Raw genomic sequence first — 115,343 nt, 5'->3', positions numbered from 1 at the left:
TGACCGAGAATCTTCCAGTGGTTCAGCAGTTCGGCCCGATCGTCTTTGATGTCTTCCCAGTTCATGTCGGATCGGGTCCCCTGATGAAAATCATCGCCATAGGGCCCCAGCGGGCGTCCGGACTCGTCGCCATAATAGATCTGGACGCCACCGGGTAATAACAGAAACGGCGCGGCGACTCGTTTTTGCAGTTCCAGGCTTTGGTATTTGGCATAAAACAGCGTGGTGTCGTGGCTGCTGATGTAAGTCAGGGCATTAAAGTCCGGGTCGGCGTTCACCGTATTGGCGTACCGTTGAAACGTCTCGTCAAGTCGGTTCATGCACAGTGCCAGCTCATGGGCGGCTTCCTGAAACTCAAAGTTGATCAGGCTATCGAACCCTGCATCGTAGTAATAATCTTTATACAGAGGGTGGTCGAAGACTTCGCCGACCATCCAGAAGGGGCTGTCATCTAATGCTTGGTCGCCGTTGTCTGATTTCCAGTCGCGCAATGCCTCAGTGGCGGCTTGTTTGAGTTGCGACCAGCGTTCCAGTTCCACGTGCTTAGCGGTGTCGACACGAAACGCATCGATGCCATACTCACGAACCCAATAGGCTTGCCAGTCAATCAGGTGCTCAGCCACGGTCTGTTGCGTTGTCATGGCGCGGCTGTCAGCCTTATCAAGAAGGATCGGCGGTAACCCGACAGGCTCGGACGACTCGGTGCGGAAATCCGGTAAGCCGGCCAGCGCCATCGTCAAATCGTCTCCGCCCGGAGCTTCATAACCCGGGAAGCTTCCCCGAACCCAATCTGAGTTCCACCAATCGGCATTCCAAGCGGTACTGTTGTAGTCGATGGCGTCGTGAAAGCTGTGCCAGGTCTGGCCGGCGCTGGGCTGCCATTGGTTATCAACCCGCTCACCGGCTTTGAAGGCGTCCACGTCAAAATCGACCAGATCCTGCCCGGTGGCGTATCCCGCATGGTTAATCACCGCGTCCCATATCAGCCGGATATCACGTCGATGGGCTTCCTGAACCAACTCGCGCAGGTCAGCATCGGTACCGAAGTTCGGATCCAGGCGCGTGTAATCCAGTGCCCAATAGCCATGATAGGCATAGAACGGGAAGTCGCCGTTTTCGCCACCACCGACAAACCCGTGTACCTGTTCAACCAGTGGCGTCATCCAGATCGCATTGGCGCCCAGCGCCTCGATGTAATCGAGTTTGTCGATCAAACCGCGGATATCACCGCCGTGAAAAGTCCCGATTTCCTCTTTCCCGTCAGATTGTCGGCCGAAACTGTGGTCGTTGCTCGGGTCGCCATTGTGGAACCGATCCGTCATGACAAAGTAAACCGTCAGGTTGTCCCAGCTGAACGCAGACGGCTGATGTTCGGCCCGTTCGAGTAACAACAGGCCATTGCTGCCCTTGGCGGGCGTCAACGTGACCTGGCCATTCACCACTTCCGCGAGATGGCCGCTGTAATAATCGCGCAGAACCTCGCCGTCATTGAAAACGGACTGAACATCGACCGTTACCGGTCCGCCGGTCCAGACGTTACATTGAGTTTCCGGCAGGGGTCGCCGAAATGGGGTGGATGCCGTTTTTTGTGGTGTGAAAGTCAGGGTCAGGGACGGCGCTTGCGCATCCAATGTGAAGGTAAAGCTGCCGGGTACGCGTACCTTAAGTTCTAACGGCGCTTCTGCGCAGGCCGTCAACGGAATAGGGCGATTAAAGCGTACGCGTGTGTCGGGTGACCCACCCAAGTCGAAGGCACACTCACCCGAACGCTGTACGTGCAGCCGGTAGGAGCCTTTCTCCAGAGCCTGTTCGGCCAGGCCATCGGTGAACTCTGCCTGGATAACCGTGCGGTTCTCGGGTTCGACGGGTTCAATAGTTAAGGTGGCGGCCAAGAGCGCCGGGCTCATCAGCACCGACAGCAGACCAAAGGGCAGGGCAGGAAAACGCATAACACACCGTCGCAAAACAGGAACAAGCGGCTAGCGTACCGGTTTTATCCGGTACGAAGCAGGTTGTTTTCACGCAGGTTGGATTCTGAACGCCTTTACTTGGCGGCGACGAGCGGTGCTCTTGGCTCTAATGATCGGATACGTCGGTTGTCATCGATGGCCACGTAGACGAACTCAGCCTCGGTCACCTTCTGGCGTTCTTCATCTTCAGGCATGCGGCTCCAGACCTCGACCATAATCCGCACCGATGAGCGCCCCATGCTGATCACGTGGGTATAGCAACAGACCACCGAGCCGACTTTAATAGGTCGCACAAAGCTCATGTCACCAATGGCCATGGTCGCAGTACGGCCGTTGGACAGGCGATTGGCGACAATGCTGGCCGCCGTATCCATTTGGGTGACCAGCCAGCCACCGGAAATATCACCGTTCGGATTGGCATCGGCGGGTCGTGCCATGACGCGTAGTTGCAGCTCACCACGCGGTTCGGGGTTAGATTCGTCCAGTTTTTTCATCAGGTTGTCGTCTTATCAGCGTATTGTTGTATTTGGATGGCTATTAGGGCCTGTTAACACTATTTATATCCAGTTTGCCGAGTTTAAACCGTTCACGACGGGCAAAACGCGCGAGTCGTGGTGATTTCACCTGAGCAGGTGATAAAGATGACGTGAATGGGTGCAAATAGCGTTAACAGGCCCTAGTATAACGAGCCATCCCCGCGCTGCCTATCGGATGATCAACTTACCGGGTTGACGTTTATCCGATCATCGTCTGCACTAACCTGCGTTTTCCTTCAAATATGTCAGTTGTCATATTTGTGTCACATTGAGTTCATATGATTGTCATATTACAGGTCTACGATGCTTCTCGAGTTGAAGGCTCAGACCTAAAAAAAATTGGAGGAAGTTCCGTGAAAAAGACAATATTTGCTGCAATGCTGGCGACAACGGCTGCAATCGCTGCAGTTCCAGCCCAAGCCCGTGATCAGATCAACATCGTTGGTTCTTCAACAGTGTATCCCTTCGCGACTGTTGTGGCAGAGCGTTTTGGTCGTGCGACTGGTAACCCAACCCCGACCATTGAGTCGACCGGTTCTGGTGGTGGTCTGAAGCTGTTCTGTGACGGCATCGGTGAGAACACGCCGGACATCACAAACTCTTCTAGCTACATCAAACAGTCTCAGTTCGATGCTTGTGCTGAAAAAGGCATTGATATCATCGAAGTGAAAATCGGTTATGACGGCATTGCGTTCGCTAACAGCCGCCAGTCAGACAAAATCGATGTCAGCCGTAAGGACCTGTTCCTGGCCTTGGCCGCTCATGTCCCAGGTGACAAAGAAGGCGAGCTGATCGAAAACCCGTACCAGACCTGGAAAGACGTAAACAGCAGCCTGCCTGCGACTAAGATCCGCGTTCTGGGCCCACCGCCAACGTCCGGTACTCGTGCTGCCTTCGTTGAGCTGGTCATGGAAAAAGGTTGTTCAGAAATTTCCTGGATCAAAGACCTGAAGAGCTCAGACAAGAGCAAGTGGGAAGAAGTATGTGGTTCTATGCGTGAAGACGGCGCGTTCGTTGAAGCGGGTGAGAACGACAACCTGATCGTTCAGAAGCTGGACGCTGACCCAAGCTCTTTCGGTATCTTCGGTTACTCGTTCCTGGATCAGAACAGCGACAAGCTGCAGGGTGCTTCTTTCGACGGTGTTGATATCTCTTTCGACAACATCGCTGACGGTTCTTACCCAGTTTCTCGCCCACTGCACTTCTTCGTTAAGAAGCAGCACATCGGCGTGATTCCAGGCATCATGGAATATGTAAACACTTTCCTGAGCAACGCGGCACAGTCTGAAGACGGTTACCTGGCTGAGAAGGGTCTGATCCCTCTGAGCGGTGTCGAACTGCAGAAAATGCGCGCCGACGTGAATGCACAGAAAGTATTGAATATGTAATCTGGGCCTCCCGGATTACGCAAAGAGTCAGGCTCATCGGCCTGGCTCTTTTTTACGTTTGAAACAGGCCGGTTTGACACCGGCAATTTAGTGTTAAGAGGAACCAGCATGACGTCATCGTCTTTGTTATTACTGCTGATTCTGATCGCCGCCATCAGTTACTTTTTTGGTCGTAAGCGTTCAGAAGTGGTCGCGCAGTCTGTCGGTGGAGTGCGCTACCTGCATTCATTACCGAACTATTATGGCCTGATGGCTGCCGTGTGGGCGGGCATACCGGGCTTTGTCGTGCTGAGCCTCTGGGTGATGTTTGAATCGACTGTGATTCAGGGCATCGTCGCCAGTTCCTTTCCGGACTCGCTGAAAGCATTGAGCGAATCCCAAACCAATCTGCTCTGGTCCGAAATTAATAATCTGCGCTCCGGGGTCATCACCAACGCATCCGACCCGGCGTTGTTGACGGCGGCCGAGCAGCTCACGGCGCTGGAAGATCGTTCCAGTATCCTGAAAACCATTTTAACGTTGGGCCTGGCGGGCTTAACCGGAGCCATCGGCTGGAAGCTGATTCGCCCGGCACAAAAAGCGCGCAACCAGTTCGAAGCGTTCTTCCGTATTCTGCTGATGCTCAGCTCGCTGATCGCGATTTTCACCACCGTCGGTATTGTGTTCTCGGTGCTGTTTGAATCGGTTCGGTTCTTCCGCGAAGTGCCTTTCTTCGACTTTATCTTCGGCACCAAGTGGAGCCCGCAGATTGCCGTGACTGCCGATGTTCCCGGCTCCTCCGGCGCCTTTGGTGCGGTACCACTGTTTGTCGGTACCCTGTTAATTGCCTTTATTGCTCTGTTGATTGCGGTGCCGATTGGTCTGATGTCGGCCGTCTACTTGGTGGAGTACGCCAGTTCGAAAGTGCGTAACGTCGTTAAACCGCTGCTGGAAGTGCTCGCGGGTATCCCGACCGTGGTTTACGGTTTCTTCGCCGCCCTGACCATGGCGCCGCAGCTAAAAAACTTTTTCGAAGGCATCGGTGTGAATGGTGTCTCGTCCGAGTCGGCCCTGGCGGCGGGTTTGGTTATGGGCATCATGATTATCCCGTTTGTTTCCTCGCTGGCCGATGACGTTATCAGCGCCGTGCCAAACTCCCTGCGCGATGGCTCCTACGGTCTGGGTGCCACCCGCAGCGAAACCATTAAGCAGGTGGTTTTCCCGGCCGCGCTGCCCGGTATTGTCGGCGGTATTCTGCTGGCCGCTTCGCGCGCCATTGGCGAAACCATGATTGTGGTGATGGCGGCGGGTCTGGCCGCTAACCTGACGGCCAACCCGTTGGAAGCTGTGACTACCGTAACCGTACAGATTGCGACACTGCTGGTCGGTGACCAGGAGTTCGACAGCGCTAAAACCCTATCCGCTTTTGCCCTGGGTCTGATGCTGTTTTTCACCACCCTGATGCTGAACGTAGTGGCCCTGGCCGTTGTGAAGAGGTTCCGAGAGCAATATGACTGATCAGAATATGAATGCCATCGAACGATTGGCAACCGTCAAAGAAGAACGCATGAAGGCCAAGCTGGGCAAGCGTTACGCCAAAGAAAAGCGCTTCCGTGCGTACGGTGTGGCGTCGATCGTCATTGGCCTGTGCTTCCTGGCGATGTTGCTGGGCACCATCTTTACCGCAGGATGGAGCACCTTTTACGCGACTGAAATCCGCCTGACCGTGACTTACGATGCCGACGCCATTGGTGTCAGCGACCTTAACGATGAAAGCCAGCTGATGTTCGCCGACTGGGGCGCGCTGGTAAAAAACGCCATGAAAGAACGCTTCCCGTATGTGTCCGGTCGTTCGGATCGTCGCGCCATGTATTCACTGGTCTCCAGTGTGGCCGAATACGATCTGAAAGATCGGCTCGAAGCCAATCCGGAACTGCTCGGCACCACCGAAGAAGTGTGGCTGATGGCCGACGATGAAATCGATGCACTGATGAAAGGTCAGGTCGATATGTCGGTACCGGAAAACGAGCGTCGGATTTCCGATTTGCAAAACAGCCTGGTGGAATCGCTGATCGAGTCCGGTGAGTTGAAGAAGTCATTCAATACCACGTTCTTCACCAACGGCGACTCTCGTGAACCTGAGCAAGCCGGTATTCGCGGAGCCATGCTCGGCTCGTTCTTTACCCTGCTGGTTACACTGGCGCTGTCGTTCCCGATTGGCGTTGCCGCGGCCATCTATCTGGAAGAGTTTGCACCGAAGAATCGCCTGACCGAAATTATTGAAGTGAACATCAACAATCTGGCGGCAGTCCCCTCCATCGTGTTTGGTCTGCTCGGTCTGGCGGTGTTTATCAACGTGTTCCATCTGCCGCGTTCAGCGCCGGTGGTGGGCGGTTTGGTTTTGACCCTGATGACGTTACCGACCATTATTATTTCGTCGCGTTCGGCCATTAAAGCCGTACCGCCGAGCATTCGTGAAGCGGCACTGGGCCTGGGTGCCTCCAAAGTTCAGATGGTGATGCATCACGTACTACCGCTGGCCATGCCCGGCATGCTGACCGGTACCATCATCGGCATGGCCCAGGCACTGGGTGAAACCGCCCCGCTGCTGATGATTGGTATGGTGGCGTTTATTGCAGACATCCCGAGTGGGCCTTTGGATTCGGCAACGGTATTACCGGTGCAGATCTTCCTGTGGTCTGACTTGCCGGAACGCGCGTTCGTCGCCAAAACCTCCGGTGCCATCATGGTTCTGCTCGGCTTCCTGGCCGCCATGAACCTGCTGGCGGTGTATCTGCGTAAGAAATTTGAAACCCGCTGGTAAGCCCCGGCGCGACTAAAGAGATTTAAGAGGTAAAAGCTGTGACTACATTAGCAAAAGACTCAATGGAAGCGGTATTCGAGGGCTGGACCAGCACCGTCGGTAAACCCACCATGGACAGCGACGTGCGTATGTCGACCCGCAACGTTGACGTTCACTACGGCGACAAACAAGCCATTTACGGTGTCGATCTGGATATCGGCAAAAACGAAGTACTCGCCATGATCGGCCCGTCCGGCTGTGGTAAGTCGACGTTTCTGCGAACGCTGAACCGCATGAACGACACCATCGACATCTGTCGTATCACCGGCGACATCATTCTCGATGGCGACAACATCTACGACAAACACATGGACGTCGTTAACCTGCGCGCGCGCGTCGGTATGGTGTTCCAGAAGCCGAACCCGTTCCCGAAATCCATTTACGACAACGTCGCTTATGGACCAAAAATTCACGGTTTGGTGACGCGTCGTGCCGAGCTGGACGAAGTGGTCGAAACCGCCCTGCGTAAAGCCAGTATCTGGGACGAAGTAAAAGACCGATTGGACCAGCCAGCCACCGGTTTGTCTGGTGGTCAGCAGCAGCGTCTGTGTATTGCCCGTACCATTGCCGTATCACCGGAAGTGATTCTGATGGACGAGCCGTGTTCGGCACTGGACCCGATCGCTACCGCGCGCATCGAAGAGCTGATTGCGGAGCTGTCCGAAAACTACACCATCGCGATCGTCACCCACAGCATGCAGCAGGCGGCGCGGGTATCGCACCGGACTGCGTATTTCCATCTGGGTCGATTGATTGAAGTGGGCAAAACCGACAAGATATTCACCGCCCCCGAGCACAAACTGACGGAAGACTACATCACCGGCCGATTCGGTTAACAGGAGTTCACCATGGATAAAATGACCTTTGATAAACATACCTCCGCCCAGTTCAATGCTGAACTGGAAGATGCCCGCAAGCATCTGATGGAGATGGGCGGTCTGGTGGAACAGCAGATCGAAACGGCGTTTAAATCGTTGATGGAAGTCGACACCGACCTGGCGACCCGCGCCATCGAAAAAGACAAAGACGTCAACAAGATGGAAATCACCATCGACAAACAGACCACCCAGATTCTGGCCAAGCGTAACCCGGCCGCCTCGGACCTGCGTTTCATCATCTCGGTTACCAAGACCGTGAATGAACTGGAACGCATCGGGGACGAAGCCGCCAAGATCGCCAAGCAGGCCATTGAACTGGCCGACACCGGCTCAGGCCCGCAAGGTTATGTTGAGCTGCGCCACATTGGTGAGAAAGTCCGTCAGATGGTGCAATCGGCACTGGACTCCTTTGCCCGTCTGGATGCCGAAGCCGCGCTGTCGGTGATGCAGCAGGACAAAGCCGTTGACCTGGAATACGGCACCGCGATCCGCTCGCTGGTAACCACCATGATGGAAGACCCGCGCAGCATTTCCCGCGCACTGAACGTCATGTGGGCATTGCGCTCGCTGGAACGCATTGGCGACCACGCGCGTAACATTGCCGAGCAGGTGATTTATCTGGTGAAAGGCAAAGATGTGCGCCACAAGAAGCTGGAAAAAGTGGCCGAACAGGTTAAGAAGTAAGTCATTACTCACGCGGAGCTGCTCAAAACCGGGCAGCCTCCGCGCTCGCTTACTCGGTATAACGCTTAATGATGGATGGCCCCAGCGTTTCCCGAACCTCTTTTAAGATCGTCCAGAAAGTTTCCACCAACTCCGGGTCTTGCGCATAACGTTGCTTGGAAAACGCCAGGTACCAAGGCTGTTCCAGGAACGGGATCGGCAAGGTGGTGATGTTGTCCTCTAGCCCCATTTGCCGAGCGAGTTCACGCCCCAACTGTTCTTCCAGCACATAGCCTTCCAGCCGCCCCGTCGCCACCAGTGGCAGCGCCTCACGTGGGAGCAAGGCGGTAATAGGGCGCATGCCCATCGCTAACAGCTTTTTCTCACTGACGTACCCGGGAACGGACTGCACCAGCGGTTTCGCCGGGCTAAAGGCTTCGCCATTCCAGCTCAGCTCAGAACCCATGGGCACAAAAACGGGGTAGGTGGCGAAGTGCAGATAACGGTCATCCGGCACACCATCGGTCTTAGGGAACGCCGCCCAGGCGTCACGCTCTTCGGTATAGATGGTGGCGAACATGGCATCGACATCGCCATGCTGTAATTCAACCTGACAGCGCTTCCACGGCTTGCGCTCAAACACCACGGGGTGCTCAAGTAGGGCCGCACTCTGTTCGATATAGTCGTAGATGATGCCGCCGTGCCCGGCAACCTGCCCGGAAGTGCCCAGAATATAAGGGGGGAAGTGCTGGTCTTCGTAACAGATAACCAACGGTTCGGAAGTCGAGGCGCTGGCAATAGCGGCCAGCCATAGCCCGGCGGAAGCGATAAGAAAACGGCACATTGACTTGAAACTCCGGGTAGAACAAGGCCATTGTAAACCAAAAAAACCGGCTCAGCCGTGAAAAGCAGGAGAAAGTGAATGGAAAACCCGGCAAAGCAAAAAATTCCGTTAATTATCAACTAGTTGTTGACCTTTTTAAAAACCATCACTATAGTACGCCTCCGTTAGCCGGCATAGCTCAGTTGGTAGAGCAACTGACTTGTAATCAGTAGGTCCCGAGTTCGACTCTTGGTGTCGGCACCAAATTTCAAAAGCCCCGTAACCGCAAGGTTTCGGGGCTTTTGTCGTTTTGGGGGTTTGGTTTTTTGCAAGTGCCAACTTCATTCATTACTTAGTTCTTCTTAAAGCCCTTAGTTTTACTCGACTGTTTAGCTGTGGCAGCGTCTGTGGTTCGGTGCATTGTAATCTTCGAGACTGTAGCGTCGAACTTCAATTGATGTTGAATCCTTGGTTCAAAAAAAACTTTATTTTTTTGCCTATCCCTATGTTCACGTTGATGCAATCGAGGTTTTGGCACGTGAAGATTAAGCAGTTTGCATTCACCGTGTTTTACATAAGCTTCTGGATGACGTTTGAATACTGACAAACTTTTGTTTAACTGGGAGCGCTAGTATGGTAGTTGTACTGCAAACTGGTCAAAATGGAGATTTGTAGTGGTTGTTCTAAACAAGGATGGTCAGCCCGCCGATAGAGGGCTCAATTACTCAAGAAATAGGTTGAAGACAGTTCTGACTCTGAGAGGAATTCTACAAGGTATTGTTTCCGACAATGAGCTTCAGGATTCAGAGATTTTCTACCTTAAGCTTTGGATCGATAATGAAGCAAAGGAAATAGGAGACGGCGATATATTAGATTTGCGGGATGCTATTGGGGATATTTTGCGAGACAAGGTGATAACTACTGAGGAGTACGAGGATCTAACAGAGCTTATTAACTGCATCATTGAATATTCAACGCCGCCAGCGGGCGTGGATCAGTTTACGCATGATTTGATGGGGTTTATTAGCGGGATTACAGCAGATAATCTTCTAACAGATGATGAGATATTTAAACTTCGGAACCTTCTAAATGCAAATCCGGAACTGGTAGAGCGTTGGCCAGGAAGTGCAATCCACTCTAGAGTCGAGAAAATTCTCGAAGATGGTGTTATTTCTTCTGATGAGAGTAATGAGTTGCTGACAACGCTCAACGATATATCCGCTCAGAAGTTTTGGGAATACGGTGCAGTAGGAGGGCTTACAACAGCTTTTCTTAAGAATGATGAGTTACCATATTCGTTCAAAGGCCGATCAGTGTGTTTCACTGGGAGCTTTGTGTCAGGTACACGTAGGCGTCATGCTACAATCGCAGAATCCATTGGTGCGCTGATCTCTAAATCCGTTACTAAAAATCTGGATTATTTAGTTATTGGAAATGTCGCAAGTCGCGATTGGATTCAGAAATCTTACGGAAGAAAAATAGAAACGGTAATCAAGAATAGAAATGAAGGTGCTAAAACAAGAATCCTCACGGAGAAAGATTGGTGTCTAGCCGTGGGTCTTTAGCAACCGAAATACCTAACTGGGTTGAGTGGTTATCCATAAGTTTAGTACTGTTTTCATCAGTAAGCATTGTAATTACGACAGTTCCAAACTTGCCTATCCTAGTTCTAAGGTTTTTCGAGTTTAGTGAGTACGTTGTACTGACAGTTTTCATTGTCGAATATTTTTATAGACTTTATCTTAGCTCGGAAAAGCGTCAATATCTTTTCAGTTTTTATTCGATTGTTGATCTCATCGCAATCCTTCCAAGTCTACTAATTCCAACGATGGACTTAAGATCTGTCCGATTGATACGTCTTCTCCGTCTAACCCGTTTGCTCAAACTTTTGAAGTATCAGAACGCCCTCCGTAGATTTAGACTCGCTATGCGAGAGTCTCGAGAAGAGCTTATCCTTTGGTTACTTATCTCTTTTGTGCTTTTGTTTATGGCTGCAGTTGGTGTTTATCACGCCGAAAACTCTGCACAACCGGACGTATATAAAACAATTGGTGACAGCCTATGGTGGGCGGTGGCTACATTAACTACGGTTGGATATGGTGATATCTATCCGGTAACTATTGTTGGGAAGATTTTAACCACAGTAATACTAATCTTAGGTCTAGGAATGATAGCTATGCCTACAGCGATAATTACCTCATCTTTAGCTTCAGTAAAGAAGAGCTCTATGAAAGATGATAGCTGAGTTTAAAAGGATAATAGGCTTATTGAATATGATGGGCTGTTTTTTTGACAGCACTGTTCAAGTACACGACCTTGTTTAAAAGATGGCTGTGGATGTACAAAAGTTAACATCCTAGTATAACACTCAGCTTTATAATCCTTATGATGAAACTGGAGCGTACTGACTGACCTTCTAACTATAAATTCGGGTGAAAATTTAGGGTTTCCACCAGTCCTTAAAACACTTGTTGTTATGGGTGTGCCTATTGTTTACCTTCAGTTGTCGATTAATTGGACATTAACAATGGTGTTGTATATCACGGGCAACGGGTTACTTGGCGCATATACTTCAGAACTACAAAAACGATTCATAATAAATTAAAATCGGCCTGATCTACGCATAGTTAGTTAATGCTGTGAATAGCCATTTTAAAAATGAGATAGATAAATGAGTGAGCATGTTGCAATAGTTTTTCTTCGCCGATTAGACATGCTCTTTTTAGATTGTGATTTCTATGAAAGGCTGTTTACTGAGCAATCTAAAGTAAACACTTACAATAGGGAATTTCCATTTTCTGTAAGCCGAATACAAGTTTGTTTGGAATATCACATCTTAATGACGCTAACTCGTCTAATTGAAGGTGAGGGTAAGTTAACACTATTATCAGTTAGAAAGGTGCTTTGCCCTCAAGGGCTTAGCAAGCAGCAAGACCAAATGAGGCAGTCTATTCAAGAAAAAATTCACAACTCGAGCCTGGTGGAATGGAGAAATAGGAAGGGAGCTCACTTTGAACTAGACAGTTCATTGAGTTCAATAGAAATTAATCCTAATATTTCTACCGACTTAATAAAAGACCTTGTTGATGAAGTTAAATTTTTTGTTTCTGACATGATGAGATCTTCGGGGAAGTTTGAGAATTATTTTGAACCTGATCGACGTACTGGGTCTGATAGAGATTTTGAGCGTTTTATCAAAAGACTTGTTAACGATTTTTAGTTAATTCAAAAAAGTCGGCTCGTAGTATTCAAGGAGACAGTGACCAAAGGGGCAGAGTCCGTTGATACTGCAAAACTGCTATATAGCGAAGTCTTTCAAGCCTTCTTCACAAACTTGGCCGTCACCATCATCTCGCCCGCGCCATCGACCTTGCAATCCAGCTGATGATCTTTGCTGTCTTTAATCTGTCGAATCAGAGCCTTGGTGCCAATCTTCAGCACTTGCGAACTGCCTTTAATCTTTAAATCTTTTACCAGCGTAACTTTGTCGCCTGCACTGAGTGGCGTGCCGTTGGCATCGGTGACTACAACGGCATCTTCATCGGGTTCGTTCGGGTTCCATTCATACGCGCATTCGGGGCAGATGAGCAGGCTTTGGTCCTGGTATACCCATTTGGAGTCGCACTTCGGGCAGTTGGGCAAACTCATGCGTCATGGTTCCCGGACGTTTGGTCGTTCAACGCCAGAAACTGAGCAATCTGTTCCTCGGTGAATAAGGCTTTGGAAAGGTACTGCTGTGCGCCGTTGGCTTGCACCAGGATGAGCCCTTTTTCGGTTTCAAGGACGCGGTCGATGTCTGCCCAGGCCAGTCGTGTGTCCGAGGCGGTGCTTTGGGTGCGAATGCCGTCGTTATCAATGGTTAAGGTGACTTGTAGGTTGGCGTTTTTGCCCATGGTTTGGCGGAACAGCCACCAGGCACGGCGGTAGCGCATGTGTGCCAGTTCCAGTACAGCCAACGCCAGCAAAGCGATACCGCCGACGGTGGGTTGGCTGGTGAAGATGAGCAGATACAAACCGCCCGCACCGGCCAATAACGGTAACCAAACATTGGGCTTGCGTGCGTAGGGCAGCGACTCGTCATAGCACTCGGCAAGGTAGTCGCGTGTCAGGGTGAACTCGGTGGTGAATGGTTTCATTTTATTGCATTCCGTTGATGTACGGGCATGGTACCGCATCGGGCGTTTGGACGTCGAATGGGTCCCTGTCCATGAATCCTGTTTGTGTGTCTCTGGGTGAGCATAGGTTAGCAGTTGGGAGCCATGCCGTAGTCAGGATTGATTAACGTGTGTTTGGTTGACCATCTGCTCTGTTAGCTTTCATCCAAAGCTCTGGTTTTCAGATCTTCTTTTTACCCTCTTATTTTGTCGGGTAGCACGACCCGCTGAAAAAAGTTTTTGAGTGCAAATATTTCCGTTTGATTAGAAAAGTTTTTGAGTGCAAATATTTCCGTTGGGTTAACGCTTTTACCGACCAATTTTCTCGTAGTTTTTCTGGATCGTTCAGTCAGGTTCGGTGGATGTGGCTAAAAATTCTGTAGACGCATGTCTAAAAAAACGAATGAAGGAATCTTCAGCGATGCGTTTTTATTTTTCTGGCGTTGATTTGTCATAAACGATTCGTAGACTGGCCGCGCTTAAAAACTGATCTGCATCAATGCATTTTCTGGAACGCTTGAACCTTCAACTTTGTCTTTGTGTCGAGGGCTGTCATTGATTTCGTGGTCTTGATCAGATTTTTAAGCTAACCGAAAGGTGAGTGCTTTCTACAACTCTGGAAGAAGGGATTTCTATGAACGACGTGTTTATTTTGCTGGAACCGTTTAATCACATGCTCAACGTGATTGAGGCGGCCCATCGACGAGGGTATGACATCGTGACGTTTCATACCTTGCCAATCCCGGATGAGTTTCCTGAGGGCCATCCTATGCGGCTGGTCTCCAAGAAATGTCATCTGAGCTCGTGGGTCGATGTCGATTCGAATCTTGCCGCGGTGATCGACGCTTGTCAGGGACGTCAGGTTGTCGGTATTTACTCAGCGGCCGAGGCGACGCTGCAACTGGATGCCGCCATCAAAGAACACTTTGGCTTGGTTGGTAATCACCCTGAACAGGTCCGCTGTTTTCTCAACAAGCAATGGGTGCGTTCAGAGTTGCAGAAAGCCGGTCTGTCCAAGCTGCAGTATCTTGATGAAAAAGCGCTCCGTTCGCTTCAGTCCTGGGATGAGTCGTCAGCGTATTTTCTTAAACCGGTTAACGGCGCCGGCAGTGCCTCCGTTAAGCGCTGCACCTCGTTAGATGACATCCGAGCCGCCATTAAAAACTGGGATGAGATGAACGACGTTCACCTGCCAATCCTTCGCGAGTACATGAAGAGCGGTGCCGGCATATTTCTGGAACAGGCGGCGGAAGGCGAGTTGTTGTCTGCCGAGGGCGTGGTCTACGACGGCGAATACTATCCCATTGGGCTGACGTCCCGTACGGTTTTAGAGCGTGACCCTGCCGTTGAAATGGGCTGCAGCTTTCCTTACGAGCACCCACTGAAAGATAAAATATTCGAAACCATCGGCGCTATTCATAACGCAATCGGGTTTCTGCATGGTGTCACGCATGCGGAGTTAGTCGTCACCTCTGAGGGCGAAATTGAGCTGGTTGAGTTGAATATTCGGTTTATCGGGTTAGACGCGCTGACCATGGTGAATAAGGCTTGCGACGTTAACTTTGAAGATCAGCTGGTAGCACTCGCCGTTGGTGAACAGCCGAGTATGGCGGCACTGGCAGAGCCAAAGCAATTTATCAGCATGCAGTACGTATTGGCGCCACCCAACACGAAAACTCTGGCCTCTTTTGAGGTTCCGGGTGCCAATCTGGTCTATCAACGACAGATGAAACCCGATGGCAGTGAACTGAAAACGACCGACAACCAAATGGATCACATTGGTTGTTTTATGGTGCGCGGCGACTCCTATGAGGATGCCCTGGCAAATGCGGAAAGAACGCGCCAGCAGGTGAAGTGCAATGGTCAGAGCTTGAACTCAAACCCGAACAATCGTGTGATTTTAAGGTGATTGAACATGTTTTCTAGTCTGGAATTTAAGGAAAATCTGGATCGTTTCCTGTCCTCACCGCTGTTGGGCAACCGTCGGGACTTTCTTTCCAATGGCTGTCCCTACACGCGTCCATGTCGGCCACAGGATCTCCAAGCGGAACTTTTTACAAAGGCATTAACCGAGCAAGAGCTTGATCGAAACTCTTACTTGGCGGCGCAACGCATGCTCAATGTGATTTATGAGAAAGACTTGGTTTTGCTGCCGACCGGGAAGCAGAAAAAGCTCGATATTAACGCGTACCAATCGTTTTATTCATCCGATCACTATCGGTCGGGCGAGGTGATTCGGGAAGATTTGGAACGCCATTGTTTTGATTTTTTGAATCATGAAATTCAGATCAGTGGAAAGTGGGACATTGAATCGTTTACCGCCTATTGTCAGCAGGAGTTGGACGATATCGCACAGTCCGAATCGTCGTTGTTGAAAAATCTCACAGCGAGTGCCGACCCGGAGTCGGCGACCCGATTTTTCCTGATTCAATGCGCAGGGGATTTCTTGTCCGAAGCCTCGGCCATGGGCCGAAATGTCCTTGGTAACTTCGGTTCGCATACGTCGGAACTGTTTAAAGTCTTTATCGACGAATACGGTTATGGCGTGCATGAGAAGAAACATTCGACAATTTTTGAACATATGATGACGGATGCCGAGCTGGACAATCGGCTGCATACCTACTGGCAGTTTTATACCGCGTCGTCACTGTCGTTGATTAACTATTTCCACTACATCTCAAAAAACCATCAGTATTTCTTCCGGTATCTGGGTGCGTTGTATTTCACCGAAGCCTCGTTGGCCTTTACCACAAAGAGCCAATCTAAGTTGGTTAAGCAAGTGTTTGGCGGTCGGGTAAAAACCAAATATTTTGATGAGCACACGCACATCGATGTACACCACGGCCGGATGGCGTTGGAAAAAATCATCATGCCGGTGGTCAAGGAATACGGTGAAGGCATTTTGCCTGAAATCCTTCGAGGCTTTCAGGAGTTTGCGCACCTGCAGGAACTGGCCGATGAAGATTTGTACCGGCACATCCGAACGCACGATACCTTGGCCGAGTTGCAAGAGATGGCGTCTCGTTATCAAGCCCAGGAAGGCGCCGAGGTTGCCGAGTTTGTTGAATCAGAGGGCGAACTTTCTGTGACCCATTGTCATGATGTGAACGAGCATTTTTCGGTCGTCTCCGGCGAAATCGATTTGGTGTTTTCACCGCACAAACGAGTAAAGCTGAAGGCCGGGCAAGCCATCGTGATTCCTAAGGGGATTTTGCATGGGTCTTGTGTGGTGAGTAAGCAATGTACCTACCGAGTCACAGAGTACCGAGGTGAACTATGCGCGTCGTAACGTTTCCCGTCGATCGAGCGAACCGGCTGATGATTGAAGACAAAGGCTATTTTGTCTTTAAACGCCAAAACGAGACGCTTTGTGTGCCGACCGAATGCCCGCATCGAGGTGGGCCTATGCATTTGGCGAAGGTGTCAGACTGTGGTGAACATCTGGTCTGCCCTTGGCATGACAACTCGTTTTCTTGTCAATCCATCCGGCGGAAAGCATTACCGCTGGTGCAACGTAAGGGGACCATCAAAGTGGTCGCTAAGGCGCAAAATACCATTGCTTTCTGGAACGAAGACGGAATTGTGAGCAGCTTATGAGTACCCAAGAAACGATGGTATCCACCATCAAAACCACACCGACCGCCGCGTTGTTTTATGCCTTGGCCGGCCTGATGGTAACCGCCGACCTGGCCCTGATGAGTGGGGCGGTCTGGGTCGCCCTGCGCGAAACCGGTTCTGCCATGTTGGTGGGTGTTATTCTGTTTGTTGCGACACTGGTGCCGCTTTGCATCAAACAGGCCAGTGCCGCGCTATCCAAAACGGGCGTTAGCCTGTCTGTTGGGTCTCTGAGTGCCTACCGTTACGTGGCGGCGGTGTCGTTTCTGGTGCTCGCACTCGTGGGCAATACTAACGCGACGATACTGTATCTGGCGATCGCATTTGGGATTGGCATCGTTAATTTTGTGACCCAAAGCGGTATAGAAATGCTGAACGCCCGTTTAGGTGAGGGTGAGTTTGTAGATCGGGCTAAGTCGGTTAAGTTCGTTCAGCTCAGTGTTCAGTTGGGCGCCTTTGCGGGTGCGGCCTCCGGTGGATTTTTAGTGGAGATGCTGCCGTTTACCTCGTTTCTGGGTGTTCTGGTCGGCGTTTCGCTGGTCGTTACCATTGCGTTGCAGTTGACCTTGAGTGGTCAGCTGTCCGCTCAGCCGAATGCTTCGGGCGCCGTTACGTCGCCTTCTGTGGCAACCGCGAATGTGCCGGAGGTATTGCCGGAAGGCCGGTTCTTACTGATTGGCATAATGGCCATGGTGGGTGCCCATATCGGCGCATTTAACGGGTTTCTGCCGTTTTTATACCAAACCATTCATGGATGGTCCGGTTATGAATTCGGGTTGGCCAGTGCCATGGCCGCCTTGGGCGCACTCTGCGCAATTGCACTGCCGGTTAAAAGGTCTGTCTTGTTAGGTCTGGCCGGGCTGTTGTTGTTGTCGGATGCGTTGCTGTCTTTCGTCGCCATTCGCTGGCTGTCCATTGGCTCGGTTTTTGTCATCGGAGTCTCTGTGAGCTATGTCCGCTTGATGATGCGCCATGAGGTGATCACGGCCGACTGGACGCCCGGTGTTAAGGAATCGCTGATCGGGAAAATGGTCATGACGTTTATGGTGGCCATGGGTTGCCTGCCCTTATTGATGGGCATTGTTATCAGTAATACGCCCCCCGAACTCAATGCGGCGGCGTTATTGTTTGTTGGTCTGGCGGCGACATTGCTGGGGCTGACGGTTTCAAAGCTGATCGCGGGCGAAAAGCGCGCGCAATCCGAAGCGGAGGTGAATTATGAATCCTGAATGGGTGGTCATCGTCGACCCGTTTTCGACAGGCGCGCTGCTGGCGCCGGAAATTAAAGCTTTGGGTTATGCTTGTGTCGCGGTCATCAGCAATGATCAGGTCTCCCCCGCGTTGCGCAAATCGTTTAATGCGGATGACTTCGAGCACACCTTTCATTCCAGCGAGGACTGTCAGCGTTGGGTGCATGACTCAGGCGCTACCATTGCGGCGGTGATGGCTGGCAGTGAAGTTGGCGTTGCGCTGGCCGATCGACTGGCCAGTGAGTTCGGTACCCGGGGAAATTCGGTCGAAACGACTGACCATCGGCGCAATAAACAAGCCATGCAGGCCGCGTTGGCAAAGCACGGACTTGCGCACATTAAAACCTGGTCCGTTCAGTCGGATGCCGAAGCGCGTGCGTTGGTGCAGACGCTCGATGAAGGCGCTTATGTCTTAAAGCCGGCCAATTCAGCCGCCACAGAAGGCGTCATGTTTGCAGACACTTGCGCCGAGCTGCTCGAACGACTCGACGACATCAAATGGGGCGCCACCAATTGTCTCGGCGAGGTGGTTTCCACCTATCTGGTACAAGAGTTCTTAAGTGGCCCCGAATACGTCATTGATATGGTTTCTGTGGACGGCGATTGCATCATCTCCTCATTGGCGGTTTACGATAAGGTGCACTGCAACGGTTCCCGGTTTGTTTACAATGGTTTGCACCTGCTGAACCCGGATGCCCTGCAGTATTCGGCGCTGACATCGTATGCACGCGACTGTGCGCAAGCGCTGGGCATTCAAGTGGGCCCTATCCATATGGAGGTCATTGATACCCCGCGTGGACCGGTCATGATCGAAGCGGGCGCCCGACTGCACGGTGGGATCGCGCCGCGGTTGATTCGCGACTGCTATTCGCCCGACCTGCTGTCGTTAACGGTCGACTGCTATCTGGACAGAACCCAGATCACGCATCCCGTTCAGAAAGCGGAAGGTCGTATCGTGTTTGTGATTGCGCATCAGCACGGGGAATACCCGGGCATTTCGGCCGGTGATGACGCCGCGATCCGGGCATTGCCGAGTTATCGCGGGCACGATATCTGGCAGACTGTCGGTTCTTCGTATGAACCAACAACTGACTTACTCAGTTGTCCGGCTCTATGCTGGTTCGCCAGTGACGATGCCGAACAGCTGAGTCGGGATGAGCAGGCATTCCGCTCAATCATGGCCAGGTATTTTGGTGACAAACCGTGAAGGTCAGCATCGCACCTGACGCGTTATTGCTTGGTTTACAGGGATGCGTAGCGGCACACATAACAGGCGTTCAAGTTGCAGAAGACCGTGAGTCTGTCTATCGAACCGCCATGGAGGCGCGGCTTGACCAGCTTCGACATCAGTATGATGCGTGTGTACAACAACCGGAAGTCTCCGGGTATCAAACCCAGCTGGCGCAAATGGGGTACCCGAATACAGAGCCGGCCAATCTGCGCTTGATCCGCAGTTGCCTGGAGCGCGGCGTTAACCCCATTTTAAATGTCGTTGATGCCTATAACAGCGTTGCACTGAACTACGGAGCGAGCTTTGGTGTGCACGATGCCGCAAAGCTCAAGGGGACTATTGAGGTGTGCCGGGCACAAGAGGGGCGGAAGATTCGCCCGCTGTTTTCTAAGCGCGATAAAAAACTGGCGCATGGCGATTTGATCTATCAGCATGAGAACCAAGTGCTTGCGGCCATTGGGTCACGGGATTGTGATGCCGATGCGTTTAAAATTACACCTGACACCACAGAGCTATTTGCCATGATACTGGGGCATGAGCATACATCGGTGACGCATAACCGAAACATCGTTAACGACTTCGTGTCGGCACTGCGGTTAACCTGCCCTGAGGTCACCTTGTCGTGGGTCGAGGTGATTACGGCTGATATTTCAGCGCAGGCGAGTTGAGCCTAACTGTGTAGTCCATAGACGGGGTTTTCTTTCGGGCATTTATGTCGTAGAACCCCAACTTTATGATCGTATCAGCAGAAAAAATGTCGATTTATGTCATCATTCCGTCTTTAAAACAAATGATCAAAAAGGACGAATGATGTTTGGTTGGTTGAACAGAAACAAAGCAAAGGATGCGGACATCAATGCGGTGGTCCTGGATATCGAGGTACCGGGTGTCAATAACGATAAGAACCAGCTGACGCAGTGCTTACTCGCCGTTGGTGACCTACAGGCCGCCTATTTGGTTTGCGTTGCTCACCATGATTCCAATCGGAATGAAACAGACATTAAGGGCATTCGATTAGTCATAGATGGCAGCCCGGCGCAGGTTGCTGAAGTGACCGAAAAACTCAAGGACTGTCATTTAAACATCGAGTTTTCTGGAGTAACCGCGCTAACTGAATACGGGACTTCAGTTAGAACGACGATTGTCGAGCAGGGGCATAATCTGTTGGGCGGCGCGGGTGAACTCTTTGAGCTGACGGTGCTGGTGAAGAATCATCAGGACAACGCCTATCAGGCGATACTGGTTCATGTTGGTTCAAAGTTGGAGCTCGGAGACGATACTGTACAGGATGTTTTTCATAAGGTATCTCAGGAGTGCCGCTTTTACGGTATGGAAGTTTTGGATGTTTTGTCCAACATTCAGGCTATTGCCCTGAACGAGTACCAAGCGACCATGGAGGCTAATGGTCTTCCCGGTGATTATCCATTTGCACGAGCGATGGTGACCAACCAGAACGCGATCATCAAAGGGCAAATACCGCTGGCCGACGATGAGCTTGAGGCCCTGCTTGCAAACTTACCTTCGAATTGATTTCCAAATTGATTTTTTTGTTTTGGCCGTGACTCCGATCCGGTAATTGAGGTCACGGCCATTCATGTTTGGATGCACGTATCTGTTAGTTGGCGGCACTTTAGCTGCGCAAATCAATCGTGCGACTCTCACTCGTATTATCGGCTTTGACGCGGTAGTTTACCTGAGCATCGTCTAAGGTAATCACCTGTTCCTGTTTCGGGTAAAACCATTCTTCGTGAGATTCATCGCTGCCATAACCGTCAATAGTGATTGGCTTGCGCCCCGACATTGCGAAGCGCGGATTCAAACGTAGCAAGACGCGGGCTACTGTGAAGTGAATCTAAAAAAGTACGACTCATGTGGGTCGTTAAAGTGCGGGCGAACCGGCTTGGCTCACCGCAGTTTGGAAAAACGTATCGGATTACAGCGGTTACAGAGATCCTAAATCATCAATCGCATACCCCATCGGATAGGTTTTGCGTTTTCGCTTCAGGATCGATTTTTCTTTTTTGTTTTTGGGTAACCATCGCAGTAATCGCGCGCGCAACGTCAGCGAAGTATTTAAGAATGTTTCCAGCGCTTTTGGTGCCTTGGGGTACTGAAACGCCTCTCGCAATCCATCATCGAGCATGGCGTAAATGGCGGGCCGCCCGGCGGGGATCGCCCAGCGTGGCAGATAAAAACTCAACAGCAGATCCCTCGTGACGGAGGCAATGCGGGTATTGGCAATATGGTACTCAAAGCGTTCCTGCTCAAAGCGCCGATTAAAGGCTTCGAACGCTTCCAGCGTTTCAGGAATCTCCTGAATCTTCATCTTTTCACCCAACGCGCGGTAGTACAGAAACCAGGCCTGCTGTTCGTTGTCGTTCATCGGGCGCCAGCCAAAGCGTTCCAGCCAGCGGATGGGTTCGAAGACAAAAGTCGAGAGCACGTACAGGTACAGATCGTTGTTGATCCGGTAACGGTGATGCATGGCGTTAATGCGCTCTATGGCTTGTTGGCCGGTGTCGCTGTTTAACCCATGCTCGACTGGGTAGGCGAGCAGCAGTTCGGTGTCGTCGTAGCGTTTTTGCGTGGCTTTCAAAAACTGTCCGCTGTGCAGCAACACCTTCGAAATCGCGGGAACGGCGTAGGTCCGGTAAAGCGCAAACTCCAGCGACTTTTCAATGTCCCAGGGGAAAGTCACCATACTCAGTTGCCGGACGATGGCTTCGTAGCGCTGGCTCGGGTCGGCCGTTTGAGTATCCAGGGTCATTGGTCGCGTTCCTTCCATGTTAATCAGTTCAGTCCTTCGAGGTGCTTCAGCGCACCCATCAATACATCGGCCTGGCGTAAACCGCATTCCTGGCCATCGGGTGCAATGTCGCCATCGTTGTTGAGGTCCCGGCCGGTGTAAATCCACGCCGTTGCCGCGGTCAGTTCGGCGCGGTCTGCGTCGGTGAGCGTTGTTTTGCTCTGTAAGGCCTCAACCCGGTCGTCGGCTTCGGCGGCGTAGCGCAAGGCGTTGTTAGTACATTGGGCAATGGCGTCGGCGTAGTCAACCACGTTGGCGGTGGCGTCAATGGCCATCGCCGACAAGGCCGTATGTTTGACCATGCCGGAAAGTGCGGAGCTTAGGTCGGCGCCGTCCGTGGTGGCATTACCGGTCAATAACCCGGACAGTCGGTTCAGCCGGCGTTTTACGTAAGCGTCGGCGGTATTTGACTGTTGCAGAATGAGCGTTTCTGCATGGGCTTGCTGATATTGCTCCAGGGCCAGCGGCAGAAAGCCAATGCCGTCCGGGTTGCTGTGCCAGGCGTCGTAAACGTGTTTCAGGTGAGAATGGGCCATATTGGCGCTGTAACAGACGGGCGCCAGCAGCAGGGTTAACAGTAAAACGGGCAGTTTCATAAGGTCACCGGGGTTGAGTCATGGATGAATGTCTATAGAAACGCTGCGCGTCACGGTTTGGATGCAGGTTGTCAGCGACTTTTTTAACCGATGGAACAGCGGTGTGATGTGTTTAATTAGCCTAGGCTCTGGGACCCTACAGATGTCGGGGTCCATGTTCGAAGAATTTTTTTTAAACTGCTGCATCCAAGCTGGAAACTGGTGTCGTTTCAATGGAGGAACTCAACAACATAAAGGAACGACCCATGAAACTTCATACTATTCTTCTGACTTCTGTTTTAGCCGCCACTGCGATGACCGGTTGCGCCAGCAAAGGGTACGCCTCAGATTCTTACGACAGCTACAGCAATGACTCGATGACGGTCGCCAAGGCCGATACCGTGGTCAAAAAAGTGAATGCCGCGATGGGCGAAGTGTTTGCGACCGCCGGTGGCATGACGCTGTACACCTTTACTAAGGATGCACCGGGCAAGTCGAACTGCGATGACGGCTGTGCTGCGAACTGGCCGCCGTTTGCAGCGAAGATGAACGCCGAAACCTGGGGCGATTTTACGATCATTCAGCGTAACGACGGTACCTACCAATGGGCCTACAAAAATCAACCACTCTACACCTGGGTGGGCGATCAGAAAGAAGGCGACACCAATGGCCATGGTATCGGCAACGTGTGGTACGCTGCTCAAACCAACTAACCGAAAGAGTGTCTCGATTTGAACCAAGACGCCTGGAAGCGAGAAGTTGAACAGACGCTGGCGCAGGTAAAGCTGAAGCATCAGCCTGCGCTGTCTCATCTCTACGACTTAACCAACGCCAAGTTGTATGGCCTGATCCTGAAGATGATTCCGGATGAAGGGCTGGCGGCCGATGTGCTGCAGGATGCGTATACTAAAATCTGGCTGAATGCCGACCAATACCGGGCCGATCTGGGCTCGGCCTGGTCCTGGCTGTGTCAGTTAACGCGGAATCAGGCCATCGACCGGATACGGCAGCGTCAGCGATTAAAAGAGACCGACCAGGACGCGGCACCGGATGACTTCAGTGCCGACACGTCCACGCTGTGGCCGGAGCATGTCGATTTAGGGCGCTGTTTGCAGGCCATCCGTCAGGAGCAACAGAACGTTATCGTCTCTTCGTACGTATATGGTTGGTCACACGCCGAGTTGGTGGAAAAGTTCGATACCCCGTTGGGCACGTTAAAGTCGTGGATTCGACGCGGGCTGCAGGAGTTGCGTGAATGCTTAGAAGCATGAGGTATCAGAATCCGAAAATCCGCGAGCATCTGGCCAGTCAGTACGCCATGGGCTTACTGCTGCCGTTGGTGAAGCGCCGGGTGGAACGGCTGATCGAGCAGGATGCTTCTTTTGAACGGGAAGTGCGGGCCTGGCAAGAACGCCTAGCGCCGATGAACGAACTGCCGGAAGAACGCCCAGCCCCTGCCTATGTTAAACAGGCCGTCATGAACCGGATTCAAGGATTGACCGGATCGTCGGATACGCCACCGTCCCCGTTGCAAAGTTGGTGGCGTTCGTTACGGCTCTGGCAGGGGCTGACCATGGCGTCGTTGGCGCTGGTGGTGGTGATTGCGCTGGCGCCATTAGGAACTGAAACAGACTTACCGGCGAAGCTGTCGTACATCGCTGTGATGCAGGCGGACGGCCAGGTAGGTGAGTCGCCGTTGGTGATCAGCGCCTACGGCAAAACAGAGTCGACTCCGTCGCGTATCGAGCTGCGCTGGAACGACCGGACGGACAAACAAAGCGTTGAAGCAACCACGTTGTGGGCGATTGAACGCGAAACCGGCGCGGTCACTCAACTCACTCAGTTAGCGGCGGATACCCGCAGTGTCAGCCTGACGGCGGAGCAGTGGCAGGCGGTTAAAAACAGCCTGGAGCTGGTGGTGGTGCGGGGTAACGACTTTAACGGTGATGTCGTTCTGCGTGGCCTGTGCATTCAATTGGCGGACTGGAACCGCGTCTGATGCCGGTTGGTGGTGTTTGTGCCGCCCACCGGTTGTCTGTATCAGCTGACTCACAGCCTACTTACTGAGGTGCTGCGAGGTTTTCCTCCCGGAGCACTGCTGACATTTCATTGCATTTTCCAACAGTGGTCTACACTGATTTTATGGGATATCTGCCTGGGTGACAGACCACAAAAAATAGGCGACAAGATCGGTGAGTCCGGTCGAAAAACGCTCATCGATGGCAGAGAACCCGGTCTTGTTCCCGGCGATTGCAAACGTGCTGGACAGTTGGATCTGAATGGGCGATGTTAGGCGTACCAATTGCCTGTCTGCCGAGAATGAGGCGACTGCGATGGAACCGGTGTTGGAGTTGCCGGTCCCATTGATGACATCGTATTCCGGAGGTGATCAATGAAGTTCGTGTCTACTGGCTTTAGAGCCTATGCCATTCGAGTCCTGCTGTTAACGGTCGGTATTATTCTGGCCCAAGCGGCTGCCAACGACGATCAACGCTATCCGGCTGTGCTGGACGTTGAGGCGGTAGAGCAGGACGGCCGCTGGTCGGTGACGACCACGATTTCCTCTCCTTATGATTCTCCCGAGCGTTACGCCGATGGCTTCCGGGTGCTGACCGATACCGGTGTCGAGCTGGAAGTCCGAACCCTGTGGCATCATCATGCGGATGAACAACCCTTTACCCGCTCTCTGGTTGGCCTGCCAATACCGGATGGGGTCACCTCGATTTACGTTCAGGGCCGGGACAAAGCCAATGGCTGGGGTGGCCAGGTGGTTCGGGTTCGGTTGTCCGATGGCGCCACTGAGGTTCTGGAAAGCCTGCCATAAAACGGATGCAGATCGCACTGCTGAGCGGAACCGGGCGTCGTTGCCATGCAACAGGGTTGTTTTTCTGGCCTGTCCGGCTACATTAGCGCCTTCAATCTGACTAAGAACAGGCCCTATGCTGACAGACTTACTGGCTGATTTTTCTGGATGGTTCCGCCCTCATCTGACCTTTATCGCTTCGGCGCTCATTGCCACTATACTGGTCATCTACGGTGACCGTATTAACAAGGCGGTCTGGGCGTTGGTGAAAGGCGCTCATTTTATTGTTCGAACTCTGGTGTTTATTGCGTTATGTGCATTCGGTTACGGCGCGTTAGCCGTTTATCTGGTTCCGTTATTGAAAAAACTGCTGCTGTTGCCCGGTTCGCTTTGGCTCGGTCCTGTGGTGGTCTTGGTCTTCGTTCTGGTGGGCATGTTGGCCGAAAAACAAAGCCGTCGCGGCTGAGTCTGCTGCTGGCACTGACGCTCTGCTCGGGTGTGGCCCTGGCCTTTGAAGAAAGCGGACACACCATGGTGGCGCAGTTGATGGTTCCGTTTCTGAAAGACGGTGCCCGCTCGGAGTTGGAGCGCCTCTACGGTGAAGACTGGTCCCGGGAAATCGTCTCCCGGGCGGCTATGGTCCAGGCCGATCTTAATCGGCCGCAGAACAAATCGATGATTCCCCTGCAACTGACGTTGTTTGAGCAGGGCGATGAAACGTTTCAACCGGATAAACATTGTCCGAATAACCGATGTTCGGTCGGCGCGGTGCTGGAGTCGCGAGAAGTTCTGTTGCGCTCATCGTTCAGTGATGCCGATAAACGCCAGGCCACCATCTACCTGATGCATTATGCGTTGCAGATGCACATTCCGGTGAACAGCGGGCTGAAGCGTGACGACGGCGGTCGGAAGATTTATCTGAAAGACGACGATCTGCAACCGGTAAACCTGGCCTGGATATGGAATCACGATCTTTATCGGCAAATGGATAAGCGCTGGTTTACCTATGCCCAAGAGCTGTATCGGGATATCGAAAAGGTTGATCCGCAAGCCTGGGTCGAGTCGATGAATCCGGCGGACTGGGCGCTGGAAGCGCATGAAATCGCCGAGGCAGAGGTGTATCCGCTGGCGGCCGAAGGGCGCTACAGTGCCCAGTTAAAGCGGGCAGGCACGGCGGTGCTGGAAGAACAGTTGAAAAAGGCGGCGTATCGCACGGCGTCGTTGTTTAATGAGATGTTTCCACCCGAGGATGCACCCGACATGGCAGAATCCGAAGCCGAGGGTTAATGCTGCTTAGGGTGCTTGGCAAGTGGCTTTCGAGCAGGCATTAAAAAGGGGAAGGCGACGTATCGCTTTCCCCCTGGAGTCGTAAGCAGCGTAATCCATTAACGGTTCATCCTGAGTACAAAAGCCAATCCGGGCTTATTGTCTGACACTTCCTGTGCGTGTCCTGAGTTCATCCATGCGGCGTCCATACCGGCACTGCCTGTGCCACTCCCACAACACTTGCCTGTGTTGCTTTACCATCCGTTGGCAACCATCCTGGTAACCTGATTTCCTGAGTAACTCTTCCTGAGCTACTGAACGTAGTATAGCGCTGCCGACTCATCTGTTTTTGAGTGAAAAACGTACAGTCTGGTGTTCGTTTAAACAGAGTCGGGCTGTAACGCCCATGATCTGGGTCAAGGTGTCGACTACGTCACAGTTTAAAGCGGGTTTTCGTACAAAACTTGTAGGATATGTCTTACAAAGCATTGAGGCGAAATGGACATGTGGATCGGTGCGGTCAGCGCGATTTCCAAGATTTCAGCTTTTCAAAAAGAAAAGAGAAAGGGGAAAGCACGCTTTCCCCCTGGAGTCGTAAGCAGCTCATCCGTGATCCTGTTCATCCTGAAAGATGACGTCCTGTCACCTGTGTGCTCATCCTGAGCCTGTCCTGATTCATCCGTGCGGTATCCGTACCGGCCAGACTCCGCTGGCCCTTCCCGGGAACGCTCCTGTTCCCTTACCATCCGCTGGTTGCCATCCTGGCAAAAAATCCGTCTTGTTCGTCCTGAACGCAGGCTATTATAGGGAAGACGCCATCGTTTCTGAGGTCAGGTTTTTGGCATAAGAAACTGTCAAAAAATTGTAAGCCCATGAATAAGGGGCTGCAGAGGTGGCTGCCAACTTCATCACAATTCACTGTTGCCATGTCGCACGAGAGTTGTAGGAAATATCGTACAAATGAGATCGCAGAACCAGAAGCAGAGTCCTTACTTACATCTATACGGTGATGACACCTTATTGCGAGCCGTTAAAAATGGCCGGATTCCACTCCAGACGGATTGGTCATTTTTGCAGCCGTACCTGTCGTTTGTTCAATGGCACGACCGAAAACAACAGCCTGTCAGCGAGCAGGAAATCCTTTCGGCGCTGAAAGCCCACTACGAAAAGCTGCCGGATACCATTCGATCTCTGCTGAGTTTCGAGGACTTTCTGCAACAACGCGACAAGTTGGAGCCGGACATTCGCCAGACGATCCGCCGGAAGCGTCGCTCGGGTGTGCAGGGCTATGCGGTTGAGCGGCTCGATAAAGCGGCCTTTCTGCGGTTGTACTCATCGGCGTTAATCGACAGCGCCTGGCAGCGGCACGGAGCCGGTTTCCAGGGCGTATGCTTTTGCTTGCGCAGCGATGCGGCGTTGTTGACGCCAAAGCCGGGCTATCCGGCGCTGCTGAAGCCGGTGGGCTATGGTCAGGCGCATCAGGTGGCTCCGTCGTCAGAGAATCCGGTTCCCGGCGCCTTTACCGGGCCGGAGACCGACGCCGCGGAGGCTGAATGGCGTCTGGTGCTGCCGCGTGGTGAGGCCGAGGTACCGAGTGCCCGTTTAACCAAAGGCGATGTTGTGCGCATCTACCTTGGCCCTTTGGCAGATACCGAGCTGGTAAAATCTGTTCGGCATCTGGTTCGCTTTGATCAGCGGTTCCGCCATTGCGATCTGTTTCAGGTGGTGCCGGATGTTGCTCATTGGAAACTGACCGCACAGCCGCTGGACCCGAATACGGATGACGAAAACGACGCGCCGTGATGCGCTGGCGATCTAAAATTTTGTTCTGCGTCGTGCACATCTGCTGCTAAGCTGATTGATAAATATTTACTGGACGGAACATGCAAAAGCTCCATTTTCTGGTCGTCGATGACGCCAGCTTTATTCGGGATCTGGTGAAACGAACCCTGAAGAGTCAATTTGCTCAATGTGAGATCGATGAAGCCATACACGGTCGTAAGGCTCAGTCGTTATTGAATAAGCGCCGTTACGATCTGGTGTTGTGCGATTGGGAAATGCCGGAACTGTCGGGACTGGAAGTGCTGCAATGGTTGCGCGAACAAGAGCGTGAGCAGGGTAAAGACAAGACGCCGTTTATCATGGTGACCAGTCGTGGTGATAAGTCCCACGTGGTTCAAGCGGTCGAGTCAGGCGTATCCGATTACATCGGTAAACCGTTCAGCAGTGATCAGTTACTGAAGAAAATATTTAAAGCCTTATCGGTGAACCATCGCGACTTGATTCGGGCCATTCTGAAAGGGTCCGCCGCGATGCGTCCGAGCTCTGGTACCGGTAACGATTCAGCTCAGGTGCTCACCGCAAAAAGCGTGGCGCCACCAAAATCAGTGACCCAAACCGGTGACGGTTCGGCCGGCTTACTGACCGCGGGTTCGGTCAGCTCGAAGCTGGTGTCCGAGGCCCGCGGCGGTGCGTCCGCGGCCGGTACACAGAAGAAAAGTTTTGGCGCTGTTCAACTGCGCTCGCCGAAAGGGCAATGGAAAGGACAGTTGAAAGACATCACGTTGACTGGCGCGCAGGTACAGATCGAGTTTGGTGACAGTCCACCGCCGTCTGTACTGGAGCAGGTGGTGATCGACATTGTCGCGAAGTCGATGCCGGACCAGGTGGCGCGCATCAACACCTTCGTGACGTCGATTGTGCTGATGGAAAAGACGTTGGAATGTCAGCGGGCGGTCATTGGCATCCAGATTGTGGATGACGATGAAGACAAGCTCAGTCTGTTAAGCCGCTTCATCGCCGAACACCGCTGATCAGCCTTCCAGCTCGTCCGCTTCTTCCGTTCGCGTTGGATCAATCACACGGGCTTTCGGAAAAATACAGCTGAAGGTCGAGCCTTTACCCTTCTCGCTGCTGACGTCCAGCCGGGCGTTGTGCAGCTGCAGGGCGTGCTTAACGATGGCCAGCCCTAAACCCGTCCCTCCCCGGTCGCTCGAACGGCCGGCATCAACCCGGTAAAAGCGTTCGGTGAGGCGTGGAATATGATGCTGATCGATGCCTAACCCCTGATCCTGCACACTGAGAACGGCGCCGTTATCGATCGCGCGCCAGCTGATGGTAATATCCGATCCCGGTTCGCTGTAGTTCACGGCGTTAAACACCAGATTATTAATGGCCGAGCGAATCTCCCCAGGACTGCCACGCAGGTGCAGATCTGTCTGACAGTCGATGACAATGTTGTGCTCTTCTTCACCGGAGAGTTCCAGCGCGTCAGAAGCCACCTGTTGCAGAAAGTTTGGGATATCAATGTCCTGGCCGCTGTCGCTGCTTTGTGCTGAATCCAGTCGCGTCAGTAACAGCAGGTCGTTCACCAGGTTGTGCATGCGTCTGGTTTGGTGATCCATGCTGTGCAGGGCTTTTTCAACCGGAGGGGACAGGTTGTCTGAAAACGCCAGAATGTTTTCCAGATGCCCCTTAAGCACGGTCAGCGGTGTTTTCAGTTCATGCGAGGCATTGGCCACAAAGTCTTGGCGCATGCTTTCGAGTTGTTGCAGGCGGGTGACGTCACGCAGCAGCAGTAAGCGTTCACCCCGTCCGAATACGGTCATGGCGACCTGAAGGAAATAACCCGAACGCGCTGGGTTTTCCAACGTAATCGGATCCTGGTGCGAGGTTTTGTTGTAAAACCGGATAAACCGGGGTTCACGCATCAGGTTGGTTAACAACTGACCCATGTCTTCCCGGCGCAGTCGCAGCAGTTCTTTGGCGGCGCTGTTCCACCACTGAATATTGCCATTCACATCCAACAGGATGATGCCGTCGTTCAGGGCTTCGGTGGAGGTCCGCATACGCTGCACGATGCCCCGGTAGTTCTGAATCTTTTTCCGGTGTTCGCGTTGTACACGGTAGAGGTGATCAAAGACGACCCCCCACAAACCGATGGCTTCCGGCGGGGTGTCTTTCGCGCCGCTGATCAGCCAGGCAATCAGCCGATGTTGCTGATAAAGAATCCAGACGAGGTAGCCAATCGCCGTTGCCGCCACAAACACCCAGGGCATGTCGACAATCCAGCCGGCGATGAAGGCAATGACCAGGCCGATGGTCAGATGCTGGTAATGACTGCGGCGAAGATCGCGAATCATGAATTGTCCGTTTCAGTAACCTTTGTGGAGAAACGATAACCTGTTCCGCGGACAGTTTGAATCAGACTTTTAAACTCATCGCCCAAGCCTTTGCGTAATCGACGAATGTGGACATCCACGGTGCGTTCGTCGACATATACATTACCACCCCAAACCTGATCAAGCAGTTGGCCGCGGGTATAGGCTCGTTCGGCATGACTCATAAAGAATTGCAGCAGGCGGAACTCGGTCGGCCCCATGCTCAGTTCATCGCCATGGGCGGTAATGCGGTGTGAATTCGGGTCGAGTTTGAGCCCATTGATTTCAATCGGTTCATCGATGCCGGCCGGTGTTGAACGGCGCAGGACGGCCTTCAACCGGGCAACCAGCTCTCTCGGTGAAAACGGCTTGGTGATGTAATCGTCGGCGCCGGCTTCCAGACCGGTAATCTTATGGTCTTCCTCGCCTTTGGCCGTGAGCATGATGATGGGGATTTCGGCGGTTAACGGATCACGTTTCAGGCGACGTGCGAACTCCACACCACTGACCTGAGGCATCATCCAATCGAGCAGGATGAGGTCAGGTTTCTGATCGACCACGATGCTGTGCGCATCTTGCGCGTTGGAGGCTTCGAGGGTGCGATAGCCCGCCATTTCCAGCGCCGCGGCGATCACTTCCCGGATCGGGGCTTCATCGTCAACGATGAGGATGCTTCGACTTGACATAGTTTCTTCAACCATCGGTTCGTTAAATCCAGAGTGCCTGTCATCAGACCGTTGTTATTTAACGAAGCTTTAGTGACAGAAATGTTACAGATGTCACTAAATTGTCAAAAAGTAAAAGCGTAGTTGAGGATCAGTGCGATGAACAGCACCAATCCGACCCAGTGGTTGTTTAAAAAGGCCCGGAAGCAGGCATCACGATCGCGACCACGAATCAACCACTGCTGGTACCCGAATAGACCTGTCGCCACCAGAACCGCCAACCACCAGATCCAGCCCAGTTCGGCTTGCAGGCCCACAAATATCCACGCCAGCACCGTCATGGCTTGCAGCAAACCCACCATGAGCCGGTCGTACTCACCGAACAGAATGGCCGTGGAACGAACCCCGATTTTCAGGTCGTCGTCACGGTCGACCATGGCGTACAGCGTGTCATAGACGACGGTCCAGAGCACACAGGCACTGAACCAAAGCCAGGTGGTTTCCTGCAGTGGGACTTCCTGCGCGGTGTAGGCCATTGGGATAGCCCAGGCGAAGGCGGCCCCCAACACGACTTGCGGTAGATAGGTGTAGCGCTTCATGAAAGGGTATGCCGCGGCCAATGCCAGTGCGATAAACGACATCTTGATGGTTTCCGCATTGGTCAGCATGACGAGCACAAAAGCGGTCAAGACCAGGACCGCAAACAAAATCAGCGCTTCGCGGGCGCTGACCAGCCCGGTCGCCAGCGGTCGGGCTACCGTGCGTTTAACGTGACCGTCAATGTGTCGATCTGCAAAGTCATTAATCACGCAGCCGGCCGAGCGCATCACCAGAACGCCCAGCGTAAAAATGACCACGAGCCCGAGCGGCGGCATGCCTTGAGCCGCGAGCCATAACGCGGCCAGAGTGGGCCAGAGCAGCAAATAGGTGCCAATCGGCCGGTCGAGCCGAGTCAGCTTAATATAATGTGAGAGCGCGGTTTTGTTCATAGTCGACCAATGCGGGTAGAAAAAACTCGCTGACCAGCAACGGTTGCTGATGCAGCAGGTAGCGGGCTCGGCGTCCCCAGCTGTCGTCAGTCTGGCAGACCTGTTCATGGTCTTTGCGGACATCGGAGGAGGAAAACAGCAGTTCACCTAAGGGTTTGTCTTCGAGCCGGGTTAACTGGCGCAGGCCATGACGCAGACTGCTTTCCGGAACCAGCGTGTGTGCAGCCACCCAGGGCGTGTTGCCGTGCATCAGCAAGACTTTTCTGGAAAAGCAGGCGCAGGGGCCGCTGTGCTCAGTAAAACCTTCAATGGGGAGGCTGACATAGATATGCGACTGATCCAGTACCTGTACCCGAAACTGATCGGACCTTGCTTTTAATGCCTTGGTCAAACTGCCCGGCATGGTCACCCAATGGCGATACGCCGGTGGAATCGATGTTCGCGCCGGATTAAGAGGCTGCCAACGATGATGTCGGGTGTCTGGGTCGCTGATCAGTCGGGTCACGGAGGTTTTCAGTTGCATAGATGCGGCGAGTTTAACGCGGAGATCCCTGCTTTCGCCAGTCCGTGACAGAATCCGATGATTAAATCGAAAATATCCGCAGAAATTGATCGAAAGTCGACCAATTTCGGTGTTTAGGGGCTTGGCAAACCCCCGAGCGGGTGGTTACTCTAGAGGCATCATAAGCCTCATATCGCGGCACCGCCCGCTTTAGTGGCAGTAGATCAATAAAAATAACGATTGTGAAGGAAGTTGCCATGCGAAAGCCCGAACTCGCTGCCGCCATTGCTGAGCGTGCAGATCTCTCTAAAGATAAAGCCGGTGAAGTACTGAATGTGCTTTTGGACCAGATTACGCAGTCTGTTGCGAAGAAAGAATCTGTGACGCTGGTTGGTTTTGGTACGTTTGAAGCCCGCTCACGCGCTAAGCGTAAGGGTAAAAATCCGCAGACCGGTGCGGAAATTGAAATCCCAGCCAGCAATACGGTCGCGTTCAAAGCCGGTAAGGCGCTGAAAGACGCGGTTAACTGATCGATTCTCTTTGAATAGATGCATAAAAGGCCCATTCGGGCCTTTTTTTGTGCCTGTGAGTTTTGGCTTTGGATCGGTGGTACGACATTTCAGTGATGTATGGTCGGTATTGCTGTACATCTGTGCGGTAATGATGATAATTCAAACACTTGTTTGAATCTGAGAGTCTGAAATGAAACTACGAGTGTTGCTGTGGCTGATGGCGGTAATGTACAAGCGGTCTTCGCGTCGCAATGAGTCCATGCGTGAGTATCTGCAGAATGTAGAGCGAACCATTCAGTTTGCAACGGAAAAACGTAATGTGGCCCGGTATCTGCGCTTTCGGGATCAGCGGGTCTCCAGTCAGGCGAAAGAAACCGACGAGGCGGAACTGACCATTCGTTTTTCTGATGCCGCAGTCGGGTTCCGGATTCTCTGGGCCATGGCCTCTGGCAAAGACAAAAATGCCTTTATGCGCGGCATACAGGAACAGCAGATCAAAGTTGAAGGCGATCCGATGCTGTTGATGTGGTTTCAGAAGTCGATTAAGTACATTCGCTGAGAATCCCGTCAGCAAGCCGCTGTTTTGGCTTGCGTTCTGACAAAAAGCTGAGCAAGATTCCCCCCCGGTCAGCAGGGCCTTGGGCTCTGCCTGTTTATTGCGTATTGTGAGGGGATTCCTATGGACGTTCAGAGTCGGCTGAAATCGTTGGTACAGGTGGAGAAGGTCAAAGTTCGGGAGGCTGGCGTGATCATCCTGACCGGGCCTTCCAGCTGTGGTAAAGGCGAAGTCGCCAGTGCCCTCTGCCGTATGTTGCAGATCCGACCGGAAGCGCATCTGTCCATGGGTGAAATCCTCCGCAACACCTTTCGTCAGGCAAAAGAAGACGAATCCTTTGCTGAGCTGCTGGCGACTAAATACGACCTCAGTGCTCAGACCAACATTTACGACTGTGTTGATACCACCGAAGCGCTCAGTGCGAAAGTGCGTTCATACCAAGCCTCGTTAGAAAAGTATTTTGCTAAAACCGGAATGGACCTGTTCACCTCTCAGTTGGAGTGGCTGGAGTTCTGTACCATGAATGGTCTGTTGGTCCCCAATCGCTGGACGGAAAACTTTGTCGCAGCGCACATTGAACAGGCACGATCCACCCGGGAAGAAACCTTCATTCTCGACGGTTATCCGAGAACGCAGCGAGCGGCCGAGCATCTGCTCGAGTTTCTGGAGTCTATGAACATTCCGGTACTGAAGGTATTGCATTTGAGTATCAGCCGGAAAGAAATGATGGCCCGTGCCCAATCTCGAGGGCGCGCCGATGACGATGAAGAGTCACTGAAGAAGCGTTTCAACTTCTACATCGAAAACGTGCAGCCAAGTGTGGATTACATGAAAACCCGATTGGGATCTGACCGCATTGCACTGATCGATGCCCATCAGCCGGTGTTTGATGACACCAAAGCCGGACCCAAGTTTAACCTGGATGCCTCCATCAATGCTGTGGTCACCAGCGTGCTTCGCGCCATGGGTGTACCGCGTGTGGTACTGAACGACATCATGGCAAACGACGACTAAGCAACACTGTCCGCCGGGTTCAGCCCGGCGATCTCTCCAGCATCATTTCTGAAAACTCAGCGACCGTGTCGAAGCCGGCTTTCGCGTAAGTGCGTTGAGCCGCAAGGTTCTGAGCATGGACGTTGAGTCCGATGTGCGGTGCCACGCGTCGCAGTGCATCGCATAAATCAAGGGTCGTTGCCAGGGCATAGCCTTGCCCTCGCTGCGCCGGTGCTGTGGTAATACTGCCCAAGGCCGTGCTGCCGAATGACTGGCTCAGGCAATGAATGCCTGCTGCGCTGACCAACTGACCATCCTGTTCCAGGCCTGCAAACGGATGCACCTCTAACATGGTCGGGTCGAACCAGTTCTCGGGATAAGCTTGCTGATAAAACGCACTCAGTCGTTCGGCGTCCTCAGGACCCAGCCAAACCGTAGTCGCTGAGGTATTCGGTCGTTCAGGATGCCGCCTTTGAATCATACGTTTTTGTGTTTCATGGTAGGTGCAGCGGAACTGTGACAGGAAAGGCGCTTCCAACCCCTGACTGATGTGTGCATAGACACGCGGGCCGAGCGTGGGCAGCACAGCTTCGATCAGGGGGAGCATGTGTTTATGGTTCGATTCACCGAGTGCCATCAGCACCGGCAGATCCCCCATCTGATACAGCAAGACCAGAGCGGAAATGTTACCTGCCGTTCGCTGCACCCAGTAAGTGCAGCGAGACCAGAAGGGGTCATCCAGATCGCCTAGGGCGTAGAGGTGAAGATCTCGGTCTTGGGCCAGATACCGGGACAGTTCGGCTTTGTCAGTACAGACGTCCATGGTCGATTCTATCGGTTTCTCAGTCAGCGAATGTGGGCGGATCGTCGATACCCCCACCAACGCTTTTCAATGACAATCACAAACGCCCGGCCACAGTGTGTGCACAGGCGGGTGTGCCCGCCTGGCGTTTTTCTGGGGTAGTCGCCGTCAAACGGTGAACCACAGAACGGGCAGCGCATCAGTCGTTCGCTTTCTGACGTGGCTCGAGGTAGGTCACTTTTTTCAAGCTGTTACGGTAAATTTCCATCAGCTTCTGACGTTCTGACAACGGCATGCTGCTTTCTTCCAGTTGCATCGCGTAGGCGTCGGTAATCATCTGTTCGTTAAAGTCGACGTAGCCCAGAACGTCTTTAATGGTGTCGCCCTTGCGTGGATTGCGCAGTACCAGTTTGTTGTTCTCATCAAACAGAGCGTCCAGGCTGTCGGTATCACCAAACAGGTTGTGCAGGTCGCCGAGAATTTCCTGATACGCACCGACCATAAAAAAGCCCAGCCAAGGTCGTTCGTTGGGCTGCCATTTCGGTAACGGCAGGGTGGATTCGACCCCTTCGCCATCGACATAAAACTCAACTTTGCCGTCTGAGTCGCAGGTGATGTCCTGCACGACGCCCCGACAGACCGGTTCCCGATCCAAACCGGTCAGCGGCAGAATCGGGAAGATCTGATCGATGGCCCAAACGTCCGGCAGCGATTGGAACAGCGAGAAATTCACAAACAGTTTGGTGGCCAGCTTTTCATTCAGGTCGTCCAGCATATCGCGGTGAGCGCGTTTGGCCGGGTTCAGCTGTCCGGCAATCATGCCGTTAATGGCTCGGACCATGTCTTCGGCGTGCGCCCGCTGCTGCAGGGTTAAGTAGCCCTGGTTGTAGGCATCGTGCACGTCATTCAGGAAGTAACTGGCATCGTGGTAAAGCTCGGCATGCGGCCGGTCTTGTTTCAGCGTGCTCTGATAACAATACCAGAGTTCCCGCAACAGGCTCGGGGCTTCATCGTCCGGCTGGTCGGGTGCGCGGGTATCAGGGGTTTCTTCTTCGGACACATCGGTAATCAAAACAGCGTGGTGCGCCGTTACCGCCCGTCCGGATTCACTGACAATCATCGGGTGGGGCAGCTCTTCCTGCGTGCAGGCATCACGGAATGCGAACACCACGTTGTTGGCGTACTCCTGTAACGAGTAGTTCATCGAGCAGGATTCGCGCGATTGTGTACCCTCGTAATCGACACCCAAACCGCCGCCAACATCGACGATGTCAATCGGTACGTTCAGGTGGCGCAGCTCAACGTAAAAGCGGGCGCATTCGCGCAAACCTAACTGGATATCACGGATGTTGGCGATTTGTGAGCCCAGATGGAAATGCAGCAACTGAAAGCTGTCCAGCCGATCGTGCTCGCGCAGATGCTCTGTGATGGTAATGATTTCGGAAGCGGTCAAACCGAACTTGGACTTCTCCCCACCGGAGTTTTCCCACTTGCCTTTGCCGACACTCGACAGACGTGCCCGTACACCGATACGCGGCAGTACGTTCATCTCTTCAGCGATGTTCAGGATCCATTCCACTTCACTGATTTTCTCGACCACCAGATAGACATGGTGCCCGAGCTTTTCGGCGGACAGTGCAAGGCGGATATACTCTTCGTCTTTGTAGCCATTGCACACAATAGTGGTGGCGCCACGCGCGGCTTCGGCCATTACCGCCATCAGTTCCGGTTTACTACCGGCTTCAAGTCCAATGCGGGGCGTGCCGGCCAGGCGCTGGCCTTTGATGATTTCTTCGACAATCCGACGCTGCTGATTCACTTTAATCGGATACAGCGGCTGATAGACGTTCTGGTAGTTTTCGATCTTGATCGCCGCTTTAAACGCTTCGTTTATGCGCGCCACCCGATCGTGGAGAATGTGTGGAAAGCGCACCAGCAGGGGTAACTGCAGGCCTTTGGCTTTTGCCGCTACGGCGATGTCATTCAACGGGGTTTGACCGGCATTATTAACAACCGTTTCACCACGATCATTGACCGTGAAATAGCCTTCGGACCATCGGTTGATGTTATACAGCTCAATTGCGTCGGTTACTGTCCAGGTCATCATTCGTCTCCACCACAGAACGCACAGTTAGTCACACTACCAGTGATTGTCGGGATGCTGAAGCGGTGGTATCCGTTCTTCATCCCGGGTAATCTTCCGGTCAGAGCCGGGTCAGCGCAGCCAGAAGCAGCGAGTTGCATCGGGGCTGGTGTCGCGGGCGCGCTATTTAATCAGGTTAGTCGCTTTATTTACAGGAGATTTCGCCATGAGTAAGACAATAATTTCAACGGACAAAGCCCCTGCGGCTATCGGTACCTATTCACAGGCCGTAAAGGTGGGCAATACGGTCTATTTATCCGGACAGATTCCCCTGGATCCGGCAACCATGACGCTGAACGACAGTGACATGAGTACTCAGATTCATCAGGTCTTTAAAAATCTGACCGCGGTGTGTGAAGCGGCCGGTGGCAACCTGAATGACATTGCAAAACTGAACATCTTTCTGACCGACCTGAGCCACTTTGCACTGGTTAATGAGATCATGGCGGAATACTTTGCCGAACCCTATCCGGCTCGGGCGGCTATTGGCGTTGCTCAGCTACCGAAAGGTGCCGCGGTCGAAATGGACGGCATTCTGGTCGTTAGCTGAGCTTCGGATTAACCTCTGCGCTTGCGGGCCTTTTGCGCCGCGCGGGCATCTTTCCAGCCCTGATATCGGATCATCAGATGCTGCAGGCGGGCAATCAACAGGTGCGCGCCTTTGCGTTGAGTCAGGAAACTCGGAAGTGGTTTGGCCATGATTTGTCTGTTCCGGTCATGAGTAGGAAGCGGAATCCTTTTCCGGCATACTGCCTCAAAAATTTAAACGTCGCCCATCCCTCGGGGCGTAGCTACTGTAAAGAGTTCAAGGTTGATGGGTCAAGGTAGAACCAAACGGCGCTTTGTGAAAGACCAGAAAGATTCACAAGTGACCGATAAATATCGCTATTGGCACTTTCTGGCGCCGAAATTCTGGTTAACCTGGCTGGGCATCGCCGGACTTCATCTTTTAGCCTGGCTGCCCTGGCGAGCGAAAGTTGCCACGGGCAAAGGGCTGGCTCATATCATTAAGCGGGTGGCGAAGTCCCGTTACCAAACCCTGCAGACAAACATCCGGTTGTGCTTTCCGGATTTGAACCCCGATGAGCAAAATCAACTGATTGAAGACGCGCTGTTTTCCAACGTCTTTGGTTTTATTGAGACCGCTCATGCCTGGTGTCGCGGGCTTTCGGGCGTGCGTATTGAAGTGCAGGGGCAGGAGCACCTGGACGCTGCCGAGCAAGACGGGCGGGGCATACTTTATATGACCGCGCATTGGTCGTTTCTGGATCTGGGGGCCGCCATAATCGGGACTCACCTGTCTGCTGGAACGATCTACCGCAAACACGACAACCCGCTGTTTAACTACTTTATGACGCGATCCCGGGAAAAACATCTGGCCTATACCGTGGCCCGTAAAGATGTGAAAGGCATGATCCGCCGGTTACGTCAGGGTGAAGGTCTGGCCTATATGCCCGATCAGGACTTTGGACCCAAGCGATCGATTTTTGTGCCATTTTTCGGGGTGCCAACCGCCACCATTACGATGACCAGTAAACTTGCCGAAGCCGGGAATGCCATCGTTCTGCCGATCAGCGGTTATCGAAAAGGGCTGTCGAGTACTTACGTGTTCCGGATCGATCCTCCGTTGGCCATCCCTTCAGGTGATGAAGAGCAGGACACTATATTGTGGACCCAATGGTTAGAAGGGGTTGTTGCGCAGCACCCGGATCAGTATTTATGGTTACACAAACGCTTTAAAACACGGCCGCCTGGTGAGCCGTCCGTTTACGCTAAAAACGCTAGAGAGAGTTTATGAAGAAGTTTGTTTACCCGGATATTCAGATTGCCACAGCCAGCCAGGTGCCGGACGGTGCGACCGCGGTGATGGAATGGCGCGGCCAATCTGAACATGCCTTAATCAACGATCATCTTGCCGGTGAGCGCCGTTTGCGTTCGTTGTTGCCTACCGGGCAGTTTTGGTCGTTTGCGAAAGAGCCAACGCAGGCATCGGTATTTGAACGGTTAACACTGGCGCGTGCGCTGGTGACGGGTGCGATTCGCAAAGACGATACTGAGCTGGCCATTGTCGCTGATGACGCGGATCTGCTCGATGCATTACTGTCTGCGTTACTGGCCAACCTGTTTGTGTTGCCCGATTTCAAACAGACGCCGGAGACCCACAAAGCCGTTAAACTGACGGTGGTCGGATCACTCAGCGATAAGCAGGTGAAGCGACGTCTGGCCGAAGCCGAAGGCAATGCCATGGTGCGTTATCTGTCGACCCTGCCGGCCAACGAACTGAACCCGTGGTCTTATCGTGAGCTGGTAGAAGAACTGGCCGAAACGGAAGGCTGGGAATGCCGGGTGTATCGCTACAAAGAGCTTGAGCAGATGGGCGCGGGTGCCTTCCTTGCGGTGGCTCGTGGCTCGTCTAAACACGAAGCGTCCATCGTCCGCTTGCATTATCGCGGCAATCCGGATTCCGTCGATACGGTTTCCATGGTGGGTAAAGGCGTGACCATGGACACCGGTGGCTACAACCTGAAAACAGGTGGCTCCATGTTTGGTATGAATGGTGATATGGGCGGCAGTGCGGTGGTTCTGGGTAATTTGCTGGCGGCCTCGCGCCGACAACATAAGGTCAACCTGACGGGCTGGCTGGCCATTACTGATAACCATATCGGTCCTGAGTCTTATCACGCCAACGAGTGGGTAAGAGCCTTAAATGGCACCACCATCGAAGTCGTGGATACCGATGCCGAAGGTCGGATGATCCTGGCCGATACGCTGACGCTGGCATCACGCGAGCACCCATTGGCGGTGATTGATTACGCGACCCTGACCGGGTCCTGCGTCGCTGCGCTCTCAACTCGTTATTCGGGTGTGTTCACCAACCATGAACCGTGGTTTTTACCTTTAATTGAAGCTGGTAAAAACAGCGGTGAACGGATCTGGCCGTTTCCGATTGATGCTGATTACGATGAGAACATCAAAAGCTCGGTGGCGGATGTTCAACAGTGTAATCCGGGGAAATCGTCTGATCATATCGATGCGGCACGCTTCCTCAGTCGCTTCATTGAGCCGAAGGTGCGCTGGGTTCATGTTGACCTTTCGTCTGCTCAGCATAAGGGTGGCTTGGCCCACGTCCCGACCGATGTGACCGGTTTTGGTGTGCGTCTGACTCAGTCACTGCTCAATATGCTGTTCTGAGTACCGTGATCCCGGTGCTGAACCGGGATCAACGCAGGTACTGTACCGCCGATTCAATCAGCGGCCACGCCATCACCGAACCGGTGCCTTCACCCAGCCCGATGTGAAGGTTCAGCAATGGCCGCTCGCCGAGATGTTTCATGATTGCATGTTGGGCGGTATGAGCTGACTGGTGGGCAAACTGCCCATAGTGGCGGATTTCCGGGTACAGGTCGTAAAGGGCAAGCATGGCAGCTGAACAGGCAAAGCCATCAATCAGAAACATGCCGTTGAGTTCCGCCGTGGCCGCCATGGCACCCATGATGGCGGCAATTTCAAAGCCGCCGACACAGCGCACCACCTGCCAGCCGTCGGTCATTTGCGACTGGTGCAGTTCAATCGATTGCGTGAGCACATCGATCTTATCACGGTTCAGCAGAACGTCGTGACGATTACTGTTGGCGACGGCCGCTTCTGGTGTAATCGGCAACAAGGCAAGTGTCATGGCGGCCGCGCTGGTGGTATTGCCCAAGCCCAGAGCGCCGAACGATAAAACGCGGGCGCCTTCCGCCATTTTCATCGAAGCCAGTCGTCGACCCAGTTCAACTGCCTGCACCATTTCTTCCTGAGTCATGGCGGGCATCATTGAAAAATCCCGGGTACCTTGGGCAATGCGTTCGGTGATGAGATTCGGGTGCGGCGCCAACTCTTCTCCACGTAAACCAGCATCAATGACCGTCAGATCCACCTGGTGTTGCTGGCAAGCTTTGGCGACAGGCGCGTGCCAGCTCAGCAGTCGACGGGTGTGATCAAGTGAGGTGAGACGGCTGAGGTTGGCCTGATGTGATCGGTCATAAATGCCATGGTCAGCACAAAAAACCAGATGCTGCAGCTGCTGCAGTTCAATGGCGTGGGTGTGTTGAATGCAGGCAAGACGGCGGACCACATTCTCTAACAGACCCAGCGAGTTTTCGGGTAGGCCAAGAGCATGGATGTAGGACGTTAGGTGGTCGGACTGTGTCAGGCTCAGAGGTTCAATACGGAATGTCGGTGACATAAGGGTTCCCGGAGACTACGAAACAACGGCACCCCGGGTCGAACCGCGACCTTCAATCAGCGATTGAGCCGATGGTGCATCGTAAAAAAGTGTAGCAGGAAAAACTCAGTTCACCGGACGATGCCCCCGACTTTGCCCAAAAAATCGTAACGATAAACTTACTGACCCATCAGCCCGATGTCTTCCAGAAAAACCCGTTCCGGCCGCGTTAGTACATATTCTGCTGCATCCGCCAGATCTTCTGTTTGCAGCCAGCCACTCAGTTGGTCCGTATCGCGATCGGGTGCCGGCACCTGAACCAGCGCTGGCATTAAGTTATGCACGCGGATACCAAAAGGACGAACTTCTTCCTGCAATGCCTTGGCAAAGCCCATCAAACCGAACTTTGCGGCGCAATAGGGGCCGGCTTTCGCATAACCGTGCTTAGCGGCTTGAGAGGCAATGTTCAGAATGAAGCCATCACCACGTTTCTGCATTTGCGGTAACAGAGCCTGCGTGACCAGAAACGGACCTTTCAAAGTGGTGTTAATCACACGGTCCCATTCCTCTTCCGGGCAGTCGGCCAGCGTGTGTTCGACGCCGAGGCCGGCATTGTTGACTAGTACATCCACATCGGCAAAGTCCATGGGCAGCTCGGCCAGGGCACTGACCACCGACTGGCGATCCCGGACATCCATAGCGAGGGCAAACGCATGATCCCGGCCATCCTGGTTCAGCCGTTCAGCGGCCTTCGTAAGCAGATCGAGTCGTCGGGAGGCGATGACAACACGCATGCCCATGCCATGCAAACGTTGCGCAATGGCCAGTCCGATCCCGCTGCCACCTCCGGTGATCAGCGCCGTTTGACCCTGTCGTGATTTACTGTTCATAATGTTCCTCCGCTTTTGACCGGTTTCAGTATGCCTGTGTTCACCGAACAGCCCTACCTCTCGGAAACCGAAACTTCGGACTCTGGTTCGACCTTTGCTGATCGTCTCAGCGAGTTGATTGGTGACGCCTCCGTATCTGCGTTTGCCCGTCGGGTGGGTCTCAGCGAGAGTCTGATCCGCAAATACCTTAAAGGCAGTGAACCCAGTTTATCCCGCGCCGATCAGATTGCGCGCCGCGCCAACGTCAGTTTGGAGTGGTTGGCGACTGGCTGTGGTTACATGTATCGGCAAGCCGAGGTCGTGGATCAGCCAGCGTTGGCGTTAGCAGACGAGCTGGTGGGGCGCACCTTGCAAGAGGTCAGGCTGATACCCTCGCCCTTGCAGCGAATGACACTGACCGTCTCGGTGTATCAGTTTCTGAGAACACACAAAAAATCTGATGGTTATCTCGATCATCACAGTGGTCGCCAGTTTGCTGAACATACCGTGGCTTCGTTGCTGAATGTGTCTGATGATCAAACCTGAACACCACCGAACACAGGTCGATTAGACTCCGGTGGTGATGCCGTTGCGGTAATGTCAACGTGAAACAACTGAAAACCTATTCTGAATCAGTTGTGGTCATGTTGATCAGTATGAATGAGGTCGACGGGTGTTTAATCCGTCCTGAATCGCCTATGATGGCGCGCGAGCGGGTGCCGCTCAAACGATTACGTGAAACCCAAGGAACGAAATATGACGCGAAATTTTTTCACATCGGCAATGCTGGCGGTCTGTCTGGCCGGTGTATCGCTACCCTCTCAGGCCTTTGATCTGTTCGGCCTGTTTTCAAAAAACGACCTGGAAGACATGATTCCTTATGTCCCCGCTGAAACGCCTATCTTTTTTGCCGGCACCGCTGATCGCGATCTGGTTGAGCAGATGAATCAGGTCATGGACCCTTCTTTGTTCGCAGATACCGGCGCCGAAATGGAAAAACTGTTTGCCGAAGGGCCACAGTCCCCGGGCTTGGATCTGTTTCAGTCGCTGGTGCTCGATTTCTATGGGAATGACGATGAAAGCATCGTCGACACCTATGAGCGCTATGGCTACAAATTGGACGGCGCGTCGTTGTTCTACGTCGATGGTGTGTTCCCGGTCATGCGTTTTGCGCTCGACGATACCGACACCTTCTGGTCCGCCTTGGAAGCCCGGGCCGAAGAGGCTGACTATACGATGACTGAACGCACCCTCTCCGATGAGCGGTTGGTCACCTTTGAACTGCTTCAAGAGCCAGAGTTCACGCTGTCTTTAGGGTTGCTGACGGCGAACGACACACTGACGTTGGCACTGTTTACCCCAAAAGATTCTGATGATGCGCTGAAGCAGCGTTTTGCATTGACCAAACCGGCGAACGCCCTGACTAAGTCAGAATGGCGGGATCTGGGTGATGACTACGATTTCGATGAACAGATGCGTGGTTACGTCCACCTGGTCCGTTTAGCGAATGTCCTGCTTAATGAGCAGACTCTGGCCGCACAACAGTTAAACGATCTGTTGCCGGAAGGACTGCCTACCTCTGAGTGGCCTCAGGCTTGCCGTGAAGAGTCGCTGGCATTGTTGTCCGGTGCTCCGCGTGTGGTCTTCGGATCGCAATCGATGGAACTTGACGGTGAAACCATCAGCATGACGTTGTTGACGGCACTCGAAATCAACAATGACGACATCCGTAATGACTTGCTGCCATTACAGGGTTTTGTCCCGGCGTATGTGACGAACAATCCGGAGCTGGCCTTAGGTCTTGGCTTGGGTCTGGACATGGACAACCTGGTGCCGGCACTGTCGTCGCTTTGGAATCGTTTTGTACAAGCGGACTTTGAATGTGAAGTGCTGCAGGGCGCTCAGATGGAAGTTCAGGAACTCAACCCCGCTGTACTGTCGATGGCGGCCGGTTTTGCACAGGGTGTGAAAGGCGTCAGCGCCGGTCTGTTTGATCTGGCGTTCGATGACGCCATGGAAAATGTCAGCGCCGATCTCCTGATCAGCGTCAGTGCGGAAAAACCGAGTGTTATCGCGTCGCTGATGACCAGCTACTTGCCGTTCCTGCAGGGGCAGAGCATTCCTCAGGACGGAACCCCGGTAGAAATGAGCATTCCAATGCTGCCGGTTCAACCGAGCATTGCCATTAAGAACAAGCATCTGGTGTTGTTTACCGGTGAAAAATCCGAAGCCGAAGCCAATGCTCTGGCGGATGTTGAACTGTCGGCCAATGCCCTGAGTGGTGTGACCATCGATTATCAAAAAATGGGCGATCTGATGATGGACAGCACCGCGTTGATGAGTGAGTTTGCCAGCGGCGACTGTACCGACACTTACGTAGGCGCTCTGGCCTTGAAAAACTTCGATTTTCGCCTCAGTGGCGGTGACCAGTTCACTGAGCAGGGCTACGTGACGACCTATAACATCAACATGAACCTGGCCGCATTCCAAAGCAGCGCCGAAGATGTCAGTGGCGAATATCAACTGGAGATGATGGATTACGATTGCAGCTGGATGCCCATTGGTCAGGAAGTGCTGAATGCGGATGGTACCGGTGTTTTCAGTCAACAGGATGAAGCCGGCGAATGTGTCGTGTATGAATCCCGTTATGAATGGTCCAAATCCTTCTCAACCATGGAGCAAACCAACTCAACTAATCGTTACCGCGATGACTGTTCATCCGAGTGGCTCGATGAAGAACCATACGACTTCACCTGTATGGTGCTGGCCGCGGACGATGAGGGTTTCTACTGCATGGAAGTCACCGAAGGTGAGTCCACTTTGTATCGATATACTGAGCAGTAATGCAGGTTAGTCATCGATAAATTCAGACGGCTGCTCAGGCAGCCGTTTTTTTTGGCCGGCTGAACTTGTGTTAAAGCGATGACAATGTCGGGATCTGAATAGCGGCGCAGTTCGACGAAAGGCAAAAGTGCGTGAGCAAGGGAATTCTGGAAAAAGAGGATGAGTCTTTGCAGCGAGTACTTACAGAGAGTAAGTGGTGCGGACGGAGAGACTCGAACTCTCACACCTTGCGGCACCAGAACCTAAATCTGGCGTGTCTACCAATTTCACCACGTCCGCACGTGAAGAGCGCGCATCATAGTGAGTTTTGTCTTACAGATCAAGTGCTTAGACCGCGGTATTTCGCCTGAGAACGGCGGTTTACTGGGCACTGATGCGGCGAGCCGACAACCAGTCGCCGGTATCTTCCAGTGGTTTCGGTCGTGCATACACATAGCCCTGAATGCAGTGGCATCCAAGCTGGTCAACAATGGTCAGTTCCGCTTCGGTTTCAACACCTTCCGCAACCACCTGAATGCCCAGAGTCGAACACAAATCGATGATCGATTTCACCACCGCTTGCTGTTTGTCCGATTCCGGCAAGTCCAGGATAAAGCTGCGATCCAGTTTCAGAATCTGGAAAGGCCAATCGGGGAGTCGTGACAGGTTGGCGTAACCGGTTCCGAAATCATCGAGCGCCAAACGAATACCAAAATCCCGGATGGACTTAAGATGTTCCAGGAAGGCTTCGTCATGGTCGGGCAAGCGGTGTTCGGTCAGTTCCAGTTCCAGGTATTGGAAGACTTCCGGGTGACGCACCTGCCATTGGTTCAGACTGTCCAGTAAGGTGGTATTAAAGCTCTGCAAGCTCAGATTGATGGCCAGTGGCAACGGTTCGATGCCCTGACTCAGCCAATCGCTGATCTGATTCAGCGCCTGTTCGAGCATGTAGGCGTCCAGCTCCCGGATCAGACCATTCTGTTCGGCCAGTTCAATGAAATTGCCGGGAAACATCAGCTGGCCGTCCTCAAGCGGAATCCGCACCAGGCACTCTAGAGCTTCGATTTGCCCGGTACGGCAATCGATACGTGGCTGCCCGTGGATGGCTAAGTCCTGATCCTGGATGGCGTTGCGCAGGATCTGCTCTTTATTGAGCCGTCTAATGGCCTGATCTTCATAGCCCGTGTGATACCAGTGAATCTGGTTGCGGCCGCGTTTTTTGGCATTAAACAAAGCAACACCGGCGTGTTGCTTCAGTTTTTCGAGGGTATGGCCGTGTTCCGGCGCGCTCGCGACGCCGAATGAGGTCGTGAAACTGTATTGAGAATCGCCTAACGTAATGGGCAGGTTCAGTTGTTCATGCAGATCGAGCAACCGACGTTCGATCGGTTCGTCCTGATCGTCCATCAGAAACAATACAAACTCATCAGCGCTGGTGCGTGCCAACACTTCACCTTCGTGAGTGGCGAGCAGAATACGTTCGCTGACCTGGCGCAACAGTTCATCTCCGCTGTCTTGGCCGAGCGAGTCGTTGAGCACTTTAAAGTGATCAATGTCGATATGAATGCAGTGCAATCCGGACTCGGGGTTTTCCGTCTGCGCCATGTAACGGCTGAGCCCGCTTTGGTTCATAAACTGAGTTACCGGGTCTTTCAGTAACTCTGACTCGGCTACCAACTCGTTTTTGTAAGCGGAGATATCCATCGCAAAACCGATGAGTCCGACCACTTCAGATTCTTCATTCAACAGCGGGTAGCGCTCGATGCGAACCCATTGTGCGGCCTGGTTGCTGAAATCAAATCGTAACTCAACCTTTTGCGGTTGTTTTGTGGTCAGGGCTTCGTTGTCCGCAGCCGCAAAGGCCTCCACCAGTTTCGGATTGAGCAGTTCCGCGTCGGTTTTGCCTTTGGGGTCGACATTGTTGCACCAATCCCTGGCGAACGCGGTGTTCGTGACCAGGTATCGACCAAACCGATCTTTCAGCCAGATCGGGAACGGCAGGTTCTGTTGCAGCGACTGTAACAGCACATGGTCATCGCGCAGCTGCTTGCTGGTGTCGAGCATGTCTTTCGCTTGTATCAGCGCATTCTGCAGGTGTTTTTGATCATTCTGCGCCAGATGCAGGCGGATATGGGCGTATATCCGAACCGCAATCAGTACACAGGTGATGCTGAGAAACGTCAACACGACGGCGAACAGGGTGCTGCCCATACCGAGATCGGTCGCGAACATCCAGAACCCACCCAGCAGGAACATCCCCGCGCAAAAGCCCACGGCAACCAGTGAGATCATCGGGCCTTTCAGAGGGGTTGAAGGCGTTTTGGGCGTTGCTGAACGGGTCATCGCAGTCTCATTACTTCTGTGCTGAAATCACAACGCCGGCGATGGCCGGCGCTGGTTCGGGTCGTATCGGCTTACTTGATACGTTTGTACTTGATACGGTGCGGACCTTCGTTGCCGGTACGCTGTTTGTAATCTTCTTCGTATTCGGTGTAGTTACCTTCAAAGAAGACCGCATTGGACTCACCTTCAAATGCCAGAATGTGGGTTGCGATCCGGTCGAGGAACCAGCGGTCGTGCGAGATCACAATGGCGGCGCCCGGGAAGGCCAGTAAGGCTTCTTCGAGTGCGCGCAGAGTTTCCACATCGAGGTCGTTGGTCGGTTCGTCCAACAGCAGAACGTTGCCACCTTCTTTCAACAGCTTGGCCAGGAACAGGCGGTTACGTTCACCCCCGGACAGGTTTTTCACCAGCTTCTGCTGGTCGCTGCCTTTGAAGTTAAAGCGGCCGATGTATGCTCGCGAAGAGGTTTCATAGGTGCCGATGGTGATGGTGTCCATACCGTCGGATACTTCTTCCCAAACGGTTTTATCGCCATCCAGTTCGCGCATCTGGCCGACGAAAGCGGTTTTGACCGTCTCACCGATTTTAATGGTTCCGGAGTCCGGTGTTTCCTGTCCCGTAATCATCTTGAACAATGTGGACTTACCGGCACCGTTACCGCCGATGACGCCGACAATCGCGCCCGGTGGGACGACAAAGTTTAGGTCTTCATACAGCACACGACCGTCGAAAGCCTTGCTGACATCCTGAGCTTCAATCACCACATCACCCAGACGTGGGCCAGGCGGAATGTAGATTTCATTGGTCTCGTTACGCGCCTGATAATCCTGAGAGTTCATCTGTTCGAACTGCTTCAGACGAGCCTTGGATTTGGACTGACGGCCTTTAGAGCCCTGTCGGACCCATTCCAGCTCGGCTTTAATAGCTTTCTCGCGAGCGGCCTGTTGTTTCTGTTCAGTTTCAAGGCGCTTTTCTTTGGCTTCGAGCCAGTTGGAATAGTTGCCTTCGAACGGAATGCCCTGACCGCGGTCGAGTTCCAGAATCCAGCCGGCGACGTTATCGAGGAAGTAACGGTCGTGCGTAATGGCCACGACGGTCCCCGGATACTCGTGCAGGAAGCGTTCAAGCCAGGCGACGGACTCGGCATCCAGGTGGTTGGTCGGTTCGTCTAATAACAGCATGTCGGGGTTGGCCAGCAACAGACGACACAAAGCGACCCGGCGGCGTTCACCACCTGACAGATGTTCAACCTTGGCATCCCATTCCGGCAGACGCAGTGCATCGGCGGCGATTTCGAGTCGGTTCTCGGTGTTGTGACCGTCCGAGGCATTGATGATGTTTTCCAGCTTTTGCTGTTCGGCGGCCAGCTTGTCAAAGTCGGCATCGGGTTCAGCGTAGGCGGCGTAGACTTCGTCCAGGCGAGCCTGCGCTTCTTTAATGTGGTTCAGTGATTCTTCAACCACTTCGCGGACGGTCTTGCTGTCGTCCAGTTCCGGTTCCTGTGGCAGGTAACCAATGTTCAGATCAGGCTGTGGTCGGGCTTCACCGATGATGTCGGTATCGATGCCGGCCATGATGCGCAGCAGCGTCGACTTACCGGCACCGTTCAGACCCAGAACACCAATTTTTGCGCCCGGGAAGAAGGAAAGTGATATGTCTTTCAGGATTTCACGCTTGGGAGGGACGACCTTCCCGACACGATTCATAGTAAAAACGTATTGAGCCACAAAGACTGCCTTTAATGTTGCATATGAAGACGCGAGTTTAGTGGAAGGGCTGCTCGAAGTCACACCCTCCGTCGGACAATGTGTCGGACGCAGATGTTTAAGCCAGAGTCCGGTACTCGGACGGGGTCACGCCAAGATGCTGTTTAAATATTCGGCTGAAATGGGCCGGGTTGGCAAAGCCACAGGCGATGGCAACGCTGTTGGCCTGTTCACCGGATGACAGCAGGTGTCTGGCATGGTCCAGACGCAGTTCCCGCTGGTACTCTGCGGGCGAGCAGCCGAGGCTGGTTTTGAAGGCACGTTGCAGGTGATATTCGCTCAGATCGACCAGCCCGGCCAGGTCACTCAGTGTTAGGGTCTGTTCGAAATGTTCGGCGAGGTACTCCTTAAGTCGACGCTGATGAACGGTGCTGAGTCCGCCTCGCCAGGGTTGTGTTACCGGTTGGTCGAGCGCGATTGAAATCAGACAGTCGTAAATCGGCAGCAGCTTCTGTTCAACCTGCAGTGGATTGTCGTTGGCAGCCGTCAAAAAAAGGTGTCTGGTGAGCGCTTCCAGCGACTCGTGCTGCGCAAAGGTGAGGTCTGGCAACTGCACCCGTTGGGGATCCATATTGCGCTCGCGTTCGGCGAACCGTTTGATCGCCCGATCCGGAAAGTAGAGGTGAGCAAAGCGATGGGTTTCGCTGATTTCCCATGTGGATTCTTCGCCTTGAGGCAGCAAGCACAGGGTTCCGGCGGCACCGGTGCGTCCGGACGTTCGGTAGCGACCATCCACCCGGCGACTGCCGTGACCGCCATTCAGGTACAGACTCAGCGTATGCTGTTTGTCTTTTGTGTAATGCACCCTGTCATTGTGGTTCTGCCAGAACGCCAGGTGCAGATCGTCTGTCAGTCGACGTTCACCGAGCAGGCGGGCATTAGAGCCGGACAGAGTATGATAAACCAGAGAGTGTTTCATAGGGCGAAAGCTACGATGTCCGCGCGGATCTGGCAAGCGGTTCGATCGATTCACCGCAAGAATGTGCAAGTCCGTTGAAGGTGCTGTGGCACTGTGCTCATCCAACCACATTGCAGAAAATAGGCAATCCAATGAACGCAATACTTTACGCTATCACCGTCGTGATCTGGGGCAGCACCTGGCTGGCCATTTACTTTCAGGTGGGTGAGGTTCCGGTCAGTGTGTCTGTTATGTATCGATTCGCCCTGGCGGCTGCATTGATGCTTCCGGCAATGGCGTTATTGGGCAAGTTACAGAAAACCACGCGGCGTGATCAGGGGTTTATGGTGTTGCAGGGTGCGTGTCTGTTTTCGATGAATTTCCTGTGTTTTTACTCCGCCACTCAATACATTTCCAGTGGGTTGGTCTCGGTCATCTTTTCATTGGCAACGCTGTTCAACGCGGTGAATAACCGGGTGTTTTTTCGTGAGCGATTGCCGGTATCGGTGTTCATCGCCGCCGGGTTTGGCTTGTCGGGGTTGAGTCTGTTGTTCTGGCCGGAGCTGACGGACAACACGAATACCCAGGTGGTTCGTGGTGCCGCCCTGGCGGCGTTGGGAACCTTGTTCTTTTCGTTGGGGAACATGGTGTCGAAACGACACAGCCAGAAGGGGTTGTCACCGCTGACTACCAATGCGTATGCCATGACTTACGGGGCCGGACTGTTAGTGATTCTGTTGGTGATTCAGCGTCAGCCATTGGTGATGTCCGATTCGCCAGTCTATTGGGGGGCGTTGGTTTACCTCAGTGTGTTCGGGTCCATTGTGGCCTTTACCACCTACTTGATGCTGGTGGCCAGAATCGGCGCGAATCGAGCTGCCTACGCGACCGTGATGTTCCCCATGATTGCGCTGTTGCTGTCTTGGTGGTTTGAAGGGTATCGCTTTAATGCGGCGGCGGTTCTGGGGATGGCTTTGACCGTGACTGGCAACATTGTGATCAGCCAGCCACGGTGGTTATCGAGGAGTGTTCAGCGGATTTACAGGTCGAGATCGCTGCGCCAGCCGAACAACTTGCCAGCCCAGATGTACATGACCCAAACAAAGATACCGAACGGCAAATAACCGAAGTAGCCGAGCAATGGCATTTCAGAATAGAGATGAATGATGTTCACGTAGGGAACATCATAAATCCAATAGTTCGGGTTTACCTGCGCAATGGGGCCGCTCATATTAAACGGGTTATAAGCTTCGCTACCGTGGTTCCAGAACTCCCAGAGGAAACCGTTAAATAACGAGGCGACGGCAATTAAAATGGCCGGTGACCAGTTGCCCTGTCGGACCGACTCCATCGGCGTCCAGATGCCCAATCGCATCAGTTGCCCGACGATCATGGCCAGCGGGCCGATCCACAGCCCCCAGAACACTGGATACGGCCACGCCACGCAAGCCGCGATGACGACGATACCACCAATGATCAACCAACTGCCCTGCAAAGGCAGGTTTGGTCCATTTTGGTACCGGGCCACCAGTTTTGGGTAGCTGTTCAGCAGCGTGTACCACTCAAAAATGGCCGGCCAGACGGTGGAATAGGCGACCAGGAAAATCGCCACCACGGTGGCGTGTGATAATGGCGACGTCACGCCATTGGGGTAATACCAGTTGCTGAGTACGAAGTAGTCGAAGTATTCGAAATAGTACCAACCGAATACTGAAAACAGTGTCGAGATGATAAACAGCGTCGGCCGATTGCGGATCAGGCTTTTGCCTCCGGTACGGGCGTAGACAATGCCGTCGAGCATGATGATGAAGCCCCACCACATCGGCGAAAAGGAAAAGTACACCAGATCACCGAACAGGGTGGATCGGCTCCACATCAGCCACCAGAATGCGCACATGAAGGCCGCACCCACCCAGAACCACCAGGGAAAGGAGGTGGGTGTTGGTTTCGGGGCCGGTGTCGCGCCCTGGAAACCGAACAGCTTCGGAAACAGAATCAGTGCGGTTACGGCCAGGCCGCCAATGGCCAGAACGGTAAAATAAATCCAGTTAAACCCAGGGGTACCCGGCACTTCGACGGGTGGAAAGGTACCAAAGCTCGGCGGCAGGTGGTTTGGATACACAAACCATGCGACGACCAGTGGTAACAACAGCGTTACCAGAAATGGCCAAAGCAGTTTTAATTTAAGCGGCATGGAGGACGTCCTCTGTCGTCATTAATGATTGAACGACGTTAGCAACAACCGGGTGCTAGCTCAACTGTAATTACTGTCGGGTTTTGCCAGTTGTTGTTTAGAGTTCTCCAGTCTTGAGGCTCTGGATAGACCTCGGCATTCACCGGAACAGATTGTTGCGAAAGTTTTTCTGTCTGTGACTGGGATTGACCCGATCAATGTGTAAAATAGCGGCTTTCCTGAATCTGACGAATTTCTGAACAGAATCTGACTTCTTGGTCGATTTCTCAGAGGCGTTACCTCAGCAGCGGCACCAACGGTTTATTGGCCTTGTTGAGGTAACAGTTCTGACCTAATGCGGAGAGAGATATGTTTGATAAATCCATGAACATCGCCGATTACGATGCCGATTTATGGAAAGCGATGGAAGCAGAGCGTGTGCGCCAGGAAGAGCACATCGAACTGATTGCTTCAGAAAACTACACCTCGCCGCGAGTGATGCAGGCTCAGGGTTCTCAGTTGACCAACAAGTATGCCGAAGGGTATCCGGGTAAACGTTATTACGGCGGCTGCGAACATGTCGATGTGGTCGAAGAACTGGCGATAGAACGGGCCAAAGAACTGTTCGGTGCCGGCTATGCAAACGTTCAGCCGCATTCGGGTTCTCAGGCAAACGCCGCAGTTTACATGGCTCTGTGCCAACCTGGCGATACCGTACTGGGGATGAGTCTGGCGCATGGCGGCCACCTGACCCACGGCGCGGCTGTGTCTTTCTCCGGGCGTATTTACAACGCCGTACAATACGGTCTGAACCCGGAAACCGGTGAGATCGATTATGATCAGGTCGAGCAGCTGGCGCGTGAACACAAACCCAAAATGATTGTTGCGGGCTTCTCGGCCTACTCAATGGTCGTCGACTGGGCGCGCTTCCGTAAAATTGCTGATGAAGTCGGCGCTTACCTGTTTGTCGACATGGCGCACATTGCCGGTTTGGTTGCTGCGGGTGTTTACCCAAGCCCGGTGCCATTTGCCGATGTTTTAACGACGACGACGCACAAAACTCTGGGCGGTCCTCGTGGCGGTCTGATTCTGGCGCACGACAATGAAGAGCTGAACAAAAAGTTCAACTTCGCCGTGTTCCCGGAGAGCCAGGGTGGTCCATTGATGCACGTGATTGCTGCGAAGGCCGTATGCTTCAAAGAAGCGATGGAACCTGCTTTTAAAGAGTATCAGGCTCAGGTCGTGAAAAACGCCAAGGCGATGGCCGAAGAGTTCATGAGTCGCGGTATCAACATTGTCTCTAACGGTACCGAAGACCACCTGTTCCTGGTGGACCTGATCGGTAAAGAGTATTCCGGTAAAGACGCCGATGCCGCATTGGGTCGTGCCAACATTACCGTGAACAAAAACTCAGTCCCGAACGATCCGCGTTCTCCTTTTGTGACTTCGGGTCTGCGCATCGGCACGCCGTCGATCACCCGTCGTGGCTTCAAAGAAGCAGAATCGCGTGAACTGGCTGGCTGGATCTGCGATGTGCTGGATGGTCTGGAATCGGGCAATGCTGATGCAGCCATCGACGAAGTGAAAGGTAAGGTGTTGGATATCTGCAAAACCTTACCTGTTTATCGTTGATCTTCGTGTGAGTTGTTTGAAAGCCGGCCATTGCCGGCTTTTTTTATGCGTGCGGCGACCAACTTTTTACGGTGTTTGAGGGGCTTCACGACTGTCAGTAATGCTCCAATACACCGTAAAAAATCAGCAAGTTCACAGAATGAAACACAGGCCGCCGCGGAAATCCGTATGCTGTGACTGTCGTACTTTCTTTCAGGAGGTCAGCGATGGTGGGTATCAATACGTCAACGGTTCAGCCCGCAGTTACTCGCAGTACAGAGCAGGTGAACCAATCGTTCGAGCGGATTAGCAGTGGTCAGCGAGTGAATCAAGCGGCCGACGATGCGGCCGGGATTGCCATTGCCGAGGGCTTCTCAGCGCAGCGCGCCGGTGAACTGCAGGCCATCCGTAACGCCGGTGATGGTATTTCTCTGACGCAGGTGGCCTCTGGCACCATCGACAGCCTTGTTGATGGCGTCCAGCGTATTCGGGAGTTGTCGGTACAGGCGGCCAATGCCACCTATACGGATGACGATCGGGCGCTGATTCAAACGGAAGTTGAAGGCATCCAGGAGCAGATCCGAACCGCGCTCGAAGGTGCCGAGTTTAATGGTCGTTCCCTGTTTCAAAACGACGAACCACAGACCTTTCAGGTCGGCCCCGATGCCGGCGATACATTGGAGGTTGATTTAGGTCGCGTGACACAACAGGTGTTAGACGCCGGTTTGAATGAACTGAATGTTGAGTCACAAGCCTCCGCCAGCCAATCTCTGCAGGCGGCCGACCAGATATTGGGAACGTTCTCTGAAGCCAGTGCTCAGGTGGGGGCACTGCAGAATCAAATCGAAAGTCGTGTTGAATCGTTGACGGAGTCGTCCATCAATAACGCGGAATCGGAAAGTCGGATCCGTGACGCAGATTTAGCTCGTGAAATTTCCGATCTCACACAGAACCAGATTCGTGAAGAGATCGGGCTGGCCGTGCAGGCTCAGGCCAATGAGCGCCCACGAGATGTGCTTCAATTGATCAGTCGGGTATAACGAGTTCTCACCGATACTCAGCCAACGATCGACCATTGTGGTCGGTCGTTAGCTGGACTCAGGTTTGGCAAAAGAGCTTAACGAGCGTCTGAGTAGACGGTCATGGCGGCGGCAACCGCACCCTCGTTAATGTTCACGCCCTGAGCTTTTAGCGTGTTTTCCAGCGCATCGAGACACAGCAGCACATTTTTGCGGTTGCTGGCGTGGCCCATGAGCCCGATTCGCCAAACCTTTCCGGCGAGGGTGCCAAGGCCTGCACCGATTTCCAACTGGTAGTCGTTCAATAAGGTTGCTCGCACAGCGGCATCGTCGGTGCCATTCGGAATCACGACACTGTTCAACTGAGGCAGTCGATAGTCTTCGTCAACCAGCATCTCCAGCCCCATGGCGGCTAACCCGGCAACCAGGGCGTTGTGGTTCAGGCGATGGCGGGCGTGAAGCGCGTCCAGACCTTCTTCTTCAAGTATCAACAGCGATTCGTGCAGGGCATACATGGCATTGACGGGTGCCGTGTGATGGTAAGCCCGCTTCTTGTCACCACTGCCCCAATAACCCATGACCAGCTGCATATCGAGAAACCAGCTTTGTACTTTGTGAGTTCGGGCGTTGATGGCATCAACGGCTTTGGCACTGAAAGTCACCGGAGAAATGCCCGGTACGCACGACAGACATTTTTGCGTGCCAGAGTAAACGGCGTCCGCGCCCCAAGCGTCGACTATTAACTCAATGCCGCCGAGAGAGGTCACGGTGTCGACAATACTCAGGCAATCGTGTTGCTGCGCAAGTTGACATAATGCGGCGGCATCCGAGCGTACCCCGGTTGAGGTTTCTGCGTGAACAAACGCTAGGACTTTGGCGTCGGGATGGGCTTTCAGAGTTTCTTCAACTTTGGCGACATCAACAGGCTGACCCCAATCATCTTCAACCATGACGGCGGTGGCGCCGATACGCTCGACGTTTTCTTTCATCCGCCCACCAAAGACGCCGTTCTGACAGACAATGGCTTTGTCACCGGGCGCCAGCAGATTGACAAAACAGGCTTCCATGCCGGCAGAGCCGGGTGCGGAAATCGGGATGGTTAAGGCATTCTTCGTTTGAAAGGCGTACTGCAGCAATCGCTTACAGTCGTCCATCAGATCAATAAAGCTTGGGTCCAGATGCCCGATGGTTGGCCGGCCCAGGGCTTCGAGTACGCGTGGCGATACATCGGAAGGGCCGGGACCCATCAGGGTGCGTTGTGGCGGGTGGAATGTTGAACTCATGCGTGAGCCTCCAATTCGTCGTTGTTGTGTTCACCGCCCCAGTCTGCTGTGGTTAATGGGATCAGGCCTGAAACAAAAATTGTCGAATCAGATCCTGACCGCCTTCGGTTGCGAACGACTCCGGGTGAAACTGAATACCGGTGATCGGGAATTTCCGGTGCACGACACCCATGATTTCAAAATCACCGGCGGCAGACAGTTTGGCTCGGTCTTCAAAGTCATCGCGACCAAGATCGCCTACAGTGGCATTCACTCGCAGGCACTCGGGCAGTGTCTGGGCATTTGCAATGAGCGAATGATAACGCATCACTTCCAATTGATCCGGCAGATCTCGGAAAACCCCGCTATTGTCATGATTCACCGGGCTTATTTTCCCGTGCATGGGCAGTGGCGCTTTAACAATATCGCCGCCAAAACAATGCACAATCCCCTGCATGCCCAGGCAAACGCCGAGCAACGGTGTAGTCGGCCCCATTTCGGTAATAACCTCGGCACAGACACCAAAGTAAGCTTTATCGTCCGGGCTGCCGGGCCCTGGCGAAATGATGATCCGGTCGGGGGCCATGGTTTGGACGTCGGCCAGCGAGACTTCATCGTTGCGTTTGACGACGATATCAAAGCGCTCCAAGGTGCCCTGGCGTTGTTCCCGTTCAAGAATTTCACCGATAAACTGGTACAGGTTGAAGGTGAACGAATCGTAATTGTCAATAATCAGGATGTTCATGGCTCAGTCGGCTCCTCTCGAGGTCTTATCGGTCGGAAACATAAACTGCTCCAGGACTTTTCGGGTGCCGGCGAACTTTCGCATGATTTCTTCATACTCATCGTCGGGATTGGAATCGTATACGTTGCCGCCGCAGGTCTGCACATAGGCCTGTTCACCCTTGGCAAAAACGGTTCGTATCGGAATGGCAAAGGTGCAGTTCCCGTTAAACGAAAAATGACCGACGGCTCCGCCATAGGGTCCTCTGCCATCCGACTCCAGGTCGTCAATAATTTTCATGGCTTCGATTTTTGGCGCACCGGTCAGGGTGCCGGCCGGGAAGTTACTCGCGAGTGCCGAAAACATGTCCTCTTTCTCATCGATGATGCCGACGATCTCACTGGCGATGTGCTGAACGTGGGAAAAGCGCTTAATGTCCATCAGGCTGCGAACTTTCACCGTACCAAAGCGGGCAACCCGACCAATATCATTTCGATGCAGGTCGACAATCATGTTGTGTTCAGCAATTTCTTTTGGATCGTTCAGTAAGTCTCGTGCCAGGTTGGTGTCTTCTTCGCTCGTGGCACCGCGTTTAGTTGTGCCGGCCAGCGGAAAGGTTTCCATCTCTCCCTGGCGAAGTCGGAACAGCAGTTCCGGACTGGCGCCGATCAGTTTCTGATCACCAAACTTCACGTAATACATCTGTGGTGACGGATTAACCTCGCGTAACTGCTCATAGAGGTTGATGGCATCGCCTTCTAATTTGAAATGTTTTTTAAAGCCGACTTCGGTCTGAAAAATCTTACCGTCGATGATGTCCTGTTTGACTTTGAGCACGGCGTTTTTGTGCTCTTCACGGGTCATGCTGTCACCCAGACTGGTGATTCGCAGCGACCCATTGCCTTCATAGGGTTCATTCAGCAGCGCACGGATGTCGTCGATCCGGTTTTCGTCATAATAGAAATAAAACAACTCACCGGTCATTTTGTCGAGAACCAGACCATCTTTAAACAGGCCGAAGCGAAACGCGTCGAACAGGTCGCTGGCCTGCAGGTTCATGGTCGGTTCGAAATAATTCATCGCATCGTACCCGAGATAACCGGTCAGGCCTCCGGCGTACATTCGGGAAATGATGTTTTGCGGCATCAGTTCGCGCAGCTTGTAATAGGGGTTGTCGCAAGCCAAGGTCGTCGATGTGCCGTCTCGTTCAACAATCGTCAGTGACTGGCCATTGGCGAACAGAACTTTCTCCGGGTCAAACCCCATGATGGTATGCCGGGCAACGTGGCTGTCTTCGCCAAGCGATTCCAGCATAAAACAGTTGTCGTAGCGCTTTTCGACTTTTTTGAACAGTTCAAAAAAATCACACTGGTCGGCCACTTTGAGGTATTGCGGTTTTCGGGGAAGCTCGAAAGGGGGGTAGTCGGTACTCATGAGGCTCACTGTTAAGATGGTTTCAGAGCGCGGGCACCGCGCGATACGGTCGCAATGCCAACACCGAGTTTTTGGGCAATTTGGCGTTGAGGGATGCCATCTTCCAGCATTCGGAAGATCTGCAGCCGTTTAATGATTTCGTCGTACTCGGTCGGTGTCAGCAACTGTTCGAGCCGAAGGTCCAGCTCTTCGGGTGATTCAGCCGACAGTAAGTGATCGAGTAATGCGATTTTTTCCGGATTGAATGTATTCATGTACTAGTATGCTATAACAAAATGCGATAGAGTCAATACAGTAGATGAAATTGTACAATCCTCGCTTTACCATGAGTGTTTTCGTTGCTGTATTTCCGACCCACTGTAAGTGCTTACTGAACTGAAGGGGCCATTAAAACCGACCATGCTGTTAATGATCGACAACTACGATTCTTTCACCTACACATTGGTGAACTACCTTGAAAGTTTGGATGTCGAGGTGCTGGTCAAGAAAAACGACGCAATTGATGTAGCAGGGATTCGACAGCTATCTCCGGATTTCCTGATGATTTCACCCGGCCCCTGCACGCCAAACGAAGCGGGGATTTCATTGGAGGCCATTCGGGTGTTTGCCGGTGAACTACCCATTTTCGGCGTGTGCTTGGGACATCAGGCCATCGGCCAGGTTTTCGGCGCACAGGTTGTTCAGGCCAAAAGCATCATGCACGGTAAGGTATCATCTGTCTGGCACGACTCCCTGGGTGTGTTTGACGGTCTGCCATCCCCATTTTCGGCGACTCGTTACCATTCTCTGGTGTTGGATGAGGCCAGTCTGCCGGCATCGTTGGAAGTGACGGCGTGGACCTGTTTTGAAGACGGAACGCGAGAAGAAATCATGGGCATTCGACATCAGCACATGATGATCGAAGGCGTACAGTTTCATCCGGAGTCGGTGATGACGGAGCATGGTCTGTTATTGCTGAAAAACTTTATAGATCACTATCGAGCAGCGCCAACCAAAGCAGCGCAGGAGACGTAACATGGACATTAAACAGGCGTTAAACCGTATTGCTACCCACGGGCATCTGAGTCAGGAAGAAATGCAGCAGGTCATGCGTCAGGTGATGACCGGTGAGTGTACCGACTCTCAGATTGGCGCCTTTCTGATGGGGTTGCGGATGAAGGGTGAAACCATCGACGAGATTACCGGCGCTGCGCAAATCATGCGGGAGTTGGTTACTCCCGTCGATGTCAGTGCGCCCAATCTGGTCGATACCTGCGGTACCGGAGGCTCCGGACAGAAACTGTTTAACGTCTCGACGGCCAGCGCCTTTGTGGTTGCCGCTGCCGGTGCCCAGGTCGCCAAGCATGGTAACCGAGCGGTATCATCCACCTTTGGCAGTGCTGATGTATTAGAAGCGGCCGGTGTCGATTTGTCTGTTGACGCAGAAGTTGTGGCGAGAGCTATTGAGACGATAGGCGTTGGTTTTATGTTTGCACCTGCACATCATAGCGCGATGAAGCACGCGATCGGTCCGCGTAAAGAAATGGGCATGCGAACCATCTTCAATATGCTGGGCCCGTTAACCAATCCGGCGCGGGTAAAGCGGCAGGTCATTGGTGTTTTTGCTAAAGAGTTGTGTGAGCCGTTTGCGCAGGTATTGCGAAACTTGGGCAGTGAGCACGTCATGGTGGTACATGCTCAGGATGGTTTGGATGAGTTCAGCCTGGCAGCACCGACCTTTGTTGCAGAAATGAAGGATGGCGAGGTGACGACGTACACGGTACGTCCGGAAGATTTCGGCTTGGCGACTCAGGGGCATGCCGGACTGAATGCAGTGGATGCAAAAACCAGTCTGGAGCTGATACAGACTGCGTTTTCCGGCAAGGGGTTGGAAGAGGCCTCTCGCGCTGCGGATATCATTGCGCTCAATGCCGGTGCCGCCATCTATGTTTCTGGTGTCGCTGACTCGTTTTCTGCTGGAGTCGGCATGGCAGAAGATGCCATATCCAGTGGCTTAGCCAGTGAAAAATTAAAAGAGTTTGCGCTTTTTACACAGAGCGCCCGTTAAGGCGACCACAGGTTATTATTGAAGATTAACATGACTGATACCCCAACCATTCTTAAGAAAATCCTCGCGCGTAAAGTTGAGGAAGTGAAACAGCGGCAGGCTTATAAAAGTTTGCGAGATCATGAACAGGAGTTTGACCGCTATCCCGGCCCGAGAGGTTTTACTCAGGCTATTGAGCGTCGTATTGGTGATGGGCAGGCAGCCGTCATTGCAGAGATCAAAAAAGCATCACCGAGTAAAGGTGTGCTACGCGACCCGTTTGAGCCGAAAACCATTGCCGAGAGTTATGCTGAAGGTCAGGCGGCTTGTTTGTCGGTGTTAACCGATGCTGATTTTTTCCAGGGGCATGAAGACTATCTGATTAATGTCAGAAACACAGTTGAACTGCCGGTGATTCGTAAGGATTTTCTGATCGATTCTTACCAGATTGCGGAAGCTCGGGCGATTGGCGCGGATTGTGTGTTGTTGATTGCATCTGCGCTGGATGATGCACAGATGGCCGATCTACATGCTCAGGCAACAGAGTATGGTATGGATGTATTAATTGAGGTTCATGACGAAACAGAAATGCAGCGAGCCCTGAAACTGGATAACCGGCTAATTGGGGTGAACAACCGAAATCTACATACCTTTGAGGTTTCACTGCAGACGACATTGCAGCTAAAGTCGCTGGTGGGTGACGATCGGATTCTGGTCACTGAAAGCGGGATTCTGACGTCGGACGATGTTACCCTGATGCGCGAGAATAACATTCATTCGTTTTTGGTCGGTGAAGCTTTTATGCGGGCGGAACAGCCCGGTAAACAGTTGGCCGAACTGTTTGGAGTCAATTGATGCCACCTATTGTCCAGATTTTACTTGTCCTCGCGATTGCGATTGTTGGTGTGTTGATGTTCACCTCGCGTAATCCGACTAATCTGACCGAAGAGCAGCAGATGAAGTACGCGAAAATCATTCGCATCTTGGTGCCATTGGTTTTGATCGGCGCTGCTATTCGTTATTTCTTCTTCTGAGTCCTTAAGCTGTGCCTATCTAAGTTGATGGGCATTTCTATATCTCACCCCTCATCAAAGTAAGGTCGTTTTCATTTTGAATTATCTGGGTATTTTAGAGGCCGTTAACATCCGTTAGTTGGCTGATAAAACAAGAATGCCTGGATGAAAAATGATCGATTTTTTGTCTGCTTTTATTAATCCACTTAAACTGATTTTTTCAGACAGAGTTCACAATCCCATAGCGAGTTCATCTCGAAACCTTGCGCTTCATCGCAAAAAGAAAAGATTGCGCTGCACTTTAATGAGTGTCTTTGGCAGGATGCGCGCCTTAAGGACATTCATCGATAAGGATTTCGACTATGACCCACCCGATCGCCCGGGCCGCTTTTCTATTTGGTCTGGCGGTAACTGCCAGTGCCGTAGAATGGGACGCTTCCCGTTACTCAATCGGCGCGTATGCCGGCTTTGCAGGCCCGGTGAATGAACAGGCAACTCCCGGGGTTCGTTTATCTCTCGCGGGTAGTGCATCTATTCCATTAATCGTCGAGCAGCATCTGGTGATGACGCCGATGATTTCACTCCATTATCAGCCGATGATCGCACCGGAAGAATCGGGTCTTGTGGGCGGTAATTTCTTGTCAGGTAGTGCTGCTTTTTTGATTGAGCATGATTTTTTTGTTGGCGGAATGAAGGGTTGGTTTGGTGGTGGGCCACAAGTTTCCGTTAATGCGACCGCTGGTCAGTACCAGTGGCAATCGCAGTCGGGTGAACTCGATGCCGTTGCCATCGACAACGAGTTTGGCCTGTCAGCCGAAGCCTATGCGAGATTAGGATTAGAGATCCGATCACAATATTCTGTCTGGCTGGCTGGGCAATATACACCGATGTCCAGCGGTTACAACGGCGTATCGATTGGCGCTGCTTACACATTCTGATGACATTAATCTTTCGTCCAAGGAGATAAGGATGATTCGTAATTTTATTGCCCCTTTGGTTTGTCTGGTTCTGGTGGCGTGTGTTCAGGTGCCAGACGGCTCAGGCTCGGCACCGTCAGTTCAGCTCATGCTGCAGTCACCTAAGGCCTATCCGGGCAGCTCCGTTCAGGTCAGTGCCATCATTGATAATGGTCAGTCCGAAGCAGACAAGTTCAGTTACCAATGGTCCAGTTCGGACTCGGCAGTTACCTTGGATCCTGACTCAAGTGGAGCCACGGCGATCTTTAAAGTAGGGGTAGGTGTTGCCACTAATCAGCAGGTTACTTTGACAGCCAGTGTAAAAGATGCGGATGGCGACCGTACGGAAAAGAGCATCAGTGTTGATATCAGCAATGAGCCTTTTATCGTGATTGATGGTCAAACGGAAGAGGTCCAAACGGCGAACTCTAAACCGCTCTACCTGACTGGTATTTATAGCGCCAAGCAGGTGAATTTAAAGTCGGCTGACGCAATGGCTAGTGATAACTACCTGGTCGATATATCGCCAGATGGTCGCTATGTTTTCTACACGCAGTTGCTTATCAACACCCAATGGCAGGCGCGTCTGTTTGATGCCAAAACCGGTTTAAACCATCACGTTAATTTGGATTTTGATAATCACGACAGCAACGAGTTTCAGTCATACTGGAGCCAGGACAGCCATTACCTGGCTATTCAAGCGCCTCATGATGAAGATAGCGCCCAAGACAAGTTGTACTGGATGAGTACTTTGGTGTTACCTGAAGTCGAAACTGTGCTGGAACCGGAGTCAGAGACGTTGTCTATTGATGCGCTCATCTGGAGTGATAATAACTTAGTTCGAGAAGAGCAGGCGCATGCCGCCCTAATCACTGGAAATACCGTCAAGGTATTGAACCCAGCCTCTGAAACACCCCTGGTCGAAGTCTTATCAGACACAGGAGTGGCGTTTACTGGTTCCGTCATTTCTGGAGCAAGTTGGACAACCAATCAACTGTTTTTCCTTGGTGGGGTTGCTGTTCCTGCAGGGGAAGGCACTACAAATAACCTTCATCTTTTCCGATGGAGTCCGGGTAACGGGAAAACCATCCGGGTAAGCGAAATGTCCACAGTCGCTGTCGACGGATACGAAACCTATGAGGCTAACCAAGTAGTTTATGCTCAGGGTAATCGTTTGAGGCTTCATGATGGGGATGACTCATTACTGCTGACTTTGACTGGCAGTAGCGTCGTATTAACCGCTGCGTCTGAGTTTGATTGGTCTGAGGATGGACAGCGGCTGGGTATCTTAACGGAACCAAGTAATACGGGTAATTCAGGTAGTTGGACTCTTCATAGCTGGGCAACAAATAGTAAGAAAAACGTCCCGGTTTCGTGGCTCAATGAGATGGGCGGTTCTAACGTCGCGGATTGGCAATGGAATGAAAATCGGACTTCATTGACAATTTTAAGCCATGACGGCAATGCGAAACAAAATACGATTTATCTGGCCGATGGCACTGTAGATGATTCTGAGTATGAAGTTGTTTCAGGAATTTTCACAGATGATAGTGGCAGTGCTAACAGTACAATGACTCAGTTGGAAACGCAGTTGGTTCGTTCGGAAGGCGGTCAATGGCAGCTGTACTGGGGTTATGACAAAACAAACAACAGTACTCACCTGGATCTTTGGGCTTTAAATACTGAAACTGAAGAATCGCGTAATCTCAGCCGGTTGTTGGATGAGTATCAGAAGCCAGTTGCTGCGGGTGTTTTTGAAAACGCCGATGGATTCGATAAAGAGGATCCTGTCTATGCGGGTAAGGTTATCCATTGGGTTTCTAGCAGTGAGCTGGCCTTTTCTGTAAACAGCGGTGATACCTCGGATGAGTACATTGATATCCGATACGTTGATTTGACCAGGGCTGACTTGCCAAAATCAATTATTCTGGATCGAGAAAACCTTACCGAGATTAAAAACCTGTTGATGCCATAGCGATCAGTTCGGTGAAAAAGAGTGCTCACTTTTAGGTGCATTTAAAGCTTTTAATGAGCATTCTTTTTCTGGTTCTCTAATTGAGACCATGTTCGCAATTTTTAAAGTTCTTTTGAAAGAATGCATGAAGTTTTGAAGAGTTGCCACGTAGATCACAGTCTGCCGTTTTGCGGATTTGCTTTGAGGTGGTAACCTTCCTTCGAAGTCCAGAACAGGATGTTTAACGGACCTGAGCCATTTAAAAGGAGTGCACTGTGGCTAATTTCTTTCGCCCATTCGGGTTACTTTTAGTTCTCTCGATTTCGTTTCTTCAGGGTTGTGCATCGCCTAGTTTAAACGTAACGGTTGCTGCATCAGACACACTCAATACCGATACGACAGGCGCTTCTTATGCGGTACTGGTTCGGTTCTATCAACTCAGTGATCCTGCCGTTTTTGAAAAGGCTGATGTGGCCGCGTTGTTAAGATCAGATGACGAAATTCTTTCTGCAACGCTTTTAGAAAAGCGGGAACTAATGGTATCGCCTGGTCTTGAATCTTCTTTTGAACTTCCGAAGGTAGACAGCACCAAGTACTTGGGCGTTGTCGCTTTTTTCAGGAATGCAGATCAAGGCGACCAGTTGGTTTATAAGAAAGTGAATGCTGGAAAGTTGCCTTTTTCAACACAGCTTGCGCTTCAAATTCAAGATAAGACCATTTCGTTGACCTATCGATAGTCAAAATATTTTTTTCAGGGAACAGATATGTCAGACCTAAATAAAGTAGTCTGGGCCGAAGGCGTGTTTGTCGGGCAGCAGCACTTTCAAGCCTGGGATAGACAGGTTCGAGCGTCATCATTTTTCGATAAGAAGAGCTATCATCCGTTTTATTGGGGCGTCGTGTCTTTGTCCTGGAGTGAAGTGTCGCTTCGTGATGGGCGTTTTGAACTGCAAAAGTTACAGGCCGTGTTTCCAGACGGCCAGGTTATTGACTATCAGCGCGATCAGGAAGAGCCACTGTTTTTGGATCTTAACCAGAATGGGCAGCAGGAAGTCACGGTGTCTGTGGCACTGGCGTCGAATCACTTCGTCGAAGGCGCAGCAGGTTATACAAGTAATGGCCGGCTCAGCCGTTGGATGGCGTTTTATAAAGACCTTCCGGATGAGTGTGACAGTGCCCGTACCAGAGAAGTCATGCTGGCCAAACCCAATCTTCGGCTTCTTACCGACCTGGATGCAAAAGATCAAATGCAGGTATTGCCTTTGGTTCGTTTTCAAAAGCAGTACGATGGTGAATATCGAGTCAGTACCGATGTGTTTCCACCTTGTCTGCATATTAACAGTGTTCCGTGGTTATACGAACTGCTTCAGAACACCACAGATATGTTGACCAATTTTCAACGTGATTATCGAAAACAGCGTCAGGGTATGACAGATCCTTCCGGTTTTTCATCCGCTGAACTGTCTGATCTCATGCTTCACCGTGACATCGCTGAGGTAAAGTGCGTACTGGATCAGTATCTCTCAGTCCCTCAACATCACCCTTTTGAGTTTTTCCAAAAACTGACCGGACTGCATCAAAGCCTGGCATTGTTCTTTAACCCAGAAAATCTTGGTAACGCGCCGGCTTACCATCACGGCACGACTGAAAACACGTTCCAGACCATTGTTTCTGAAATCCGAACGATGCTGTCGTTAAAACAGGAGCGTCCGGAAGCGGGCATTGGATTGAATCAACTATCGGCAGGTCGATTTGAATCAACAAAGATCTCGTCTCAAGCGCTGGAGACTATGTCCTTCTTTATCGCTGTCGATGCACATCAGGACGGGGTGGATTGGATTGCCCGATTCCCTGGCCTTTGCAAAGTGTCTGCACCGGAGCAGCTGGAAACCCTGATTGCCAGTGGATTGCCGGGCGTTCCGGTACAGCATGTTCAGCGGGTGCCCTCAAAAGTTCGGATTCGATCTGGCTATGAGTATTTTCAATTGAACACCATGTCTGAAATGTGGCGAGAAATCGTGAGAGTTGGGCAGTTCAGCGTTTTTTGTATGGGTGATTTTGCCGATGTCAGTCTGGAACTGATAGCAGTGGAAGAAAGCTGATATGACGCAAACAACACTGTCCATAGATGAAACCATTTCAGAAGTGAGTGCTCAGATTTTCAATCTGATTGTACCGCTGCAAACCCCTGAAAAAGCCGATCATGCGCCCGATGACCTCAGAGCTCAGGTCGAATCAGCGTTTGTGCTGCTGGAGCGTCGGTGTTTTGAGTTGCAGGTCACTCCGGATGTTATCCGGAATATTAAGTTTGCTATGACTGCCTTCAGCGATGAAGTTGTACTCAATTCAAGGTGGCCGAAAAAGTATGATTGGATGGCTAAGCCACTGGCCATTGAGTACTTTGGCGACGCGTCCATCGGTCAAAGTTTTTTTACCCGGCTTGATGAGTTGCGTAGTGACTCCTCTACCGATATGGCCGTTTTAAACCTCTATTTTACCATTCTGCTACTTGGCTTTCAGGGTAAGTATCGACTTGCTGGTTATGAACAGTTGCAGGCCTACCTCAGTACGTTCCGGGCGGAAATAGAACAAAAGCAGGGCAGAGTTAATCGAATTTTGTCTGAGAATGCGGCACCTGAACATCAGATGAAATCAAGAATTGCCGGTCAACAGTCGTATTGGGTAATGAGTGTTCTGTTTGTTGCAGCGATTGTTGTTATGACCGTTGTTTACAGTACACAAACGCAAGACGCCATTCAGGTGAGTGCGCAATCGATTGAGAAGATGACTGAAACCACGAGCATGGTCGATCAGGAGGAAGGGCAGTGAAAGGGTTGATCATGAGGTTTTTACCGTTTCTGACACGCTTGTTCACCGGCGTCTTTGCCGGGTTCGTTGGCCTTGCGGTCATCGTCTGGTTTGCCGGGCGCTATGTTGGCCTGACATCGGTTACGTCCCGTTTAATCGTCATTGCTGGTCTCTTTGGTATCTATCTATTGTGGATTATCGGCCGGGCTCTGTTTTTGAAGTTTCGCGGTCAGAAACTTGCGGGTGATCTTGAGCAAAGTGTCGAGGATGAGGAGCTTCGCAGCAAACTTAAGACTGTGCTCGACTCACTGAAAACCAGCCAGTTGGGCCGTCGGTATCGCGGTAAAGGTGCCTTATACGCATTGCCCTGGTACATGATTATTGGCCCGTCAGCCGCTGGGAAAAGTACTTTCTACGCTCGTTCCGGGCTGAACTTTCCGTTTCAGGATGATACCCGCTACCACATGGATGGTATCGGTGGAACAAAAAACTGTGACTGGTGGTTTTCAGATCAGGCCGTATTGATTGACACCGCTGGTCGATATTCTACCGATGAAGACAATAAGGAATGGTTCAGCTTTCTTCGCTTGTTAAAAAAGCATCGGCCCCAGGTTCCGGTAAATGGTGTCATTCTGGCGTTTCCGGTCGATGAATTATTGACGTCTGATCCGGAGTCATTGCAGCAGTCCGCGAATAACGCAAAAAACCGACTGCAGGAGGTGATGTCCGAACTTGGGCTGATGGTGCCTGTGTATGTGGTATTGACCAAGTGCGATATGGTTCGTGGCTTTGATGCATTCTTTGAAGACCTTAGCGACACCGAGGCAGCCCAACCCTGGGGTGTCTATGTTCTGGACCAGACTGAAGATAAACGGACTGATGTCGTCAATGTTCTGAAGAGTCAGTTGGCCCAACTGACTGAGCGACTGTACGAACAGCGAACGCAAAAAATGCTGTTGGCAAACGACTCTGATAAACGAAATGGCATTTTTCAGTACCCTTCCCAGTTCAGCGGTTTGTCAGAACGGTTGGTTGAGTTTATAGGCATGTTGACTAAAGACAGCCCCTATCATGAAAAACCCTGGTTTGCCGGCGTTTACTTTACCAGCAGTATGCAGGAAGGGGCGGTGATTGAGCGACGTAGCAACCTGCTGAAAGATGTGTTTGCTAAAGCGCTGGGGTTGACTGAACGCAGCGGTAGCAGTCAGCGCAGTTACTTCATTGCCGAGTTGTTTACTCAGGTCATCTTTCCATTGAAGAATGCCGTTCGCGGGAGTCGAAAACGTCAGCGTCTGCATCTGGCCGCAAAGAGTTTATTGTTGGTGTCGTTTGTTGGTTTGGCAACGGTTTCGGGTCTTACGCTAACCGGAACCTATACCGCCAACAACAAGCTTCTGTCTGACTATGTCAACAAAGCAGAGCAGCTCGCGGAACAGTTGCAGACGTCGACGGCGTCTGAAATTGAACGCGCAACAGCGCTGATCGAACTGCACCAGCACTATCAGGATCTGGAATCCATTCATACCTATTCGCCGCTCAGTCTGTTGAGCCGTTATGACCTGATTGGCACCCATGGTGAGCCGATGCGGCACCTCCTCGTCCAGAGTGTTGATCAGGCTATGCGAACGCAGGTTATGCCTTTTTATCAAACGCAATTCGAGCAAATGAGTGAACAGTGGCCAACATTAGATGATCAGCAACAGGCTGCCGCTCGTCATGAGTATTACCAGTTGCTCGAAATCTATCAGATGCTGACGACACAGCCCGATGAGTACGATCGTGATGTGGTCGGCCCCTATCTGACAGACCTTTGGACGGCGTATCTCGACGAGCAGAACCAGCCAATGTCAGCATCACAGAGTGACTCATTAAATGCGTTGACCGGGTTTTATCTGCAGCATGTGGTGGAGACGGTCGCGGGTGACCGGACTGACTATTGGCACTTCAATGATCGGCTGATTGCTGAAGGCCAGCAGGCATTGCAAACGCCACCAGATGCCGATCTTCTTTATCAGCAGATGCTCAGTAAAGGCTCAAACCAGTACCCAACGGTCACGTTACGATCGTTGCTTGGGCCAGAGGTCGATGGCGTGTTGACCAATAACACGGAGTTCTCAGAGCTATACACGCGCTCAGCATGGGATAACTATGTTAAAGCCGAAATCAACGCACTGGCTCAGGCGGCGAGTCGTGGTGATTGGGTTTTAGGGCTGGAGCTAAATAATGTCTCTGATGCCGATGTGAAAAAGAAAGCTGAAACACTGAAGCAGGCTATTCGCAAGCAATACTTTTCGGACTATGTGGTTCAGTGGTCCGATCTGGTGAGTAAAACGGCGGCCGTCAGGCACTCGGATTTGACCCGATCCATTCAATCATTGAAGGCGATTTCGGAAACCGATGGCGTACTGATGCGCTTGTTCCTGACGCTTGACGAAAACCTTCAGATATCTGATATCGATCGACCGGAGTTGCCGGAACAAGCGTCAGCCGAGGGTTCCGATACGACCACCGTCGACCTGCCGGAGCCACCATTGAACCCGGTTTTTGCTGGATTGAGTCAAGAGCTGCGCGCTCTTATAAAAGACACTGATGACAGCGGTCGACCGGATGTGCTGGAAGCGTACATTGCTGAAATAGCACCGCTGGCGGATGAGTTGGATGTCATTCGTGTGGCTTCAGATGCTGACCAGGAAGCGCGTCGTTACGCCGGAGATCTTCTCTCAGGTCAGGGTTCGGGTAATCGGCTCTACAGTGCCTGGATCAATGTCGATAACCTCCTTCAGGGCACAGACGATGTTGTAAAGGGCCAGATGTCACCTTTGTTGACGTCGCCATTGCGCGCGGTATGGAATGGCATGTTGGCCGCCAGTGAACGTTCTCTGCAAACGGCCTGGCAGGAAACCGTCTATGGCGCTTATCGGAAATCGATTCAGGGGCGGTTCCCGTTCGCGGATTCGTCATCAGACGCCGTGGTTCGGGATGTGACGGCTTTCTTCCAGCCCGAAGCGGGTGTGTTCTGGCAGTTTATCAACACCGACCTGAAGCCATTTGTTCAGGTTCGCAGCGGTAATTGGAAAGTTCGTACCTGGCTTGGACAGGGCCTGGCGTTCAACCCTGATGTGTTTAATGCCGTGAACTCTGCCGGCAGCATTGTAACGGGCCTGTTTGACGAGCAAAGCAATACCGGTATGAAGTATTGGGTCTCGCCTATCCCAACACCGGGCGTTAGCGAATCTCGATTGGCTGTCGATAATCACACCTATCGATATCGTAACGAGCCAGAAGAGTGGCGCGAGTTTTACTGGTCTCTTGAAAGCAGTCAGATGGCCCAGGTAGAAGTCCATCTGAATGGTGGTTCCGGCTATGCCGATTTGAAGTTCGAAGGCCCCTGGGCGTTTGTTCGCTTATTGAGACACTCTGACATTGCTCATGAGCGTGGCACCGAATTTAAAGTCAGCTTTCCATTAACCTTGGCAAACGGTGAAACGGTTTCTGCGCGTTACAGCGTGCGGGCCGACCGGGCTGGCAGTGTGCTCAACAAAAGCGCGCTGCAGGGCTTTTATCTGCCAAGCAGTTTATTTAAAGGATAATTATGTTTGGGTACCGGAAAGCTGCTACCGAGGAAGTGCCTGAACCAACACCTCAATCGTTAGTTGGCGCGTCAGGAAAACTTCCCAGCGCTGCTGACTTTATACAGGTGGATGCAGGTTGGCGTGAAGTTAAAGCACTGGATGGAATTATACAAACACTGTATTTCCAACTCCCGGAGCAAACCCGTTTGACGGCCTTTCAATCGTTGGGTGTGCTGCAGGCTGCCAGTATCGATCGCCAAGGGTTATTAGCGCTGATTATCCCTAGTATGGACAGCGCAGGCCGCGAATACCCTTTTTTGGTGTTTAACCGGGTGACGGATCCTGAGTTTTCTTATAAGCCGGATGCGTTATTTGTCAGCGCCATGGACCGGCTGAGTGACCTGATTGAAGCGCCGGAAATGTTATCGATTGAACGGCAATCTTTGGATGTCAGCATGCTGAGTGATTTGAATCGATCGCTCAGTTATTGCGATGTTCGCATTGCACGACGACAGGCGATGCAAATGGTTGAGACGATTAGATTACAGGCGTTTCTTCAGCCTTTGGCGGGTGACGATGAAACTTCACAAAGAAAGGCCCTCAGTGGGCTGATCGCCTTGTTGGAGGTATTGAAGACCCGTCGTCTGCATCGGGTATATCAGGGAATCTGGTTGCCTTTGCCCTCCGGAGTGACGACAGCAAAATCATTGGCGTTTTGGATGCAATTATTGAGTGCCGTTATTAATGACAAAAGCTGGTGTCCCGATGTGTTCTGGATAGACACCGAACAAGATTGTCGATGCTTTATTCTGACCAAGCCGCTGACGGCGACGGCGATGGAGCTGGCATTGCACAGCGCCGATATGAATACACAGTTTCTGGGATGGACGGATATGGCTCGTGAAGCATTAGTAACTGACTCGCATCAAATGATGGCCAGTCATTGGTTAGGCCGGAAGGAGGCGAACCTTCTGGACTTAATGATCGACTGGTATCAAAAGTTTTAAGGTTGGACATATTTCATGCAGCAATGGATTGAACAGACAGCAACATTGGTCACTCCCATTCAGCCAGATAATCCGGTTGGAGAAGACCCACGTTACTCCGACACTTTCAGTGATCTGAAATCAGAGATTGAGAAAAAGTCTGATGTCGATTTTGAGCGTATTCGAACCTTATCCGAACACATACTCAGCGAACAAGCAAAAGACATTCGTGTCGCGTCCTACCTGATGCTGTCGATGGCACGCCAAGACGGTTTAGAAGGCTTGGCCAGAGGCATGACACTGTTGTTGCAGTTGCTCCAAACCTATGGCGAAGACATTCATCCTAATCGTACCAAAGCCAAACAATCCGCCTTGCGTTGGTTCCAACAGGAAAAGATCCTGAACTTCGCCCAAAAGGCGACTGGCAGTGTCAGCGGGGATGTCGCAGAACAGGCCGCCGCTGTTTATGACGCCTTATTTTCCGCGCTGTCAGAGTCAGCTGGGGAGTCCATGAGTTGGCCGGAGCTGCACAAATGGATTCAGTCGCAACAACCGAAAAAGCAACCAGCACCTGAACCGGCAAAAACTCAAAGCTCAGGCGATCAGCCTCAGGAACCGTCAACGGCCAGCCAGTCCAGCGCACCGATGCCGCAAGGAACGATACAGTCGTCCACGCAGTACCAACAATCGGTTCGCCAGTTAATGGGCTATTACCGTGAGCAGGGATCCTATGAAAAGCAAGTCTCACTGGCGTGTACGGTGCAATGGGTCGGATTAACGTTGCCTCCCAATGATGATGGTAAGACCCGCCTGCCCGCACCGAGAGCCACCAGTTTAACCCGCATTCATAACGCTATTGACAATCAGCAATGGGAAGAGGGTCTTATCGCGGCCATTGATGCTTTTATGGAACCCAGTGGAAACTTCTTATTCGATATCATGAAGCAAGCCGCTGACTGTGCTCAGCAGATGAATCAGGCGTCCATCAATCAATTGATTCTCAGCCAGCTCCTGTTGTTGACAAAGAAGTTCCCGAAGCTGCTGCAGCTTCGGTTTGACAATGACGAACCTTTTGCGTCGGCAAAGGTGACCGCCTGGCTGGAGCAGAACCAGCAAAGTGGCGCCCAGACCGGCCAGGCCGCTGACCGTTTGTCGGAATGGCTGCAGGAGGCGAGGGCTCTCGCCGAGTCTGACTCCCTGTCTGTTGCTTTGGTCTGGCTGTCAGAGCAAGCCACCTCGTCACAACTTGAACGCATTCAAAACGATTTTTGTAAAGCACAACTTTGTGTTGAGCAGGATCGCAGTAACCTGGCGACACCCTTGTTGCTGCAGTTAGTAAAAGATGTTGATCGCTATCATTTGGCCGGTACCGCTCCGCAGACTGCCATGCAGATCTGGAGAACGTTATATCGATTGCTGAAGGAGCAGTTAACGTCGATCGAGCAGGACGATCAGCGCCTGGACATGGAAAGCCAGATTGAACGCCTGCGATCATTAATGTGTACCACTGACGTTGCCAGTGCAATTCAGTGGCTCTAGGAAATTAACAGGAGATAACATGAGCGATAGCTTTCAAAACGAAATTCCTCGAGCTCGGGTCAATATCGCATTAGATCTGGAAACGGGTGGTGCAACGGTAAAGAAAGAATTACCGCTTAAGCTGCTGGTGATGGGTGATTTCAGTAATGGCAAAGGGGACGGTGATTTAAGTGAACGCCAGCGCGTAAACATTACCTCGTCGAACCTCGAGCAGGTTATGGAGGACATGGCCCCGTCAGCGAAGTTCTCGGTTCCAAACCGTATTTCAGATGATCCTGAGTCTGAAATTGCCGTGGACCTGACCTTCAAAAAGTTCAAAGACTTCCACCCTGAGCAGGTCGCAGCCCAGATTCCTGAAGTAAGTTCCCTGCTGGCCATGCGAAACCTGTTGAAAGATTTAAAATCGAATCTTCTCGATAACAGCTCACTTCGTAAAGAAGTTGAACGCATTATGCAGGATGAGACAGACCTCAATGCATTAAAAGAAGAGTTGAGTAAATTGATTGCCTCAGAAGCTGACAAAGCGGACGAAAACACGGAAGTGGCAGGAGACTAATCATGGATATGGCAGAAGCAAAACAGACCGTTGCAAGTGAAAGCACGGAAGAAGGAACGGTCTACAGTCGTTTGTGCGATTTGATTGATATCGAACCGATGCAAAGCGGGCTTGAAATCAAAAAATTCGAAACTTCAAAAGCCATGGGCGATGCGCAACCCAATGAACGAATCACGGCCGCATTGCAGGTGTTTCTTCAGGTCGCGCTCGATTCTGGTCAGCAGATTGAACGTATCGATAAAGGTCTTCTTGATCAATACATTGCGCTTATCGATGACACCATTTCCAAACAGTTGGATGAAGTGTTACATCACGATGCATTTCAGAAAGTAGAGTCTGCATGGCGTGGCCTCAAGTTCCTGGTAGATCGAACTGACTTTAAATCAAACAGTAAAGTTGAGCTGTTGGATATCACCAAAGAAGACTTGCTCGAAGACTTTGAGGAATCACCAGATACGACCCAGTCCGGCTATTACGATCACATCTATACCCAGGAATATGACACGCCAGGGGGTGAACCCATTACTGCGGTGATCGGTAACTTTGAGTTCGATCGATCAGCGCAGGATGTTGAATTGCTGACTGAAATTTCGAAAGTCTCCAGTGCGGCTCACTGTCCGTTTATCAGTGCAGTAGGTCCGGCATTTTTCGGTAAAGAGACGGTAGAAGACATTCCTAAGATACAGGACCTGTCTTCATACATGGACCGTGCAGAGTATCTGCGCTGGAAAGGCTTCCGGGATACCGAAGACGCACGCTATGTCGGCTTGGTCTTCCCTCGTTTCCTGTTGCGCTTGCCGTACGGCGAAAACAACCCGGTACGTAGCTTTGGCTACAGCGAGTCGGTAACTGGCGAGCAGCATGACCGCTATTGTTGGGGTAACTCGGCGTTTGCTTTTGCAAGTAACATTGCACAGAGTCAGAAAAATCATGGTTGGACCGTGAACATCCGCGGGCCGGAAGCTGGCGGTAAGTTGGAAAACCTACCGGTTCACTATTATGAGTCCGGCCGGGGAACGGAGGCTAAGATTCCAACCGAAGTTCTGATTTCAGAAACTAAAGAACTCGAGTTTGCCGATCATGGTTTCATCCCACTGAGTTACTACAAAAACAGTGACTATGCCTGTTTCTTCTCAGCCAACTCAACGCAGAAGCCGGTCGAATACAATGACGATATCGCCACGGCCAATTCCCGGATTAATTCCCGGCTGCCATACATCCTACTGGTGTCAAAGATTGCTCAGTACCTGAAAGTATTGCAACGGGAAAACATCGGGTCATTGAAGTCCCGATTGGATCTGGAAAATGAGTTGAACAGCTGGCTGCAAGGCCTGGTGACCAAAATGAACAATCCTGAACCGGAACTGGCGGCGTCGCATCCGTTAAAAGACGGTCAGGTGTCCGTCACTGAATCGGCCGATAACCCAGGATATTATTCGGTCAACATGCATGTTCAGCCGCACTTCCAGGTGGAAGGCGTCGATGTACGGCTGTCGTTGGTATCACAGCTGCCCGAGTAATTCGGTTTCTGAGTAACCCGGTCTGATGACCGGGTTCAGACCTCATTCCAAAAAGCGCGATCGTAAGATCTGGAATACACGGCCTTTGTGTCGTGCTGCGCATTAATGCAAAAAATTAAGGAGATATTAGATGGCGATTCCCGCTTATATGTGGATCACCGATGATCAAGGAAACGAGATCAGCGGATCAGTAAATGTTGCCGGCCGCGAAGGGTCTGTAGAAGTATTGGCGTTCGATCACGAACTCCGTATTCCTACCGACGCGGATTCTGGTGAACTGACAGGTACTCGTAAGCATGAGCCTTTTGTGGTTACCAAGGCTTTTGATGCGGCAACACCGTACCTGTACAAAGCCTGTTCAAACGGCCAGACGCTGTCGAAACTGGTTCTGAGCTGGTACAAAATCGATGACACCGGTACTGAAGTTGAGTACTTCCGTCACACGCTGGAAGGTGTTCGTGTGACTTCGGTGGGTCCGAAGATGGAAAACGTTAAGGATCTGGAAAAAGAACGCTTCCCGCATCTTGAGCAGGTTGCCGTTCGTTACCAGAAAATTACCTGGACGTACCTCGACGGAAACATCGAGTTTTCCGACTCTTGGGTTGAAGGCCGCTGATCGGCTTTTTATGCGCACCCCCTTGGGTGCGCTTTTTGATTCGGACTTTTCCTATGTACGCGCTTTACGATGTATTAAAAGGTCATGACAGTGCAGGTAACCCGCTCTCACGGTATCCGGGCGAGGATCAACTGTTGACCAGTGTCCACGATCATCTGATTCGTCTGTTGAACGCACGACAGGGCGTTTTAGAGCATCTGCCGGATTATGGTTTACCCGATCTGGACATGTTCTATCGCGAGTTGCCGTATTCAGAACAGGACATCGCTTTTTCAGTAAAGCAGGTCATTGAAAAGTATGAACCCAGATTACGTAACGTACGCGTTCAGCCGCGTACACGAGATATTCGACGCTGTGTCGTTCGCATGGAAATCAGCGGACTGTTGGCAGACGGCACAGCGGTGAGATTTCAAACCCTTTTTAAAAGCAACTATCAGGCGCAGGTTATGCAGCCGAATCGGATGTGATGTTATGCAGTCTTATCGGGAATACTTCGAAGCTGAGATGCGCTCCCTGCAGGAGCTGGCGCAGGAGTTCGCTGAAGCCTATCCAGAGCAGGCCTCTATGCTCAATCTGGAATCGATTAAAGATCGTGATCCTTATGTCGAGCGCCTCTTGGAAGGTATGGCATTTCTGACCTCGCAAATCCGGTTGAGATTGGACGATGCTGTCCCACAGATCAGTGGTGCCTTACTGGAGCAGTTGATGCCGGCGCTCATCCGACCCTATCCTTCCAGTACCGTGCTGGAATTTTCAGGTCGGAGTGTGCTGAAAGAAGCGGTGCAGTTGAGTAAAGGACAGCAGGTTCGGGCCGTCAATTGCGGTCCGATGAACGCAAACTGTGAGTTCACAACTACTCAAGCGGTACAGGTACAGCCCTTGTCGATTAGCCATCTCAGCGGACGTGAATCGTTAGGTGGGGGCGCACAGATTGACATCCATCTTCGTAAGCAACCAAAAAGTGACTGGCAAGAAATGGACTTGTCGGCACTCAAGTTATACGCCTTTGCGGATTGGCAACTGGCCTACACACTGATTCATGCGTTGACCGCATCCGATACCCGGGTAACAGCATCGGTACCAGGTCGTCCGGTAATGGCCGTTCAGGATCGGTTGCGGTTTAAACTGGCGCATACCGCCGCTGAAGATTCCTTACTGCCCTACGCCGGTCGTGCGCGGTCGGCGTTCAGTGTGATCCACGATTATTTCTGCGCACGGGAGAAATACCTATTCGTCGAGCTGTTGGGCTTGCAGCAACTTGATCTTCCGGAAACGGCCGATGAACTTGTTATTCACATCGAAACGCCGATCAGCCTGCCGGTTGATACACGCTTGGACATTGGTCACTTGAAACTGAATTGCGTGCCGGCGATTAATCTGTACGAACACGATGCCGAGCCGATCTTGTTTGATCATAAACGTACCGATTATCGGGTGAAGCCTGACCGACAGATTGCGGACTATACCTCAGTGTACAGTGTGGAGTCGGTTACCGGGCGCGATCAGTCTACGGGCCACACACACGATTATTACCCGCTTTATGCGATGCGCAATCGTCAAGACGACGACCGGGTGTATTCAACCGAATCCCGTATCGCCGGGTTGGATAACCGTTTGACTTACTTATCGCTGACGTCGGCACCGCCATTTCATCAGGAAGTATTGTCGGTTGAGACCCGCGTCTGCAATGACCAGTACCCGCGACGATACATTGACTTCGGAGGGCTGAATACCCTACAGGGAGCGGATGCGCGTCTGTTAACGGTGGCCAACATTACTCGCCCGAGCCGTTTGATGCACGCTCCGGACATTCAGGATTATCAATGGCAATTGATCTCTTTGCTATCTGTGACATTAAGTAGCATCAGCAGTGTCGAGCAAGTACAACAACTGCTCAGTTTATTTGATTGGAGCGGGCAGCCGGAAAATCAAAAACGGATTTCGGCCATCAGCGGCATCACAACTCATGCAACTCATCGACTCAAACAGGGCGTTTTGTTTCAAGGCTTGGAAGTTCGTGTCGAGCTGGCGGAGTCGGGCTTCAGTAATCGCTCCGACATGTATTTGTTTGGCGCGATGTTGCACTATTTCTTCAGTGGCTTTGCGAATATGACAGAGTTTGTTCAAACCAAGATTATTCAGTTACCGACTTACAAGGAATGGATATGGAACCCGGTGTTTGGCAGCAAAGCCCTGTTCTGACCGACATACTGGCACAGGGCCATCAATATCAGCTTCATCAGCTTCTGTTTTTGTTGGAGCAGCTGACACAGCATGGCGAAACCGGTGTCAGCCAGAAGGTCAAAATCCGACCGGACACCAGCCTGGCGTTCCCCGCTTCCGATGTGCGTCGTGTGGATCAACGCGCTGGCAATGAGCTTGAGGTTATTGTTCGGTTTATGGGGCTCTATGGGGTCGACTCTCCATTGCCACAGTACTTTCTTGACGACGTCACAGAAGGCGGTGCGGATGGTCAGCGCTTGCAGGCGTTTCTCGATATTTTTAATCAGCGCCTCTACGAGCTGACGCATCAGGCCTGGAAGAAACAAAACCTGGTCACCGAAGCAGGCGAAGAAGGCTTGTATCGGCGCATGGTGAGTGGCTTGACCGGGCAGTACTGGCAAAAGAATGCCGGTGCCATGGCGTTCGGTGGTAGTTACCTGGGGACGGCCCGAGATGCCGTCTCTCTGGAAGATGTACTGAAAGAAGCAACATCGTTCGACGAGCTCAGTGTGGATACCGAGCGGGTCACCTGGATACCCATTGAAGATGGACTCACCCTGGATGGGCAAAAAGCATTGGGCGTGGATACCTGCCTGGGGGACGCCATCCCGATGATCGGTAAGCAGTTAGGGGTTGATATCGGTCCAGTCTCGCACGACGACGCTCAGGATTTTCGACCTGGTGGGGAAATCGGGGATCGCATGGCCGAACTGCTCAAGACTTATTTGCCGGAAGGTGTCGACTTTGATGTCTCGATCAAACTGAAGCCGCGCGCCAAAGTACAGTGGGCGTTGGGTCAACATGACAGTCAGTTGGGCGTTCATACGCAGTTGGGTGGATGCTCGGAACGGGCGCTGACCATGAAGCTGACGTCAGAGCAATACAACCGAGCCGCATGAGCTCTGGACGATTAATGGAAGAACGCAAGAAAAGGAAGAAACCATGAACGCAAAAACACTTCGTGCGTTGCTCGACAAACTGAATGCAGATTGCGGCGTCATGATGGAAGCCGCCGCCGGGTTTGCGGCGAGTCGCGGGCACTATCAAATCACCGTTGAACATCTGCTGCTAAAACTATTGGAAGATGATCGGCGATTACACATTGATGCGATCGTGGCTTATTTCAACGTCGACGTCGACCGTTTGTGGCAAGCCATGATCGAATCGGTGAATGCACTACGCTCAGATCATCAGGGAAAACCCGGTATTTCCGATGCGTTATTTCAAACGCTTGAAAAAGCTGTATTGATCAACACGGTACACTATGGCCGTGATGATATTGACAGTGCCGCATTACTTGAAGCGATCATCGAACTGGCTCCGGTCGTGCCCGGCTTCTCAGGTTTCCGTGAACTGGACCCGATTGTTCTTGAAGAACTTCGGCAGCATCGGTTGTCCATTTGTCAGGCATCGGTCGAGGGCGTTCAAAGTCAGGGTGTCAAGGCTCGCTCCCTTAAGCAAAGTGCCTCGCCGGAAGCAGAATCAGCCCTGGCACAGTTCACCACGGACCTGACCGAACGTGCGGCCTCGGATGACATGGACCCGATTACCGGTCGTCACGAAGAAATTCGAATGGCCATTGATATTCTCTGTCGTCGCCGTAAAAACAACCCCATTCTGGTAGGTGAGCCTGGGGTAGGTAAAACCGCAGTGGTGGAAGGTTTGGCCCAGAAAGTAGTGCGAGGCGAAGTGCCGGCATTACTGCAGAACATTCGTATTCATGTTTTGGATATGGGTCTGCTGCAGGCCGGTGCGGGTGTGAAAGGCGAGTTTGAGCGTCGTCTTAAAGCCGTTATTGATGAGGTTCGTGATGCGGCTGGGTCTGTCATGCTGTTCATTGACGAAGCTCATACTCTGATTGGTGCCGGTGGTGAAGCAGGGCTGGGAGATGCCGCTAATCTGCTTAAGCCAGCGTTAGCACGGGGTGAGTTACGCACTATTGCGGCGACGACCTTCAGTGAGTACAAACAATATTTTGAAAAAGACCCGGCGTTGGTTCGACGGTTCCAGAACATTACGGTGGAAGAGCCGAGTCTTGATTCCGCGATTCTTATGCTGAATGGGCTGCGCGATACTTATCAGTCTCATCATCAGGTGCAAATCACCGACGCCGCGATCGATGCCGCCGTGACACTGTCAGATCGCTACATTACCGGACGTTACCTACCAGACAAAGCCATCGATCTGCTGGATACCGCCGCTGCGCGCGTGCGAATGGGGCAATCGGTGGTTCCTCAGCAATTGGAATCGCTGGGTGAACGTCAGCGATACCTGGAAGCACGAATTCAACAGTTGTCGGCGGAGCATCAACAGGGCATTGCCATCCGCGACAGCCTGCTGGAAACCCTGCAACAGGAACTGCAGGCCTGTCTGCAGCAAGCGGCCGATATTACCGCACAGTGGCAACAGGAATCTGAGCTCGTTGCCGAAATTCGCCGCCAACACGAACACCTGAGCCTGTCCACGGAAAGTGAGGATAGACTAGAGGAACTCGCTGAGGCGTCCCGGAAGTTACGGCTGGACCTGCTCGCAATGCAGACCGATCGACCGATTGTTCAACCAGAAGTTAATGAACTGGCCATTGCGGATGTAGTGGCTGATTGGACGGGTGTGCCGGTTGGCAGCATGAGTAAAAACGATGTGCAATCCGTTTTAACCTTTGAGTCGGTTATTAATGATTCGATTGTCGGCCAGACCCTGGCCATTTCCGCCATGGGGCAGGCGCTGCGCGCTTCAAAAGCCGGGTTACGAACAACGGAAGGGCCCGTCGGTGTCTTTTTGCTGGCCGGACCCAGTGGCGTTGGTAAAACAGAAACGGCCAGAGCGATGGCCGCTCACCTGTATGGCAGTGAACGCTCGCTGATCACGATTAACATGAGCGAGTATCAGGAAGCGCACACTGTCGCACAACTGAAGGGGTCGCCGCCAGGGTATGTCGGCTATGGTCAGGGCGGCGTATTGACCGAAGCTGTACGTCAACGCCCTTATTCAGTAGTACTGCTGGACGAAGTCGAAAAGGCGCACCCGGATGTCATGAACTTGTTTTATCAAGTGTTTGACCGTGGCTTCATGCGGGACGGTGAGGGTCGGGAAATTGATTTTAAAAACACGCTGATACTCATGACGAGTAACTTGGGCGCTGAGCAAATCAGTCAGCGGTCACTCGAACGATCACACGATGAGCAGGTTGCCGATATCATGGCGCAGGGTGGCACCGACGCTCTGGACCGTCTCGCTGAAGTGTCCGCTCAAGCAGAAGAACCGTGGCAGCCTCCGACGCTCTCTGAACTGCAGGCTCTTATTAAACCCGCCTTGTTAGAGCGTTTTGCACCGGCCTTGTTAGGGCGCATGCAGGTGATTCCATTTGTGGCGTTGTCCGAAGATGTACTGCGACAAATCGTTATGTTGAAACTGGATGTGATTGCACAACGACTGGATCAGCAATATCAACTGGCATTCCGTTGTGACGAAGCGGTACTTAATAATCTTGCTCAGCAATGTGCCGCCGGTGACACCGGCGCCCGTTATGTGAACGCGTTGATTGAGCAAAAACTGATGCCGGGAATCGCACACAGCTTGCTGCAGTTTATGGCGGAAGACGATATGCCGGATTCATTAACACTGGAACTGAACGAACAGGGGCAGATTGATTGTGTTTACGCTGATCGTCCTGCTCAAAGCGATGTGATGAATCAGGAAAGTGCTTACGCCTGACTGATTCGTGACAAAGCCGGCTCACAGCAATCTGTGCAAAAGGAAGTAACGCACGGCTCGATTCACCTTACCCGTAACCGTTTATCGCGGAACGGCAGTCCCGGAAAGATTCTGGGGCGGTGAGATGGAATTACAGAAGGACAGGAACATGACAATTAATATTTCCAACATCAACCGAACCGTTCGGCAGCTGGGTTTTGCGGATGAGAGTCAGTACTTCATCAGTATCGAAGGACACGGCGACAGCGATTTCATTGTCGAGTCCGTCGAAGTGTCTGATTGGGCGCTTGGCCAGATTGACGATCGCATTCGCGTAAAGGTCTTGGCCATGACGCAGCTGGACCCTCAATCGCTGTTGAACCGAAAGGCGGTCGTGAGCCTGTTCTGGCGCGGCACTTTGGCACCCGTTGTCACCCAAGTGGCCAGTTTAATGGAAGGCCAGGGTAATGGCGACGCTGAAGGTTACTGGTTGACGTTGGTGTCGCCATTACAATCACTTCAGCGTCAGAGAACGCATCGGGTATTCCTTGAGCAGTCGTCATTGAGTATCGCGCAGGACATTTTGAACGAATATGCCGATGGTCGATTTGCGATTGAGGTGAAAGCCACAGAACCTTCTCCGAAGCCAATGACCGTACAATATCAGGAAAGTGATTGGGCGTTTCTGTACCGCATCCTGTTGCAGGACGGCATCATGCTAACCGTTGATCATGGCAATGAAAACATCACGGTTCAGATAATTGACGACCTGAGTCAGTTGCCGTTGGCCGGTGAACCCATTGATCTGAGTTTTCGCAGTGCTCGTGGGGCCGCAGCCGATGAAGAGTACGTCAGCATGGTGCGTCGACAGTGGCAGGCAACACCGGGACAGATTCAGGTAGCCGATTACCAGGCGGATCAGGCCTTACCGGTTTATGGTGAAGCGCTGACCGCTCAAGGCTCAAGTCTCACTGATTTTCGCTGGGGCGTGAATGCGGCCAGCGATGATCAGGCCAACCAGTTTGCCGAGCAATTAAAAATTGCCCACGAAGCCAAAGCGTCGTCACTGCTGTTGCAATCGAACTGCCGGGGCTTGCGACCCGGCATGACAATACGACTGAACGGGCACCCGCAATGGAATGGCGAGTATGTCATTGTGCAAACGGAACTGGAAGGACAGCAATTTGCTGCATCAAACGCAACCGGTTCCGGTCAGTCGCGGTCGTTTCAGACCTCCGTGATTGCCGTACCAGCCGGCAGACCTTATCTGCCCATCCTGCCGCCGGCTCATCGCATTGCTTCCACGCTAACCGCAACCATTACTGCTGAAGTTGACTCAACCGGTTGCTATCAGATCCGGCTGCCCTTTGACCGACAAAGTGAGGCTGGGCATACCAGTCTGCCAACCCGCCTGATGCAGCACTTTGGTGGGGAAGATCATGGTATGCATTTCCCCTTGACCGTTGGCACAGAAGTCGTCGTCGGCTTTGAAAATGGCGACGTCGATCGCCCTGTTATTCTCGGTGCCGCAACCAATCAGCAGACTCCGAGTGTGGTCACCGAACAGAACGCCTACGAGAACCTGATCCGTACCCGTTCCGGACATGAGTTCCTGATGGACGATACACCGTCCTCGGAAAAGATTCGTCTGAACACGCTGGAGCAAAAAAACCGACTGGAGTTGGATGCGACCAAAGACAATCACCAGGTCTCGCTCGTGACAGACGAAGGTGACATGACGGTTACGGCCGGTAAAAATATCTCAATCAGCTCCGGTGAGAATCTGTCTGTTGATGTTGGCGCAGATCATCAGGTGACCGTCAAAGGTCAGTTGCAGTTGATGACCGAAGAGGGAGACATACGGCATGAGTCCGGTAGTCACATTCAAATGACGGCCGCTGAGGACATTCAGTGGGTGACTGAAGAGGGTGACATGACATTAGAGGCTGCCGGTCAATGGATTGTCGAAGCGGCCGAGGGCATGAGCACGCATGTGCAATCGGGTGATCAGCTGGTGGTCGTCGAAGACGGCAGTTATGCACTCGAAGCCGGGTCAGACATCAGCCTGTCAGCAGGCGGCAGTATTACCTTGACTCAGGGAAGCAGCACGCTGCAAATCGACGCCAGCGGCAACCTGACTCTCGATGCCAGTCAGATTGAAATGACAGCAGATTCGATCATTGTGAAAGGCGGGACCGTGGGGAATAACTGACCACGCAGGCGTCACCCTATTGATTAGATAACGCGGTGAATGGCAACGCCGCATCTTAAGAACAACGATCCGTAAAAGGGCTTTCCATAAGTTGCCCTTGTTGTCTGAACCGGGAACGTTCAGGGATCCTCAATCAGTTTAAGGACAGGCCATGCTGGCGACAGCCAATGTAACCCTGCAGCTGCAGGGCATCACACTGACGGTAAAGGCGCTCCAAGGCAGAGAGCGGCTTAGCCAACCCTTTCAATATACGGTATCGACATCGTCGGAGGTGCGCCTTGATGCGCAGTCGCAAGTCGGCCAACCGGCTTGCCTGGTAATGACGGATGCCATGGGTGTTCAACGCGAGCGTCCCGGTATTGTGACGGCTTTGGAAGAGACTGCAGATGAAGTGACGTTCACGTTAGAGCCGCTACTGGCGACCGGGCAGCAAGTGCGTAATACCCGGCTTTTTTTATACCGTACTCGCCGCCAGCTGATCGACCAATGCCTGATAGAACTGGGTTATAACCGGGAACAGATTGTGTGGTTGGCCCAGGGGCATGAAGCCGATCAGCGCCCGGCATTATTGCAGGCGGGTGAAACTCACCTGGCGTTTATCAGTCGCCTGTTGGCTGAATTGGGATGTTTCTTCTGGCACGCCGGAGAACTTGAAAACGAACAGATATGCATTGCTGATAATCTGGTACAGACCTCCTTTTTGCCGCCGTTGATCAGTCTTCAACAAGCCAAGAAGGCCGCCTTGAACGGTGAGGCCAATCCACTGAAGCGCCACTGGAGCGCTCCGGAAGCAGGGAAAGTCTTTGCTTTGGATCTTCACCCCACGGAACCTGGTAAAACCACTGCATACCAACGCGATACGAATATGCCCCTGGCTCCAGGCTTGGCTGCACGTGCCGGCCAACAGAGTCAAACCCATGCTCAGTCGATGAGCCTGCAATGGCAACTGGAAGGCACGTTCCCAACCTTGAGTGTGGGTAGCAGCGTCGCGTTGCCACCTCAATGGCATCGTGAGCCACCCGGACCTGAACTGACGGTGATCTCTCTGACCATCGAAGGTCAGGTCTACGATCGTGCGGCTCCCGAGACCGGTCTGCGGTTGAGTGTCGACGCGCGGCTGATTGCACGGGCATGTGCCTACCAACCGGAGTTTCCCAACCCACCATCGTTACCGCTAATGTTCCCGGCCCAGATTGAGAGCCGACATGCCTATGCCGAAATGAACGAGGAGGGTCGATATCAACTGCGTTTTGGCTTCACCGAGCGCAACACCGAACCGTTAGAGCACACTGATGCCAGTTACCCCACTGAGCGTATGGTGCCCTTTGCCAATGCAGACCAGCCCGAGGCAACCGGCTGGCACTACCCATTGTTGGATCGCAGTCGAATTCTGGTGACTTTGTTGAACAACGATCCTAACCGTCCGTGCATTCTGGGCTTTGCGTCGGCGCTTGACCAAACCGGACCGGTGATTAACGAAAACAGCCACCAGAACCGACTCGTCACGCCCGGTGGCCATGAATGGCTGCTGGATGACGACCCGCATCGCATTGCTTTACAAACGTTCGACGGCCAGAACCTATTAGAGCTCGACGCTTCCGGCGAAAACCCACTCATTAATATTGCCAGTCAATACGGACTGGTGCGTTTCCATGCCGGGAAATCGATGCACTGGACAGCGGGTGAAAGTCTTACCCAAAACCATGGCGGTCAGAAAACAGTGAGCGTCAAACAAAACAGTATCGAACAGACTGACGATCAACGACATTTGCAGTCAGCCAAACGACAGATACTTCGAGCGAAGCAAAACCTGGAACAGACCAGCGACAACAGTCAGCAATGGCACATGAAAACCGGTGGCCTGAACATCCTTGCCGCGAAGGACGTCACCCTGAAAAGTCAGGGCGCACAGATTACCCGTATCAGCGATGGCAGTTACCGAGTGCAAGCCCCGAGCGATATCACATTAACCGGTACCGACGGCGACATGCTCATCAGCAACGGGACTGGTGGTGTGCGGCTGTCCAGCGACGGCACCATCAAACTCTTTGGCGCACAGATCACGTTGAAAGGCCAGAGTGGTGTTACCTTCAGTGGCGATGTCGAGTATGAACTCGGCGCGGCGAATGAGGCGGAAGCGGCAGAGGCCCTAGAGCCTGAGGAAATTGATGAGATTGAGGCGTTAGCATCTGAACACGATTCTACGGAAATCGTATCGGGTTTGCGCTGGCGACAAGTCCTGGCTGATGTGACTCAGCCCGTCACATTAGAATTTGCTCATCAGCACTTTGAACCGGGGGCACTGGCTACCATAAAAATCATCCAAATGGTCGACGGCGAAGAAACGACGATTGCAGAGATCACGCATGAGCTCACAAAAGACAAAGGCGTTGAAACCCTGAACTGGTTGCCAGAACTAGATGTTACGGCCGAACACCGCTTTGTCGCAGAGAAAGAATCGCTTCCATTAAAACCGGCTCAGTTCCGATTCGAAGTCGACATTAACGGTACTTTGAACCCAGACAGCAACTTATTGCGATTGACCCGTCATGTTACCTACACCGCCACCGGATCGGCTCCCGTTCGTGGCAAGGTTGTCTGTTATGACGCGACGCTAAACCCAACGCTAGCAGAGCTGCAAAACAACGTGGCTTCGATAGGCCCAATTGTATTAGGCCCCTTATTTGTGGAAATCACCAACAGTACAGGAAACCCTAACTGATGCGAGATCAAGGAACGAGCTCCACTCAAAGCATTTCAAGTTGTAGCACGAGCACGAACGTCGAAGCTAGTAACGAAGCTCTAGCTATTACGTTTGGCCATTGGATTTATATTCATCGTTACCCTATAAACACTTCGGGAGATGACAACGGCCGTAAAAGAGCTGTGCTGTATTCTTTAACCGAAGGCCATTTCAATCTGTTGGAACGCGAAAGCAATGAGCTTAAGAATGTCGTTGACGAACTTCAAAGTGACATAGATAAAGCGGACGAAAACAAAGATGATACCAACGAGCAAGTTAAAACTCTCAAAGAAAATGCCATTACTGCATTGAAGACCATGGGGGTTTTAAGCTCGGGAGCCGGGCAGGATGATTTTGGAATTGACCTCGCGGAGTACTTGCTCCTAGAAAAACAAGAGTTACGGTTTGCAAGACAAAGTACTCTACAGAAGATTATTACAGACAACACCAACAGGCTGATTGAAGTTAGTATTCCAAAGTCAGCGTCAGACATTAAATCGATTTTTGTCGACGCTATGAATTCCTTTGCCATCAAGAACGAAGCGAGCTTCAGTGCGGAATGTGATGGTGCTTTAACCGAATTTTATGAACCGCTCGATACCTGGTTTAAAAACTTGGAAAGCGCGCTTTCAGGGACAACTGAAGGTGAAAACGCGTTCTTCGCTTATGAGGCCAACATCAGTACGGTGTTCCTTCGGTACATGGCCAACGCCAGCGGCACCGCAGGTTTTGAGGTTCAGCCCGGCAAGGTCCACACCTATGTCACGGGCAAAGCTGAAGCCAAGGTCGACCTGATTCGATGCAAAGCAGACACTGACATCTACGTCCCTTCAACGTCAGGGCTAGAATTGGAAATCCCGCCCATTCCAGCCGAATGGCAAGACAAACCGACACTGAAGCTGGCCGATGAGTTCGTTAAAATGCCGCCCGCGCCTCTGATTCTCTCGGATGAGGAACTAAAGGAACTGAACCAGAAATTTCCTTATGAAAACAACTTCCCTCGGGTTAACTTCGATTTTGACAGTTCCTTCTTGAAGCCAACCATGCTCAATGGGCTGGTAAAGCTCGAGCGGCTATTGAAAGAGAACACAGACTACAAAGTCCAAATTGTCGGCCATACCGACCTGGTGGGCGGCAACGACTACAACATGTCGCTCAGTGAACGACGCGCTCGCAGCGTGTTGGCATACGTCGAAAACGATGCCGCCTACTGGGAAAAGCTCTATTCCGACCTGGAGCGAGAGCAGTGGGGCTTACCCGTTCTGAAAACTATATTAATCGAATTACTGAAAGACAAACGTGCTCATATGACCGTCGAGCAACGGGGCTTGTATGCAACGTTAAAACCTATTTTGTCGAGAAAAGACCAAGCGCATGAGTTTTCGTCGAATTTTCAAAAAGGGTTAGAACTCTATTTTGATCTTTATGCATACCGGTCTCGCTACAGTGCCTTAGAAGAAACCCCCGCACTTCGCCTACAGCTGTTTGCTGACTACATGCGGTTACATGGCGATGTACTGATCACACGTGGCCGCTTTCACAGCAGGAAGCTGATGTTCTTAGGCGAAGGCAACCCAGACGAACCCACTCAGGGGCGCAGTGTTCGTAACCGTCGGGTCGAGTTCTGGCTGTATAGAGCCTACAACACCGATGAGAATTTCGCGCACTTGGGCTATTGCCGAATTCATCTCTCTGGAGAAGCACAGGGCTGGGCAGGAGCGAGTGCAGCCGCCGCGATTGAACTTGATGCGAAAGTCGATGCGACTCAATTGCAGTTAACCGGTATTGAACGAACCGCCCGTGCCGAGGAGCAAACAGCCAAACCTATGCGCATTGCCGCACGCAGCACTGCGGAAACTGATCATGAAAACAGCGACAAGGTAAAGCTAAATGAAGACCCCTACCAATGGGGCCTGACCCGCGAAACAGAGCAAAGTAATGTCTCAAATCAACGTTTCGAGTACGCAATGGGTAACGATCGCCAAACGACCCAAGGCGTTCTTGAGCATAATCAAGAGACCAAACGGACACAAAGCGAGTCACTTTACTGGGATGACGAAAGCAACTCGCTCGTGCGAGAAAAGAAAAAAGAGACCCGAACCAGCGAAAGTATTACGTGGCGTGAAGAAACTCGTAAAAAGGTGAACTCCGTCATCCCTGATGAGGTGGCTAATGCAGGAGCCGCCGCCAGCTTAAGCGCATTTGCTGGCGCTAAAGCCGAAGCCAAGGGTGCCATTGCATTGGAATGGGCCAGTGAGGAAGCTGACAAAAGCGGTCAAACGAGCACCATTGACCAGGATGGCCAAGCCGTCGAGGTTAAGAACGATGGTTTCTTGGAGCTTGCCAAGGCCGGCGGCGGTGTTGAAGGTTGGGCCGGTGCCGGCGCTGATGTCGATTTTGCGGTACGTTTGAGCGGTGAAGAGATATTAGTACGAACCAAACTCGCCGCGGCGGTAGGTTTGGGGGCCGGTGTGGCTGTTGATATGCAAGTGGCGCCGGTTAACATTTATAACATGCTGATGTTTATGTATGACCAACTACGAAAAGCAGACTATTCGTTCTTGCCATACATTGCACAAGAAGCTTGGCAACAAATTCAATACGCGTTCACTAAATACCTGCAATATGGGAAAGACGGACTTAACTATGCGATTAACGAAGCAATTGAGGCAGGCGAAATAGCGATTGATGTCGCAGGAAAAATCGGCACCGCAATTGGCGAAAAAGTGGAGAAGGAAGCAGCGAATATCCAACGTTGGTGGGCTGAATATGAAGATGATATGATCAATGCAGCACAAGTTGCCGACAATATAGCTAGAAACCCCCACGGTTTACGTTTTGCACCACCGGACGTCAAAGCCCGTTTGATAACCAGCTTATTGGTAGAATATGACAAGCATCGAATCGCCTATCGAATGGGTTCGACGGGTGAAAAGATTGAGCGCGCCATCATGTGTATATTAACGTGGGTACAAAGCAAACGGGAGTTTGAAAAAGTCTTGCAACGAGTGGGTGTGAAACCGCCGATGCGGCCCAACAAAGAAGAAGAACGGTTTATTGAGCAAGGGCGGTTTATAGAACACAAATATGAAACTGCACTAATTGAGTATGATGAAAAGAAGCGTACACATGCCAAAATTCAAAAAAGTGAGATTGAGACCATCTTAGACTTTACTGAAGATACTCATTATTTTATTTGGCTAAATCGATACTTACCGGAAGAAACAACGTCATCTGGACTTATAGAAGCCAATGCGTATTTAAAACAGTTCTATGGAGATGGTAGCTAAAATCTGTTCGATTCTGAACCATTCAACTAATTGAAGGCGCTTAAAGCGCCTTTTCGCTGTTAATGGCACATCGAATACCCACCGATCCAAAACTGTAACGCTCCGGTTCAGCATAGAAGCGATTAAAAACATTTCGAGAATCACCCAATGAATTATCAAGAAACTGGTGACCACCTCGGTGTACCTTGGCATGTTCATAAACACCATGCCTGATATAGGCTTGTACCGGAACCTCATTCACAGGGTCTTGCAAGGGTGATTTTTGATAGTAGTCGGGGTCATACCAGTCCAGCACCCACTCACTCAGGTTGCCACTCATAAAATAAAGACCAAGATCATTCATGCTGTGACTCAGTGCATCAACCTCCGTCGTCGCCTTGCTTGTTCGATTTGTGAGACTACCAACTCCCCCCCACTTCGTTGCAAACATCAACCACTTGCCACGCTCCCGTGCCGCATATTCCCACTGCGCCTCTGTAGGCAAGGTGATTGGTAGACCACTTTGCTCGCCTAACCATTCGCAATAGTCTTTTGCTTCGTACCAATCCGCTGCAGCCGGTTTATTGGGCGCTCGACAACAATCATGTACATACCCACTGTATCCTTTATAGCGACTTCCAATTAAATCCTCTTCAAACCGTATATCCCTTCCTGTAGCCTTTTTAAAAGCATCAAACTCAGCATAGGTTGTTTCAAACTTACTGATGTAATAGGTACTTAACCGAACTGGGTGTTCAAAGAAAGCACTTTCATGGATACTCGCGCTTTGACGACGACCGTCAACCGGCTTCCAGCCGTCCCAATCTCCTCCCATTCGTTCAGGGTTCACTCCCATGGTGAACTCCCCACCTTCAATGCGCACCATATTGCTCAATGCATTCTTTACCAGCGTGTCGATTTGATCCTGCGTCGGTGCCGGAGCATCGAGGATTTTATGGACTTCTTCAATCAACATTAATTGGCGGTCATCACCTTGTTTTCTCGCCAGCTTCTCAGCCTGTTCACGCTCGGTCGGTTCTTGGCATGCACACAATAGCAATGAGGAAATGATAAAAAGCAACTTGGTTTTCGAGAAAGGCATTGTTTGCATCCATGCGGCTGGTTATTAAACTGGACCTCTTAGACTAACATATACCCTCCCTAAATTAAGCCATTCAAATCACAAAAACAGGCATAAGAGAAATCTGAAGCTAATGGTTTTTGGCAATTAATTTAAGAACAACTCAGAGAAACGATCCCTAACGGCAAGACGATCAGCATTAACCAGAATGGCCAAGCCGTCGTGGTAAAGAACGATGTTTTCCTGGAGCTAGCCAACGCCGGCAGCGAGTCAATCCGTTTTATTAAGCGAACTATGTATGAGCATTTCGGCTGACAGATATGGTGTTATTTTAAGGTTTGTCAGCCACGTTCGACTTGAGTTCACCTAGGCTGATATCGGTATCGATGGAACATCGAAAACCAGGCCCGCTGGTGTAGTCTATTTTTTTTGGTAAACGTCTATACACATTAATCTCAGAGGCATCCGAATGCTGTCGACCAAAACCACGAGACATTTTACATGAGTTCCAAAAGTCTCCATCTTTAGGCCCTGTTGGATTCGTCTGTTCACCCTGTTCATAAATCTCCGGATCGTACCAGTCGCGCACCCATTCGTTCGCATTGCCGGTCATGTCATACAGCCCCAGTGGGTTGGGTGGATAAGATCCAACGGGGTCAATGCCATAGAAACTGCCGGTATGCCGATCCCAGCTGTTGCGCCCGAAATCCAGTTCTCCTGTATCGGTGGCAAACCGAACGGCCTGGCCGCGACTGCGGGCGGCGTACTCCCATTGCGCTTCGGTGGGCAGTTCAAAGGGTAAACCGGTAACTTCACCAAGCCATTGGCAATAGCCGTTGGCACCATGCCAATCGACACCGACGTAAACGGGGCGATCTGGCAGATAGTTGCCGCTCTTGAGCTCTCGTCGTTCAGGGTAAACCATCGGCAAGCCGTTTGCCTCAGTGTAGACATCATACTCACCAATTGTGGTCTCGTACTTGTTGATGTAAAAACCGGACAGATTGACTTTGTGGATTGGGAAGCAGCTTTTACTGCATCCGGGAAACGGTACTCGATAACTCTTTGAACCGTCTTCCATGGTGATCCAAGTTCCGTTAGGGTCATCTTCGGGCACTTCATAACCAATGTTGCCCATCATGAAACTGCCGCCTCCAACGTACACCATATTGTTTAAGGTTTTTTCGATTAGAGCGTCAATGGGATCGCTATCTTTGGGTGGCGTCTGGTCATTGCAACCAGAGACACCGATCGAAACAGAGATCGCGAACAGGCTAAAGAACTTTTGGGTATCCATGTCCATGGCCCTAAACAATTTTAAACGCTATAGCATATAGAATGCTGGTTTAAAATTGATGAGACATGTACCACAAAAAAAAGGTCATAATGTAGATCTGAGCATGAAAGCATGCTTACAATCAAGTTCGGTAGATGGGTCGTAGTAATCTTTTGATTAACACCAATACATCGTATTCCAGAGTGTAGGAAACAGGCTGATTATCTTTCGTATTTAGGTTGTTTCCGAATGATGCTGCTCGTCCACTGAGCTTCTAAAACTATTAAAGACCGACAGATCAGTACCGATGGATCGTACGACTGATCATGCCATCGTTTTAATCCAGAACTAGTAATTCAAGTCAGATATAAGGATATTAACCATTGGATTCCTACAAAAAACTTAGCGACTTAAGCTTCAAGCAAAAAATGCAGCTTCAAAACCTCTATAAGAAAGAGGTCAAAGGCTCTGAACTGTCAACAGAAGAGCAGGAGCTGTTAGATGCCTATCGAGATGAGTGGCAATCTGCCAGCGTACAGGCAAATTACCTTAAACCTATTATATTCCTGCTCATTGTGGGTGCTGTTATTCGAGTGTTTTATTAAAACGATTTTAAAGGAATCTAAACCATGATGGACCAAGTTGTTTTCTACCTGTTAGTCACCTTTTGTTCTGTATTGCCAGCGGAACAACAGACAACCCCTTTTTCGTTTTCCTACATCGGGATGGATATGTCGGTAGAGAAGATCGACCAGCGATGTGTTTTTCAAAATCCGGGATTTCCCGATCGAATACTGGAAGTCGAGTTAACCAGTGCAGGTACTGCAACGTTTTCAGACGGTAATATGAAGGAAGAGATTGCCTTTTCGACGTCTGTTGGCGGCAATGGCAAAGTCTTTACGTTTTATGATGATCGCATCGGCGTCTCTGAAGAAGGTGAAGGACTTGAGTTGGTCCTTCAGGCAAATGGTCAAGTAGGGCTCACAACTTCAAGGATGTAACGATTTAAAGCATCTCTGGTAAGCGTCTGGTTAACAACACTTTCAGCTGAGAACTCGCTTCGGCTGGGTGTATTTCAAAAAGTACAAACCATTGATGCTTTATCAGATGCTTAAAGGTTAAAACGAAATTTTTACCGTGGCGCAGGGATTCAAATGGTGAATACCATTGCGATTTTTATTCAACTCAAAAGGATTTTAAGTGTCAAACTTCCCAGTCATTAATCTGGTTTTTGGTTTTATCGGTGTACTTATACTGGCGCGTCATCGGTACTCGATTGCCTGGGTTTGTCTAGGTTCGTTGCTCATCATTGAGCTCGCTTTAGGCATTGTGAATGGCCTGATCTTTGCCCAGATTGTTAGTTCTGCAGGTCGTTCGGATGGATTTTCCGAATCTCTCGTCTACAGCCTTCAAGCGGTGTTTGGCGGTCTGTACGAAGCGGTTCTGATGCTCATTGTGTTGGTGAGTTTGTGGGTATATCAAACGCAATCGATGCGTTCAAAATCCATCACCCAACATGCCATCGAATACTTGATTAAATTACTGTCACTGGTTTTGGCATTGCTCGTTGGCAGTGGAATATACATCGGGTTGAATTTTGCTCTAACCGGCAGTGATGTGACGTTTCTTCTAAGCGGATTGGTGGTGAGCGGTTCTGCGTTGTTTGCCTTAGCCAGTTGGATGAGCTTGGTGATGTCTGTGCTGGCTATGTGGGGCTTGTTCGAGCATACCCGCCGTAACGGTGTTTATTGCTTACACATTGTTTTATTAACCATACCCGTCATCGGTTTAGGCTGGTTCTTTTGGATGTTTTATCGTTGGCAGGTTGAAGCTAAACGCGTAAATCATGCTGAAGGCGATGCCATGGTAAACTATGCGTCACGTATTATGGGGTTGACTCTGGGTGTTTCCTTATTGGCAGCGTTGAGTGCTGGCGGCCTGTATTATTTCAATTTCTCTGCTGTCGTAACCATGGTTATCAGTTTCTGCCAAGTTCTTGTCTCTCTTGTGTTGCTGTACTTCTGGGTCCGGTTTTACCAAATTTTGTATCGTGCATCGCAGACAGGTTACAAACTTGATAACGCCTCTTCGGTGGTTGGGGTTTAAACTTGTATCGGGGCCATTGCCCGGCCCCGGTTTTTGATGATCGTCGCATCAGTTGTCGAACTCTTTTAACTTTCGCAGCTCCCTATCCAGGTTCCGCGTTATATAAAACCGGCGATTGACCCTGCCATTGCCGCCAGGTTTTCTCCTCTACAACTAACCGCATCATGAAATGCCCCACGTTGATGCGGCTGATTCTGCCGGCATCGAAAATCGGGCTGCGGGTTGGGGACGGCTCTTCGACATAGTGGCTCACCTCGGGTTTGTCGATGAGTCCATCCGGTCTAACCGTCACCCACTTAAGAAAAGGGTTATTTTGACCCACCTGAGTACGCAGATAAGCCGCTGCATCTTCATTGTCGGCATGGGGCGGCAAACATTGTCTCAACAGTCCCACTATCAGCTTCTCCCCGACGCTGTGTTGTTCATTGAGATCAGGGTTTCGTGCGCCCGTGGTATTCATCAATATGTATTTGATCGGTTCTGCAGGGGCGAGGCGTTCAATCGCCTGATGAATGCGTGCCAGTACATCGGTGACCAATCGGCGAGGGTGTCCGAACAGCCCTTTAAACGTCATGTTGTGCCCAAGGCAGGAGATGACCGTTGTGATCCCCTGTAACTGTTGCTGCCACTGTTCGATCGTTAGGTCTGTTATGTCGGTTTCAATGATGTCCAGGTGATAGAGATCCTGAAACAGGGGCATCAGGCGCGCTTTTGAGCGAACCAGTGCTTTGACGGGTGTGCCTTTTGCCAGCAATTGCTGCACGACCAAGCGGCCGGTCGCGCCGGTTGCACCGAGAACCAGAGTTGTCATGAGGGAGTTTCCAGGCTGTTATTTGATGACAGACAGTTTACTATGCAATTTTCAACCTGGAATCGGCTTGAACCGCACAGCCGGTATACGGAATTGTATGAGCTGGAAATCGGTTAATTTTGATTGGAATCGCGCCAGAGCGTTCTTGGTGACGGCCGAAGAGGGGTCATTATCGGCCGCAGCCCGTGCTCTGAATATGACGCAGCCTACGCTCGGACGACAAGTTGCAGCACTGGAAAAAGAGCTCAATGTCACGTTGTTTGAACGGGTTAATCAGGGACTGGTTTTAACGCCCAGTGGTGTGCAACTGCTGGAGCATGTCCGACAGATGGGCAGTGCGGCCAGCGCGTTCTCCCTTAGCGCGTCGGGGCAGGAGAAGGCTCTGGAAGGCACGGTGTGCATTTCTGCCAGTGAAGTGGATGCCGTCTTTCGTCTGCCTGAGATCGCGGAGAAAGTGCGGAAAGAAGAACCGGGGATCGTGCTGGAATTTGCGGTCTCCAATGAAGTCAGCGATTTAAAAAAGCGTGAAGCTGATATTGCTTTACGCAGCTTCCGGCCGAGCCAGCCCGATCTTATTACCCGAAAGCTTATGCAAGAGCGTATTTGGTTCTATGGGTCGCCCGACTACTTAAAACCTTACGCTAACATGACCACCCCTCAAGAGGTCAGGGAGATCGATATCATCGGTTATGACCACGGCGACCAGTTTAAGAATGCGCTTGTTCAGCAGGGGTGGCCCATTGAAAACGTGAATTTCCCGTTGGTGACTCGGTTTTGGATTCTGCAAATTGAGCTGATCAAACGAGGGTTGGGAGTAACGTTGCTGCCGGAGGATGTGGGCGACTCGATTCCGGAACTATGCCGGGGTTTTGAAGGTCTCGGTCCATTTATGACACTGGATATCTGGCTGGTAACGCATCGAGAGCTGCATACCAGCCGACGAGTGCGCCGGGTGTTTGACTTGATTGTTGAGACGTTAGGGTAATGCGTCGTTCAACTACCGATGCCGGGCGCCAAGTGACAGTTCAAGTTTACAGGGTGCACAAATGACATCCTGAGCGTTGATGAGCTGTTGGCAATGTGCGCAGGGTACCCGTGGTTGGTGCCTGCGTTCTTTTAACCGTCGGTGGATGGACTGAGCGGGTCCACCCGGGAAGGTAAACACGTAGGTGAGTACCAGAAAGCTGATCCAATACAACGGCCCTGTATACAGCGGGGCCTGCACGAAGAAAAACAGGAACAGTGTCAAACCTAACCAGTAAATCTCCATGCTCGCCTCCTTAGGGCCGCTTTATTATTTGATGTTCGCTTACAGCAGTGCCGGAATCCCTGGAATCATGCCGACTAACAGCATTGAAATGGTACACAGGGTAAATGCCGCGCCTGGGATGATGATGCGATCTGCAATGCCCAGCGTATTTTTGCGTTCGGCATTACCAATCAGACCGTTGTTATCCAGCAGCATGGTCAACGCCCAGCCAAAAACCGGGTTGACGACTGCGGAACCCAGAATGCAGATACCTGCGGTTTCGGCGCCTTGGTTGTCTTTAACCATCTGAATACCGGCTTCGAGCAGGGGCATAAACACACCCACCAACAGCGCGATACACATGATCGGACGCCAAACGGTCAGGTCCATCGGATAGCCAGTTACCGCGAGCAGAATACAGAAGACACCGGTAAGAATGGCGCCGCCTGGAATCGGACGTTTGGCAATCGCCGAAGGAATCATGAACGTTCCCCACGACGAAGAGACGTTACCACCACCGATGATACTGGCGGTTGCCTGGCGCAGTGATACCGAAGTCATGGTGTCATCGACATCCATCAGCGCATTCTTGGCTTCTTTCGGATAGTTCAGTTCCTGGAAAACCCGGTGACCGAGGAAGTCTGGTGACCACATGCCCACCGCGAGGATGGCAAACGGGGTAACGGCAATGAAGTGCGACAGGTCCGGCAGACCCAGTTTCCAACCGGTGGTTTCGCCCCACCAATACATTGGGTTAAAGCTCGGCAGACCGGGCGAGGTGACGAACTCGAACGGTGCGCCCATAGCCAGAGAAATCACTAACGCTAAGCCGGAACAGACCGGAATCGCCATCCAGCGTTTACGGATTTTCGCCAGATAGGCGTAGACGACGGTGGTCACCATCAGCACGACGATGAACACAGGGCCGACGCCATTCGCTATGGCCCAGTCTTTAAACTGACCCAGCTGAGACAGGACACCAATGGCGCCAAGGTAGATAAGCAGACCTCCGGAGACACCATGTGACGTCAGGTTCACCAGTTTGGAGCCGCCTTTACTCAGACTGAGCGCCATACCGAAAATACCGATCATAATACCCAGCGCCAATGGGTGACCACCGGACGCGGCAATCATGCCGATCAGAGGAATCATCGGGCCGTGGTTACCGGCCAGGTTCGCGCGTGGGTTCAGAAAGCCCGACACCAGAATCACAAAGAGGGTCGCTGAAACCATCAGTTCCAAGCGGACGTTTTCAATAACGAATGCCTGATCCAAACCGAAACCTGCCGCATACGCCGAGATCACAGCGGAAAACATCACGGTAATGCCGATGGTGCCTGCCAATGCAGGAACCAGGTCTTCCCACTCAAAGCTGAAGTCGCGACCGGGCAGGTTCAACTTCCAGCGACGAGGTGAGAAAATTTTGAGTTCGTGGTCCAGATAGTCATCACGCGTCTCAAACTCTGAGGCGGGAATTCGGGCTTTCTGGTAGTCCGATGGACCGTCGTCCAGTACGTTGGGTGAGTTCATAACATTGGTCATGTGTGGCCTGTTTATCAGTAAGGTTATAGCGAGCTTCGCCCAGGTCAAAGGTCTCTATAACCAATCTGGAGGGATAGGATAAGTTTTGCGATTTACAGACATAAGACAATCGAATATTGTTTATATGAACTATCGGGAAAATTGATATGAAATTCACATTACGACAGTTGCAGGTGTTTCAGCAGGTCGCTGAGCAGCAGAGTGTTTCCGATGCGGCCAAAGCGTTGCAGATGAGTCAATCCGCGGCCAGCATGGCGCTCTCGCAACTGGAGTCCCAACTTGAGAAGCCGCTGTTTCATCGTGAAGGTCGGAAAATGACGCTCAATCATTGGGGGCGATGGCTGCGACCGCATGCCTTGGCGCTGCTGGGAAACTGCAAAACCATTGAAATGGGCATGCAGAGTCTGGATTTGGTGAGCGGATCAATTTCTCTCGGCGCCAGCCAGACACCGGCTGAGTTCGTTGTTCCGGAGTTGGTGGCAGCGCTGGATCGCGATTTTTCCCATTTGGAAATCGGCTTGCACGTCGAAAACACCGAGGGCGTCATCGCCGGGTTGCTGGATTACCGCTATGACCTGGGGTTGATTGAGGGCCATTGTGACGATGAGCGACTGTCGTTGGCTCCCTTATGCGATGATGAGCTGGTCATTGTTGCCGGAGCGGATCACCCGTACGCGGGAAAAGACACTGTGACGCTGTCTCAGTTGGAAGTGGCCCAGTGGATATTACGTGAACGCGGGGCCGGTACCCGGGAAATTTTTGACCTCAGCATTCATGAGCACATTCCGCGCCTCCGGGTGCATCGTGAGTACGATCAGGTCAGTGTGATTCTGGCATTGGTGCGGCAGGGCCAGTATCTGACTTGCCTGAGTACCCGTGCCGTGGCCGAAGGGGTCGCCCGGGGTGAGCTGGTGATGCTGCGCGTTCCCGAGCTCATCATGAAGCGCAACTTTCAGTTTATCTGGCGTCGGCAGGATGTCAGCAGTGAGCTACGCGAGCTGGTGCTATCGCGCGCCCGACATCTGATTCAAATTGGTTAATTAGATAATCAATTATGTTGATAGATGTGATCTGACTTATTGATGTTGCTTGTAGGTCAGGATCGGATAGGTTGTTGAGTTGGATCAACAGTTTGGGGGCTGGCGTCAATCCCGCGTTATGCGCTGGACAAAAGGGTGTGAGCTTCTAAGATCAGGGGACACAATGACGGGCTTTTCACGTATAATCTGCCCGGTTGGTTCATTTCTTAACAGGCCGAATTCATGTCTGACAAAGTTTATATCACTTCACAAGAGTTACTGCAGGACTCTTTTCGATTAGCGCACCAAGTGCTTGAAGACGGTTTCCGGCCGGACTTCATTGTCGGGATCTGGCGCGGTGGCGCTCCGATTGGTATCGCCGTGCAGGAGTTTTTTGATTATAAGGGCATCGAAACCGATCACATCTCGGTTCGAACGTCTTCTTATTATGGTATCGGTAAACAGTCGAAAGATATCAAGGTGCACGGGTTGCACTACCTGATCGAAAACGCCAATGCCGACGATTCGCTGTTAATCGTTGATGACGTGTTCGACTCTGGTCGCAGTGTTGATGCGCTGATTAAGCAGATCAAAAAGCTGTCCCGGCTGAACACGCCGAAAGACATTCGGGTAGCATGCCCCTGGTATAAACCGGCCAATACGCAGGTCGATATCATTCCGGACTACTTCGTGCGTAAAAGCGACGAATGGTTGGTGTTTCCGCATGAACTCTCTGGGCTGACCCCGGAAGAGATTATGAACGGGAAGCAGGAACTGGCGGAGATCCGCGACATCCTGTTTTGAACGAAAAATGGCGGCCTGAGGGTCGCCGTTTTTGTTTAAGGGTGTCTGTTGGCAGGTTTGTATCAGGCCGTGCCGGAATCGACCACACAGCGTATTACGACAGAGCCGCGAACATTCGTTTGCAGGGTCAATACGCTGCCATTTTCAGCGGGCGCATCGTCCGGCATGCCCTGACGTGCCGTGGTAATTACCAGTGTCTTAAGGTCTTCCCCGCCAAACGCAACCATGGTCGGTTGCTGAGCCGGCAACGGGATCGATTGCAGTTTTTGTCCCATTGGGCTGATGACCACAATCTGAGCGCTGCCGTACATCGCGACCCAGAGGTTGCCCTCGATGTCCGTCGCGGCGCCATCGGGAAACTCATCCTCCGCGCAAGTATAAAACACCTCTTTTGGACCGAGTTCACCTGAGTCGAGAATGGCTTGTCGGTGTATGCGTTGCGTGGGCGTGTCAGTGACATAACACCAGCTCCCATCGGGGGAGCAGCACTGAGCATTGATAATGGTGTATCCGGTCTCGATGACCTGACTGGACATTCCTTCGGGTCGCCAGTGAAAGCGGTAACGTACACCAGTCGGCTGTTCACCGTCACCGATGGAACCAATGACCAGATCGCCATTAGGTAACACGGTACCGTCGTTAAAGCGCTGACCTGTTTGGCCGGCTTCCGGATCGATCAGAAACTCGGTCTCAGCATCAAAGTCTGTTAATCGATACAGCCCAGCCGAGCTGCTGAGAATCATGCTGTTATCGGTGGCAAACGCAAAGCAGGCTGGCTGAAACGGAAAGCGACGTGCGTCGAGTTGCCCTGAGGCCTGATAGCGATAAAGCGTCTGACCGGTAATATCGACCCAGTACCAGGCTTGCTCCGGTTCATGCCAGCGCGGACATTCCCCCAATGCCATATCGAGTGTTGCCAGTGTGCGCACTGTCATGGGTTTATTTTCAGCAGTTCGACTTCAAAAATCAGCACTGAGCCAGGCGGGATGGCGCCAGCGCCGCGATTGCCATAGCCCAGTTCACTTGGAATCGTCAGACGGAACTTGTCGCCTTCTACCATTAATTGCAGACCTTCGGTCCAGCCTTTGATGACCTGGTTCAAGCCAAAGGTGATGGGTTCACCGCGCTCTACAGATGAATCAAAGACGGTGCCATCGACCAGCGTGCCGTGATAGTGCACCTGAACGCGATCAGACGCTTTGGGATGTTCAGAGCCGTTACCGCTGGTGAGCTTTTCATATTGCAGGCCGGACTCGGTTGCTTCTACGCCGACCGTTTTCAGATTGTCCTGCAGGTAGCTCTGCCCCTGTTGCTGATTGAACTGCGCTGTTTCACTGGATTGGCGGGAACGGAAAAGAATGACAATGATGACGGCGATGATAAACACCGCGAGAATGACTTTGCCCATGGCTGACTTCGCTTTCAGAGTTGAATTGGGGCTATGGTAGCGCCTGGCATGAAGCAGCGAAAGGCGGATCATCGGACTTGGTAAAAAGAAACGGCCCTGGCGGGCCGTTACAGTTTGTTGATAAGCCCCGCCGACAAAAAGGTAGCTCTCAAATGGATCGCTGCAAGTATCGTCGTGATACGCTCGACGAAAACATCCTTGTTTTCGACGTCCATTTGAGAGCTACCTTTTTTTCGTCTCGAGTTCTGTGGTGGTTATATCATCAACCTAAAACGGCCCTGGCGGGCCGTTAAGAAGATCAGGATTGTCGTCGTGGGCGATCACCACCGCGACGTGGCTTGCGATCGCCACCGTCGCGTCGTGACGGTCGGCGATTGCCGCGATCTTTACCATCTTTCGGAGCTTCGTCTTTCCAAACGCGCAGGTTCAGAGGACGACCTTTCACGCGGGTCTTTTTCAGCTGTTCAAAAATTTCAGTCGGCATACCGTCTGGTAAATCGACCAGAGTGAAATTTTCTTTGATATCGATGTTATTAATAAACTTGCCTTCGATACCACCCTCATTGGCGATGGCGCCAACAATGCTGCCCGGTTCAGCGCGGTCACGGCGGCCCACATCTAACCGGTACGTAATGGCGGCGTAGTCGAGGTCTCGGCGACGGTTTCGGCTTTCACCTCGGGTGGGTCGGTCTTCCCGGTCACGACGCGGTCGTGGCTCAGGGTCTTTCGGCAGCTGCAATGGTTTATCTTCCTGAGCCATCAATGCCATCGACGCGGCAATGTCGAGCAGTGAGTGTTCACCTTCATCAACCCAACTGGTGATCATGGCTTTGAAGTAATCCAGCTTGTCCGCTTCGATGTGTTCGACGACGGTGCTCTTGAACGCGGCGGCCCGGTGCTCACCCAATTTTTCAGCAGACGGCATTGGGTAATCGATCAGTTCGGACTTGGTGGCGCGTTCAATGTCCCGGATGATGCGTTGTTCGCGTGGTTTGCAGAACAGGATCGCCTTGCCACTGCGGCCAGCCCGGCCGGTACGCCCGATACGATGGGTATAGGTCGAGACATCACCGGGAATATCCCAGTTGATGACGTGAGTAATGCGCTCAATGTCGATGCCGCGCGCAGCAACATCGGTGGCAATAATGATGTCCAGTTTGCCTTTTTTCATGGCGCTGAGAATGTCTTCCCGCTGTTTCTGGGCGACTTCACCACTGAGCGCGGTTGCCGCATAACCGCGGGCGGCCAGCTTTTCTGACAGGAACTGACATTCAACGCGGGTACGGACAAAGATGATGATGGCGTTCCAGTCTTCTATTTCCAGAATTCGGGTCAGACCGTCGAGTTTGTCCAGTCCGCGCGCACGCCAGACCAGTTGTTCGATCTGCTGCAGTTCACTGTGACTGGCTTTGATTTCAATTTTAACCGGGTCTTTCTGGTACTGATCGGTAATGCGTTTGATCTGATGCGGCATGGTGGCCGAGAACAGCGCCGTCTGTTTGTCTTTGGGCGTATGTTCCAGAATCCAATCGATGTCTTCAATGAAGCCCATTCGCAGCATTTCATCGGCTTCATCGAGCACCAGGTGTTTTAAGTCGGACAAGTCGAGCGTGCCGCGTCGTAAATGGTCCATCACCCGGCCTGGTGTGCCGACGATGACCTGTGGGTTTTGTTTCAGCGCGCGCAGCTGGTTGCGCATGTCAGCACCACCGTAGATTGGCAGTACATGGAAGTTGTCGACGCCACGGGCGTAAGTCTGGAACGCCTCGGCCACCTGAATGGCCAGTTCGCGCGTTGGGCACAAGACCAGGGCCTGCGGTTTGTTTTTTGTCGTGTCGATTCGGCTTAACAGGGGCAGTGAAAAAGCCGCGGTTTTGCCGGTGCCGGTCTGCGCAAGACCTAACACATCGTTGCCGTCCAGCAGTTGCACAATGGCTTGGCTCTGGATAGGCGTCGGCGTCTCATAGCCGAGGGAATCAAGGGTTTTCAGAAGCACAGGCGCAAGGCCCAGATCTGCAAAAGTCAGGGATTCAGACATTCAATTTTCTCAAAATAAAAAGTAGTGTGCCCGGGCTCACAGGCACGGGTGCTTGGTCTCACTGAGCGGCATCGTCATCGCTCAGGACATTAACGGTGTCATCACCGTTGCGAAGGTGGGTCAGACTGCGCCCCAGGTCGCGACAAAACGCGATTTTGAAGATTCATATGCTCTGGTTGAGCTCACAATTGCAGGCTGGGTCACCCCGGCGGCGCGGAGTATACAGATTTGGTTCGGGGTTGTCTGTTTGTTTTTTACTCAGGTTCGGCAGGCGATTCGGGTTCATCGATCGGTAGCGTTGGGTTGACGGCTACATGGGTCCACAAATGTTCCGAGTCAACCCAGCGTTTCAACCGGTTGGCGCGATCTTCAATTAACGAGCCGATCGCCGGACGCTGCTCAATATGGGCAATGCGGAAGTCTCCGTAATCGTCGCCGGCTTTAAGATAGCTTGCGGCCCGTAGCCATTTTGCAACGAAATGGTCGAGAATGGCGCGTGGGTCGCCACCTGAGAAATAGTTTAATGGCGCGATGTCGGTTGGGTGATCACCGGCGATACCAAACCAGCCATCAAACCCAGGGGTTCCCAGGCTGGGTATTTGCCATAGGGAAGTCCGGGGAATGACACACCAGTAGGGTTCGGTTGGCAGGCGGCCGTGCACCATGTTGCGGGCATCGAAGTAATGACGCAGGTCGCTGCGGCGTTCTTCCAGCCACAGTCGGCGATTAAACTTGTTTTTGTAGTCGGTTTCGACTGGGGGTTGCGCTTTATTCATATACCTGCGTGACAACAGCCTGTTGAGACAATACGCGTTCTCTCCCGGATACGACCAGTGTCCGGCACAGAACAGCGGTAGCATAGCACCGAAAATCTTGAAACTGCGAACGGATTGGCAGGTTGGCCGTGGTCCAGGTCCGGATTTACAGTCAGGGGCTGTTTCGGCGGCAGCAATTTGACGCTCAGAGGTTGCCCTGAACAGATTGTGCGCAGTAAGCTTGACGGCCGATTCACAGATTTAGCAGTAAACTCATGAAGCCCTCTCTCTATCCGACTCAACCTGAGCACATCTGGTCACATTTTTATGAAATCACCCGTATCCCTCGCCCTTCCGGGCAAGAAGCGGCGATGCGTGACTACATTATCGGTCTGGCTGACGAGCGTCAGTTGAAGACACAGGTTGATAATGCAGGCAACCTGGTGGTGTATGTGCCAGCATCGGAAGGTTTTGAAGCGGCTCCGGTGGTTGCGATTCAGAATCATATGGACATGGTGACCGTCAAAACGGCCGAAACCGAGCATGATTTTAAAACCGATCCCTTACAACTGACCGTAAACGATGGCTGGCTGAAAGCCACCGGGACCACACTGGGTGCCGATAATGGTATCGGTGTGGCCGCTGCACTGGCGGTGATGACCGATCCATCGGTCATTCATCCGCCTTTGGAGTTGCTGTTCACCACGGAAGAAGAAACCGGTTTGTACGGTGCCAGCGGTCTTGATGCCAGTCTGCTCAGTGCCACGCGGTTGCTGAACCTGGATACTGAAGACTGGGGTGAAATCTACATCGGCTGCGCCGGTGGCTACGGTTATGAAGCCAGCCGCGAACTGATGCCTAAACTGCCGACACCGGGGCTGAAACCTTACCTGTTGCACTTGAAGGGGCTTTCCGGTGGGCACTCTGGCGTTCAAATCCATGAGCAGCTCGGTAATGCCAATAAGTTATTGGTGGAACTGCTTACCGAAGCGTCGGATCTCACGTGGCAAATGGTCAGTTTCCGCGGCGGCGTGGCGCATAACGTCATCGCCCGTGAAGCCAGTGCGGTGATTATGATCGATGACACTCAAATCGGCCTTTGGGAAGATCGCCTGTCGCAGGCCAAAGCCCGCTGGAATAGCTATTTGCCAGAAGTGGACAAAGACCTGCATTGGGTTTTTGAGCCGGCGCCGCTTGACGAGGCGATGGTGCTCAGCGAAGCGGATCAGTCGATGTTCCTGAGTCTGATTGCGATCCTGCCGCATGGCGCGCAGAGCTATAACCTGAATCAGCCAGCAGACCTGGTTGATCTGAGCTGTAACCTGGCGAAGGTGACCATTGATCATGGCGTGTTGACGGTTCAGACGAGCCTGCGATTCTTCAACGCCAAGCAATCCCTGGGGCTGAAGCAAACCATTGAACAGGTCTTCGAAACCTTTCACCTGGCTTGGAAAAACATTCTCGATTACCCCGGATGGAACCCAAACTTTGACAGCGCTCTGGTCGCCTTAACCAAGGAGGTGATGGAGAAGCAGACCGGTTACACCGCAGAGTTGAAAGCCATTCATGCCGGCTTGGAGTGTGGCATTTTGCTCAGTAAAAAAGCCGATATGGATGTGGTCAGTATGGGTCCGACCATTCGCGGAGCGCACAGCCCATCCGAACGGTTGCAGATCGATACGGTTGAGCCCTTCTGGCAAACATTGGTCACGCTGTTGTCGGAACTGACCCGACGCTAAGATGACCAGCCCGTCTGCGATGTTGATGATGCTGTCTGGGATCACGCTGGGCTGCATCGTCATGCTGGTCTTGGCTGTGGCGAAAGACTTTGTCCGGCTGAGGGTCGGACAAATTTTTCTGTTGCTGCTGCTGTCCACCACCGTGTTCGTGCTCGATCCCTGGCTTCCCGCGGTTGCCGCTCCGTTCAGTAACCTGTTCATGTCCTCGATTCCGGCCCTGTTCTGGTTGTTTTGCCACCATGCGTTTGGTGATAACCCAACGCTGCCTAGGCCTTTGCTCATCGTTGCCCTCTGGACCGTGGCCGGGCCCGCTTTATTGTTGTTCATGACGGCCTCTCAGCTGGGACTGTTTCTGTTCAAACAGGTTCCTTCCTGGGGCGAGTACCTGCTGATCGGTGCCGGTCTGTGGAGCATCGTTGAGCATTGGAGGAGTGATTTGGTGTCGTCGCGCCGGCGGCTTCGGGCGGTTGTCGTGTCCTTGACCGGAGTCACCATCCTGTTGAATGTGATTTCGGTGAACTTTGGCTTTGGGAGTGAGCTGTTTCAACGAGCACTGGTCATGTTGTGTCTCATTGGTATCGGTTCGCAGATTCTTCAGGTCCCCCGGGGCCTGTTATTCGGCAGCCTGCCGCCAAACCCGACACCGGAACTGACGACGGTCGCTGACGACAAAACCCAGCGTATCCAGCAGCAGTTACAGGCTTTGCAGCAGCTCATGAGTGCGGGGTATTACCGACGCGAAAAACCCACCATTGCCGAATTAGCGGGCGAGCTGGGTTTGCCGGAATACGTTCTGCGATCGTTGATTAATGAGCATTTGGGTTTTCGTAACTTTAATGCCTACATTAATGACTGGCGGATCAACGAAGCGAAAACCCGGCTGCGGGAGCAACCGGATACGCCGATCATGAACGTTGCACTCGATCTCGGCTATCGAACGCTGAGTTCCTTCAACCGTGCGTTTAAAGAGCGGGTGGAGCAGACACCTACTCAGTTCCGACAAGGCACGGGTGCGCATCAGGCCTCAGGCGACTGACTCGGTGCCAGCGAGGCATCGTTGAGCGTTGTGCGTGGCCGACATCGCCAAGCATTGACGCAACGGAACACGGCCAAGATCATCAGCCCGACCGCCAGGCTTTGCCAGACCACGGCGATACCCAAATGCTCGATCAGCCAGGAAAAGCCAAATGCGGATACCGCACCTCCGAGCTGCATGATCAGACTGACCACTGACTGCATGGTCGAGCGAACCTCATCCTGTGTGTGCTCATTGGTGATGACCTGGGCCGGTATGTTGATGCACACCAGGACCGCAATGAACAGGCAGTAAAACAGAGCAAACATCGGTACGGTGTCACTGATGGCGAGAGTCCACAGTAGAGGCGCAACGATCACCAGAAGTAAGGTCATGGTCGTACTCGCTGAGATGGATAACCGTGATGACAGGGCTGAAAAGAGCGCAGGCCCGATGGCGGCACTGATGAAATATCCGGTGGCGATCCAGCCGAAAAGCGCGTAGCCCTGACCGTCCAACAATGCGTTTAACCGGGGCTGCCAGTAGGCTTCCATGTTTGATAGGATCAGGCCGAATGCAAAACCAACCATGAGTACAGAGCGCAGAGCCTGACTGCCCCGTGCGAGTTGCACGGCGGTCTGAATCTGACCCATCACGGTTGGCGGCTGTTCAGGTTGAACAACCGGATCGCCTTCGCGAAACAACCAGGGCAGTAACAGTACGTGGATGCTAGTGATGGCGGCAGCTACAAACAGGTTGGCGCTGGTGGGCGCTAACGGTGATAGGAGTTCGGTGAAAAGCGTCGGCAGGTAGCCTCCGGCCAGCGCGCCGACGGCAATACTCAACGCATTGATCGCCTGGAACCGACCGAGCAGCTCAGCCAGGCGATCGCCTTGACCCTGCCGCCGAATCTGCTCAACTTCCCAGGCACTGACCGAACCGGACTCCAGGGCGCGGGTTAAGCCCAAACACAGCATGGCCAGCAGCACCCAGACAAAGCTGGTGGCCAGTGCTGCGATGATTAATCCGACGATGCTGACCAGTTGCGATAGGCGAAACACCCGGATGCGACCGTGCAGATCAGCCGTGGCGCCGAGCGGCAGTTCCAACAGGGCTGCACTGAGGCTGAAGGTACCGAAGGCGACACCGACCTGCCACAACGCCATGCCCTTCTCAACCATGAACAGCGTAATGACACTGAGTAATAAGCCCTGGCTCAGGCCTTGAACGCTGTAGTGAATGCTCAGTCTTGAAATGAGGGACATCGGAACTCCTTTTCGGTGATGGTTGTTATCGCACAGGTTAGGCGTTACCTTATTTAAATTGTAGGTTTGTATAAGTTAGGTTTTTTAAACTAAAAGTTTATGAAAATCGAATGGATAGAATGTTTGGCCGAAGTCCGGGAGCTGGGTAGCTTTACCGCGGTCGCGCGTCAACGCGGGGTCACCGCCATGGCCATCAGTAAGCAGATATCAGCATTGGAACAGGCGCTGGGAGACGCGCTCATTCAGCGTAGCCGTCGCGGTGCCTCGTTAACGGAAGCCGGCCTTCAGCTACTGGATCGAAGTGCCGGGTTGCTGCGTGAGCGACAACAGCTGTTTAGCTGGGTTGAAGGGCGGCACGGTGAGCCCTCGGGCACGTTGAAAGTGCTCTGCCTGGAAAGTGAGTTGGTGAACCTGACGCTGACGCCCTGGATGGGCGAGTTTATGCGCCGGTATCCAAAGCTGACCGTACAGCTGATTCTGGTACCGCATTTCCAGGAAATCGATATCGATCAGGCGGATATCTTTTGGGCCTTCGGCAAGTACCTGGGGCATGTGCATCCCGGTCTGAAGCAAAAACGGCTGTTGCAGACCCGTTTTGGCATTTATGCCTCGAGCCGGTATCTGGACGAGTTTGGCGTGCCGCAAACGCCGGCCGATCTCGATCATCACTGGATGATCGGTAATAACAATAACCAACCGATCGATTTTCTGGTGATCAACACCGGTGCCGATGCTGTGACAGAGGGGTTCGATGGACGACAGGTGCCGTATCGGGTCACAACGGTTACAGGGGCGATGGAGTTGGCGGAACAGGGGCTCGGTATCACCAACATGGCGGAAAGCCTGTTTACCGAGACTTACCGACGTAACTACCCGACCATGACGCCTATTCTCGAAGATTACTGGGTGGATGGCTTGGATGCCTTTGCTTATTACCATCAGGTTTCCCTGGAACAACCCAAAGTCCGGGTGTTTCTGGACTTCTTTTCTGACCGAATCGTTGAGTGGGCGCAATAAACATAGCGTGTGAGCGCTTAGACTGAGCGGAAATTTCTGCCCCTAACAGGAGTCATCGATGACCATCCGACTCACCCAATACAGTCATGGTGCCGGCTGTGGTTGCAAGCTGTCTCCGGATGCTTTGTCCGATATTCTGCGCAGCGATCTGACCTTTCCGAATGACCAGCGTTTGCTGGTGGGCAATGCCACACGAGACGATGCGGCCGTACAGGATCTGGGCGACGGGACTGCCATCATCAGTACAACGGACTTCTTCATGCCCATTGCCGATGACCCGAAAGATTTCGGTCGGATTGCCGCCGCCAATGCGATCAGTGATGTGTATGCCATGGGCGGTTCACCGTTGATGGCCATTGCCATTCTCGGCTGGCCTTTGGACAAACTCAGCACCGAAGTGGCCGGACAGGTGATGGATGGCGGTCGATCAATTTGCTGGGAAGCCGGCATTCCGCTGGCCGGTGGTCACAGTATCGACAGTCCGGAGCCGATTTTCGGTTTAGCCGTGACCGGCCGGGTTTCATTGGAACATTTGAAGCGCAACGATACCGCCCAGGCCGGTGATCTGTTGTATCTGACTAAGCCGTTGGGCGTTGGCATTCTGACCACGGCTCAGAAAAAGGATGAGTTGCGTCCAGAACATGCGCATCTGGCCGTCGATTCGATGACCCGCCTGAACCGGCAGGGCGAGGCCTTTGGGACCCTACCCTATGTACGAGCAATGACCGATGTGACCGGGTTTGGCTTAGCGGGTCACCTGCTGGAAATGTGTCAGGGCTCCGGGACGGCCGCGATCATTGACGCTCAGACGCTGCCATTGCTGGCTGGTTTGGATACTTACATCGAGCTCGGGTGTCTACCCGGAGGCACCACCCGCAACCGGGAGAGCTGTGCCGATTTACTGGAGTTGGCCTCAGAAGAGCTTGCCGCCATTGTGTGTGATCCGCAGACCAGCGGTGGCTTGCTGGTGGCGGTCGATCCTCTGTATCAGGCGGACTTTGAGCAACAGACCGGTCATGCTCTGGCACCGATCGGACGTATGATCGGGCACCAGAGTGGCGCCCGGGTGTTTGTGACGCCCGGGGTCTGACCCTCATTGCGTCATAAATGCGCCCTACACGGCGATTTAAAATGTGCCCGGCAGCAGATGATTGCGGTTAATGCGGGTAAGTTCGCGTTCACCGCAAAAGGCCATGGTCAGATCCAGTTCTTTATGGATGATCTCCAGGGCTTTGCTGACGCCTGTCTCGCCCTGAGCTCCCAGCCCATAGAGAAACGGTCGTCCGATGTAGGTGCCTTTGGCGCCGAGAGCAATAGCTTTCAATACGTCCTGGCCGCTGCGAATGCCGCCGTCCATGTGCACCTCGATTTGATCACCGACCGCATCGACAATGGCTTTCAGTTGAGAAATCGAGGACGGGGCGCCGTCGAGTTGGCGACCGCCATGGTTGGAGACGATGATGGCATCGGCACCGCTGGCCACGGCTAACTTGGCGTCTTCGACATCGAGAATGCCTTTCAGAATGAGTTTCCCGCCCCAGCGCTCTTTGATCCATTGGACATCGTCCCAGCTCAGTTGCGGATCAAACTGTTCTGCTGTCCACGAAAACAGAGAATCAACATCCGTCACCCCTTTGGCGTGACCGACGATGTTGCGGAAAGAATGGCGTTTGGTTCCGGCCATGCCCAGGCACCAGCGAGGTCGGGTCAGAATGTGGGACCAGCCTTTCAGGGATTTGAGCGGGTTAGTCGATAAGCCATTGCGAATATCTTTGTGTCGCTGCCCCAGGATCTGCAAATCCAGCGTCAGAACCAGCGCTGAGCAACCGGCGTTACGTGCCCGGTCAATCAGGTTCTGGGCGAACTCTTTGTCTTTCATGACATAGAGCTGAAACCAGAACGGAGCCTGGGTGTGTTCCGCCACATCCTCAATTGAGCAGATACTCATGGTCGAGAGAGTAAACGGCACACCGGCTTTTTCAGCGGCTCGTGCGGCTTTTATTTCGCCATCGGCGCATTGCATACCGGTCAGCCCGGTGGGGGCCAGTGCGACAGGCATGGAAGTCGGCTGACCGACCATGGGCATGGCGGTGGAACGGTTCGTCATGTCCACCGCGACGCGCTGTCGTAGTTTGATGGATTGAAAGTCAGACTCATTGGCGCGATAGGTGGACTCGGTCCAGGAGCCGGAATCGGCGTAGTCGTAGAACATTTTGGGTACGCGGCGTCGGGCCAGTTTCTGCAGGTCTTCGATGGTACAGATGGTCATGATTTACTCTCAATGATTGTTATTGTTAGATGCGATCCAGTGTCATCAGTGAAGTGCATTAGTACAAGTATTCTGTAAAGATGAACGCTCAAAAATGGGTTGAACCCCTTTGAAAGCCGCCTATGATCGGCCATACCTGTGTTTTTGGATTGGTCAGACCAATTGAGCGACTGACCTGAACCGCTGGTAGACCCTTAGCCGACAATGGCATAGTCTACGGGTCCGGTTAGCGCTAATTTCCAGAAGATGAGTGCCCATTGAAATGAAACTCGCCCTGTTCTCTGTCGTTTTACTGCTGTTTTTTGCAACGGGTGTGGTCACGCTGTTGGGCATCATTAAACGGCTCGATATCGAGCGAAAGTACCTCAATGCGCTGTTTTCTGCGTTTTTACTGGAGCTGACCGCCGCGGTACTGATCCTGTTCAGCAGTACCGATTTCTTTGCGGAATCGGGCCTGACCCCTCAGGAATCGGCTCAGATCGCTGTCATCCAGGAGTGGTTTGCCGATGCCTCACCCGATGCCATTCGGCAGCAGCTGACCGAGTGGCAATCTCAAAATCAGGAGGCGCCAGCTTCTGTCGAGTTGACGCAAGCACTGGATGAAGCCACCCAACAGGTCAGTTCTCTGGAGCGTACGCTCGAGCAGAAGCAACAGCAGATCAAGTGGCTTGAAGCCGAACTGGATACCCGGCGTGAAGCGGTTTTGCGGTTGAGTCGGTTAGAACGTCAGTTTCTCGTGCGCGTGGCCGACCTGAACAGCAAGATCAGCGAGTGGGGGTCTTCGATCAACTTCCGTTGGCAGCCCGAAGATAAACGGGATGTTGCTCTGATGCTGCAGGAGGCATTCAAGGAAATCGGCTTTATGCCCGAGCTGGAAATTCCCAATGATGACCCCCTGTTAGCGCACGATATTCTGGTCCGCTATCAACGCTCTAAAGATTTCAAAGAGGTCGGCTTTCTGACGCACCAAACGGTGGCGTTTATCGTGCAGGATTATCTGACGTCGGCCAATGCCGGGGTTAACTGAGCGTCAGTCGCGCTGGGCGATCAGATCCCTAATACGTCTGAGTCGATGCGGTCAATAAACCATTGCAGAGCCGGGCCGGGCTCGCCATTGCGCCAAGCCGCCAAAGCGATGCCGTGGTTATCGTCCAGTCGCAGACGGATCAGGTCGCTGGATTCGAGTTCTTTGCGAATGCGATGTTCCGGGAGGTAGCCGACCCCGAGTCCGGCCTTTTGCGCCGCAATTTTTTCACTCATGTTGTCCACGGAGATGGTTTGGGTACGACGTGTCCAGCCGACCGTCTGTGGGGTCATCATTTGTGTTGAGTCCGGGACGACGATGACCGGGTAGTCGTCAATCATATCTTCAGTGACCTCACTGGCGGTCTGCGCCAGCGGGTGGTCTTTCGCAACGGCGAAGGTCATGTGGAACTCACCCAGGTTTTTCTTATCGTAACCATCGATCTTCGGATTGGTGTTAGCCGGTGCCAGCAACAGGTCGGCTGAGCCGTTTAACAGTTGCTCCCAGCTCCCTGAGAGTGAGCCCTGGCGCAGGTTGATGCGAACAAACGGGTATTGCCGATTGAACTCCCTGACCAGGGGGAAGAGACAGGCAACGTCAAACAAATGATCGACACAGAGGGTCAGTTCAGGTTCCCAACCGCTGGCTACCTTTTGCGCACTTTGAGCGAGTCCGTCGATGTCACGCAAAATCAGCCGGCCCTGGTCCAGCAGCAGCTTACCCGGAGGGGTTAGCTTTGCCCGATGACCGCTGCGATCGAACAACTCAAGGTTCAGGTCCTGCTCAACTTTCTGAATGGTATAGGTCAACGCTGAAGGCACTTTGTGCAGTGCCTGTGCCGCCGCCGCGAAGCTTCCGCGCTTATCGATGGCATCCAATGCACGCAGCAGGTCCAGAGTGATGGGGTTGTGAGCCATGTGTTCAATCTTTTTGAAGGTTTCGGGCAATAGTTTCCTCTTTTTCGGTCGGTTTCAAGACCTTAAGGTGTAAGGACGGTTAAAACGAGACTGAGCGGAGGAGGTATCTGGTAATGCGAGAACGAACAGTCCGACAAGTTGCCAAAGGGGTGCCGGCGTCCGATGGTGCCGGGGTCAAGTTAACGCGGGTGATCGGTAACGCGCATGTTCGCGCCATAGACCCGTTTTTGATGCTGGATGAGTTCAAGTCAGAGGATCGAGCCGATTACATGGCAGGCTTTCCCATGCATCCGCATCGCGGCTTCGAAACAGTCACCTATTTGTTAAAAGGTGCATTCCGACACCGGGACAATCAGGGGAACACGGGCTACTTGCGACCCGGTTCTATCCAGTGGATGACCGCGGGGCGCGGAATTGTCCATGAGGAAATGCCGGACCAGGACGATGGGCCGGTCTGGGGTTTTCAGCTTTGGGTGAACCTGCCATCAAGCGAGAAGATGACGGCGCCTCGATATCAGGATGTGGAGCCGGAGTCGGTACCGGTCATTGAAACTGACAGTGGCGAAGTCCGTGTGCTGGTGGGGGAGTTTCAGGGCGTTGTCGGACCGGTGGTCGATGTCGTCACAGACCCTTTGTATCTCGATGTGCGCTTGCAAAAAACGGGCTCTGAGCAAGTCATTGCCATCTCCGGCTGCAAACAGGGCTTTGTATACCTGTATCAGGGGTCGGCCAGTATCGGAAAACAGCGTTTGGAAGAAGGGCAGTTGGCCATTCTCGGTAACGGTGATCAGCTGACACTAAGAGCGGAGTCGGACGATGCGCAAATGCTCGTAGTGGCGGGCGATCCGATTCAGGAGCCGGTGGCTCAGTATGGCCCGTTTGTGATGAACACACATGAGGAAGTAGAGCAGGCGATTCGCGACTTTCAGGACGGACGGTTCTGATCAACAGACACAAAAAAGCCGGCAGAAGCCGGCTTTTTTGTGTCAGCAGTTAAGCGTTGAATTAAGCTTTCAGCGCTTTAACTTTGGCGTTCAGGCGGCTCATAGTGCGGCTAGCCTTCGCCTTGCT

Annotated in this window: 105 protein-coding genes and 2 tRNA genes (1 of these 107 only partly in view); 69 read left to right on the top strand and 38 right to left on the bottom strand. The window is 52.3% G+C overall.

What is annotated here, in order from left to right; translation table 11 throughout:
* Both MED297_RS09255 and MED297_RS09250 read right to left on the bottom strand, forming a co-directional pair.
* Nucleotides 1–1,949: the 5' portion of an alpha-amylase gene (locus tag MED297_RS09255; protein WP_008044318.1), read on the bottom strand. The gene continues 130 nt to the left of window position 1, outside the view; only the first 1,949 of its 2,079 coding nucleotides appear in the window; its start codon is at nt 1,947–1,949; its stop codon lies off the left edge, out of view.
* A gap of 95 nt (nt 1,950–2,044) precedes the next feature.
* A complete protein-coding gene (locus tag MED297_RS09250) occupies nt 2,045–2,464 on the bottom strand; it encodes an acyl-CoA thioesterase (RefSeq protein WP_008044316.1) in 420 nt (139 codons plus the stop codon).
* A 395-nt stretch (nt 2,465–2,859) separates the two neighbouring features.
* On the opposite strand from MED297_RS09250, the gene MED297_RS09245 reads away from it, so the two are divergent.
* The 5 genes from MED297_RS09245 (at nt 2,860) to phoU (ending at nt 8,298) form a co-directional block, all read left to right on the top strand.
* Nucleotides 2,860–3,894 (top strand): substrate-binding domain-containing protein, encoded by a 1,035-nt coding sequence (locus tag MED297_RS09245; RefSeq protein ID WP_237613429.1) that lies wholly within the window; start codon nt 2,860–2,862, stop codon nt 3,892–3,894.
* Nucleotides 3,895–4,002: 108 nt separating this feature from the next.
* Nucleotides 4,003–5,391, top strand: coding sequence for a phosphate ABC transporter permease subunit PstC (pstC, locus tag MED297_RS09240; protein ID WP_008044312.1), 1,389 nt, complete (start codon nt 4,003–4,005; stop codon nt 5,389–5,391).
* Nucleotides 5,384–6,697 (top strand): phosphate ABC transporter permease PstA, encoded by a 1,314-nt coding sequence (pstA, locus tag MED297_RS09235; protein WP_008044310.1) that lies wholly within the window; start codon nt 5,384–5,386, stop codon nt 6,695–6,697. Before pstC ends, pstA begins: the two co-directional genes overlap by 8 nt.
* Nucleotides 6,698–6,759: 62 nt before the next feature.
* Nucleotides 6,760–7,572, top strand: coding sequence for a phosphate ABC transporter ATP-binding protein PstB (gene pstB / locus MED297_RS09230; protein ID WP_008044309.1), 813 nt, complete (start codon nt 6,760–6,762; stop codon nt 7,570–7,572).
* A gap of 12 nt (nt 7,573–7,584) precedes the next feature.
* Entirely contained in the window at nt 7,585–8,298 is a 714-nt protein-coding gene (gene phoU / locus MED297_RS09225) for a phosphate signaling complex protein PhoU (RefSeq protein ID WP_008044303.1), read from the top strand.
* Nucleotides 8,299–8,347: 49 nt separating this feature from the next.
* Here the strand turns inward: phoU and MED297_RS09220 are convergent, their stop codons facing one another.
* Nucleotides 8,348–9,121, bottom strand: coding sequence for a substrate-binding periplasmic protein (locus tag MED297_RS09220; protein WP_008044302.1), 774 nt, complete (start codon nt 9,119–9,121; stop codon nt 8,348–8,350).
* A gap of 167 nt (nt 9,122–9,288) precedes the next feature.
* Between MED297_RS09220 and MED297_RS09215 the strand changes: the two genes are divergently transcribed.
* The 4 genes from MED297_RS09215 to MED297_RS09200 all read left to right on the top strand — a co-directional run bounded on the left by MED297_RS09215 (nt 9,289) and on the right by MED297_RS09200 (nt 12,320).
* A tRNA-Thr gene (locus MED297_RS09215) sits at nt 9,289–9,364 on the top strand.
* 473 nt (nt 9,365–9,837) lie between these two features.
* Nucleotides 9,838–10,665, top strand: a complete 828-nt coding sequence (locus tag MED297_RS09210) for a BRCT domain-containing protein (RefSeq protein WP_154650895.1) — start codon at nt 9,838–9,840, stop codon at nt 10,663–10,665.
* Nucleotides 10,644–11,345, top strand: coding sequence for an ion transporter (locus tag MED297_RS09205; RefSeq protein WP_161599292.1), 702 nt, complete (start codon nt 10,644–10,646; stop codon nt 11,343–11,345). The genes MED297_RS09210 and MED297_RS09205 overlap by 22 nt, the downstream gene beginning before the upstream one ends.
* Nucleotides 11,346–11,771: 426 nt before the next feature.
* Nucleotides 11,772–12,320, top strand: coding sequence for a hypothetical protein (locus MED297_RS09200; RefSeq protein ID WP_008044294.1), 549 nt, complete (start codon nt 11,772–11,774; stop codon nt 12,318–12,320).
* A gap of 95 nt (nt 12,321–12,415) precedes the next feature.
* Here the strand turns inward: MED297_RS09200 and MED297_RS09195 are convergent, their stop codons facing one another.
* Together MED297_RS09195 and MED297_RS09190 are read right to left on the bottom strand one after the other, a co-directional pair.
* On the bottom strand, nt 12,416–12,748 hold the full coding sequence (locus MED297_RS09195; protein WP_008044292.1) for a zinc ribbon domain-containing protein YjdM: 333 nt from the start codon (nt 12,746–12,748) through the stop codon (nt 12,416–12,418).
* Nucleotides 12,745–13,236 (bottom strand): YcxB family protein, encoded by a 492-nt coding sequence (locus MED297_RS09190; protein ID WP_008044289.1) that lies wholly within the window; start codon nt 13,234–13,236, stop codon nt 12,745–12,747. The genes MED297_RS09195 and MED297_RS09190 overlap by 4 nt, the downstream gene beginning before the upstream one ends.
* A gap of 652 nt (nt 13,237–13,888) precedes the next feature.
* Between MED297_RS09190 and MED297_RS09185 the strand changes: the two genes are divergently transcribed.
* The 7 genes from MED297_RS09185 (at nt 13,889) to MED297_RS09155 (ending at nt 20,880) form a co-directional block, all read left to right on the top strand.
* Complete coding sequence (locus MED297_RS09185; RefSeq protein ID WP_008044287.1) at nt 13,889–15,163, top strand: ATP-grasp domain-containing protein; 1,275 nt, start codon at nt 13,889–13,891, stop codon at nt 15,161–15,163.
* A 6-nt stretch (nt 15,164–15,169) separates the two neighbouring features.
* Nucleotides 15,170–16,543, top strand: coding sequence for an iron-containing redox enzyme family protein (locus MED297_RS09180; protein WP_202594533.1), 1,374 nt, complete (start codon nt 15,170–15,172; stop codon nt 16,541–16,543).
* Nucleotides 16,531–16,851: a Rieske (2Fe-2S) protein gene (locus MED297_RS09175; protein ID WP_008044283.1), complete on the top strand. Its 321-nt coding sequence runs from the start codon at nt 16,531–16,533 to the stop codon at nt 16,849–16,851. Before MED297_RS09180 ends, MED297_RS09175 begins: the two co-directional genes overlap by 13 nt.
* On the top strand, nt 16,848–18,098 hold the full coding sequence (locus MED297_RS09170) for a hypothetical protein (RefSeq protein ID WP_008044281.1): 1,251 nt from the start codon (nt 16,848–16,850) through the stop codon (nt 18,096–18,098). The genes MED297_RS09175 and MED297_RS09170 overlap by 4 nt, the downstream gene beginning before the upstream one ends.
* Complete coding sequence (locus tag MED297_RS09165; RefSeq protein WP_008044279.1) at nt 18,088–19,326, top strand: ATP-grasp domain-containing protein; 1,239 nt, start codon at nt 18,088–18,090, stop codon at nt 19,324–19,326. The genes MED297_RS09170 and MED297_RS09165 overlap by 11 nt, the downstream gene beginning before the upstream one ends.
* Nucleotides 19,323–20,018: a phenylalanine--tRNA ligase beta subunit-related protein gene (locus MED297_RS09160; RefSeq protein ID WP_008044276.1), complete on the top strand. Its 696-nt coding sequence runs from the start codon at nt 19,323–19,325 to the stop codon at nt 20,016–20,018. Before MED297_RS09165 ends, MED297_RS09160 begins: the two co-directional genes overlap by 4 nt.
* Nucleotides 20,019–20,157: 139 nt before the next feature.
* A complete protein-coding gene (locus MED297_RS09155; RefSeq protein WP_237613428.1) occupies nt 20,158–20,880 on the top strand; it encodes a hypothetical protein in 723 nt (240 codons plus the stop codon).
* A 100-nt stretch (nt 20,881–20,980) separates the two neighbouring features.
* Here MED297_RS09155 and MED297_RS22060 read toward each other — a convergent pair whose 3' ends face one another.
* The 3 genes from MED297_RS22060 to MED297_RS09145 all read right to left on the bottom strand — a co-directional run bounded on the left by MED297_RS22060 (nt 20,981) and on the right by MED297_RS09145 (nt 22,752).
* On the bottom strand, nt 20,981–21,178 hold the full coding sequence (locus tag MED297_RS22060) for a hypothetical protein (protein ID WP_154650894.1): 198 nt from the start codon (nt 21,176–21,178) through the stop codon (nt 20,981–20,983).
* Between the two features lie 114 nt (nt 21,179–21,292).
* Nucleotides 21,293–22,117 carry an oxygenase MpaB family protein gene (locus MED297_RS09150; RefSeq protein WP_008044266.1) on the bottom strand — a complete coding sequence of 275 codons (825 nt, stop codon included), beginning with the start codon at nt 22,115–22,117 and terminating at the stop codon, nt 21,293–21,295.
* 23 nt (nt 22,118–22,140) lie between these two features.
* A complete protein-coding gene (locus MED297_RS09145) occupies nt 22,141–22,752 on the bottom strand; it encodes a hypothetical protein (RefSeq protein WP_008044264.1) in 612 nt (203 codons plus the stop codon).
* 245 nt (nt 22,753–22,997) lie between these two features.
* On the opposite strand from MED297_RS09145, the gene MED297_RS09140 reads away from it, so the two are divergent.
* The 8 genes from MED297_RS09140 to MED297_RS09100 all read left to right on the top strand — a co-directional run bounded on the left by MED297_RS09140 (nt 22,998) and on the right by MED297_RS09100 (nt 29,613).
* The gene (locus MED297_RS09140) at nt 22,998–23,444 is read left to right on the top strand and encodes a COG4315 family predicted lipoprotein (protein WP_040556940.1); all 447 of its coding nucleotides are present in this window, start codon (nt 22,998–23,000) and stop codon (nt 23,442–23,444) included.
* An 18-nt stretch (nt 23,445–23,462) separates the two neighbouring features.
* A complete protein-coding gene (locus MED297_RS09135; protein ID WP_008044261.1) occupies nt 23,463–24,002 on the top strand; it encodes a sigma-70 family RNA polymerase sigma factor in 540 nt (179 codons plus the stop codon).
* The gene (locus MED297_RS09130; protein WP_154650893.1) at nt 23,987–24,730 is read left to right on the top strand and encodes an anti-sigma factor; all 744 of its coding nucleotides are present in this window, start codon (nt 23,987–23,989) and stop codon (nt 24,728–24,730) included. Before MED297_RS09135 ends, MED297_RS09130 begins: the two co-directional genes overlap by 16 nt.
* Nucleotides 24,731–25,123: 393 nt before the next feature.
* The gene (locus MED297_RS09120; RefSeq protein ID WP_008044256.1) at nt 25,124–25,555 is read left to right on the top strand and encodes a hypothetical protein; all 432 of its coding nucleotides are present in this window, start codon (nt 25,124–25,126) and stop codon (nt 25,553–25,555) included.
* A gap of 115 nt (nt 25,556–25,670) precedes the next feature.
* Nucleotides 25,671–26,000: a DUF3392 family protein gene (locus MED297_RS09115; protein WP_008044254.1), complete on the top strand. Its 330-nt coding sequence runs from the start codon at nt 25,671–25,673 to the stop codon at nt 25,998–26,000.
* Complete coding sequence (locus MED297_RS09110) at nt 25,925–26,821, top strand: S1/P1 nuclease (protein WP_237613427.1); 897 nt, start codon at nt 25,925–25,927, stop codon at nt 26,819–26,821. Before MED297_RS09115 ends, MED297_RS09110 begins: the two co-directional genes overlap by 76 nt.
* A 939-nt stretch (nt 26,822–27,760) precedes the next feature.
* Nucleotides 27,761–28,603, top strand: coding sequence for a hypothetical protein (locus MED297_RS09105; RefSeq protein WP_008044251.1), 843 nt, complete (start codon nt 27,761–27,763; stop codon nt 28,601–28,603).
* 80 nt (nt 28,604–28,683) lie between these two features.
* A complete protein-coding gene (locus MED297_RS09100) occupies nt 28,684–29,613 on the top strand; it encodes a response regulator (protein WP_008044249.1) in 930 nt (309 codons plus the stop codon).
* Here MED297_RS09100 and phoR read toward each other — a convergent pair whose 3' ends face one another.
* The 4 genes from phoR to MED297_RS21240 all read right to left on the bottom strand — a co-directional run bounded on the left by phoR (nt 29,614) and on the right by MED297_RS21240 (nt 33,137).
* Nucleotides 29,614–30,942: a phosphate regulon sensor histidine kinase PhoR gene (phoR, locus tag MED297_RS09095; RefSeq protein WP_008044247.1), complete on the bottom strand. Its 1,329-nt coding sequence runs from the start codon at nt 30,940–30,942 to the stop codon at nt 29,614–29,616.
* On the bottom strand, nt 30,939–31,646 hold the full coding sequence (gene phoB, locus MED297_RS09090; protein WP_040557088.1) for a phosphate regulon transcriptional regulator PhoB: 708 nt from the start codon (nt 31,644–31,646) through the stop codon (nt 30,939–30,941). Before phoB ends, phoR begins: the two co-directional genes overlap by 4 nt.
* Before the next feature lie 104 nt (nt 31,647–31,750).
* The gene (gene ubiA / locus MED297_RS09085) at nt 31,751–32,614 is read right to left on the bottom strand and encodes a 4-hydroxybenzoate octaprenyltransferase (protein WP_008044243.1); all 864 of its coding nucleotides are present in this window, start codon (nt 32,612–32,614) and stop codon (nt 31,751–31,753) included.
* On the bottom strand, nt 32,583–33,137 hold the full coding sequence (locus tag MED297_RS21240; RefSeq protein WP_008044242.1) for a chorismate--pyruvate lyase family protein: 555 nt from the start codon (nt 33,135–33,137) through the stop codon (nt 32,583–32,585). Before MED297_RS21240 ends, ubiA begins: the two co-directional genes overlap by 32 nt.
* Nucleotides 33,138–33,373: 236 nt before the next feature.
* Here MED297_RS21240 and MED297_RS09075 point away from each other — a divergent pair, with 236 nt between their 5' ends.
* The 3 genes from MED297_RS09075 (at nt 33,374) to MED297_RS09065 (ending at nt 35,198) form a co-directional block, all read left to right on the top strand.
* Nucleotides 33,374–33,646, top strand: a complete 273-nt coding sequence (locus MED297_RS09075) for an HU family DNA-binding protein (protein WP_040556938.1) — start codon at nt 33,374–33,376, stop codon at nt 33,644–33,646.
* A 172-nt stretch (nt 33,647–33,818) separates the two neighbouring features.
* A complete protein-coding gene (locus MED297_RS09070) occupies nt 33,819–34,187 on the top strand; it encodes an SCP2 sterol-binding domain-containing protein (protein ID WP_008044238.1) in 369 nt (122 codons plus the stop codon).
* A 120-nt stretch (nt 34,188–34,307) separates the two neighbouring features.
* Nucleotides 34,308–35,198: an adenylate kinase family protein gene (locus MED297_RS09065; protein WP_008044237.1), complete on the top strand. Its 891-nt coding sequence runs from the start codon at nt 34,308–34,310 to the stop codon at nt 35,196–35,198.
* A gap of 19 nt (nt 35,199–35,217) precedes the next feature.
* Here MED297_RS09065 and MED297_RS09060 read toward each other — a convergent pair whose 3' ends face one another.
* A complete protein-coding gene (locus tag MED297_RS09060; protein ID WP_008044235.1) occupies nt 35,218–36,000 on the bottom strand; it encodes a GNAT family N-acetyltransferase in 783 nt (260 codons plus the stop codon).
* A gap of 178 nt (nt 36,001–36,178) precedes the next feature.
* Nucleotides 36,179–38,086 carry a biosynthetic arginine decarboxylase gene (gene speA, locus MED297_RS09055; protein WP_008044234.1) on the bottom strand — a complete coding sequence of 636 codons (1,908 nt, stop codon included), beginning with the start codon at nt 38,084–38,086 and terminating at the stop codon, nt 36,179–36,181.
* 202 nt (nt 38,087–38,288) lie between these two features.
* On the opposite strand from speA, the gene MED297_RS09050 reads away from it, so the two are divergent.
* Complete coding sequence (locus MED297_RS09050; protein WP_008044232.1) at nt 38,289–38,672, top strand: RidA family protein; 384 nt, start codon at nt 38,289–38,291, stop codon at nt 38,670–38,672.
* An 8-nt stretch (nt 38,673–38,680) separates the two neighbouring features.
* Here MED297_RS09050 and MED297_RS22055 read toward each other — a convergent pair whose 3' ends face one another.
* Complete coding sequence (locus MED297_RS22055; protein WP_008044230.1) at nt 38,681–38,821, bottom strand: hypothetical protein; 141 nt, start codon at nt 38,819–38,821, stop codon at nt 38,681–38,683.
* A 169-nt stretch (nt 38,822–38,990) separates the two neighbouring features.
* Here MED297_RS22055 and MED297_RS09045 point away from each other — a divergent pair, with 169 nt between their 5' ends.
* Nucleotides 38,991–39,920, top strand: a complete 930-nt coding sequence (locus MED297_RS09045; protein ID WP_161599291.1) for an LpxL/LpxP family acyltransferase — start codon at nt 38,991–38,993, stop codon at nt 39,918–39,920.
* Entirely contained in the window at nt 39,917–41,314 is a 1,398-nt protein-coding gene (locus MED297_RS09040; RefSeq protein ID WP_008044226.1) for a M17 family metallopeptidase, read from the top strand. The genes MED297_RS09045 and MED297_RS09040 overlap by 4 nt, the downstream gene beginning before the upstream one ends.
* Nucleotides 41,315–41,342: 28 nt before the next feature.
* On the opposite strand, the gene MED297_RS09035 is transcribed toward MED297_RS09040, so the two are convergent.
* Both MED297_RS09035 and MED297_RS09030 read right to left on the bottom strand, forming a co-directional pair.
* On the bottom strand, nt 41,343–42,350 hold the full coding sequence (locus MED297_RS09035) for a nicotinate-nucleotide--dimethylbenzimidazole phosphoribosyltransferase (protein WP_008044225.1): 1,008 nt from the start codon (nt 42,348–42,350) through the stop codon (nt 41,343–41,345).
* 158 nt (nt 42,351–42,508) lie between these two features.
* Nucleotides 42,509–43,219, bottom strand: a complete 711-nt coding sequence (locus tag MED297_RS09030) for an SDR family oxidoreductase (RefSeq protein WP_008044224.1) — start codon at nt 43,217–43,219, stop codon at nt 42,509–42,511.
* A 30-nt stretch (nt 43,220–43,249) separates the two neighbouring features.
* Between MED297_RS09030 and MED297_RS09025 the strand changes: the two genes are divergently transcribed.
* Nucleotides 43,250–43,744, top strand: a complete 495-nt coding sequence (locus tag MED297_RS09025) for a helix-turn-helix domain-containing protein (protein WP_008044223.1) — start codon at nt 43,250–43,252, stop codon at nt 43,742–43,744.
* A gap of 210 nt (nt 43,745–43,954) precedes the next feature.
* A complete protein-coding gene (locus MED297_RS09020) occupies nt 43,955–46,042 on the top strand; it encodes a hypothetical protein (RefSeq protein WP_008044222.1) in 2,088 nt (695 codons plus the stop codon).
* Between the two features lie 194 nt (nt 46,043–46,236).
* Here MED297_RS09020 and MED297_RS09015 read toward each other — a convergent pair.
* The 4 genes from MED297_RS09015 to MED297_RS21235 all read right to left on the bottom strand — a co-directional run bounded on the left by MED297_RS09015 (nt 46,237) and on the right by MED297_RS21235 (nt 51,049).
* Nucleotides 46,237–46,321: transfer RNA gene (locus tag MED297_RS09015), tRNA-Leu, on the bottom strand.
* 81 nt (nt 46,322–46,402) lie between these two features.
* Nucleotides 46,403–48,364 (bottom strand): putative bifunctional diguanylate cyclase/phosphodiesterase, encoded by a 1,962-nt coding sequence (locus MED297_RS09010; protein WP_008044221.1) that lies wholly within the window; start codon nt 48,362–48,364, stop codon nt 46,403–46,405.
* 71 nt (nt 48,365–48,435) lie between these two features.
* Nucleotides 48,436–50,091: an energy-dependent translational throttle protein EttA gene (gene ettA, locus MED297_RS09005; protein ID WP_008044220.1), complete on the bottom strand. Its 1,656-nt coding sequence runs from the start codon at nt 50,089–50,091 to the stop codon at nt 48,436–48,438.
* A 97-nt stretch (nt 50,092–50,188) separates the two neighbouring features.
* Nucleotides 50,189–51,049 (bottom strand): helix-turn-helix domain-containing protein, encoded by an 861-nt coding sequence (locus MED297_RS21235; RefSeq protein ID WP_161599290.1) that lies wholly within the window; start codon nt 51,047–51,049, stop codon nt 50,189–50,191.
* A gap of 131 nt (nt 51,050–51,180) precedes the next feature.
* Between MED297_RS21235 and MED297_RS08995 the strand changes: the two genes are divergently transcribed.
* A complete protein-coding gene (locus tag MED297_RS08995) occupies nt 51,181–52,152 on the top strand; it encodes a DMT family transporter (protein ID WP_040556936.1) in 972 nt (323 codons plus the stop codon).
* Here the strand turns inward: MED297_RS08995 and MED297_RS08990 are convergent.
* Nucleotides 52,068–53,222 (bottom strand): hypothetical protein, encoded by a 1,155-nt coding sequence (locus tag MED297_RS08990; protein ID WP_008044216.1) that lies wholly within the window; start codon nt 53,220–53,222, stop codon nt 52,068–52,070. The two genes, MED297_RS08995 and MED297_RS08990, sit on opposite strands and share 85 nt — an antisense overlap.
* Nucleotides 53,223–53,570: 348 nt before the next feature.
* On the opposite strand from MED297_RS08990, the gene glyA reads away from it, so the two are divergent.
* Both glyA and MED297_RS08980 read left to right on the top strand, forming a co-directional pair.
* Entirely contained in the window at nt 53,571–54,833 is a 1,263-nt protein-coding gene (gene glyA / locus MED297_RS08985) for a serine hydroxymethyltransferase (RefSeq protein WP_008044215.1), read from the top strand.
* Between the two features lie 206 nt (nt 54,834–55,039).
* Nucleotides 55,040–55,852 carry a flagellin gene (locus MED297_RS08980; protein ID WP_008044214.1) on the top strand — a complete coding sequence of 271 codons (813 nt, stop codon included), beginning with the start codon at nt 55,040–55,042 and terminating at the stop codon, nt 55,850–55,852.
* A 77-nt stretch (nt 55,853–55,929) separates the two neighbouring features.
* Here MED297_RS08980 and MED297_RS08975 read toward each other — a convergent pair whose 3' ends face one another.
* From MED297_RS08975 to MED297_RS08960, 4 genes are all read right to left on the bottom strand, one after another.
* Nucleotides 55,930–57,114: a pyridoxal-phosphate-dependent aminotransferase family protein gene (locus MED297_RS08975; RefSeq protein WP_040556935.1), complete on the bottom strand. Its 1,185-nt coding sequence runs from the start codon at nt 57,112–57,114 to the stop codon at nt 55,930–55,932.
* A gap of 61 nt (nt 57,115–57,175) precedes the next feature.
* On the bottom strand, nt 57,176–57,838 hold the full coding sequence (locus MED297_RS08970; RefSeq protein WP_008044212.1) for an anthranilate synthase component II: 663 nt from the start codon (nt 57,836–57,838) through the stop codon (nt 57,176–57,178).
* A gap of 3 nt (nt 57,839–57,841) precedes the next feature.
* Nucleotides 57,842–59,251 (bottom strand): anthranilate synthase component I family protein, encoded by a 1,410-nt coding sequence (locus MED297_RS08965; RefSeq protein ID WP_008044211.1) that lies wholly within the window; start codon nt 59,249–59,251, stop codon nt 57,842–57,844.
* Nucleotides 59,252–59,262: 11 nt separating this feature from the next.
* Complete coding sequence (locus MED297_RS08960; protein WP_008044210.1) at nt 59,263–59,505, bottom strand: Trp family transcriptional regulator; 243 nt, start codon at nt 59,503–59,505, stop codon at nt 59,263–59,265.
* A gap of 145 nt (nt 59,506–59,650) precedes the next feature.
* Between MED297_RS08960 and MED297_RS08955 the strand changes: the two genes are divergently transcribed.
* From MED297_RS08955 to MED297_RS21220, 22 genes are all read left to right on the top strand, one after another.
* On the top strand, nt 59,651–60,265 hold the full coding sequence (locus MED297_RS08955; protein ID WP_008044209.1) for an anthranilate synthase component II: 615 nt from the start codon (nt 59,651–59,653) through the stop codon (nt 60,263–60,265).
* 1 nt (nt 60,266) lies between these two features.
* Nucleotides 60,267–61,298, top strand: a complete 1,032-nt coding sequence (gene trpD / locus MED297_RS08950) for an anthranilate phosphoribosyltransferase (RefSeq protein WP_008044208.1) — start codon at nt 60,267–60,269, stop codon at nt 61,296–61,298.
* 30 nt (nt 61,299–61,328) lie between these two features.
* On the top strand, nt 61,329–62,132 hold the full coding sequence (gene trpC, locus MED297_RS08945; protein ID WP_008044207.1) for an indole-3-glycerol phosphate synthase TrpC: 804 nt from the start codon (nt 61,329–61,331) through the stop codon (nt 62,130–62,132).
* The gene (locus MED297_RS08940) at nt 62,132–62,311 is read left to right on the top strand and encodes a hypothetical protein (protein WP_008044206.1); all 180 of its coding nucleotides are present in this window, start codon (nt 62,132–62,134) and stop codon (nt 62,309–62,311) included. Before trpC ends, MED297_RS08940 begins: the two co-directional genes overlap by 1 nt.
* A 341-nt stretch (nt 62,312–62,652) precedes the next feature.
* Entirely contained in the window at nt 62,653–63,228 is a 576-nt protein-coding gene (locus MED297_RS08935; protein WP_008044205.1) for a hypothetical protein, read from the top strand.
* Nucleotides 63,229–63,259: 31 nt separating this feature from the next.
* Nucleotides 63,260–65,221, top strand: a complete 1,962-nt coding sequence (locus tag MED297_RS08930) for a hypothetical protein (RefSeq protein ID WP_008044204.1) — start codon at nt 63,260–63,262, stop codon at nt 65,219–65,221.
* Nucleotides 65,222–65,475: 254 nt separating this feature from the next.
* On the top strand, nt 65,476–65,937 hold the full coding sequence (gene tssJ / locus MED297_RS21230; protein WP_008044203.1) for a type VI secretion system lipoprotein TssJ: 462 nt from the start codon (nt 65,476–65,478) through the stop codon (nt 65,935–65,937).
* Between the two features lie 27 nt (nt 65,938–65,964).
* On the top strand, nt 65,965–67,302 hold the full coding sequence (tssK, locus tag MED297_RS08920) for a type VI secretion system baseplate subunit TssK (RefSeq protein WP_008044202.1): 1,338 nt from the start codon (nt 65,965–65,967) through the stop codon (nt 67,300–67,302).
* 1 nt (nt 67,303) lies between these two features.
* The gene (locus tag MED297_RS21225; protein WP_008044200.1) at nt 67,304–68,029 is read left to right on the top strand and encodes a DotU family type IV/VI secretion system protein; all 726 of its coding nucleotides are present in this window, start codon (nt 67,304–67,306) and stop codon (nt 68,027–68,029) included.
* 11 nt (nt 68,030–68,040) lie between these two features.
* Nucleotides 68,041–71,598, top strand: coding sequence for a type VI secretion system membrane subunit TssM (tssM, locus tag MED297_RS08910; RefSeq protein ID WP_154650890.1), 3,558 nt, complete (start codon nt 68,041–68,043; stop codon nt 71,596–71,598).
* 2 nt (nt 71,599–71,600) lie between these two features.
* Nucleotides 71,601–72,587 carry a TagF domain-containing protein gene (locus MED297_RS08905; RefSeq protein WP_008044197.1) on the top strand — a complete coding sequence of 329 codons (987 nt, stop codon included), beginning with the start codon at nt 71,601–71,603 and terminating at the stop codon, nt 72,585–72,587.
* Nucleotides 72,588–72,602: 15 nt separating this feature from the next.
* On the top strand, nt 72,603–74,105 hold the full coding sequence (gene tssA, locus MED297_RS08900) for a type VI secretion system protein TssA (protein WP_008044195.1): 1,503 nt from the start codon (nt 72,603–72,605) through the stop codon (nt 74,103–74,105).
* Between the two features lie 19 nt (nt 74,106–74,124).
* Nucleotides 74,125–74,661, top strand: coding sequence for a type VI secretion system contractile sheath small subunit (gene tssB / locus MED297_RS08895; RefSeq protein ID WP_008044192.1), 537 nt, complete (start codon nt 74,125–74,127; stop codon nt 74,659–74,661).
* Between the two features lie 2 nt (nt 74,662–74,663).
* Nucleotides 74,664–76,181, top strand: a complete 1,518-nt coding sequence (gene tssC, locus MED297_RS08890) for a type VI secretion system contractile sheath large subunit (protein WP_008044190.1) — start codon at nt 74,664–74,666, stop codon at nt 76,179–76,181.
* A gap of 130 nt (nt 76,182–76,311) precedes the next feature.
* Nucleotides 76,312–76,797, top strand: a complete 486-nt coding sequence (locus MED297_RS08885) for an Hcp family type VI secretion system effector (RefSeq protein WP_008044182.1) — start codon at nt 76,312–76,314, stop codon at nt 76,795–76,797.
* 53 nt (nt 76,798–76,850) lie between these two features.
* The gene (tssE, locus tag MED297_RS08880) at nt 76,851–77,264 is read left to right on the top strand and encodes a type VI secretion system baseplate subunit TssE (protein WP_008044174.1); all 414 of its coding nucleotides are present in this window, start codon (nt 76,851–76,853) and stop codon (nt 77,262–77,264) included.
* Between the two features lie 4 nt (nt 77,265–77,268).
* The gene (gene tssF, locus MED297_RS08875) at nt 77,269–78,999 is read left to right on the top strand and encodes a type VI secretion system baseplate subunit TssF (RefSeq protein ID WP_008044173.1); all 1,731 of its coding nucleotides are present in this window, start codon (nt 77,269–77,271) and stop codon (nt 78,997–78,999) included.
* Complete coding sequence (gene tssG / locus MED297_RS08870; RefSeq protein WP_040556932.1) at nt 78,963–79,919, top strand: type VI secretion system baseplate subunit TssG; 957 nt, start codon at nt 78,963–78,965, stop codon at nt 79,917–79,919. Before tssF ends, tssG begins: the two co-directional genes overlap by 37 nt.
* Before the next feature lie 43 nt (nt 79,920–79,962).
* Nucleotides 79,963–82,734 (top strand): type VI secretion system ATPase TssH, encoded by a 2,772-nt coding sequence (gene tssH / locus MED297_RS08865; RefSeq protein WP_008044171.1) that lies wholly within the window; start codon nt 79,963–79,965, stop codon nt 82,732–82,734.
* 148 nt (nt 82,735–82,882) lie between these two features.
* On the top strand, nt 82,883–84,925 hold the full coding sequence (locus MED297_RS08860) for a type VI secretion system Vgr family protein (protein WP_040556931.1): 2,043 nt from the start codon (nt 82,883–82,885) through the stop codon (nt 84,923–84,925).
* Nucleotides 84,926–85,076: 151 nt separating this feature from the next.
* On the top strand, nt 85,077–87,647 hold the full coding sequence (locus MED297_RS08855) for a contractile injection system protein, VgrG/Pvc8 family (protein WP_008044169.1): 2,571 nt from the start codon (nt 85,077–85,079) through the stop codon (nt 87,645–87,647).
* The gene (locus tag MED297_RS21220) at nt 87,647–90,958 is read left to right on the top strand and encodes an OmpA family protein (protein ID WP_083779394.1); all 3,312 of its coding nucleotides are present in this window, start codon (nt 87,647–87,649) and stop codon (nt 90,956–90,958) included. The genes MED297_RS08855 and MED297_RS21220 overlap by 1 nt, the downstream gene beginning before the upstream one ends.
* Before the next feature lie 40 nt (nt 90,959–90,998).
* Here the strand turns inward: MED297_RS21220 and MED297_RS21215 are convergent, their stop codons facing one another.
* The gene (locus MED297_RS21215; RefSeq protein ID WP_050762897.1) at nt 90,999–92,039 is read right to left on the bottom strand and encodes a formylglycine-generating enzyme family protein; all 1,041 of its coding nucleotides are present in this window, start codon (nt 92,037–92,039) and stop codon (nt 90,999–91,001) included.
* A 310-nt stretch (nt 92,040–92,349) separates the two neighbouring features.
* Nucleotides 92,350–93,186, bottom strand: coding sequence for a formylglycine-generating enzyme family protein (locus tag MED297_RS08835; RefSeq protein ID WP_419760888.1), 837 nt, complete (start codon nt 93,184–93,186; stop codon nt 92,350–92,352).
* A gap of 491 nt (nt 93,187–93,677) precedes the next feature.
* On the opposite strand from MED297_RS08835, the gene MED297_RS08830 reads away from it, so the two are divergent.
* The 3 genes from MED297_RS08830 to MED297_RS08820 all read left to right on the top strand — a co-directional run bounded on the left by MED297_RS08830 (nt 93,678) and on the right by MED297_RS08820 (nt 95,400).
* Nucleotides 93,678–93,899: a hypothetical protein gene (locus MED297_RS08830; protein WP_040556929.1), complete on the top strand. Its 222-nt coding sequence runs from the start codon at nt 93,678–93,680 to the stop codon at nt 93,897–93,899.
* Nucleotides 93,900–93,923: 24 nt separating this feature from the next.
* Nucleotides 93,924–94,295 carry a hypothetical protein gene (locus tag MED297_RS08825; protein ID WP_008044160.1) on the top strand — a complete coding sequence of 124 codons (372 nt, stop codon included), beginning with the start codon at nt 93,924–93,926 and terminating at the stop codon, nt 94,293–94,295.
* Between the two features lie 298 nt (nt 94,296–94,593).
* Nucleotides 94,594–95,400 carry a hypothetical protein gene (locus tag MED297_RS08820; RefSeq protein WP_154650889.1) on the top strand — a complete coding sequence of 269 codons (807 nt, stop codon included), beginning with the start codon at nt 94,594–94,596 and terminating at the stop codon, nt 95,398–95,400.
* Nucleotides 95,401–95,482: 82 nt separating this feature from the next.
* Here MED297_RS08820 and MED297_RS08815 read toward each other — a convergent pair whose 3' ends face one another.
* On the bottom strand, nt 95,483–96,211 hold the full coding sequence (locus tag MED297_RS08815) for an NAD(P)-dependent oxidoreductase (protein ID WP_008044158.1): 729 nt from the start codon (nt 96,209–96,211) through the stop codon (nt 95,483–95,485).
* A gap of 97 nt (nt 96,212–96,308) precedes the next feature.
* Here MED297_RS08815 and MED297_RS08810 point away from each other — a divergent pair, with 97 nt between their 5' ends.
* Complete coding sequence (locus MED297_RS08810; RefSeq protein ID WP_008044157.1) at nt 96,309–97,196, top strand: LysR family transcriptional regulator; 888 nt, start codon at nt 96,309–96,311, stop codon at nt 97,194–97,196.
* 12 nt (nt 97,197–97,208) lie between these two features.
* Here MED297_RS08810 and MED297_RS08805 read toward each other — a convergent pair whose 3' ends face one another.
* Both MED297_RS08805 and MED297_RS08800 read right to left on the bottom strand, forming a co-directional pair.
* Entirely contained in the window at nt 97,209–97,481 is a 273-nt protein-coding gene (locus MED297_RS08805; RefSeq protein ID WP_008044156.1) for a hypothetical protein, read from the bottom strand.
* 39 nt (nt 97,482–97,520) lie between these two features.
* Nucleotides 97,521–98,990: a DUF3360 family protein gene (locus MED297_RS08800; protein ID WP_202594532.1), complete on the bottom strand. Its 1,470-nt coding sequence runs from the start codon at nt 98,988–98,990 to the stop codon at nt 97,521–97,523.
* A gap of 158 nt (nt 98,991–99,148) precedes the next feature.
* Here MED297_RS08800 and MED297_RS08795 point away from each other — a divergent pair, with 158 nt between their 5' ends.
* Entirely contained in the window at nt 99,149–100,042 is an 894-nt protein-coding gene (locus MED297_RS08795; RefSeq protein WP_008044154.1) for a LysR substrate-binding domain-containing protein, read from the top strand.
* Nucleotides 100,043–100,264: 222 nt separating this feature from the next.
* Nucleotides 100,265–100,825: a phosphoribosyltransferase gene (locus MED297_RS08790; protein WP_008044153.1), complete on the top strand. Its 561-nt coding sequence runs from the start codon at nt 100,265–100,267 to the stop codon at nt 100,823–100,825.
* 62 nt (nt 100,826–100,887) lie between these two features.
* On the opposite strand, the gene MED297_RS08785 is transcribed toward MED297_RS08790, so the two are convergent.
* The 4 genes from MED297_RS08785 to MED297_RS08765 all read right to left on the bottom strand — a co-directional run bounded on the left by MED297_RS08785 (nt 100,888) and on the right by MED297_RS08765 (nt 105,047).
* On the bottom strand, nt 100,888–101,760 hold the full coding sequence (locus MED297_RS08785) for an SMP-30/gluconolactonase/LRE family protein (protein WP_008044152.1): 873 nt from the start codon (nt 101,758–101,760) through the stop codon (nt 100,888–100,890).
* Entirely contained in the window at nt 101,757–102,233 is a 477-nt protein-coding gene (locus MED297_RS08780; RefSeq protein ID WP_008044151.1) for a BamJ family beta-barrel-assembly machinery protein, read from the bottom strand. The genes MED297_RS08785 and MED297_RS08780 overlap by 4 nt, the downstream gene beginning before the upstream one ends.
* A 298-nt stretch (nt 102,234–102,531) precedes the next feature.
* Nucleotides 102,532–104,271 carry a DEAD/DEAH box helicase gene (locus MED297_RS08775; RefSeq protein WP_008044149.1) on the bottom strand — a complete coding sequence of 580 codons (1,740 nt, stop codon included), beginning with the start codon at nt 104,269–104,271 and terminating at the stop codon, nt 102,532–102,534.
* 254 nt (nt 104,272–104,525) lie between these two features.
* Nucleotides 104,526–105,047 (bottom strand): DUF4826 family protein, encoded by a 522-nt coding sequence (locus tag MED297_RS08765; protein WP_008044148.1) that lies wholly within the window; start codon nt 105,045–105,047, stop codon nt 104,526–104,528.
* 254 nt (nt 105,048–105,301) lie between these two features.
* On the opposite strand from MED297_RS08765, the gene pepD reads away from it, so the two are divergent.
* The gene (gene pepD / locus MED297_RS08760) at nt 105,302–106,765 is read left to right on the top strand and encodes a beta-Ala-His dipeptidase (RefSeq protein WP_008044147.1); all 1,464 of its coding nucleotides are present in this window, start codon (nt 105,302–105,304) and stop codon (nt 106,763–106,765) included.
* Between the two features lies 1 nt (nt 106,766).
* Nucleotides 106,767–107,801 (top strand): helix-turn-helix transcriptional regulator, encoded by a 1,035-nt coding sequence (locus tag MED297_RS21210; protein WP_008044145.1) that lies wholly within the window; start codon nt 106,767–106,769, stop codon nt 107,799–107,801.
* Here MED297_RS21210 and MED297_RS08750 read toward each other — a convergent pair.
* Nucleotides 107,783–109,045, bottom strand: a complete 1,263-nt coding sequence (locus MED297_RS08750; RefSeq protein WP_008044143.1) for an MFS transporter — start codon at nt 109,043–109,045, stop codon at nt 107,783–107,785. The two genes, MED297_RS21210 and MED297_RS08750, sit on opposite strands and share 19 nt — an antisense overlap.
* A gap of 99 nt (nt 109,046–109,144) precedes the next feature.
* Between MED297_RS08750 and MED297_RS08745 the strand changes: the two genes are divergently transcribed.
* Entirely contained in the window at nt 109,145–110,062 is a 918-nt protein-coding gene (locus MED297_RS08745; RefSeq protein ID WP_008044142.1) for a LysR family transcriptional regulator, read from the top strand.
* Between the two features lie 58 nt (nt 110,063–110,120).
* A complete protein-coding gene (gene selD / locus MED297_RS08740; protein WP_008044137.1) occupies nt 110,121–111,152 on the top strand; it encodes a selenide, water dikinase SelD in 1,032 nt (343 codons plus the stop codon).
* A 36-nt stretch (nt 111,153–111,188) separates the two neighbouring features.
* Here the strand turns inward: selD and MED297_RS08735 are convergent, their stop codons facing one another.
* On the bottom strand, nt 111,189–112,331 hold the full coding sequence (locus tag MED297_RS08735; RefSeq protein WP_008044136.1) for an alpha-hydroxy acid oxidase: 1,143 nt from the start codon (nt 112,329–112,331) through the stop codon (nt 111,189–111,191).
* 262 nt (nt 112,332–112,593) lie between these two features.
* On the opposite strand from MED297_RS08735, the gene MED297_RS08730 reads away from it, so the two are divergent.
* Nucleotides 112,594–113,358, top strand: a complete 765-nt coding sequence (locus MED297_RS08730) for a hypothetical protein (RefSeq protein ID WP_008044135.1) — start codon at nt 112,594–112,596, stop codon at nt 113,356–113,358.
* Between the two features lie 20 nt (nt 113,359–113,378).
* Here MED297_RS08730 and MED297_RS08725 read toward each other — a convergent pair whose 3' ends face one another.
* Nucleotides 113,379–114,272 (bottom strand): LysR substrate-binding domain-containing protein, encoded by an 894-nt coding sequence (locus MED297_RS08725; RefSeq protein WP_040557064.1) that lies wholly within the window; start codon nt 114,270–114,272, stop codon nt 113,379–113,381.
* A 113-nt stretch (nt 114,273–114,385) separates the two neighbouring features.
* Here MED297_RS08725 and MED297_RS08720 point away from each other — a divergent pair, with 113 nt between their 5' ends.
* Entirely contained in the window at nt 114,386–115,216 is an 831-nt protein-coding gene (locus MED297_RS08720; protein ID WP_008044133.1) for a pirin family protein, read from the top strand.
* Nucleotides 115,217–115,343: the final 127 nt, after the last annotated feature.

The sequence above is a fragment of the Reinekea blandensis MED297 genome (assembly GCF_000153185.1).
GTDB classification, from domain to species: Bacteria; Pseudomonadota; Gammaproteobacteria; order Pseudomonadales; family Natronospirillaceae; genus Reinekea; species Reinekea blandensis.
The sequence above is the reverse complement of the archived record's forward strand: the minus strand, read 5'-3'. Positions and strand labels throughout refer to the sequence as shown.

Coding starts and splice junctions, on each gene's coding strand:
- MED297_RS08725 (WP_040557064.1), bottom strand. CDS start 114,272: ATGGCTCACAACCCCATCACTCTGGACCTGCTGCGTGCATTGGATGCC.
- MED297_RS21235 (WP_161599290.1), bottom strand. CDS start 51,049: ATGAAACACTCTCTGGTTTATCATACTCTGTCCGGCTCTAATGCCCGC.
- tssK (WP_008044202.1), top strand. CDS start 65,965: ATGTCAGACCTAAATAAAGTAGTCTGGGCCGAAGGCGTGTTTGTCGGG.
- MED297_RS09070 (WP_008044238.1), top strand. CDS start 33,819: ATGAAACTACGAGTGTTGCTGTGGCTGATGGCGGTAATGTACAAGCGG.
- MED297_RS22055 (WP_008044230.1), bottom strand. CDS start 38,821: ATGGCCAAACCACTTCCGAGTTTCCTGACTCAACGCAAAGGCGCGCAC.
- phoB (WP_040557088.1), bottom strand. CDS start 31,646: ATGTCAAGTCGAAGCATCCTCATCGTTGACGATGAAGCCCCGATCCGG.
- MED297_RS09100 (WP_008044249.1), top strand. CDS start 28,684: ATGCAAAAGCTCCATTTTCTGGTCGTCGATGACGCCAGCTTTATTCGG.
- MED297_RS09050 (WP_008044232.1), top strand. CDS start 38,289: ATGAGTAAGACAATAATTTCAACGGACAAAGCCCCTGCGGCTATCGGT.
- MED297_RS08800 (WP_202594532.1), bottom strand. CDS start 98,990: ATGAACTCACCCAACGTACTGGACGACGGTCCATCGGACTACCAGAAA.
- MED297_RS08775 (WP_008044149.1), bottom strand. CDS start 104,271: ATGTCTGAATCCCTGACTTTTGCAGATCTGGGCCTTGCGCCTGTGCTT.
- MED297_RS08940 (WP_008044206.1), top strand. CDS start 62,132: ATGCCACCTATTGTCCAGATTTTACTTGTCCTCGCGATTGCGATTGTT.
- MED297_RS08935 (WP_008044205.1), top strand. CDS start 62,653: ATGACCCACCCGATCGCCCGGGCCGCTTTTCTATTTGGTCTGGCGGTA.
- MED297_RS08735 (WP_008044136.1), bottom strand. CDS start 112,331: ATGACCATCTGTACCATCGAAGACCTGCAGAAACTGGCCCGACGCCGC.
- MED297_RS08885 (WP_008044182.1), top strand. CDS start 76,312: ATGGCGATTCCCGCTTATATGTGGATCACCGATGATCAAGGAAACGAG.
- tssF (WP_008044173.1), top strand. CDS start 77,269: ATGCAGTCTTATCGGGAATACTTCGAAGCTGAGATGCGCTCCCTGCAG.
- tssA (WP_008044195.1), top strand. CDS start 72,603: ATGCAGCAATGGATTGAACAGACAGCAACATTGGTCACTCCCATTCAG.
- MED297_RS08790 (WP_008044153.1), top strand. CDS start 100,265: ATGTCTGACAAAGTTTATATCACTTCACAAGAGTTACTGCAGGACTCT.
- MED297_RS09105 (WP_008044251.1), top strand. CDS start 27,761: ATGAGATCGCAGAACCAGAAGCAGAGTCCTTACTTACATCTATACGGT.
- MED297_RS08720 (WP_008044133.1), top strand. CDS start 114,386: ATGCGAGAACGAACAGTCCGACAAGTTGCCAAAGGGGTGCCGGCGTCC.
- MED297_RS08905 (WP_008044197.1), top strand. CDS start 71,601: ATGTTTGGGTACCGGAAAGCTGCTACCGAGGAAGTGCCTGAACCAACA.
- trpC (WP_008044207.1), top strand. CDS start 61,329: ATGACTGATACCCCAACCATTCTTAAGAAAATCCTCGCGCGTAAAGTT.
- MED297_RS08930 (WP_008044204.1), top strand. CDS start 63,260: ATGATTCGTAATTTTATTGCCCCTTTGGTTTGTCTGGTTCTGGTGGCG.
- MED297_RS09140 (WP_040556940.1), top strand. CDS start 22,998: ATGAAACTTCATACTATTCTTCTGACTTCTGTTTTAGCCGCCACTGCG.
- MED297_RS08990 (WP_008044216.1), bottom strand. CDS start 53,222: ATGCCGCTTAAATTAAAACTGCTTTGGCCATTTCTGGTAACGCTGTTG.
- MED297_RS09025 (WP_008044223.1), top strand. CDS start 43,250: ATGCCTGTGTTCACCGAACAGCCCTACCTCTCGGAAACCGAAACTTCG.
- MED297_RS09155 (WP_237613428.1), top strand. CDS start 20,158: ATGATGTTTGGTTGGTTGAACAGAAACAAAGCAAAGGATGCGGACATC.
- MED297_RS08750 (WP_008044143.1), bottom strand. CDS start 109,045: ATGTCCCTCATTTCAAGACTGAGCATTCACTACAGCGTTCAAGGCCTG.
- trpD (WP_008044208.1), top strand. CDS start 60,267: ATGGACATTAAACAGGCGTTAAACCGTATTGCTACCCACGGGCATCTG.
- MED297_RS09175 (WP_008044283.1), top strand. CDS start 16,531: ATGCGCGTCGTAACGTTTCCCGTCGATCGAGCGAACCGGCTGATGATT.
- MED297_RS09150 (WP_008044266.1), bottom strand. CDS start 22,117: ATGACCCTGGATACTCAAACGGCCGACCCGAGCCAGCGCTACGAAGCC.
- MED297_RS21220 (WP_083779394.1), top strand. CDS start 87,647: ATGCGAGATCAAGGAACGAGCTCCACTCAAAGCATTTCAAGTTGTAGC.
- MED297_RS21215 (WP_050762897.1), bottom strand. CDS start 92,039: ATGCCTTTCTCGAAAACCAAGTTGCTTTTTATCATTTCCTCATTGCTA.
- MED297_RS08960 (WP_008044210.1), bottom strand. CDS start 59,505: ATGAATACATTCAATCCGGAAAAAATCGCATTACTCGATCACTTACTG.
- selD (WP_008044137.1), top strand. CDS start 110,121: ATGACCATCCGACTCACCCAATACAGTCATGGTGCCGGCTGTGGTTGC.
- speA (WP_008044234.1), bottom strand. CDS start 38,086: ATGATGACCTGGACAGTAACCGACGCAATTGAGCTGTATAACATCAAC.
- MED297_RS08785 (WP_008044152.1), bottom strand. CDS start 101,760: ATGACAGTGCGCACACTGGCAACACTCGATATGGCATTGGGGGAATGT.
- MED297_RS09195 (WP_008044292.1), bottom strand. CDS start 12,748: ATGAGTTTGCCCAACTGCCCGAAGTGCGACTCCAAATGGGTATACCAG.
- MED297_RS08955 (WP_008044209.1), top strand. CDS start 59,651: ATGCTGTTAATGATCGACAACTACGATTCTTTCACCTACACATTGGTG.
- MED297_RS09130 (WP_154650893.1), top strand. CDS start 23,987: ATGCTTAGAAGCATGAGGTATCAGAATCCGAAAATCCGCGAGCATCTG.
- MED297_RS08795 (WP_008044154.1), top strand. CDS start 99,149: ATGAAATTCACATTACGACAGTTGCAGGTGTTTCAGCAGGTCGCTGAG.
- MED297_RS08730 (WP_008044135.1), top strand. CDS start 112,594: ATGAAACTCGCCCTGTTCTCTGTCGTTTTACTGCTGTTTTTTGCAACG.
- MED297_RS09035 (WP_008044225.1), bottom strand. CDS start 42,350: ATGTCACCGACATTCCGTATTGAACCTCTGAGCCTGACACAGTCCGAC.
- MED297_RS09190 (WP_008044289.1), bottom strand. CDS start 13,236: ATGAAACCATTCACCACCGAGTTCACCCTGACACGCGACTACCTTGCC.
- tssB (WP_008044192.1), top strand. CDS start 74,125: ATGAGCGATAGCTTTCAAAACGAAATTCCTCGAGCTCGGGTCAATATC.
- MED297_RS09040 (WP_008044226.1), top strand. CDS start 39,917: ATGAAGAAGTTTGTTTACCCGGATATTCAGATTGCCACAGCCAGCCAG.
- MED297_RS09170 (WP_008044281.1), top strand. CDS start 16,848: ATGAGTACCCAAGAAACGATGGTATCCACCATCAAAACCACACCGACC.
- MED297_RS09200 (WP_008044294.1), top strand. CDS start 11,772: ATGAGTGAGCATGTTGCAATAGTTTTTCTTCGCCGATTAGACATGCTC.
- MED297_RS08805 (WP_008044156.1), bottom strand. CDS start 97,481: ATGGAGATTTACTGGTTAGGTTTGACACTGTTCCTGTTTTTCTTCGTG.
- MED297_RS08995 (WP_040556936.1), top strand. CDS start 51,181: ATGAACGCAATACTTTACGCTATCACCGTCGTGATCTGGGGCAGCACC.
- MED297_RS08980 (WP_008044214.1), top strand. CDS start 55,040: ATGGTGGGTATCAATACGTCAACGGTTCAGCCCGCAGTTACTCGCAGT.
- tssG (WP_040556932.1), top strand. CDS start 78,963: ATGGAACCCGGTGTTTGGCAGCAAAGCCCTGTTCTGACCGACATACTG.
- MED297_RS08855 (WP_008044169.1), top strand. CDS start 85,077: ATGCTGGCGACAGCCAATGTAACCCTGCAGCTGCAGGGCATCACACTG.
- MED297_RS08815 (WP_008044158.1), bottom strand. CDS start 96,211: ATGACAACTCTGGTTCTCGGTGCAACCGGCGCGACCGGCCGCTTGGTC.
- pstC (WP_008044312.1), top strand. CDS start 4,003: ATGACGTCATCGTCTTTGTTATTACTGCTGATTCTGATCGCCGCCATC.
- MED297_RS21240 (WP_008044242.1), bottom strand. CDS start 33,137: ATGCAACTGAAAACCTCCGTGACCCGACTGATCAGCGACCCAGACACC.
- MED297_RS08975 (WP_040556935.1), bottom strand. CDS start 57,114: ATGAGTTCAACATTCCACCCGCCACAACGCACCCTGATGGGTCCCGGC.
- MED297_RS08765 (WP_008044148.1), bottom strand. CDS start 105,047: ATGAATAAAGCGCAACCCCCAGTCGAAACCGACTACAAAAACAAGTTT.
- MED297_RS08780 (WP_008044151.1), bottom strand. CDS start 102,233: ATGGGCAAAGTCATTCTCGCGGTGTTTATCATCGCCGTCATCATTGTC.
- ubiA (WP_008044243.1), bottom strand. CDS start 32,614: ATGAACAAAACCGCGCTCTCACATTATATTAAGCTGACTCGGCTCGAC.
- MED297_RS09145 (WP_008044264.1), bottom strand. CDS start 22,752: ATGAAACTGCCCGTTTTACTGTTAACCCTGCTGCTGGCGCCCGTCTGT.
- phoU (WP_008044303.1), top strand. CDS start 7,585: ATGGATAAAATGACCTTTGATAAACATACCTCCGCCCAGTTCAATGCT.
- MED297_RS08835 (WP_419760888.1), bottom strand. CDS start 93,186: ATGGTGTACGTTGGAGGCGGCAGTTTCATGATGGGCAACATTGGTTAT.
- MED297_RS09030 (WP_008044224.1), bottom strand. CDS start 43,219: ATGAACAGTAAATCACGACAGGGTCAAACGGCGCTGATCACCGGAGGT.
- MED297_RS08745 (WP_008044142.1), top strand. CDS start 109,145: ATGAAAATCGAATGGATAGAATGTTTGGCCGAAGTCCGGGAGCTGGGT.
- MED297_RS09020 (WP_008044222.1), top strand. CDS start 43,955: ATGACGCGAAATTTTTTCACATCGGCAATGCTGGCGGTCTGTCTGGCC.
- MED297_RS08825 (WP_008044160.1), top strand. CDS start 93,924: ATGATGGACCAAGTTGTTTTCTACCTGTTAGTCACCTTTTGTTCTGTA.
- MED297_RS09120 (WP_008044256.1), top strand. CDS start 25,124: ATGAAGTTCGTGTCTACTGGCTTTAGAGCCTATGCCATTCGAGTCCTG.
- tssC (WP_008044190.1), top strand. CDS start 74,664: ATGGATATGGCAGAAGCAAAACAGACCGTTGCAAGTGAAAGCACGGAA.
- MED297_RS08965 (WP_008044211.1), bottom strand. CDS start 59,251: ATGAGTACCGACTACCCCCCTTTCGAGCTTCCCCGAAAACCGCAATAC.
- MED297_RS09065 (WP_008044237.1), top strand. CDS start 34,308: ATGGACGTTCAGAGTCGGCTGAAATCGTTGGTACAGGTGGAGAAGGTC.
- tssE (WP_008044174.1), top strand. CDS start 76,851: ATGTACGCGCTTTACGATGTATTAAAAGGTCATGACAGTGCAGGTAAC.
- MED297_RS09185 (WP_008044287.1), top strand. CDS start 13,889: ATGAACGACGTGTTTATTTTGCTGGAACCGTTTAATCACATGCTCAAC.
- MED297_RS08810 (WP_008044157.1), top strand. CDS start 96,309: ATGAGCTGGAAATCGGTTAATTTTGATTGGAATCGCGCCAGAGCGTTC.
- pstA (WP_008044310.1), top strand. CDS start 5,384: ATGACTGATCAGAATATGAATGCCATCGAACGATTGGCAACCGTCAAA.
- MED297_RS09165 (WP_008044279.1), top strand. CDS start 18,088: ATGAATCCTGAATGGGTGGTCATCGTCGACCCGTTTTCGACAGGCGCG.
- tssH (WP_008044171.1), top strand. CDS start 79,963: ATGAACGCAAAAACACTTCGTGCGTTGCTCGACAAACTGAATGCAGAT.
- MED297_RS09060 (WP_008044235.1), bottom strand. CDS start 36,000: ATGGACGTCTGTACTGACAAAGCCGAACTGTCCCGGTATCTGGCCCAA.
- MED297_RS09180 (WP_202594533.1), top strand. CDS start 15,170: ATGTTTTCTAGTCTGGAATTTAAGGAAAATCTGGATCGTTTCCTGTCC.
- MED297_RS21225 (WP_008044200.1), top strand. CDS start 67,304: ATGACGCAAACAACACTGTCCATAGATGAAACCATTTCAGAAGTGAGT.
- MED297_RS08970 (WP_008044212.1), bottom strand. CDS start 57,838: ATGAACATCCTGATTATTGACAATTACGATTCGTTCACCTTCAACCTG.
- MED297_RS09010 (WP_008044221.1), bottom strand. CDS start 48,364: ATGACCCGTTCAGCAACGCCCAAAACGCCTTCAACCCCTCTGAAAGGC.
- glyA (WP_008044215.1), top strand. CDS start 53,571: ATGTTTGATAAATCCATGAACATCGCCGATTACGATGCCGATTTATGG.
- MED297_RS08860 (WP_040556931.1), top strand. CDS start 82,883: ATGACAATTAATATTTCCAACATCAACCGAACCGTTCGGCAGCTGGGT.
- pepD (WP_008044147.1), top strand. CDS start 105,302: ATGAAGCCCTCTCTCTATCCGACTCAACCTGAGCACATCTGGTCACAT.
- MED297_RS09075 (WP_040556938.1), top strand. CDS start 33,374: ATGCGAAAGCCCGAACTCGCTGCCGCCATTGCTGAGCGTGCAGATCTC.
- MED297_RS09220 (WP_008044302.1), bottom strand. CDS start 9,121: ATGTGCCGTTTTCTTATCGCTTCCGCCGGGCTATGGCTGGCCGCTATT.
- MED297_RS21210 (WP_008044145.1), top strand. CDS start 106,767: ATGACCAGCCCGTCTGCGATGTTGATGATGCTGTCTGGGATCACGCTG.
- tssM (WP_154650890.1), top strand. CDS start 68,041: ATGAGGTTTTTACCGTTTCTGACACGCTTGTTCACCGGCGTCTTTGCC.
- MED297_RS09115 (WP_008044254.1), top strand. CDS start 25,671: ATGCTGACAGACTTACTGGCTGATTTTTCTGGATGGTTCCGCCCTCAT.
- phoR (WP_008044247.1), bottom strand. CDS start 30,942: ATGATTCGCGATCTTCGCCGCAGTCATTACCAGCATCTGACCATCGGC.
- MED297_RS09250 (WP_008044316.1), bottom strand. CDS start 2,464: ATGAAAAAACTGGACGAATCTAACCCCGAACCGCGTGGTGAGCTGCAA.
- pstB (WP_008044309.1), top strand. CDS start 6,760: ATGGAAGCGGTATTCGAGGGCTGGACCAGCACCGTCGGTAAACCCACC.